We start from the raw sequence: 115343 nt of genomic DNA on the forward strand, positions 1-115343 counted from the left end.
CGCCTCGCGGCGGGCCTATCGCTGGTTCTACAGCGCGCTGCACACGCTCGATTTCCCCGTTCTCATGGTGCATCCGCGCCTGCGCGATGTCCTGATCGTCGGGCTTTGCGCGCTTGGCCTGGTGTTCTCCGTCACCGGCATCGTGATCGGCTGGCGGCGTTTGCGGTCGACTATCGTGACGTGAACTACGCTCGTAGCAGCGCCTCGATATGTCGTGCGGCGCGCAGCAGCGTGCGGTCCTGTCCGCGCCGGGCGATGATCTGGAGGCCGAAAGGAAGTCCGGCCTCATCACGCCCGCAGGGGATCGAGATCGCCGGCAGCCGGGCGTGATTGACGAAGGGCGTGAACACGGCGTGTCCGCGGGGGCTTGCCGGGCGGCCGCCGATCATGTCGGGTCCGAGCTGGGTGAACGGCCAGGCGACGCAGGGCACCGTCGGCGCCAGCAGGAGGTCGACTTCCGTGAAGAAGGCCGCGAATGCGTTGGCGATCGACGTGCTGGCGATCAGCGCCCGGGCAACATCGATGCCCGACCAGGCGAGACCGCGTTCGATCTGCTTGGCGATATCAGGATCGAAGACGGCGGGATTCTTGCGAAAGGCATCGCTGTAGAGCGCGGCAAGGCCCGCGTGCTGAAGCGGCATGATCGCGTCTTCCGTCGCACCCGGCGGCCAGACCGGATCGCGTTGTGCGATGGATAAGCCTGCGGCGGCGAGACGCGCAACCGCGGAGGCGATCCCATTTGCGACGACATCGTCGACTGCGACGTCGAGCCCAAGACGCGGTGAGAGTGCGATGCGCAGGCTGGAGATGTCAGGGGCATCTTGCGCGATGCTTGCTGAGTCCGGATCGCGCGGATCGTCGCCGGCCATGACTTCGAACGCCAGCGCGATGTCGGCGACGTCTGTGGCGATCGGCGCGATGACGGACAGGCCGAAGAATGGCTCGGCGAATCCGGGCCCATAAGGGATCGCGCCGTAGGACGGCTTGAAACCGGCAACGCCGACATGGGCCGGCGGCCTGCGGCTGGAGCCGCCGGCATCGGTGCCGATCGCAAGCGGCACAAGGCCGGTTGCAACGGCTGCGGCGGGTCCGCCCGAAGAGCCGCCCGGCGTCAGTGCTGGATTTTGCGGATGCCGTGTGGGCCCATAAAGCGGCGAGGTGGTCACGCCCTTGCTGGCGAACTCGGAGGTTGCCCCGATGCCAACGATGACAGCGCCGGCGTTGCGCAGCCGCTCGATCGCGATGGCATCTTGCGGGGCAATGAAATCGGAGAACAGGCGCGAGCCCTGCGTCGCGCGCCAGCCGCCGACCCAGATGTTGTCCTTGACGACGATGGGCACGCCGGCGAGCGACATGGTCTCGCCGGCGCGCAAGCGATTATCGACCGCCGCGGCATCAGCAAGTGTGCGTGCGGGGTCGATTGTCACCATTGCGTTCAGCGCCTTGGCTTCCTCGATGCGGCCGAGAGCTGCCTTGGCGGTTTCGACCGCGGTCGTCCGCCCGGCGGCGACGTCGGCCGCAGTCTCGCGCGCGCTAGTGACCGGCTTTGTCATGGCTCCCCCAGATCAGCGCCAATGTGTCGCAGAGCGCAAGGCACGCCAAGGCGAAGAAGGCCGCGCCATCCAGGATCGGCACCAGCGCCGGAGCAACGCGGGCGCTGGCCGAACAGCTGTATTTGCGTCTACCATGGCGGCGTGTTCACGGGAGAAGCATTGTGGCAGGCGGCATTTCCATTCACGCGGTCGATGTGGCGAGCGGACTGCCTGCCCAGGGGGTGCGCGTCGAGATCTGGCGGATTGATCCGGATTCGTCGCGCATCGCCGACGGGCGGCTCGACGCCAACGGCGTGCTCGATCATCCCGTCGTGCAAGGTGCGGGCGTCACGGCCGGCGAGTACGAGGTCCTGTTTCATCTCGGCGAGTTCTTTGCGGACAGCGACGGTTTCCTCACCGTGGCGCCGTTTCGCTTCCGTATCAAGAACGTGGAGGAGCATTTTCATCTGCCGTTGAAGTTCACGCGCTGGGGCTATTCGCTGTTCCGCGGCGCCTGATCAGTTGGTCAACCGGCGCGACAGGCCGGTGACGCGCTCCATCACCGCGACCAGCACGATTGTGGCGATGATCAGCACGCTCGACAATGCCGCGATGGTCACATCTAACTTGCCCTCGAGGTCCTGCCACATCCGGATCGGCAGCATGTCGGTCGCGGCATCACGAAGGAACAGCGAGACCGGCACGTTGTCGAAGGACGACATGAAGGCGATGAAGGCCCCGGCGATGATGCCGGGCCGGATCAGCGGCAGCACGATCCGCCGGAACGTGTAGAGGCGACTGGCCCCAAGCACCGCCGAGCTCTCCAGGAGCGTCGGTTCGAGCTGGGCGAGCGCGGCGACCGTGTTGCGCACGACATAGGGCACGCAGACCACGGTGTGGCCGATCACCAGCGTCAGCGGCGACACCGGCAGGCCGACCAGCGAGAACAGCATCAGCGCAGCCAGACCAAAAGCCAGCGCCGGAAGTACCAGCGGCGACATGAAGAGGGAATCGAGCAGCCGTGCCGATAGCCTCTGCGACCGCGAGATCGCGAGCGCCGCCGCAACGCCGAGCACGATCGACAGGCCGGTCGCCCACAGCGCGACGATGAAACTGTTCTTCGCGGCGAAATGGAGCTGCCAGGCATTCCAGAGTTCGGCGTACCAGCGCAACGAATAGCCCGGTGGAGGGAATCGTAGCGAGAAGCCGCTGGTGAAGGAGACGATCAGAACCACCAGCGATGGTGCAATGATGATGATCAACGCGATGATGGCGACGACAGTCATGACGAATTCGAAGCTGATCGCTTCAAGAGTTCGTTTGCGTCCGCTCATCACGCCCCTCCATAGCCGCGCGACAGGCGGCCGAGCGTGGTGAAGACGGAGACGACCGCGAGCACGGCCAGCAGGAAGATGATCGAGATCGCGGACGCAAGCGGCCAGTTCTGCAGTGTCGACGCCTGCTGATAGAGATACATCGGCATGAACAGCATCTGCCCGCCGCCGATCAGCGATTGGGTGATGAAGGCGGTGATGGCCGCGGCATAAGTGAGCGTGCAGCCGGCGATCACGCCGGGCAGCGACAGCGGCAGCACGATCCTGAAGAAGGTGCGCCAGCTCCCGGCGCCGAGCGAGCAGGAGGCATCGTCGAGATTGGGATCGATCCTGCCAAGCGCGGTGATCAGGGGAAGCGTCATCAGCGGCATCTGCACCTGCGCGAGCGCGATGACGACGCCGAACTGGGTGTAGAGCAGTTTCAGGGGCGTATCGATGATGCCGAGCGATTGCAGCGTCGCGTTGATGATGCCCTGGCGTCCCAGGATGACGATCCAGGCGAATGTGCGCACCACGACGCTGGTCAGGAGCGGCAGCAGCACGATCAGGATGATGATGGTCTGCAGCCGTGGCCCGACCCGTTGGTAGAGCCACGCGATGGGAAATCCGAGCACGAGGCAGACGGCCGTCACTTCGGCACCCAGCAATAGCGTCGAGCCGAGCACGCTGAGGCTGAAGGGATCGGTCAGGAAGTGGACGTATTGGCCGAGCCCCCAATGGAGCCCGGCCGTGTCGTTGTGCAGCGAGAGCCAGAGCAGTTGCAGCAGCGGCGCCACGAAGAAGACCAGGAAGAACAGCGCTAGCGGCGCTGCCAATCCCATTCCGTAGGAGGTCACGTCGCGTGAGGCCGGTGCTGCGCCCATTGCTTAAATCTTGATCTCGCGGTTGAAGCGCTCGATCCAAGCCGAGCGCTGCTCGTTGATCTTCTTCCAGTCCTGGAACACGAATTTCTGTTTCAGCTCTGCCGTGTCCTTGGCAAGCACGCGCGCGATCTCGCCGCCCATCGCCACCTTGGAATTGGTCGGCACGATCAAATAGGGCGGATTCATCAGCGCGGTCTGCACCTCCGGGCTGAGCGATGCCTCGATCAGCTTGAAGGCGAGCTCGCGATTCGGCGAGTTCTTGACGATGTGGATCGTGGTCTTGAAGGCGATGGCGCCTTCCTTCGGCGCCACGAACTCGACCGGAACGCCGCGGGCTTTCAGGATCTGGATGGCGTTGAAATTGCCGGGCGAGATGTCGATCTGGCCCTGCTGGAACAGGGTTGCGAGCGCACCGGGATTGGCGGCGACCGCGGCGAGATTGGGCTTCAGCTCTTCGAGCGCCTTGAAGCCGGGATCGACATTGGCCTCCGAGCCGCCGCGCATCTTGGCGATCTCGACCAGCCAGCCGGTGCCGAGCGTCGAATTGAGGTTGGTGATGCCGACGCGGCCCTTGAATTCCGGCTTCCACAGATCGGCCCAGGAGGTCGGCGGCGTCTTGATCGCTTCCGGATTGTAGGTGAGGCCGACGACCTGGAAGAACGGGGCGGGGCCCATCGGCTCCTGCGCTTCTGTGATCAGGTCCTTGTAATAGGCGCTCTTCTCGATCGGATAGGATTCTGCGAGATCCTGGCCAATCGCGATGAGCGCCGGGCCGGGATCGTGCAGCATGACGTCGATCGGCGGATTGGCCTTGGCGGCATTGATCTTCGCGATCTGGTCGACCGACAGCATCGGATCGAGCACGATCGCCGCGTCTGCGTTGGCCTTGCGGAATGCCGGCACCAGCACGGCCTTGTGCGCTTCCTCCCAGCTTCCGGTGAAGGTTGCAAACACCAGTGGACGGGCCTGGGCGTAGCTCAGCCCGGGAAACGCCTTCATGGCGCCGAGGGTGAGCGCGGTCGTCATCAGGCTTCGGCGGTTGAGGATCATATCGAACTCCCTGTGGACTATGACTGGATCTAAAGCGTTGCGGGGAAGGCGTTGGCGAGCGACGGGGCGAGCGGCGCGAGGCGAACCGCGGCACCGTTTTCCAGCGCGCGCGTCTCGCCGATGCGCGCCTGGGAAATCTTGACGCCGGAGCCGTCCGCGGTCGCGACCTCGTGCACGACCGTGGCTCCCAGCGGCAGCGACATGCCGACGACGCCGGCAAAGCCGGTCTCGTCGCCGACGAACTGCAGATGCTCGGGCCGGATACAGACGGTGACGCGGCCGCCTTCGGTGAGGGCGGCCGCTGGACGCGCAATGATCTCCGCGCCGGCGTCGAGCCGCACCTTGGCGGCGGATCGATCCGCCGACACCACGATTCCGGGCATGCGGTTGGTCGAGCCGACAAAGGTGTTCACGAACAGGGTCTGCGGACGATCGTAGACGTCCGACGGCGATCCGAACTGCTCGAGCTTGCCTTGGCTCAACACCGCGACGCGGTCGGCCATCGACAGCGCCTCTTCCTGGTCGTGGGTCACGATCAGCGTCGTGATGCCGGAGACGCGCTGCAGCCGCTTGACCTCGATCTGCATGTCAAGCCGCAGATTCTTGTCGAGCGCAGCAAAGGGCTCGTCGAGCAGCAGGATCGACGGCTTGATCGCGAGCGCACGGGCGAGCGCGACACGCTGCTGCTGGCCACCGGAGAGCTGCCGCGGTAGCCGCTCCGCCATCGCGGGCAGCTGCACGAGTTCGAGCAGCCGCTGCGCCTCGCGCTGGCGTGACGCCTTGTCGACGCCGCGGGCGGCAAGGCCATAGGCGACGTTCTCGCTGATGGAGAGATGCGGAAAAAGCGCGTAATTCTGGAACACGATGCCGACGGCGCGGCGGTTGGGCGGCAGCGCATCGACGATGTCGTCGCCGATGATGATCCGCCCCTGGGTCTGTGCGATGAAGCCGGCGATGATGCGCAGCAATGTCGTCTTGCCGCAGCCGGAGGGCCCGAGCAGTGCGATGATCTCGCCGCCCTTGATGTCGAGATTGATGTTCTCGACGGCAAGTGCACCGCTCTGATAGCGGTGGGTGACCGCGTCAACGACGAGCGATCGCCCGCCTGGCGTATCAGCCATGGTGTTGCCTCCCGTTGCCCCAGAGGAGAAAGCAAGTCTCGTGCCCGTCGCGCTCGCCTTTCGACGCGAGGTTTGGCATTGTGGAGCGATGATATCGGATCAACCGGTTTGCGATCTCACTGCCACAAGCCTTGCGCGTGTTATCGCGAAGGGTGAGCTCTCCTCGCGTGACGCCGTCGAGGCGCATCTGGCGCGGATCGCGGAACGGGACGCGGAGCTGGCGGCGTTCGTGACTGTTGATGCTGAGGGTGCACGTCGTGCCGCGGAAATCTGCGACGCGGCGCCCGCGCCGGTCGGCCCGCTGCATGGCGTGCCCATAGGGATCAAGGACCTGACCGACACCGTCGGGCTTGCGACCACCTATGGATCGGTTCTGTTCCGCGATCATGTCCCGGCTGAGGATGATCTCGTGGTAGCGCGGCTGCGGCGCGCCGGCGCGATCATTTTGGGCAAGACCAATACGCCCGAATTCGGCTTCGGCGCGGTCTGCACCAACAAACTGTGCGGGCCGACCCGCAATCCGTTCGACCCTGCGCTGACCTCCGGCGGATCGTCCGGTGGCTCCGCTGTTGCCGTCGCGGCCGGCATGGTGCCGCTCGCGCACGGCACCGATTTCGGCGGCTCCGTGCGCACGCCCGCCAGCTTCTGCGATGTCGCCTCGATCCGGCCGACGCCTGGCCGCATTCCGTCGCCGCGCCGACCGCTCGGCTGGGATATGCTGGCCACCCACGGCTTTCTCGCCCGCGGGATCGACGATCTTGAACTCGCGCTGTCGGTCTGCGGGGGAGGGGACGTACTCGATCCGCTCTCGGTCGGCGGCGTCGATGACCATTCGCCCCTCGCAGACCGCCCGCGGATCGCCGTCACGCCCGATTTTGGCGTCGCGCCGGTTGCGCGCGAGGTGCGTGCGCGTTTCGCGACGGCATGCGGGGCGCTGGCCGGTGTGGCTGATCTCCTGCTGTCCTCGCCCGATTGCAGCGGCGCGATTGAAGCCTTCCGGACGCTGCGTGCCGCGCACATCGCCAATAGCTATGGTGAGCTCTTCAGGACGCGTCGCGCCGAGCTCACACCGACCGTCATCTGGAACATCGAAGCCGGGGCAAAGCTCTCCGCGGAAGATTATCTGAACGCCGAACGTCGTCGCACGGCGATCTACCGCAACTTTCGCGAGCTGTTCAGCCGCGCCGATTTCCTGGTCGCGCCGGCTGCATCCGTGTTCCCTTGGCCGAATGAGGTCAGCGATGTCGCAGCCATCGACGGCACGGCGCTGGAAACGCCGATCGATTATCTTGCCGTCACCTTCATCGTGTCGCTGGTCGGTTTTCCGGTGCTGACGCTGCCGGCGCCGCGAGGGGAAAGCGAGCTGCCCATCGGCATTCAGATCATCGCGGCGCCGGGTTGCGAATCCCGGTTGTTTGCCTTCGGCCGTACCATCGAGAATGAACTGGGTTTTTCGCATCGCCGGCCACCTCTCTGATCAGCTGTCGCGATGCTCGAGCCGGGCGGCGAGTACCTCGGCAAGGCCTGTGGTTGGCTTGGCAGCCGGCCTTCGGAACGTCCCGGCCGTGGCCTTGCGCAGGCGCAGCGCAACCAGCGCCTCGGCCTGCTTCACTGAGGCGATCACTTGATCAACCACAGGGACGGGGACTCGGTGGGCGACGCGCTCGGCGAGCCCCGAAAGCGGGGCGCCCGCGAAGATCAGAACGTCGGCCTCGTCCTCGACGATCGCACGTTGCGCGAGATCGACCAGCACATCCTCCTTTTCGGTGCCGACCTCGGAGATCGCTTGAAACGGCGTATCGAGCGTGCGGATACCGGCGCAGCGCTCTCGCAGCCCGTGGCCACGGACGCACTCCTCATACCAGGGCCCCAAGGCCTGGGCGAAGGTGACGATGGCAAAGCGGCGCCCGGCCATGCACGCCGTCAGCATCGCCGCTTCCGCCATGCCGACCACAGGAATGTCAAAGGTCTCGCGTGCGGCGAACAGGCCGGGGTCACCGAAGGCTGCGATAATTGCGGCGTCGACGTTCCGCTGCTGCTCGGCCAGCATCTCCAGCGCGATAGCGCCGCCGATCTGGGCTTCGGTGCGGGTCGAGATATAGGGTACACCGCGCGTCGCGGTGCAGGGGATTAGCTCGGTGCCGGGGGATGCCGCGCGCTGTCCGACGCCGGTCATGAGCCGGGTGACCTCGGTGCTGGTGTTCGGGTTGAGCAGCAGAAGCTTCATGATTGCGACGCCCTCTGCCCGGGGTGGGATTTGGCGAGGACTTCGAGCAGCGCCGTGCCAGTGCGCGCGACGTGAGCGCCGAGCAGGCGACCGGCCGCCTCGCCGTTGCGTGCCTCGAGCGCGGCAAGAATGTCGGCGTGCTCGTCGACCGAATTGCTCCAGCGGCGGTCGGCACCGAGTGCGAGGTAGCGCGCGCGCTCGGCGCGGGAGATCAGTGTTTCATGCGCCTCGCGTAGCGGCGTGTTGCGGGCCATACGGACGATGGTGTTGTGGATCTCGCCGTTGATGGCGAAGTAGTCGTCGAGCTTGCCGTTGCGGTGATGCCCCTCCATCCGGGTCTGAAGCGTGCGCAAGCGGGCAAGATCGCGCTCGGTGGCCCGCTCCGCAGCGAGCTCGGCGGCGAGCCGTTCGATGCCGGCCAGCGCCTCGAATAATTCCGAGATGCCGTCGATCGCGAGGCCGGCGATGCGCGGGCTGCGGTTCGGCCGCAGCTCGATCAATCCTTCGGCGGCGAGCACCTTCATCGCCTCGCGCAAGGGGGTGCGCGACACGCCCAGCTCTTTCGACAGCTTGGTCTCCTGGGTCTGCGATCCTGGCGGCAGCTCGCCGCGAATGATCATCGTCCGCATCCGCGCGGCGGCGCGCTCATGCAGGCCCATCCGCTTGAGTTTGGGCGACTTTCGTCCCTTTGGCGCTTCCGATTTTGGTTGCACGCGTGCCTCACTTCTCACGTTGATCTTAGCCGTTTCCGGCCCTTTGGCTTGCCCAAAATATCGACGCATCTCGCTGAAAACAATGGCATAATGCGCAAATTGTATGCAGCATGCAGAAACTGGATTGCGCTGCGGCGAAGGGCGACGGATGATCGCCTGCGACGCGCGAGAGCTCGCGCCTTCGAAACGGAGTAAGCGATGCGGACGAGTTTGCGACTGGGTCTCGTGTTGATGGCGGCGCTCCTTGGTGGAAGCGATCTCGCCGCCGCGCAGACCACGAAGATAAAGCTAGGCTATGCCAAATGCGCGCATTGCCTGCCGATGTCGCTGATCCCCGGAATGGCGAAGGGCGTTGAGGTCGAAGCGACCGGCTTCAACTCGGGCAACGACGTCCTCACCGCGCTGATATCGAAGAGCATCGACGTCGCGCAAGTCACTTACCTCCACTACATCACCGCACTCGACAAAGGTTTTGATGTCGTCGCCGTGTCCGGCCAGATCAACGGCGGTTCGGAATGCCTCTCGTCTGCGAAGCTGAACCTTCCGCCTGATGATTGGACCGCTTTCAAGGCGATGGTTGCCAAGGGGAAGAGCGACGGCCAGCCGCTCAAGGTCGCAGCGTCCCGCGGCAACGCTCAGGATATTCATATGCGCGGCGCGTTCCTGAGACAGGGCGTCGATCCCAACAAGGACATCCAGTTCATCAACATTCCCAATCCATCCGATCACCTCGCGGCGCTCCAGCGCGGCGAGGTCGACATGATCTGCTCGGTCGAGCCGTTCGCCTCGCAGATCCGGCTCGCCGGCGCCGGCAAGCACTTTGTGCTTCCTTACGATCAGGCCGCGGGCAATCTCACCAACCTCATCGTCACCCGTTCCGACGTGATCGCGAGCCAGCGCGCCGGCGTTCAGGGTGTCGTCACTGCCGTGGTCGAGCTCGACAACAAGCTGATCGCCGACAAGGGCCCGTGGATCGACGTCATCAACAAGCTCACGGGCCTCGACAAAACGGTCGCGACCGAGGCGCTGAAGAACGCCGCGCCGGATCCGGCGATCCATCGTTCGCAGACACTCGCCATCGCCGCCATGATGCGCGACCTCAAATACATCTCGAAGGATGTCTCCGCGGAAGCGGAGAAGAACATGGATTATTCGTTCCTGGAGCAGGCCACGGGAAAAGCCAAGAATGACCTCGGTTACTGACGTTTCACCCGTCAAGCCGGCGTTCCGGCTGACGCGGGCGTTCCAGGGGCTCGAACGCCTCATCGTTCCCGCGCTGCTGATCGCGGGCTGGGAGGCCTTCGCCCGCAGCGGCATGCTTCCGCCGGCGTTGCTACCGGCGCCGAGTGCGGTGCTGCATGCGCTCGGCGACTGGGTGTTCGGGTTCGATGAGACCACGCAGACCTATTCCGGGCACTGGCTGCGCGATGCGCTCGCCAGCGCCTTGCGCGTGTTCGGCGGCTTTGCGCTGGCCAGCCTGCTCGGCATTCTCGCCGGCGTCGCCATCGGCTGGTCGCGTCTGTTCGAGAAGACGTTGGAGCCGACGCTCCAGATGCTGCGCCCGATCCCGCCGGTGTCCTGGATTCCGCTGGCGATCATCTGGTTCGGCATTGCCGACAAGCCCGCAATCTTCCTCGTCTTTCTCGGTGCCTTCTTTCCCGTGCTGATGAACACCATTCATGGCGTCAAGACCGTGGACCACAATCTGGTCCGTGCCGGCGCGATGATGGGCGCGAGCCAACGGCAGATGCTGACCGACATCGTGCTGCCGGCGGCACTGCCCTCGATCTTCGCCGGCCTGCGCATCGCGGTCGGCTCCGCCTGGATGCTGACGGTCACGGCCGAGATGGTCGCGGTGAAAAGCGGCCTCGGCTACGTCTTGTGGGATTCCTATTACTTCCTTCGCTACGATATCGTGCTCGCGGCGATGATCTCGATCGGGCTGCTCGGCTATCTCTCCGACCTCGGCCTCAAGGCGATCATGGCGCGCACGCTGCGCTGGCAGCAGACAACCACTGTGCAGGGCAGGGCGGGCTGATGGCGGCAATCGAGCTTCGCAACATCGTCAAGGTGTTTTCCGACAAGCGGCGCGGCCGCGATCTGCTGACGCTGGACAACATCAATCTCGACATCGAATCCAATGATTTCGTCTGCCTGCTCGGTCCGTCCGGCTGCGGCAAGTCGACCTTGCTCAACATCATCGCCGGCTTCGAGCATGCGACCTCCGGCCGCACGCTGGTTGATGGCAAGCAGGTCGAGCGACCAGGCTCCGATCGCGGCGTGGTGTTCCAGCAGCCGACCCTGATGCCATGGCTGACGGCGATCGACAACATCGCCTTCCATCTCAAGCTCAGGGGCGTCGCCAAGGCCGAGCGCTACGATCGCGCCATGGAGTTCATCGATCTGGTGGGCTTGCGCGGTTTCGAGCATCATCATCCCTCCGAGATGTCCGGCGGCATGAACCAGCGGGTCGGCATCGCCCGTGCGCTGTTGATGAATCCGAGCGTCATCCTGATGGACGAGCCGTTCGCGGCGCTGGATGCCCAGACCAAGCTCGAAATGCAGGAGGAGCTGGTCGCGATCTGGCAGAAGCGCCGCTGCACCATCGTCTTCGTCACTCACAGCGTCGACGAGGCGCTGGTGCTCGGCAACAGGATCGTGGTGATGACCAAGCGGCCCGGCCGGATCCGCGAGGCCGTCAATTTCGACCTGCCGCGCCCGCGCGACATCACCAGCCCCGAATTCAACGACGCAAAGCGCCGTATTCTTGCGCTCATTCGCGAGGAATCGACGCGCCTCGCGCAGGCGTCCTAGCGATGGGAGACACAGCAGCACCGCGCATCTGTGACCTCCTGGTGAAGGGCGGACTTGTCGTCACCTTGGACGAAACCGATCGCATCATCGCGCGCGGGGCCGTGGCCGTCGCAAACGACCGCATCGTCGATGTCGGCGATGACGACGAGATGGCGAAGCGTTGGTCGCCGGCGCGTACCATCGATGCGCGCGACCGGCTGGTGATGCCGGGGCTGGTCAACGTTCACAATCATACGCCGCTGATGATCACCCGGGGCATGATCGAGGATCTCGGCTTTGCGCCGATGTTCACGGCCGGAATTCCGCAGGGACATCGGCTGACCGAGGGCGAGGCTGCCGCCTTGTCGCGGCTCGGCGTCTACGAAATGCTGCGGACGGGTTCGACGACGATTGTCGATTTTTACCGCTATCCGGAGGCGCTGGCCAAGGCTCATTCCGAACTTGGCTCCCGCGCGGTCATCGCCGGCCGGATCCACGACGCCGATCCGGAGGCTCTTACCCAGAAGCGTTACGAATATTCGGCCGCGATTGGTGCGACGAGCATCGCCGAGAACGTCGCCCTGGTCGAACGCTGGCAAGGCCATGACAATGGCCGGATCAGGTGCGACTTTGCCCCGCATGCGCCGGACACCTGCTCGGACAATCTGCTGCGTGAGGTCGCCGATCTCGTGGAACGGTATGGCGGCAACGTTCACACCCACGTTTGTCAAAGCCCGATCGAGGTGGCTCAGACGCAGGCCCGTAGCGGCCGGTCGCCGGTCGAGGTGCTTGAGGCCGCCGGCCTGCTCAACCAGCGCCTGATTGCAGCGCATTGCATCCACGTGACGGCCGATGATGAAGCCGCGCTCGGAGCGGCGAAGGCAACCATGGCCTATACGCCGATCGGCAATGCCAAGACCGGCCGGATCGCGCCAGCGGCATCCATCGCGCGCCACGGCGCCCGCATGGCGTTATGCACCGATACGTTTTCCGGCGACATGTTCGAGGCGATGCGCTGGGCTGTCGCAATGCAGCGGATACGCGGTGAAAAGGACGGATTGAACGCGCGTCTGGCGCTTCGCTGGGCCACACAGGGCGGAGCCGAAGCGCTCGGACTGGGCGATGACATCGGTTCGATCAGCGTGGGAAAAAAGGCGGATCTGGTGTTGCTCGATCTGTCTGAACCGACGCTCGCGCCTGTCATCGACGGCCTTGGCGCCCTGGTCTGGTCGGGCAACGGCAACAACGTGAAGACCGTCATTGTCGATGGCCGTATCGTCATCGAAGACGGACGTTTGCAGAATGCTGATGGCGCCGAGCTGGTTCGCGAGGCGCAGAAGGTTGCGGAGGCGCTGTGGGCTCGACACAATGTCACGCCCGTCAGGCAAGCCCATCCGAACGCCGCCCTGGGATAACCGTCATGCGCAAGCGCCTCGGCATGATCACGCCATCCTCCAATTCGGTGCTGGAGCCCGTCACCAGCGCGATGCTGCATGGCGTGCCTGACGTCACCGCGCACTTTTCGCGTTTTCGGGTGACCGAGATCGCGCTCGACGCCGCTGCGCTGAGTCAGTTCGACGCCTCGGTGATGTTGCCGGCTGCGGACCTTCTGGCTGATGCCAAGGTCGATGCCATCGCCTGGAACGGCACCTCCGCAAGCTGGCTTGGCATTGGCCGCGACAGGAGCCTTTGCGAGGCGATCACGGCGCGCACCGATGTGCCCGCGACGACCTCGACGCTGGCATGTATCGATGCTGCCCGCGCGCTTGACGCCCGGCGCGTTGGGCTCGTCTCGCCCTATACCGACGACGTGCAGCGGCGCATCGCCGATGTCTGGGCCGAGGAGGGCGTCGCGCCGCACGCCGAGCGACACCTCGGCCTGCGCGACAATTTCTCCTTCGGCGAGGTCGTGCCCGCTGATATCGCGGACATGATCCGCGCGGTGGCAGCGGAGGGCGCCGACGCCGTCGTCATCCTCTGCACCAATCTCGACGGTGCGGCGCTTGCGGCCTCGCTCGAACGGGAGCTCGATATCGCCGTGCTCGACTCTGTCGCGGTCACGCTGTGGCGAAGCCTCAGCCTCGCCGGTGGCGACGTCGCGGCCCTTGGAGCATGGGGCCGGATATTCCAGACATCAGCATTGATGAAGTGACGGAGACAGCAGTGACGCAGTTCGATCTCGCTATTCGCGGCGGCACCATCGTGACGGCAAGCGACGGGTTTCGCGCAGACATAGGTATTCGCGACGGCCGGATCGTCGCCATCGCCGACAGCATCGAAGGCGCGACGCGCGAGATCGACGCGACCGGGCTGCTGGCGCTGCCGGGCGGGATCGACAGCCACGTCCACATCTCCCAGGCCCAGGGTCCCGACGTCGTGATGGCTGACGATTTTGCCTCGGCGACGCGTGCGGCGGCGGCCGGCGGCAACACCATGGTGCTGCCCTTCGCGCTCCAGGAGAAGGGGACGTCGCTGCGGACCTGCGTGGAGAACTACCGCAAGCTCGCCGAGGGCGAGTGCTACATCGACACCGCCTTCCACCTCATCATCTCCGATCCGACTGCCGTCGTGCTCGGGCAGGAGCTGCCGGCGCTGGTCAAGGACGGCTATACCTCGTTCAAGGTGTTCATGACCTATGACGATCTTGTACTCAACGACAAGCAGCTGCTCGAGGTGTTCGACGTCGCGCGCCGCGAGGACGCGCTGGTGATGGTCCATTGCGAGGGCTATGACGCCATCCGCTTCCTCACCACGAAACTCGAACGTGAAGGCCAGATCGCGCCCTATTATCACGGCACTTCGCGGCCCCAGGCCGTCGAGCGCGAGGCGACGCATCGCGCCATCAGCCATGCCGAGGTGATCGGTGTCCCCATCATGATCGTCCACGTCTCCGGGCGCGAGGCGATGGAGCAGATACGGTGGGCCCAGCAGCGCGGCTTGCCGGTGCACGCGGAGACCTGTCCGCAATACATCACGCTGACGGCCGACGACATGAAGGGCCTGAACATGGACATATCAGGCGCCAAGTATGTCTGCTCGCCGCCGCCGCGCGATGTCGAGAGCCAGCAGGCGATCTGGGAGGGCATCACGTCAGGCGTGTTTCAGACCTTTTCGTCCGATCACTGTCCGTTCCGCTACGACGATCCAAAGGGCAAGTTGACGCCGAATGCCCGCACCTCGTTCCGTTGGGTGCCGAACGGTATCCCCGGCGTCGAGACGCGGCTGCCGATCCTGTTCTCCGAAGGCGTGTCGAAGGGCCGCATCACGCTGCAGAAGTTCGTGGAGCTGACCGCGACCAACCACGCGCGCATCTATGGGCTCTATCCCCGCAAGGGCTCGATCGGGGTCGGCTTCGATGCCGACATCGTGCTGTGGGATCCGAAGCTCAAGAAGCCGATCCAGCAGGCCGACCTGCACCACGGCTCCGACTACACGCCCTGGGAAGGTCTTGACGTCACCGGCTGGCCCGTCACCACCATCGCGCGGGGGCGGGTGGTGTACGATCAGGGCGGGATTGTCGGCGACAAGGGCGCGGGCGAGGTCCTGAGCCGTGGCAAGTCCAGCCTAGTGTGACGGAAGATGGTTTCTATTTTGCGGTCACGGCGCGTGCCGACAGCGTGACGAGGCACATCAGCGCCGCGAGCATCCAGAATGCCATCGGCAGCCCGGCGGCGTGGGCGACAAAACCGATGCCGGCAGGGCCAACCAGAACACCGGCGTAGCCGGCGGTGGTGATCGATGCCACGGCGAGCCCCGTGGGCATTGCGGTCTGCGTCGCCGCACCGCGGAACAATACCGGCACGAGGTTCGAGGCGCCGAGGCCGATGAGCAGGAAACCGGTGAGGGCAATGGCCTTGCTCGACGCGAGCAGCAGCACTGCAAGGCCCGCGACGGCAAGCAAGCTTCCCCCGACCAGCGTCGTGCGATCGCCGATGCGCGCGACGACGGCGTCGCCGCCGAGCCGGCCAACGGTCATCGCGATCGAGAACACGATGTAACCGATCCCGCCCTGGGCCTCGCTGACGAGGCCCGTGCCGATGACGAGCAGCGCCCCCCAGTCGAGCATCGCGCCCTCGATCAGGAAGGTGATGGCGGCCAGCATCGCCAGCAACAGCACGATGCCATGCGGCAGCACGAACAGCGGCCCCTCCTGCGCCTGTGCCCTGCGCAGCAGGCGCGGCCAGGCGAGCGCCATCGCGATCAGCATCAGGACGGAGCAGATCAATGCGCTCGCGAGCGGTCCGAGATGAAACGACAACAGCGCCGTCATCACGGCGGATCCGGCGAACCCGCCAATGCTGAAGAGTGCATGAAAGCCCGACATCAGCGGTTGTCCCGCCGCGCGTTCGACCTCGACGGCATGGATGTTCATGGCGACATCGATGGAGCCGAGCGCAGCCCCGAATGCGAGCAGTGCCAGGGCTAATGTCACGGGCGTGGCGGCGACGACCAGCAGGGGCAAGACCAATGCGAGGCCGATTCCGCCCGCGATGATGATCGGCTTGGTGCCATGGCGAGCGCTCAAGATGCCGGTGGCGGTCATCGCGATGACCGAGCCGATACCGAGGCTGAGCAGCAGCAGGCCGAGGACCGCGTCATCGACCGAGAGCCGCTCCTTCGCGAACGGCACCAGCGGCGCCCAGCAGGCAAGGCCGAAGCCGGCGACCAGGAACGAGAGGCGCGTGGCGAGCCGCGTCGCCGGCCGGTCGGCTGAGGTCATCAGTGAAACTCCGGGAAGGAAGCGAAGCGCGCGATCGCGGGCGAGGCGTGTGCTTAGAACATCAACCCGGAGTGAGCACCAGAGTTTCGCCGGCGCCGTGTGTTGACGAATTGTATCATTATGATGTCGTTCGAAAGCTTGCAGAGGAGGCAATGAGCTTCCCTTACTTGCGTGGTTGACGTGCGACGATTCCGCATGGCCGTTCGGCTTTTGCACGGCGCGGAATGGAGGCGTACGGCATGAAAGCTGCTTGGCTGGCAAATCGGCGCAAGGCTGAGCTATGTTGCGCGCGCCGACACGCCCCTGAAGCTGCGATCCCCCCAGCCTCGCCAAGAAATTTGAAGAAATCAGGAACTCGCTGATGCGTATCGTCAATGTTGCCGCCGCCCAGATGGGCCCGATCCAGAAAGCCGACAGCCGCGAGGCCGTGGTCAAGCGCATGATCGCGCTGATGGACGAAGCCAAGGCCAAAGGTGCCGATCTGATCGTCTATCCGGAATTGGCGCTGACGACGTTCTTCCCCCGCTGGTATGTGGAGGATCGGGCCGAGTTCGACAGCTGGTTCGAACGCGAGATGCCGAGCGCTGCGACCAGACCGCTGTTCGAGCGTGCGGCGCAGCATCAGATGGCCATGAATTTCGGCTATGCCGAGCTGACGCCCGACGGCCATCATTTCAACACGGCAATCCTGACCGACAAGTCCGGCAAGATCGTCGGCAAATATCGCAAGGTCCATTTGCCGGGCCATGTGGAATACGACACCAATCGGTCGCACCAGCACCTGGAGAAGCGCTATTTCGAGCCGGGCGATCTCGGCTTCAACGTCTGGCGCGAGCTGGGCGGCATCATCGGCATGGCCATCTGCAACGACCGCCGCTGGCCGGAGACCTATCGTGTCATGGGCCTGCAGGGTGTCGAGATGGTGCTGATCGGCTACAACACGCCGTCAGTGAATGCGGAGCGAAGCGAGGAGGGCGTCGAGAAGCGCCTGTTTCATAACCGTCTCTCCGTGCAGGCCGGCGCGTATCAGAACGCGACCTGGGTGGTCGCAGTGGCCAAGGCCGGCGTCGAGGACGGTCATGCGTTGTTTGGCGGCAGCCTGATCGTCGATCCCAACGGCGAGATCGTTGCCGAAGCCAGGACCGAACAGGACGAGCTCCTGGTCCACCCTTGCGACCTCGATGCCACCACCTTCGGCAAAACCACGATCGTCAACTTTGCACAGCACCGCCGCATCGAGCATTACGGTCTGATCACCAGCCGTACCGGCGCGGTGCCGCCGCCGGAGAAATGATGCCGATGGTTCCTGAAAATTGGCAATCATTTCGCTCAGGCTTATCACGGAGTGCCTCATGACTGAACCCACTTACGATCTGATCATCCGCGGCGGCCGCGTCGCCACCACGACCGATGTGTTCGAGGCCGATGTCGCCATCTCCGGCGAGACCATTGCGGCGATCGGCCGCGGGCTTCCGCCCGCCAAGCGCGAGATCGATGCACGCGGCAAGCTGGTGCTGCCCGGCGGCGTCGACAGTCATGCGCATATCGAGCAGCTGTCTGCCGCCGGCATCATGAATGCCGACACGTTTGAAAGCGCGACCGTGTCGGCGGCCTTTGGCGGCACCACCACGGTGATTCCGTTCGCGGCCCAGCACGTCGGCATGAAGCTGCCGCAGGTGGTGGAGGACTATCACGCACTGGCGAAAAAGGGCGCCGTGATCGATTACGCCTTTCACATGATCGTCGCCGACGCGACCAAGGAGACGGTCGAGGAGCACATTCCGGCGCTGGTGAAGCAGGGGCACGCCTCGATCAAGATCTTCATGACCTACGACCGGCTCAAGGTCGACGACGAGCCGCTGCTCGACATTCTCCTCGCCGCACGCCAGTCCGGCGCAATGTTGTGCGCCCATGCCGAAAATCACGGCATCATCGCCTGGATGGTCAAGCGCCTGCTCGCGCGCGGCTACACGATGCCGAAATACCACGCCGTCAGCCACGCGCGCGTCTCGGAGGCGGAAGCCTTCACCCGGCTGATCGGCATGGCGGCGCTGATCGATCAGCCCATCATGATCTTCCATGTCTCGACCGCCGAAGGCGCCAAAGTCATTCGCGATTCGCGCGGGCAGGGGCTCAAGGTGTTTGCCGAGACCTGTCCGCAATATCTGTTCCTCACGGCTGATGATCTCGACAAGCCGGGCGCGGAAGGCGCCAAGTGGATGTGCAGTCCGCCGCCGCGCACGTATCAGGACCAGGAGGCGCTGTGGCAGGCGCTGTCGCTCGGCGATCTCCAGACCATCTCATCGGACCACGCGCCGTATCGTTACGACGAGACCGGCAAGCTGCGCGCTGGCCCCAATCCGAACTTCAAGCAGGTCGCGAACGGCCTGCCGGGACTGGAGCTGCGGCTGCCGCTGCTGTTCGACGCGATGGTGTCGAAAGGACGGCTCGGCCTTGAAAAGTTCGTCGAGCTGACCGCGACGGCGCCCGCAAAGATCTACAATCTGCATCCGCGCAAGGGTTCGATCGCGGTCGGCGCGGATGCCGATATCGCGATCTGGGATCCCAATCGCGAGACCACGATCGCGGACGAGATGATGCACGATCTTGCCGGTTACACGCCGTTTGCGGGCCGCAAGCTGAAGGGATGGCCGGTGTCGGTGCTCTCGCGCGGCCGCGTGATTGTCGATGGCAACAAGTGCCTTGCCAGCGCCGGCAGCGGCAAATTCCTGGCCCGGAGCGGCGGCGAGGCGGCAAAGCCGACGGGCCGGCTCGTGGCGGACATGGATCCTGAGCGGAATTTCGGGGCAAAACTGCTGTAACGCCTCGCGCATTCTTGGCTCGGTCTCGTTCGTGCTGCTGCGCAACGACGGGCCAAAAGTCGATGAGAACCCGCTGGCGGACATGCGGTTACTGGCATACCATTTGCACGCTAATGGGCTCGGTTTCACCTGCCCTTGGCCAATGAGCGGCCGGCATCACGGCACTACTGGGAGGATTTCATGGATCGCAGGACCGTATTGAAGGGACTGGCCGGCGCGGGCGGTCTGGCGTTATCGGGTGGCCTCTCGGCGCCTGCGATCGCGCAAGGCGCCTCGGCCCGCACCCTGCGTTTCGTGCCGCAGGCCAATCTCGCCAATTTCGACCCTATCTGGGGCACGCAATATGTCGTGCGCAATGCGGCAGCGCTGGTCTGGGATACGCTCTACGGCGTCGATTCCTCGCTTGTGCCACAACGCCAGATGGTCGAATCCGAGGAAGTGACCGACGATGGCACGACCTGGACCTTCAAATTGCGGCCGGGGCTTAAATTCCACGACGGCGAGCCGGTGCTGAGCAAGGACGTCGTCGCGAGCCTCAATCGCTGGGCTGCGCGAGATCCCATGGGCCTGATGCTCAAGGCGATCCAGCAAGAGCTCACGGCCGTCGACGACCGCACCTTTAAGTGGGTGCTGAAGCAGCCCTTCCCCAAGCTGCTCTACGCGCTTGCCAAGAACAACGCGCCGGTTGCCTTCATCATGCCGGAGCGCATCGCGCAGACCGATCCGTTCAAGCAGATCAGCGACTATGTCGGCTCCGGGCCGATGAAGTTCGCCAAGGGCGAGTGGGTCCCCGGCGCGAAAGCCGTGTTCGAGAAATTCGCCGACTATGCGCCGCGGCAGGAAAAAGCATCGTGGCTCGCCGGCGGCAAGCAGATCCTGATTGATCGCGTCGAATGGATCGTGATGCCGGATCCGGCGACGGCTGCGGCTGCGTTGCAGAACGGCGAGGTCGACTGGTGGGAGAACCCGATTGCCGACCTCGTTCCGGTCCTGAAGAAGAACAAGAACATCAGCGTCGATATCGGCGATCCCCTCGGCAATATCGGCTCGTTCCGCATGAACTTCCTGTATCCGCCGTTCAACGACGTGAAGGCGCGGCGTGCGGTGCTGATGGCGATGAGCCAGGAAGACTATATGCGTGCGCTCGTTGGCGACGACAATTCGCTGTGGAAGCCGCTGCCCGGTTTCTTCACGCCGGATACGCCGCTCTACACCGAGGCAGGTGGCGAGATCCTCAAGGGCAAGCGCGATCTCGACGCGGCCAAGAAGCTGCTCGCCGAGAGCGGCTATTCCGGCCAGCCCGTGACGTGCCTGGTGGCGCAGGATCAGCCGATCACCAAGGCGCTCGGCGACGTGACCGCGGATCTCCTGAAGCAGCTCGGCATGAATGTCGACTTCGTCGCAACCGATTGGGGCACGGTCGGCGCGCGCCGTGCGGTGAAGACGCCGCCGGGACAGGGCGGCTGGAACATGTTCCACACCTGGCATGCGGGCGCGGATTGCATCAATCCAGCGCCCTACACCGCCATTCGCGCCAACGGCGACAAGGCCTGGTTCGGCTGGCCGACGAGCCCCAATACCGAGAAGGAAGTCTCGTCCTGGTTCGAAGCCAAGAATCTCGATGAGGAGAAGGCGGCCATCAATCGCCTCAACAAGGCGGCGCTCGATGACGTCGTCTACGCGCCAACCGGCTTCTTCCTGAGCTACACCGCCTGGCGCAAGAACGTCTCCGGCATCGCCAAGGGGCCGCTGCCGTTCTTCTGGGGCGTATCGAAATCCGCATGATCCTGCACTGAGGCCAGATGCTCTCCTATATCCTCCGGCGCATCGTCTCCACCTTGCCGGTGATGGCGATTGTTGCACTGTTCGTGTTCAGCCTGCTCTACATCGCGCCGGGCGATCCCGCCGTGGTGATTGCAGGCGACCAGGCGAGCCCGGAGGATGTAGAGCGCATCCGCCAGAGCCTCGGCCTCGATCGGCCCTTCCTGATCCAGTTCGGAAGCTGGGTCTGGCGCATCCTGCACGGCGATCTCGGCACCTCGATCTTCACCAACCTTCCGGTCTCCACGATGATCGGGCAGCGTCTCGGACCTACGCTGTCGCTGATGACCGTCACGCTTCTGCTCACGATCGTGGTCGCGGTGCCGCTGGGGGTGGTCGCGGCTTGGAAGGCGGGCAGCTTCATCGATCGCGCCATCATGGCGTTCGCCGTGTTCGGCTTCTCGTTGCCCGTCTTCGTCGTCGGCTATGTCCTTGCCTACATCTTCGCACTGGAACTCGAATGGCTTCCGGTGCAGGGGTACACGCCGCTCACTGAGGGCTTCTGGCCGTGGCTGCAAAACCTGATTCTGCCGGCGATCGCGCTCGGCTGCGTCTATATCGCGCTGGTCGCGCGCATCACCCGCGCCACCATGCTCGAAGTTTTGCAGCAGGACTATATCCGCACCGCGCGCGCCAAGGGGATGGGGCAGGGCGGCATCCTGTTCATCCACGCATTGAAGAACGCGGCGGTGCCGATCGTGACCGTGATCGGGATCGGCATCGCGCTGCTGATCGGCGGCGCGGTCGTGACGGAGAGCGTGTTCGCGATCCCCGGCCTCGGCCGCCTCACGATCGACGCGATCCTGCGGCGTGACTATCCCGTCATCCAGGGCATCGTGCTGCTGTTCAGCTTCGTCTACGTCCTCGTCAATCTGATGATCGACGTCACCTACACGCTCGTTGACCCGAGGATCCGCTATTGACCGATACGACCGTCAACCCGCAGTCGCTCCCGGCCGGCCTTGTCCTCGCGCCTCAATTGCCGGAGATTCTTCGGCCTGTCGTGATCCGGCGTGGCATCGTCGGCTTTTTGCGTGGCCATCCGACGGTCGCAATCGGCGGCGCGCTGCTGCTCGCGTTGATCCTGATCGCGGTGTTCGCGCCCTATCTCTGGACAGTCGATCCGACCGCGCTCGCGCCTGCCAAGCGCACGCGCGCACCATCGGCAGCCTTCTGGTTTGGCTCCGACGTGCTTGGCCGCGACATCTATTCGCGCGTGCTGTTTGGTGCACGGGTGTCGCTCACGGTCGGCCTCTCGGTGGCGGTGCTGGCCTCTGCCGCCGGGCTCGCCATCGGCATCGTCTCCGGGTTCATTCGCTGGGCGGACGGCATCTTGATGCGCTTCATGGACGGGTTGATGTCGATCCCGCCGATCCTGCTGGCGATCGCGCTGATGGCCTTGACGCGCGGCAGCGTCGGTAACGTCATTCTGGCGATTACCATCGCCGAGATCCCGCGGGTTTCCCGTCTTGTTCGAAGTGTGGTGCTGTCGCTGCGCGAGCAGCCCTATGTCGATGCGGCGGTGGCCTGCGGCACACGCACGCCGATGATCATCCTGCGCCATATCCTGCCCAACACGCTGGCGCCGATGCTCGTGCAGGCGACCTACATCTGCGCCAGCGCCATGATCACCGAGGCGATCCTGTCCTTTATCGGCGCCGGCACGCCGCCCACCATTCCGTCCTGGGGCAACATCATGGCCGAGGGCCGCGCGCTGTGGCAGGTCAAGCCCTATATCGTGTTCTTCCCGGCGGCGTTCCTGTCCGTCACCGTGCTCGCTGTCAACCTGCTCGGCGATGGTCTTCGTGATGCGCTTGATCCGCGCATGGCCAAGAGCCTCTGATGCGGCGGAGTTGATCGCGATGGCGTTGCTCGAAGTCGAGAACCTGCAAACCCACTTCCGGACGCCGAGCGGCATCAACCGCGCGGTCGATGGCGTGTCGTTCCATGTCAACGAAGGCGAGACGCTCGCCATCGTCGGCGAGTCCGGCTGCGGCAAGTCGGTGACCTCGATGTCCCTGATGCGGCTGATCCCCGAGCCGCCGGGCAGGATCGCGGGCGCCATTCGCTTCGCGGGCAAGGATCTCTTAAAACTCTCGGATCGCGAGATGCGCGCGATCCGCGGCAACGACATCTCGATGATCTTTCAGGAGCCGATGACCAGCCTCAATCCGGTGCTGACGGTCGGTCGCCAGATCCGCGAGACGCTGATGATCCATCAGGGTCTGGACCAGCAGGCCGCCGAGGCGCATGCGATCGAAATGCTGACGCTGGTCGGCATTCCCGAGCCGAAGCGGCGCGTGCGCGAATATCCGCACCAGCTTTCCGGCGGCATGCGCCAGCGCGTGATGATCGCGATCGCGCTCGCCTGTAATCCCAAGCTTCTGATCGCGGACGAGCCGACGACCGCGCTCGACGTGACCATCCAGGCGCAGATCCTGAAGCTGATGCTGGACCTGAAAAGCCGCGTGGGTGCGGCGATCATCCTGATCACCCACGATCTCGGCGTGGTCGCCGAGATCGCCGAGCGCGTCATGGTGATGTATGCGGGCCGCAAGGTCGAGGAGGCGCCGGTGGCCGAGCTGTTCCGCTCGCCGCGTCATCCCTATACGCAGGGCCTGCTTGGCGCGGTGCCGAGGCTGGGCTCTTCGCTGACCGGTGCCGCGAGGCGGCTTGCCGAAATTCCCGGACAGGTGCCCGATCTCCGCAAGCCCATCACCGGCTGCGTCTTCGCGGGCCGCTGCGCGCTTGCGACTGATCTCTGCCGGCAGTATGCGCCGGGGCTTGAAGAAAAGGCGCCTCGCCATATCGCCGCCTGCCACTACTCCGCCAAGGGGGCAATCGCGGCATGAGTCCTCCGCTGCTCCAGGTCAACGACCTCAAGAAGCACTTTCCAGTCAACAAAGGTCTCTTCGGCCGTAAGTCCGAATGGGTCTATGCGGTCGACGGCGTCTCCTTCGAGATCGCGCGCGGCGAGACGCTGTCGCTGGTCGGCGAGTCCGGCTGCGGCAAGTCGACGGTCGGCCGTGCCATCCTGCGGCTATTCGACGTGACCTCCGGCCAGGTGATCCTGGACGGCCAGCGCATCGACGACGCGCATCCGAGCACGATGCGTCAGCTGCGGCAACGCATGCAGGTGGTGTTCCAGGATCCGTTCTCGAGCCTCAATCCGCGTATGCGCGTGCGCGACATCCTGGCCGAGCCGATCCGCAATTTCGGCCTCGCTAAATCTGCGGCCGATCTCGAGACCCGTGTGACGGCGCTGATGGACACGGTGCGCCTGCCGCGGGAAGCGCTCAACCGCAGGCCGCACGAATTCTCCGGTGGCCAGCGTCAGCGCATCGGTATTGCACGGGCGCTCGCGGCCGAGCCCGAGCTGATCGTCTGTGACGAGGCGGTCTCGGCGCTCGACGTCTCGGTCAAGGCGCAGATCGTGAACCTGCTGCAGGATTTTCAGCGCGAGTTTGGCCTCGCGCTGCTGTTCATCAGCCATGATCTCGCGATCGTCGAGCACATGACCCATCGCGTCGCGGTAATGTATCTCGGCAAGATCGTCGAGGTCGCGCCGCGCCGGGAGATCTTTGCCGCGCCCAGGCATCCCTACACCAAGGCGCTGCTCTCGGCGGTTCCGTTGCCGGAGCCCGGTGCGCAGCGCAATCCCATCATCCTCGGGGGCGACGTGCCGAGCCCAATCAATCCGCCGAGCGGGTGCCGCTTCCACACCCGCTGCCCCTACGTGTTCGATCGCTGCCGGACGGAAGAGCCGCAGCTTCGCTCAGTCGAGGGCGAGCAATGGGTGGCCTGCCACCTCGATGCGCTGCCGGCGGGATGAAGAGATAGCTAGAGCGTTTTCGAGCGAAGTGGGTACCGGTTCGCGTAAAGAAAACGCGTCAAACCAAGAATCTAGAGCCCCGTTCCGATTCCATCGGAACGGAAAGGGTCTAGCCGATGCTGCCCAGCGCCCGGCGGGATGGAGCGGTGGAGTTGGCCGGGCTGCGCTTGAGTTTTTGGGCGCCTTCGAGGTGCCGGCGCAGCAGCGCCGCAGCAGCCTCGTTCTGGCCGGATTCGAGCTGATCGAGAATGCCGAGATGCTCGCGGCAGTTCACGATCACGCGCTCATGGCCGAAGGTCCAGTCATAGTTGCCGAAGCGCCGCAGCCGGTTCTGCTGCTGAACGGCGACCAGCAGATAGCGGTTACCTGATGCGGCGGCGAGGCCTTCATGGAAGGCCGCGTTCATCTCGTAGAGCGCGATGCTGAGCGTGTCGCTCCACGGCATTGCCAGCATCTCCTGATGACGGCGGCGCATCTCGGCGGCCCATGCCGGATCAAGCCGGAAGCCCGGCTCGAGCAGGCCGGCGGGCTCGATCAGAAGGCGGTAGCGATAGCTTTCGTCGCGCGCCTGCGTATCCCCGAGCGTCGGCTGGAAGCGCCAGCCATGCCCCGGCTTGCGCTGCACGGCGGCAACTTCGGCGAGCTTGGCGAGCACGCGCTGCACGACGGGCCTCGTCGTATCGTAGCGCTGCATCAGGTCGCGCTCGGACACCTCGTCGGGCAGCCGCTTGGCGCGGCGATCGCGCGCGATCGCAAGGAACAGCCGGTCGGTCTCGTCGGGGCTCGGCTTCGGCGGCGCCTTGTGCGGAACAGGGGTCGTGTCGGTGACGAAATAACCACGGCTCTCGCCGGCACGCACGAGCTTGCGCCGCGCCAGCAGCTTCAGCGCCGCACGCACCGGCGTGCGCGAGACCTGGAGGCGCTCGGCCAGCGCGACTTCGGCAAGGCGGGTCCCCGGCGCAAGTCCCTCGCTTCGGATCAGGTCGATGATCCCTGCGGACAATTCGCGCTGGAGCCGGCTTGGGGGCGTCCTTTCCAGGGCTGATTTCAAGGTTGAAGATTTTTGTTTCATGTCATCACGAAGTACATTAGGCTCTCTCGGAAAGCAAAAGGAACTTCAAAAGGAACCTGGCGTCCCATGGTCGAGCCCTTTCCCCTGATCGAAATCTCCGGTCCGCCGCGCGAACGTGGACGCCAATACGGGCAGAAGGCCGTGGCCCGCATCAAGAAGGGGACATCGCACTACTTCGCGCAGTTGAAGGAGCTTTCGCTCGATGCGAAGGGCGTGGCCGAGCTGGTGCGGGATTATCTCCCCGTCATTGAGGCGTTCGAGCCGAGCTATATCGAAGAGATGCGCGGCATCGCCGAAGGCGCCGATATTCCGTTCGAGGATATCGTCCTGCTCAACGCCCGCACCGAGATCATCAAGCTTGCAAACCCGGCGGTCCGCGCGCGGCTGAAGACGCCGGAAGATCCGGACGGCTGCACCGGCGTCGTCGTGATGCCGCAGGCAACCGCCAGTGGTCGCCTGATCCATGCTCAGAACTGGGACTGGAAGCGCGAATGCGCCGAGACCGCGGTGGTGCTGAAGGTGCGGCGCGACGATGGCCCGGATCTCATGACCTTCACCGAGGCCGGCGCACTCGGCCGTTGCGGCTTCAATGCGGTCGGCATTGCGATCACCGCAAACTATCTCCAAAGTGACCGCGACTACCGCCAGGCCGGCGTGCCGCTGGCGCTGATCCGCCGCAAGGTTCTGGAGTACGAGCACCTGGCGCTCGCGATGCGCGCGGTCTATAGCACCAGGAAATCCGCGGCGAACAACATGATCGTAAGCCACCGCGAAGGCGTTGCGATCGATTTCGAGTGTGCGCCGGATGAGACCTTTCAGGTCCACCCGCAGGACGGACTTCTGGTTCACGCCAATCACTTCGTGAGCCCGGTTGCGCTCGGCAAGTTGAAGGACACCGGCGTCGCCGAGACGCCCGACAGTCTCTACCGCGACATCCGCGTTCGCGATCTGCTCCGGCCCCATGTCGGCCGCATCACCTTCGACACCGTCAAGGATGCCCTGTTCGACGAGTTCGCTTATCCCTGGTCGGTCTGCCGCCCGCCGCGCCGCAATCTCAGCAACAATCTCAGCGCCACTGTGGCGATGATCCTGATGGAGCCGGCGAGTGGGCTGATGCAGGCGGCACCACTGCCGTCGCTCAATCGCGAGTTCACCACTTACCGGCTCGAGATCGACGAGATCGGGCGGGCGGCGTTTGAGCGGTCGGCTGCGGCGGGGGCGGCGTGATGCGGCGGCGTCGGCCATCGCCGGCATGGGCGGTCGGTCTGGCTGTGCTGGCGCTGTTGGCCACGCTGGGGAAGGCCGGTGCCGAGACATTGCTGAGGACGCGGCTCAATGCCGACATCCGCTCGATCGATCCCGGCACCAATCGCGATGCCAACACGGATGCGGTGGTTGCGCACCTCGTGGAAGGGCTGGTCGCCTTCCGCGACGATACGTCGATCGGCCCGATGCTGGCGGAGAGCTGGACCGTTTCGAACGAAGGCAAGACCTACACATTTCATCTTCGGCAAGGCGTCAAGTTCCACAACGGCGCGACGATGACCGCGGACGATGTGGTCTGGTCGCTGAAGCGTTGGCTCGACCCGGCGACGCAATGGCGCTGCCTCTCCGAGTTCAGCGCCACCGGCATCGCGCGGATCGAAAAGGTTGAGGCGCCGGACCCGCTGACGGTTGCCATTACGCTCGATCAGGCGACGGCGTTGTTCCTCCCGACTCTGGCGCGGCCCGATTGCGGTCAGACCGCGGTCATCCACCGGGATTCCGTCGGGGCGGACGGCAAGTGGATCGCCCCGATCGGCACCGGCCCGTTCAAGCTTGCCGAATGGAAGCGGGGACAATATCTCGATATCGTCCGCTTCGACGGCTATGTCTCGCGTAGCGAGCCGCGCACCGGCTACACCGGCGCCAAGGATGTCAAGGTCGATCGCGTACGCTTCAACGTGATCCCGGACAGCTCGGCGGCGAAGGCCGGCCTGTTGAGCGGCTCGCTCGACGTCATCATGAGCCTGTCGATCCCCGATCTCGAAGAGCTCAAGTCGCGCCCCGAGGTCCAGCTCAGCATCACGCCCGCGCTCGGCCTCACCGGCATCCTGTTCCAGACCAGGGATCCGCTGCTGAAGGATGTTCGGATCCGCCGCGCTATCGCGCTCTCGATCGACACCGCGCAGATCGTCGATGCGGTGACGCAGGGTACTGCGCGTCCCAACAATTCCGCGTTGCCGCTCGGCAGCCCCTTCTACAGCGAGGCGCAGTCGCGCGGCTACGAGCAGAACATCGCGGAGGCGAAGAAACTCCTGGTGGAAGCCGGCTATCGCGGCCAGCCGATCAAGATGATCACCAACAAGCGCTACAGCTTCGTGTTCGACGCCTCCGTGCTGGTGCAGGCGATGGCGCAAGGCGCAGGCATCAATATCGAGCTCGAGGTGATGGACTGGGCGGCGCAGCTCGACCGCTACAATCGCGGCGACTATCAGTCGATGGCCTTCGTCTATTCGGCCCGGCTCGATCCCTCCCTGAGCTTCGAGATGCTGACCGGGCCGAAATCGACGCAGCCGCGCAAGGTCTGGGACAATCCGGAAGGACAGGAGATGCTGCGCCAGTCGATGATGATCGACGACACCGCGAAGCGGCAGGCGCTGTTCGACGAAATGCACAAGCGTTTTATCGCCGACGTACCGATGATCGTGCTGTTCAACGGTGCCGAGCTCACGGCGCTGCGCAAAAGCATCAAGGGCTATGCCGGCTGGCTCTATCCGGAGCCACGGTTCTGGGGCGTCACGGTCGAGTAGGCGAGGGCGCGGCATGCTGGGTTACCTCGCGCGACGGCTGCTCATGACGATCCCGACCTTGCTGCTGGTCGCGATCGGAGTGTTTGCGCTGGTCCGGCTCATTCCAGGCGATCCCGTGCAGGTGATGCTCGGCGATGGCGCCGATCCCGCGCAAGCGGCGCAGCTGCGCGCCCAGCTCGGGCTCGACCAGCCGATCCCTGTTCAGTTCATGCACTGGATCGCAAAGCTTGCGACCGGCGATTTCGGGCACTCCATCACCAACAACCTCGCGGTGCTGCCGCTGATCCTCGATCGTTTCCAGGTCAGCGCCGTCATCGTGCTGGTGGCGGTTGCGGCGGCGGCCTGCATCGCGGTCCCGGCAGGTCTCGTCGCGGCCTGGAAGCAGAACAGCCTGCTCGATCTCTCCGTCGTCGGCGGCGCCACGCTGCTGTTGTCGATCCCGAGCTTCTGGCTCGGTCTTCTGCTGCTGCTGTTGTTCGGGCTCAAGCTGAAATGGCTGCCGGTGATCGGCTATGTCCCGTTCACCGAAAATTTCTGGCAGGCGGCGAGTTTCATCGTCTTGCCGATCGCGACGTTGACCATGGTCGAGATCGGCGTGCTCACGCGTATGGCGCGAGCCGCGTCTATCGAAGTGCTGCGGCTCGAATATGTCACACATGCGCGGGCCAAGGGCGTGCCGGAGTGGCGGGTGCTCGCGCGGCACGTCCTGCCCAACGCCTTCGCGCCGACCTGGACGCTGATCGGCCTCGTGCTCGGCCATCTCCTCGGCGGCATTGCCGTGATCGAGACGGTGTTTACGCTGCCCGGCCTCGGCCGTCTGCTGGTCGATTCGATCTTCGCCCGCGACTATCCGGTCGTGCAGGGCTGCCTGCTGTTCACGGCGATGATCTATGTCGTGGTCAACCTCGTCGTCGATCTCTGCTATCCCCTGTTCGATCCCAGGGTGACGGTGGCATGAGAGTGCGCGCCAACACCGCGATCGGTAGCGTCTTGATGGCGTTCCTGCTCGGCGCAGCTATCACCGGGGCCTTCTGGACGCCGTTCGACCCGCTGCGGATCAATTTGCGCGCGCGGTTGCAGGCGCCGTCGTCGCTGCATTGGCTCGGCACGGATGAATTCGGCCGCGACGTGCTGAGCCGCATCATGGTCGGCGCAGGCGCTAGCGTCGTGATCGCCCTGGTTACGGTGCTGCTCGCCGTTGCGGCCGGCATGGTGATCGGCTGTGCGGCCGGCTACATCAGGGGCTGGACCGACCGCATCATCATGGCGGTCAACGACGCGCTCCTCGCGTTCCCCGGCATTCTGCTGGCGCTGGCCGTCATGATCGTGGTCGGCGCCAACAAGACCGGGCTGATCCTGGCACTTGGCCTTGCCTACATCCCGTCGGTGGTCCGCGTGGTGCGCGGCACCGTGCTGTCGATCCGCGAGAAGGAATATGTCGAGGCCTCGCGCGTGATCGGCAATTCGGAAGTCTATTCGATGATCCGGCACGTAATGCCGAATGCGATCGCGCCGGTCGCAGTGCTCGCGACCAGCATGTTCGGCTGGGTGCTGCTGGCCGAGAGTGCGCTGAGCTTCCTGGGCCTCGGAGTGCCGCCGCCGGCGCCGACCTGGGGCAACATGCTGGCGGCGAGCCGCCCGTTCATGGAGACCGCGGCGTGGCTCTCGATCGCGCCGGGCCTGTGCATTGCGCTGACGCTGCTCGGCATCAATTTGCTCGGCGATTCCTTGCGCGATCGGCTCGACCCCAGGATGGCGCACGGATGACGCTGCTGTCGGTCGAGAATTTGCGCATCGAGGCATCGGCCAGCAAGGCCGCGATCGTCGACGATATCTCCTTCATCGTCGATCGCGGCGAATTCCTCGCAATTGTCGGCGAATCCGGCAGCGGCAAGACGGCGGCCGCACGTGCCGTGCTCGGCCTGTTGCCGCCGGGGCTGCGCAAAACCGGCGGCCGTATCGTGCTCGACGGTATCGATCTTGCCACCACATCGGCGCGACAGATGCGCGCCTTGCGCGGTCCTGCCGTCGGCATGGTGTTCCAGGAGCCGATGGTCTCGCTCAACCCGGCCATCAGCGTCGGCGCGCAAATGGCGGAGGGGCTCGGCCTGCACGAACGGATCAGCAAGCGCGAGATCAAGCGGCGCTGCCTGGACATGCTGGCGCGCGTACAGATCCGCGATCCCGAGCGGACCTTTGAAGCCTATCCGCACGAATTCTCCGGCGGCATGCGCCAGCGCATCATGCTGGCCTCGGTGATGCTGCTGAAGCCAAAGCTGCTGATCGCGGACGAGCCGACCACGGCACTGGATACGCTGACGCAACGCGAGGTGCTCGATCTCATGGTCGGGCTCGCCCGCGATCATGGCACCTCGGTGATGCTGATCACCCACAATCTTGGACTGGTGTCGCGCTACGCTCAGCGCGCGCTGGTGTTGCGCCAGGGCAGGATGGTCGAGACCGGCACGACGCGACAAATCCTGTTCTCGCCGCAGGAGGCCTATACCAGGCGGCTGGTCGAAGCCCTGCCGCGCCGCGGCGCCACGACCAAAGCCCGGCAAGCCGGCGAGCCCCTTGTCAGCGTGCGAGACCTCAAGGTCGGATTCGCCGGGCGGCAGCGGCTGTTCCGCCGCGATACCGGTGTCTCCGCCGTCAACGGCGTCGACCTCGACATCGCCGCGGGCGAAACGGTCGCTGTGGTCGGCGGCAGCGGCTCGGGCAAGACCACGCTTGGCCGTGCCATGCTGCGGTTGATCCCGACGTCGGGCGGCGAGATCAGGTTCCGGGGCAGGGACGTGACGGCCACCGTCGACCGTGAGTTTCGCCTCGCCTCGCAGCTCGTGTTCCAGGATCCTTATTCCTCACTCGATCCGCGCATGCGCGTCGGCGAGATCGTGGCCGAGCCGCTCCGTCACGTCGCACAATTGGCGGTGGGCGAACGTGATCGGCGTGTCGAGGCGATGCTGGAGGAGGTTGGCCTTGGTGGCCTCGGCAAGCGCTGGCCACATGAATTGTCCGGCGGTCAGCGGCAGCGGATCGCGATCGCGCGCGCCATCGTCCGCGAGCCGGCCTTTGTCGTCGCGGACGAGCCGGTCTCGGCACTCGACATGACCATCCAGGCTCAGGTGCTGAAACTGCTCGAGCGGCTCCAGGCGCAATATGGCTTCGCCTGCCTGTTCATCAGCCACGATCTCGCAGCCGTCGAGCAGGTGGCTGACAGGGTCGTGGTGATGCAGGGCGGCCGGATTGTCGAGCAAGGCTCGCGCGACGATATCTTCGACCGTCCGCAGCACGACTATACCAAAGCGTTGCTCGCGGCCGCACCCGTGCTGGACTTTGAGGCGACAGCGACAGTGCGCGCCTCGGGTTGAACGGGAGCAACAGGGGAGCCGTGTCGCGGCTGTTGAACGCCTCACAGCGCATTTGCGTAGGGTCCATTGACGGCCCAATCCGTGTCTTGCGGAAGCCGGCGTCGCGGAGAACTTTCAAGCTCGGGCCGTTCGTTCCTGGCGGCAGCGCGCCATCGCGCCGGAGTCTGGTCGCTGATGCGCTTGAACACGGTCGAGAAATGCGCCTGGGTGCTGAACCCGACGGCAAGTGCGATCTCGGCCAGCGGCCGCTGCGTTGTCGTCAGCAGCGACTTTGCGTGCTCGATCCGATGATTGAGCAGGTATTCGCGAGGACGGTACCCGGTCGCAGCACGGAACTGCGCGGCAAAATGCATCCTCGACAGGCCTGCGACATTGGCGAGCTCGGACAGACTGATGCTGCGTTCGAAATGAGCGGTGATATGTTGCTCGACGCGCCGCAGGCGCCATTTCGGCAAGGCATTGACCTTGGCGCGCGGGAGCTCGGGCCGGGCCAGATGCATCGCAAGGATCTCGCCGATACAACGGGCAAATTGGTGGCCCGGGGCATCGCCTTGCTCGGCGAGTGCCTTGGCCAGTCCCGATGCGAGCGGATCGCGCAACAGAACGAGGTCGTCGAGCCCTTCGGCTGCGCCCTGCGCCCATCGTGTCGGGAAATGCTCCGCAGAGATGTGGAAGTGCAGGAAGGCGCAAGGCGCCTGGAATTGAGCGCTCAGCTGTCTCGACGGAGCGCTGACATACAGGGTACCCGACGGCATGGTGCCATCGAAGATGATCCGGCGCTCCCTGGTCAGGGTGGCGCGCGTTGCCTTCAACGCGATGCCGACGAAATACCGGTCGGGCGGCGTTGTCGCCACGTGCCACGAGGCCTCCCGCGAGTCGTCCCATCGCGAGATCGTGATGTCGTCCAGCGCGGCCTGCGCGCCGCAAACGATCTGACGCCACCTGGCTTCCCGCGCGATCTCCTGCGCCGCGTGAGGTGCTTGGTGATCTCTCGGGCCGGCCGGAAGATCGATGCGGGCGTCGGTTTCCTGCAATTCGGTCAGCATCGCTTATTCCCTCTGAGCTTCGCGGTCGTTCGCCATGACCGGTGGACTCGCATCCTCGGTATGCTGACAGGATAGGCGCGAGCTGGTTTGGAAGCCCGTTAGGGGTGATTAGGATGTGTTAGATTATGTGGGAGCAGACGGGGTGCGGCGGCTGGTTGCGGGAATCTCGATTTTCGTCAATATTTCAAAGGCTTGGATCGAACGCGGGGCGGTGTTATACTGCCGGCTGTTGCTGCACTCCGTCCGATGAAGCAGAGCTTGCTCATGCTTTCGTCCGTTGAGTCTGGCCTGTGAGTCCCAAGTGACCGAGCTCCCGCTAGAAAATGCCGCGCGTGGCAAAGGCTCCGCGAGCCTCGATCTCGATGCGGTCTCGTTCGGGCCGTTCTCCCTCCGGTCGCGCCTGCTCGAGCGGGACGGTGTGCCGGTCAAGCTGGGCAGCCGGGCCATGGACATCTTGCGCTTGCTGGTGAGCCGCGCCGGCGAGGTCGTTCCGAAGGGTGAGATCCTTGCTTATGCGTGGTCCGGTCTGGCCGTCGAGGAGATCAGCCTGCGGGTCCATGTCGCCGAACTCCGAAAGGTTCTGGGCGACGGCAAGGACGGTACCCGCTACATCACGAACATCCCGAGCCGGGGCTATTGCTTCGTCGCAGCAGTCGAGCGCGGCGAGCGCCTGCCGGCGTCAAAACCCGCGCCGCGGGCCGCCGGAAGCGTGGCATCGCAATTGCCCTTGCCGCATCGCCTGGACCGGATGATCGGGCGTGACGACGTCCTGCCGGAGCTGGCGGCGCGCCTGCTCAGCGAGCGCTTCATCACGCTCAGAGGTCCCGGCGGCATCGGCAAGACCACCGTCGCGATCGCTCTTGCGCACGAGATGTGGGAGACGTTCGAGGGCGGCGTTCATTTTCTCGACCTCGGTCCCTTGAAGGATGCGGCGCTCGTCGTCAGCACGCTCGCCGCCGCGCTGGGTCTCGTCGTTCATCATTCCGATCCGACCGGCAGCGTCGTCAACTTTCTGCGCGGGCGCCGCCTGTTGCTGGTCCTCGACAGCTGCGAGCATGTGATCGACGAGGTCGCACGCCTCGCGGAGACCATTCATCGCGAGGCGCCGGGCGTCAGCCTTCTGGCGACCAGCCGCGAGTCGCTGCTAGTGGAAGGCGAACAGATCTTCGAGCTCGTTCCGCTGCCGGGTCCGCCGCAGGGTGCCGGTCTCAGCGCAAACGAGATGTTGAATTATCCGGCGGCGCGCCTGTTCATGGAGCGCGCCAATGCGGCCGGTCACAGGGCCGAGGTCGCCGACGAGGACGCGGAGGTCCTAGCCGAGATCTGTGGCAAGCTGGACGGCATTGCTCTCGCGATCGAGCTCGCCGCCGCGCGCGTCGGCGTCTACGGGTTGCGGGGGATGGCCGCGCAGCTCGACAGCCGGTTGAAACTCGAATGGCGCGGCCGGCGCACGGCGCCGCCGCGGCAACAGACCCTCGGCGCCACGCTTGACTGGAGCTTTGGCCTGATCGGGGAGGCCGAGCGTATCGTGCTTCCGCGGCTCGCCATCTTCGCGGGCTCTTTCACGCTTCAGGACGTGATCGCGATCGCGGCGGCTGAAAATGAGCCGGTCGACCGTGTCGTCGATGCGCTGGACCTGCTGGTGGCCAAGTCGCTGGTGTCGACAAGGCCGGATGGCGCTTCGCGTCGCTATCGCCTGCTCGACGCCACGCGCGCTTATGCGCTTCAGAAGCTGGTCGAAGCCGGCGAGGCGCAAGCGATCGCGTGCCGGCATGCCGGATATGTTCATCGCTCGCTGGAAACCAGCATGACTGAGGCGGTCGGCAGCGATCAGGCCTTGCGTTCGCAGGGCCGGGCGAGCCGGCTCGCCGATGCCCGCGCCGCGCTGGAATGGAGCTATGCCAACGATCTTGGCGCCGATTTGCGCGTGCCGCTCGCGGGGAGTTGCGCCCGGCTGTTCGTCGAGCTCAATCTGCTCAACGAGGCGCGCCTTTGGTCCCAGCGCGCGCTTGCGATGCTTGACGGCACCAATCGCGGTAGCCAGTGGGAGCTCGAGCTCCAGTCGGCGCTCGGCCACGCTTTCATGTTCACGGAACGCAACAGTGAGCAGGCCGAGAGCGCGCTGAAGCGCGGGCTGGAGATCGCGGACGCGCTGGGCGACCATGCCAACAAGTTCAGGCTGCTGTCGCGGCTGAACATGTTCTATCGCCGGACCGGCGACTTCCGGCACCTGATCCCGATCGCGCTGGAGGCCGAGCGGGTCGCGCGCCTGATCGGCGATACCGCGGGAATCGCCGGGAGCAAGGCCCTGGTCGGCGTGTCCTATCATCTCGTCGGCAACCAGGCCGAGGCGCAAGCCCATTTGGACGAGGGCGTGCGCGAAGATGCGGCGCTGCGCGGGACGCAGCCCGGTCATTTCGCCTACTCGCGCACACCGCAGATTCCCTTGGCGCGGGTCCTGTGGTTGCGTGGCTTTCCTGACCGTGCGGTCGAATGCGTTCGTCCGCTCATCGGTGCGGCTGCGCCGCGTGACGTCGTGATGCATTGCATTGCGCTGTGCTGGTCGGCCTCGTTATTTGGCTGGGTCGGCGAGTGGGGCACCGTCGAGGCGTTGACCGAGCGACTTGCGGCGCATGCCGGCCTGCATGGGCTTGCGCCTTACGAGGCTGTCGCGACTGGATTTCGGGCCCAAACCATGATCGCCCGTGGCGAGGTGAGGGGCGGGATCGACTTGCTGCGGACCGCGTTACCGCGCCTGCATGCGGATCGCTATGAGCTCTACGCGTCGGCTTTCATCGCCGAACTGTCACAGGGTCTGGCCGCACTCGGACAATTGATGGAAGCACGCGGTGTTCTGCACGAGATGATCGCGCGCATCGGGCCCGAAGGCGCGGCCTTCGACATGCCGGAGCTCCTGCGCCTGCGCGGCGAGCTCGAGGCGCGCGGTGACGAACTGGACACTGCCGAAGCAAGTTTTGTAGCGTCGATCGCGATGGCCGAACGGCAGGGGGCCCTATCCTGGCGATTGCGGAGTGAGATGTCGTTGGCGCGGCTACGGCTCCGCCAAGGCGTTCGAAATCCGCCCGACGATCTCGCCCAAACCTACGCCCGCTTCTCGGAAGGATTTGACACCGCCGACCTGAAAGCGGCACGGGCGATGCTGGATGAGGGCTAGCTAACGCCATCACTCGAAGACGGCATCGAATATCTCGACGTCGATCAACACGGGCTTGGCGACGACAGTTCCGTCCGCCAGCAGCGTCTGCGTGCGCCGAAGGGTTGGAACCACGATGCCGTCGAAGTTCTCATGGGCCCACGAATAATGCGCAACACGTGCGCCCAGGAGATCGTGATCAGTTCGTCGCTGCAGAGCGTTCTCATCGAAATAGAAGACTTGCTCGGTCGCAAGGTTGATGAGGCTCGGAGGGAATTGCGCGCGAAGACGTCGCCACGTGTCGGCATTTTCCTGCCACGGCGCCAGCTCCTCCACCACGACATCTGGATGGGCGAGGAGGAATGGCGTGGTGAGATAGTTCCAGATCGCGACGCCGCAGAAGAAGACCAGATGCAATTCGTCCGCCAGCGCATGTGTGCCATTGGTCGGGAAAGCAAGGCTCGGATTGCGCCAGGTCCGCAGCACCTGACCATCCAGGCTTTCGATCGTGATCGCGTCCGGCGCAAACGCGCCGGACCGCTCGCCACCGGTGATGCCGGTGAAGCGGACCGATTGTGTCCGGGTCGATCCTTCCGCTGTGACATCCTTGAATTCGCGGGCATGTCCGGCGTCGGAGAACAGGGCCCCACCAACGGAAAGATGCAGCGTGAAGCGGCTCAAGCTGTTCCAGCGGGCCAAGGCCCCGCAGGCGTCGATCGCATCGTCAAGAAGTGCCATGTCTCACTGCATCCACCATGAATTCCCAGCACCATGGCGGGGCGGATGCGGCTTGGCGTGTTAGAAGTTGTTAGGAGTTGCAAGGGCCCAATCGGGCGGTATCTCGTTGAAGATGCTCTTAATTCAGAGCACTCAGGAACCCTCTGGCGGCGACGAGGTCACGGCTCGACAGGCCTTCCTGATATTGCGCGACAAGCGGCGCCAGAAGGGCCTGCGCGTCGCCCTTCCGTCCGGCCCGCTCCCAGACGCGAGCCAGGCTCATCGTCCCTCGCAGCTCCCAGCCGCGCGCACATTGCCGTCGCGACAAGGCAAGCGATTGCTGGAGACAGACTTCGGCCTCCGTCGCCCTGGCGGATTGGACCAGGATGTCCGCCTTGACCCGGAGCATTTCCGGCATATCGAAGGATTCGCCGTGATCGCCGATCTGGGCGATGGCTGCGTCGATTGTGCGCAAAGCCGCATCGGCCTCGTTCTGGGCCGCCAGACCCTCCGCGAGCGCCGTTGCAAACACCGTCGTCATGATCCGGTGCCGGGTGGCGTCCAGAGTCGCCTGGCTGCGGCGAAGGTGCTCGATGCCGCCTGCGATGTCCCCGCGGCGGAGCAGAAGCTCGCCCTTCTGGCCGATGCCGACCGCCTGATAGGGGCCGAGGAAGTGCCGTGCTGCATGGTCGATCAGTCGATCGATCAGGCTTTCGGCGCTGGCCCAGTCGCCGACCCACAGAAACACGTAGACGGTCCAGATCAGGGAAATGCCGAGCGTCAGGGGCTGCTCGAGTTGCTCGGCCTCGCGCACCGTGTATCTGGCCGTCTCGATCGCACGATCGGGTCGCCCGCTGAGCCAGAGCCCGCGCGCCAGAGCGACCAACGCGACAATGCGGTCGTCATAGCCGAGATGGCCGATATTCAGTCGCTGTGAGCCCGGATTGTGCACCATCGCGCTTTCGCAGAACTGGACGGCCTTGTCCTGGTTCCCGATCAGATGATGCGCCACACCCAGCATCCACTCGACGTTCAGCGTGCTGGTCGGATCGTTCAGCTTCCTGGCGACGCTTTTGGCCTGTACGCCGGTGCCGAGCGCGCCGTGAAAATCTCCGACCCGGGTCAGGTAGATGTGCAGCCCGCGCAACAGCCAGAGCTGCCAGTGCAGGTCGTCGAGCGCCTCGGCCAGTTGCAGGCTTCGCGTGAACGCCGCGTGGACTCCCTCGGTGTTGCCTTGCGTGAACATCACGGAGACGCCGAGAGCCGCCTGCAATGTCATTTCCTGGCGACTGTCGATGTTGCCGGCATAGGCGAGCGCCTGCTGGGTCCAGCTATGGCATTCCGTCAGCAATGTGAGCTCGAGGAAGAACTGTGCAGCCGCCGCCGCCAGGTCCACGGCAACCGCGCGGTCGCCAGCCTCTGAAAAGCTCCAGGTCAGCGCGGCCCGCACATTCGGCAGGTGATCGGCATAGGGCAGGAACCCACCCGCGCTCTGCATGCCCGTCGATTTGACGGAAATGTCGTGCAGGAAGTCGCGGAAATACTCGGCGTGGGCGCGCGCGACGCGGGCCGCTTCTCCGCTCTCGACGAGCTTGTCGCCCGCGAAGGCGCGGGTCGTGTCGAGCAGGCGGTATCTCAGCCGCCGTTCCGCGGGCGACGTTGCAATCAGGGATTTCGACAGCAAGTTCGAGATCGCTTCGACCGCTTCCGCCTCGTCGATGCCCTGACATGCGGCGACGGCGAGCGCAGCTTCCAGCGTGAATGGCCCGACGAAAACCGACAGGCCGCGCAGTGTCGCACTCTCGGTCTGGGGCAGGAGGTCGTAGCTCCAGCTCAGCGCCGCGCTCAGCGTCTGGTGCCGAGGTATAGCGGTGCGCCGTCCCCGCCACAGGAGCGAGAAACGGCTGTCGAGCAGCGAGGCCGTGCCGGCGATCCCGTAGGCGTTGACCCGTCCGGCGGCAAGCTCGATCGCAAGCGCAATACCGTCCAGGCGCCGGCAGATGTCGGCGACGAGAGGCGCATCCTCTTCGCTGAGTTCGAATTCGCCCAGGCTTTCGGCAATTCGCTCGACGAAGAGCTCGCTCGCCGGATAGGCCAGGATGTCGGCCATGCTGAGTCCGTCGCGTTGGGGCGGACAATCCAGCGGAAACAGCCGGTACACCCGTTCGCCCTCGGTGCGAAGGGATTCGCGGCTGGTGGCGAGAACATGCAACTCCGGAGCTTCCTGCACGATGCGCTCGGCCAGCGGCGCGAGCTCGTCGATGATGTGCTCGCAGCTGTCGAGGACCAGCAGAGTCCGGCGGCTGCGCAACGACATCAGCAGGCCGGGTATCGGGTCGTCGGAATTGACGGTCAGGCCAAGCGCCGCGGCAATCGTGCCGGGAACGAGCCGCGGCTCCGTCAGCGCGCCAAAATCGACGAAGCAGACCTGGCCGTCGAAGTTCGCACGCTGACCATGCGCGACGGCGAGCGCAACCGATGTCTTGCCGATGCCGCCGGGGCCGACGATGGTGACGAACCGATGCAGGGAAAGTTCAGTCGCGATTTTCTCGACGGCGTCGTCTCGGCCAATCATCTTCGCGAGGGGTGCAGGTATGGAGCGGAGCGCGGACACAGTCGCGCCTGGCCGGCTCTCTGCAGGCGCGGTGCGGAGCAGGGGAGCCGTGAAACAATAGCCGCGGCCGGGCACGTTGACGACATAACGGGAGCCTTCGCCGGCATCGCCCAGGGCCTTGCGCAGGGTCGTGATGTGGAAGCGCAGGCTGCCTTCGTCGACATTCACGTCGGCCCAGATCCGCTTGACCAATTCCCGCTTGTCGACGACCTCGCCGGCACGTTGGGCGAGAAAGATCAGAATGTCGAGCGCACGGCCGCCAAGATGAACCGGGACGCCATCCTTCTCAAGCAGCCGCGACCGGGGGAGCAGCCGAAAGGCCCCGAAGGAAATCGCCGAGTCCTGGTCGTTCGTCTCTGGCACGCGGCGTGACTCCAGCGAAAGGAAAGTGCTGCTGTCTGTTCGATCTACCAGAACCAGACCATGAGTAAACCGGCCGAAAGCGGCGAAATCGAGCAACGGGCACGAGATCCGGTCGAAAGAGCATGGGCGAAGCGCAATGAATTTTGCTTAAACGCGAACGGCTTATGCGGAAAGCGTGAAAGTTCGGCAGTGCGCATCAGAACTGATGCATCGCTCGCGTCATGCAAGTATCACGTGCCTTCCGATCATAACAGAATCTTGCAAAGTCTAACGAGCGTGAGCCGCGGGTCTGCATCAGTATAGGCTTCGAGTTAGGCCTATTTCCAGCGGGGGGAGGCTACCATGCCCGAAATCAACTCTCGGCCGAATGACAGGAGCGTTCGATCAGGTTTTGTCGCCAATCTCGACGATGTCTCGCGTGACTGGGAACTCGTGCTGCGCGAGTCGCACCATCGTATGAAGAACACCCTGACGCTTCTGGGTGCGTCGGTCCGCCGCGATTTCACGCGGGCCGGGACCAGGGACATGTCGGTTGCAGTAGACCGGCTGGAGCGGCGCATCGTCGCTTTCGGCAGGCTCTATCAACTTCTGTCCGACAATGACGATCTTGCGATGATCTCGGTCGAGGCCTTCTTCGAAAGTCTGTTTGGCGCGCTGTCCGAAGCAGTGCTGGAGCCGGCCGGCATTCGCTGCGAGGCATCGATCGAAAGCGGCACGCTGCCGGCATGGCAGTGCCACCGGCTTGCACTGATGCTGACGGAGCTGGTCACGAATGCGGCAAAGCATGCCTTTTCGAACAAGAAGGGCGCGCTGATCCGCATCGAGGTGGCGAACCACGAGGGCAGCTGGCTCTGCACGGTGACCGACAATGGTGTCGGCGCGACCGGGCCGCTTCAGGGCGCCGGCAGCCGGATACTGGAAGGCCTGGCGCGCAGCATCAGTGCCCGGATGCAGGGCGAGGCCGGGCAGGGGGGTACACGCGTGACCATAACAATGCCGCTCGCGGTCGCCTGAGGACGCGGCCGCGCTCGCAACCGCTAACGAGCCATAACATCCCATAACGAGCAATATTCCCCGGTCTGAGCGAAAGTCGTGGTGTCAGAAGCGGGTCTCGGTCGCGAGCCCGCACCTCAAACCAGGAGTTCGACATGACCACCACCGAGATGAACCATCCAGCCGACGCCAGGCCAGTGACATCGCGCACAGTCGATCTCAAGCTCGAGATCGTTGTGATCCCTGTTTCGGATGTGGATCGCGCAAAAGCCTTCTATGCGAATCTGGGCTGGAGACTGGACGCTGATTTCGCCTCCGGTGATGGCTGGCGCGTCATCCAGTTCACGCCGCCGGGCTCGGCCTGTTCCGTGATCTTTGGCAAGAACGTCACGCCCGCGGCGCCCGGTTCGGCGCAAGGCCTTTATCTGATCGTCTCCGACCTCGAAGCAGCACGACAGGATCTGCTCGCGCGTGGCGTCAAGATCAGCGAACCCTTCCACGGTGGGGGTGACGTCCACGCCGGGGCGGACGAGCCGTATCTGTTCGGCAGTGTCCGGCTCAAAGGCGCTGATCCGAAACGCGGCAGCTACAGCTCATTTGCCTCCTTTAGAGATCCCGACGGCAATGGCTGGCTGCTTCAGGAAATCACCACGCGGCTGCCCGGCCGTATCGAGGCGACCGACACTACGTTCTCCTCGTCGAGCGAACTTGCACGCGCGTTGCGTCGCGCGGCGGCGGCGCATGGTGAGCACGAGAAACGAACCGGTGTGCGCGACGAGAATTGGCCGGACTGGTACGCCGACTACATCGTGAGCGAGCAAGCCGGCCAGCCGCTGCCGACCTGACTCGCGGCGTAGACAGTTGGATCAATGTCCACGGCGCGCGATAGCTGATCGCGCGCCGTGATGCGTTTGCGCCCCGAAGATCGTCCCTCATCACTGCTCTGCGTTAAGTCGGCTCGCAACGGCTAACGCAGCCTAACAATCCATAACGAGCCAATGGCCGGTGTCTGAGCCAATCTGTTTTCAGGACGAACCGATCCGTCGATTTCGAGTTTCGGTCGACGTCACAGACCAGAGTCAGGGAGATCCAAAATGACAACGCAGACACGAGCCGACATCATGAACCCAGATCGTCGCCAACTGCTGGGCCAGGCCGCAATGATGGCGGTTGCCGCTGGCACGGCGAGCCTGTTTCCGGCGCATCCGGCAGAGGCGGCTGCAAGCGGCGCAGTCCGTCCGTTCCACGTCAACGTGCCTGAGGGAGATCTGCTCGATCTGCGCCGCCGTCTCGCAGCGACGCGCTGGCCGGATCGTGAGATTGTCGCCGACCAGTCGCAGGGCGTGCAGCTCACGACAGTGCAGCAGCTCGTGCGCTACTGGCAGTCTGATTATGACTGGCGCAAGATGGAGGCGCGGTTGAACGCGCTGCCGCAGTTCGTCACCGAGATCGACGGCGTCGATATTCACTTCATTCACGTGCGCTCCAAGCACGAGAATGCCTTGCCGATGATCGTCACGCATGGCTGGCCGGGCTCGATCATCGAGCAGATGAAGATCGTTGGTCCGCTGACCGATCCGACCGCGCATGGTGCCAAGGCGGCAGATGCGTTCGACCTCGTGATTCCCTCGTTGCCCGGACACGGCTTCTCCGGCAAGCCGACCGAGCTTGGCTGGGATCCGCAACGTGTTGCACGCGCCTGGGTCGTGCTGATGAAGCGGCTCGGCTACAATCGCTACGTCGCCCAGGGCGGCGATTGGGGCAATGCGGTCACGGAGCAGATGGCGCTGCTGGCGCCGCCGGAGCTGATCGGCATTCACACCAATATGCCTGCGACCGTTCCCGACGACATCGCCAAGGCGCTTCAGCCCGGCGGATCGAAGCCATCCGGCCTCTCGGCCGATGAGAATTATGCCTACGACCAGCTCGACGATTTCTACAAGCATGGCCTCGGCTATGCGATCGAAATGTCGAACCGGCCGCAGACCCTCTATGGCCTGGTGGATTCGCCGGCGGGCCTGGCGTCCTGGATGCTCGACCACGACGCGCGCAGCGCCGCGATGATTGCGCGGGTCTTCGACGGCAAGACAGAAGGGCTGTCGCGGGATGATGTGATCGACAACATCGCGCTCTACTGGCTCACCAACACGGCGGTCTCCTCGGCGCGTCTGTACTGGGAGAACAAGCTGGTGTTCTTCGCGCCCAAACACGTGAACATCCCGGTCGCCGTCAGCGTCTTCCCGGATGAGATCTACGCCGCACCGCGCAGCTGGGCCGAGAAGGCCTATCCCAAGCTGATTCACTACAACCGCCTCGACAAGGGCGGCCACTTCGCGGCCTGGGAGCAGCCCGCGCTGTTCTGCTCGGAAATGCGCACCGCGTTCCGTCCGCTGCGGCAATCGATCTGAGTTGAGCGGAACGCGCGTTCTCATGGGCTTCCACGTCGGACAGATCGGCATCTGATGGAACCGCGGCGGCGCTCGGCCGGTTGGAACGCGACACGGCGGTGATGCTGGGATAGCCTTCCACCGGTGCGGAGCGCCGCCAAACGACCCGCAGGCAGGCAACAGAACAAGGAGAAAAGAGATGATCCGTAAGGCAAAAGCAGTCTGGCAGGGCACCGGCCGCGATGGCACCGGCCATCTATCGAGCGAATCCGGCGTGCTCGCCGAGACGCCTTATTCGTTCAAGACGCGCTTCGAGAACGAGAAGGGCACCAATCCCGAGGAATTGATCGCAGCCGCCCACGCCGGCTGCTTTACGATGGCGCTGGCCTTCGGTCTTCAGCTTGCCGGCTTCACGCCGACCGAGCTCTCCACTGAGGCCGCGGTGACCCTCGATCCCGAAGGGAAGGGATTCAAGATCAGCAAGTCGGCGCTGACCTTGCGCGCCAATGTGCCGAACCTCGACGACGCCGGCTTTGCCAAGATCGCCGGCGAGGCCGAGAAAAACTGTCCGGTTTCGAAAGTGCTGAACGCGACGATCACGCTCGACGCCAAATTGATCTAGCTGAGCACTCGGAGCTGCCCCCAGGACTTGCCAGCATCGGGGCGATGACGGCAAAGTCCTGGGCGAGAGGTCATCGGAGAGAGCGTTTCCACTTGAGACGCTGGCATCCTGGCGAAGCAGAAGGAGCACATCAAATGACGACAGAGCGCGCAGTTTTGGCTGGAGGCTGCTTCTGGGGCATGCAGGATCTCATCCGCAGGCAACCCGGCGTGATCTCGACGCGGGTCGGCTACACCGGCGGTCGGGTGAAGAACGCAACCTATCGCAATCACGAAGGCCATGCCGAAGCGATCGAGATCATGTTCGATCCCGCGAAGACCAGCTTCCGGACCATGCTGGAGTTCTTCTTCCAGATCCACGACCCCACGACGCTCAATCGCCAGGGTAACGATCTCGGCACGAGCTACCGCTCGGCGATTTTCTACACGTCAGACGAGCAGAAGCACGTCGCCGAGGACACCATTGCCGATGTCGAGGCATCGGGTCTGTGGCCAGGCAAGGTGGTGACGGAAGTCGCCCCCGCCGGCGAATTCTGGGAAGCCGAGCCCGAGCATCAGGATTATCTCGAACGCTATCCCGACGGTTACACCTGTCATTTTATCCGGCCCGACTGGAAGCTGCCGCGGCGGGCGGTCGCTGCGGGAGGCTAGCGATGGCCAAGGGATACTGGATCACCTTCTATCGCTCGATCTCCGATCCAGAGGCGCTTGCCGCCTACGCGAAGCTCGCGGGGCCTGCGATCACCAGCCATGGTGGTCGTTTCCTCGCCCGCGGCATTGCCGCCAAGGTCTATGAGCAGGGCATCGCCCAGCGCGCCACGGTGACCGAGTTCGATAGCCTCGAACTCGCCGTGACGGCGCACGACAGCCCTGCCTATCAGGAAGCGCTCAAGGCGCTCGGCAATGCTTGCGAGCGGGACGTCCGGATTGTCGAAGGATTGGGCTGAGCACGGCAGGTCGAACGACGTCGCGACGATTTCACCGAAACAACGTGCCTATTGATTGGTGCAAAACGGTAGCCTGCATCTGATCAGAAAGCGGGACGCGAATGTGCGAGCTGCCCTCATCGCGTCGTCGCTCTGCTCCGTTGCCGTCATCCGCAGATCACGTTCACCGCCTTCCGGGCGATCTCCCTGAGTTCGGCACGGGACGAGCCTGCACGGGCGCGGATCGCAATCGTGTGCATCGTGGCCGCCGCGAGGATGGCGAGCGTCGCGGGATCGGCATCGCGCTTCAGTTCGCCTTTGTCCTGTGCGAGGCGGAATCGTGCCTCGAAATCAGCGTCAATCGCACGAAGTCCTGTCGCAACGCTTTTTCGGATCGCCGCATCTTCTGCGGTTTCGGTAACCGCAGTCCCGACGACAAAGCAGCCACGCGCGTGTCCCTTACCGGAAAAGTAGATGGAGAGGGCCGCGTCGTACGCGAGCATCAGCGCTTCGTCCAAGGGGTAGTCCCCCCCGAGTGCCTCGCGGGTGGCGGCGAGACTGATGTCCCAATAGCGGGCGAGCGCCTCGAGGTAGAGCGTGTGCTTGTTGCCGAAGACCGCATAGAGGCTCGGCGGGCTCATGCCGGTCGCCGCCGCCACCTTGTCCAGGGAAGTTCCGGAGTAGCCGGTCTTCCAAAAGGTCTCGGTTGCTCGCTTGAGGGCCGTTTGAGCGTCATAAGCGGGTGGCCGCCCGCGGCGTGCGGGGCCCGTTTCGCTGGTTTTTCGCGCCATATCGTCAAAACCCTGGTTGTCTTGCCTCGTTACAGATATTTGTATGAACCGTTATAAAAATCAAGTTGCGGAGGCTTGATTGTCAGTTCACGGGACTGTATTTGTAACGAACGTTAGTTAATTTAAGGCGAGGATTTCGATGCGTTTCAATTTCGCGCCAATCGCCGGCTGGTGGGGCGATCGCACGAGCCTCCGTGGGAGCGAAGCTGTTGGCCAGTCATTCCGACCGGAGCTCGGGAAGCGGCTGCGCCGGCCCTTGATGCTGGCGGTGCCGATCATTGTGGCCGCGTTCGGCGCCTCACTATATCTCGCCGAGGAGCAATACGTTTCGACCGACGACGCATTTGTTCGAGCCGCAAAAGTGACCATCAACGCCCGGATTTCCGGTCAGGCGGTTGAAATCGCCGTGCACGACAACGAGCGCGTTAAACAGGGGCAGGTCCTTTTTCGGATCGATCCGGAGCCCTACCAGATCGCGGTCGATCAGGCGGAGGCCCGGCTTGGCAGTGCGCGGCTCCAGATCGAATCTCTCAAGGCGACTTACCGTCAACAGCAGGCGGAGCTGCAATCAGCAAAGGATTCGGCTGCCTTTGACGAGCGTGAGTTCGACCGCAAGAAAATGCTTGTTGCTTCCGACTTCACGCCGCGCGCAGTCTACGAGCGGGCCGAGACAGACATGAAGGTTGCCCGCCATCGCACGGCGTCGATCGAACAGCAGATCGCCAACACGATCGTCGCGCTCAACGGTGATCCCGATATCGATGTCAACCGCCATCCGACGGTTCGCGCCGCGCGGGCGCAGCTCGACCGTGCGCGGCTCGATCTCTCTTATGCCACCGTGACGGCGCCCGACGACGGGATCGTGACGAAGGTCGATGACTTGCAGATCGGCGGCTTCGTCAATGCCGGGGCGCCCACGTTCTCGCTGCTGTCGAGTCGGCACGTCTGGGTCGAGGCGAATTTTCGTGAGACCGGCTTGACTCACATGCGTCCGGGTCAGGAGGCGACGATCAACGTCGACGCCTATCCAGATCGCAAGTTCAAGGCGCATATCGTCAGCATGAGTCCTGGCACGGGATCGGACTTCTCTGTCTTGCCACCCGAGAATGCGACGGGGAATTGGGTCAAGGTCGTGCAACGCCTGCCGGTGCGTCTTGAACTCGACGATCTCGATACGAGTCGGCCGCTGTTCTCGGGCATTAGTGTGACGGCGCGGGTCGACACCGGTTATCGCCGTACCTGGCCGCATCTTCTCCAACCGGCGCTCGCGACGGAGGGAAAATGAGTACGTCGGTCGCATCGACCGTTGCAATCGGCCGTCATCACGTGATGGCCGCAGCGGCCCTCGTGGCGACCTACATGCAGGCCGTCAACATTTCGATACCGAACGCTGCGCTGCCGCACATTCAGGCGGCGCTCTCCATGGCCAATGACGAGGTCGGTTGGGTCTTTTCGTCCTATATCGCCGCGAGTGCCGTGACCATGTCGATCACGCAGTGGCTGGCGGGACGTTATGGCCGGAAGCAGGTCTATCAGGTCGCCATCGCGATCTTCGTGCTTGGCCTGGTGCTCAATACGCTGGCGACTACGTCCATTCAGTTTGTGCTGGCCCGGATCCTTCAGGGCGCGGCGAGCGGGCCGCTTGCGCCGCTTTCGCTGGCAATCCTGCTCGAGGTGACTCCGCCGGCGCGACATGCACGCATGAGCCTGGCGTGGACCGTGTGTTCCTTGCTCGGCATCAGCACTGGCCCCGCCATCGGAGGTTGGCTCAGTGAATATCAGGGCTGGCCGTCGATCTTCTATTTCAGCCTGCCGATGACGGGATTTATCTTCCTGACGATGGCCGTGATGCTCAGCGAGAAGCGCGCGGAACGGAGCCAGTCCTTTGACTTCTTCGGCTTGGCGACCTTCTCCGCCGGCATGATCGGGCTACAAATGTTGCTCGACCGTGGCGAGCGTCTGGAATGGTTTGCCTCGACGGAGATCTGGGTCGAAGCGATCGTCTCGGTCCTCGGCTTCTATCTCTTCATCGTCCACGTCATGACGACCCGGGAGCATTTTCTCCGCACGTCGCTGTTCAGAGATCGCAACCTCGTCGTCTCGATGGTCATCTCATTTGCGCTTGGTTTCGTCCTGCTGCCAACCCTGGCCTTGACGTCTCCAATGCTCGAGGAATTGCTCAATTACCCCGTCGATACCACGGGCTATATGACCATTCCGCGCGGTGTGGCGCTCGTGGGAGCGCTGGTGCTGACGAGCTTGGTTCCAGCGCAGGTCGACAACAGACCGTTCGTCTTGGGCGGAATGGCACTGGTCGTCTATGCCAATTGGCTGATGCTCGGCTATTCACCGGCGATGGATTGGTGGCCGGTGGTCGAGGCCGGCCTGCTCCAGGGCGCCGGTATAGGCATGTTGCTGCCGGCACTGGCGAGGGCCGCGTTTGGCACGCTCGATCCGAAACTTCGCCCGGAAGGCAGCGCGCTGATTAACCTGTCGCGGCTCTACGGCAGTACCATCGGCATCGCAGTGGTCCAGCTGTTCTTCTACATCAACACGCAGGCCGTGCACGTTGCGCTCGCCAAGAACCTTACGCCCTATCATGTCGCCGCTTATTTCGGAGGTTCGATTGGCAAGCCGGGCCTTGCCACGCTCAACGGCATGGTCACGCGGCAGGCGGCGACGGTCGCGGTCATCGACCAGTTCGAAATCCTGATGTTCGCCATGCTGGTCGTGATCCCGCTCGTGTTCTTTCTTCGTAAGCCACGTCCCGCCGGTTAGCGCCGGGGAGCCGTGAAATGACATCGAATCGTCAATTTCGATCACCTCGTCCCCGCTTGTACGGTGAGCCGAGGACAAACCAAGGAGTATCAGCATGACGACGTCCGACTCGCTTCGTTATACGAGGATTCCAACCCATGGATCCGTAACGATTCCCGCTGTGGGATTTGGCACGCTCATTCCGGATCCGCTCGTGACCAGGCAAGCCACCAAGGCTGCATTGGAGGCGGGATTTCGGCATCTCGATTGTGCGGAGCGCTACCGCAACGAAGCGGCGGTCGGCGATGCGATGCAGGACGCGTTCAAGGCGGGAACGCTTCAGCGCCAGGACCTGTTCGTGACGACGAAGTTATGGAACACCAATCATCGGCCGGAGCGCGTGAAGCCTGCCTTCGACGCCAGCCGCCGACGGCTGCAACTCGACGATATCGACTGCTACATCATTCATACGCCGTTTGCCTTTCAACCTGGCGACGAGCAGGACCCGAGAGACGAGCGCGGTCAGGTCATCTATGATTCAGTCGTGACGTTGGCGGAGACATGGGGCGCGCTGGAGCGCCTTGTCGACGAGGGGCACTGCAAGTCGATAGGTCTGTCGGACATCACTCTGGAGAAGTTGCGCGAGATCGTTTCGGTTGCGCGGATCAGGCCTGCCATGGTGCAAGTCGAATCGCATCCGTATCTGCCCGAATGGGAGCTGCTCGACTTCTGTCGCGAGCATGGGATCGTGCTCCAGGCGTTTGCTGCGCTGGGACACGCCATGAAGCCGAACCTCCTGGCCGACCCGGTCATCACCGCGATCGCAGACCGTGTCCACAAGACGCCGGCTCAAGTCGCGCTGGCATGGGCCGTCCAGCGCGGCACGGCTTTCCTGACGACCTCGACAAATCCTCGACGTATCCACGAGAACATCGATATTTCTACGCTGCCCGAAGACGCCATGCGGGAGATGCGGGCCGAGATCACGACAAACGTCAGGTTCAACACCGTGGTCGAAACCGGCGTGCCCGGATTTATTCCCCGCGCGGGATGACGCGAGCAACGCAGAGCCGCGTCCCGCGATCGGGACGCGGCGTTGAGGCTTAGGTCAAACCCTTGGGTCGTCGACGCCCGGGTCAGGACTTCAGTTGCGCGATGAGATCGCGGGCGGTCCGCATGTCGGCGATACCAGATCCTTCGGTCATCGCGCCACACGCCTTCTCCAGAACAGCAAGTGCGTCTGCGCGCTGGTCCCGTCCAAGTCTGACCTGCGCGATGCTGATGGCGCATCGCAGCTGCCAGAAGTCCGCGCCCTGCTGTGCGGCCAGGTCCATGGCCTCGTGGAAGCAGGCGTCGGCGGCCTCGGATTGGGGGGACTCCCTCAGCATCAGCTCACCCTTGATGCGAAGCAGCTCCGGCAGATACCAGCGTTCCTGCCTGTCGTTGCAACGCGCCAACGCGTTCTCGATTGTATCGAAGCCGTTGTGGATCTGGTTGGCCTGTCCGAAACAGGCCGCGAGTTCGCCGAGCAGGGGAAGAAAGCGCGGCAGGAAGCGCGCATCGCCGGCGCGATTGAGCTCGTCGCGCAGCAGCGGCAAGCCCGTCTCGACGTTGGTGCGTTTGGCGATGACCAGGGCGTTGAAGGCGCGTGCCCACAGACCCCAGAGTCGTATGGCGTGGCGATCGGTATGCTCGAGCAACTCGGTGCCGTAGCGCTCGGCAGCGTCGTAGTCCCCGGCCAGAAAGGCAATCGGGCAGGCGGCCTGTCCGAGCACGCTGCAAAAGGTCAGCGCGTGGCCATTGGCTCGGCCCTCGTGGATGTTCTGCTCGGCAAGCGCCAGGGCCTGATCGGCATGACCCTGCAGCCACAGGATGCGGGCGCGGAAGTACTGTGTCGATAGTTTGACATCGAGCGGGAAGATCTTTGGCTTCTCGGCCAGCACGTGCAGGGAGGCATTGACCCGGTCGATGCGAATCCGGGCTCCGTTCTGGTCGCCGAGATAATGCAGCGCCACGGCGGTCAACCGGTCGGCCAGCATGAGATCGGTCTTGTCGGGTGAACTCGAAGCGGCCTCGGCGAAACGATCGGCCAGCGCGCGCGCCTTGCCGAACGCGCCGTTGTTGAACTGGTCGATGCACAGGCCCCAGAGCGCCCGCAGCCGGAAATCCTTGTCGTCGAGCCTGTCGGCCAGCTCTAACGTGGCCTCGAGGATCGGGCGTGCCTCGCGTGCGCGTCCTTCGCCATACATCAGCGACCAGCCGAGCGCCGCCAGGAGCTGCATGCGCACGCGCTCGTCGCCGTGGTCTCCGAGCGCGGCAAGCGCCGTTCTGGTGCGCTCGCGACACTCCGAGAACAGCGAAAGACGGATCCAGAGCGTGACCGCCACCGCCGTCAGCGCGATGCCGAGCTGTGCATCGCCATCCGGCGAAAAGGCCCAATCCAGCGCGGCGCGCAGATTGTCGAGCTCCGCGCCATAGACGCCAAGCCAGTCCGACAGCGGCGCGGAGGTCTCGGCCTCGGCGCGCTCGAACAGGTCGCGAAAATATTCGGCGTGCCGCTGCACGATCCGCTTCGCTTCGCCGGCCTCGTTCAGCTTCCCGAGCGCGTAAGTGCGCGTGGTGTCCAGCAGGCGATAACGCAGTGTTCGCGCACCGGACGGCGCGATCAGCGATTTCGTGACGAGATTGTCGATCGCCTCCATGGTCGCCGCCGTACTGAGCCCATCGCCCGACGCGACAGCCGCAGCCGCCTCCGGCGCGAACGAGCCGACGAACACCGACAACCTCCGCAAGATCGCGCTCTCGGATGCGGGAAGAAGGTCGTAGCTCCAGTCCAGTGCGGCGCTGAGCGTCTGGTGCCGCGGGATCGCCGTGCGCCGGCCGCGCCATTGCAGCGAAAACCGGCTGTCGAGCAGGGACGCCGTGCCGGCGATGCCATAGGCATTGACGCGCCCCGCCGCGAGCTCGATCGCAAGCGCGATCCCGTCAAGGCGGCGGCAGATGTCCGCCACCAGCGGTGCTTCTTCCGCGCTGAGCTGAAACGGCCCGGAGCTCTGCGCGATACGTTCGACAAAGAGCTGGGCTGCGGGATAGGCGAGGATGTCGGCCACGGCGAGGTCATCGCGCCGGGGCGGACAATCCAGGGGAAACAGTCGAAAGATCCGTTCGCCTTCGCTACGAAAGGATTCGCGGCTGGTCGCGAGCACATGCAGTCGCGGTGCCTCGCGAACCAGACGTTCGACCAGTGGCGCGAGAGTCTCCAGCACGTGCTCGCAACTGTCGAAGATCAGCAGCGTCGGTTTCGCCTGGAGATGCGTCAGCAGCGCCGGGACCGGATCCTCCGCATTGATGGACAGCCCGAGCGTCGATGCGATGGTGATGGCGGCGAGTTCGGGCTTCCTCACCGGTCCGAAGTCGACGAAGATGACGTTGCCGTCGAAATGGGCCAGCCGGCGATGGCCCACGGTCACGGCCACTGCGGTCTTGCCGATACCACCGGGGCCGACCACGGTGACGAAACGATGTTGCGCCAGCCCGGTCGAAATCTTCTCGATGACATCATCTCGCCCGATCACCCGGGCGAGCGGAGCGGGAAGGGAACGGGAGAGAGGGACATCAACCGAGGGAGCGGGAAGCGCGGGAGCAACCTGAGCGAGTGATGCGACGAAGCAATAGCCGCGCCCGGGGACGTTGACGACATAGCGGGCGGACTTGCCGGTATCGCCGAGGGCCTTGCGCAGTGCTGCGATGTGGAAGCGGAGGCTGCCGTCGTCGACATTCACGTCGGCCCAGACGCGTTTGACCAGCTCGCGCTTGTCGACGACTTCGCCGGGCCGCTCGGCCAGGAAGATCAGGATGTCGAGCGCGCGGCCGCCGACGTGAAGATGCGCGCCGTCCTTCTCCAGGAGGCGGGACTTCGGAAACAGTCGAAATGGCCCAAAGGATATGGCCGAGTCATGGTTGTTATCGTCTGGCACGCACCACAGCCCCCTCGGCAGGGAGTCAAAAATCTTTGACTTTGTCTACCAGATCGACGCGGTGAGTAAACTAGGTGAAAGCAGCGGGGGGTAGCCAGCGGTCCGATCCCGGCTGCATGGATTGATCTGTTGTTGCAAAATATTGCTTTCCAATGAATAGCTTAGGCCTGTGCTCGAAACGGCGCTGTCCGGGTCGGGGGCGCATGCCGCAAAACGGCGGAGACCACCGTTTTGCTCGCCAGGCCGTCGCCTCGCCGATCGCGCTCGCCATTGACGATAGCCGCATCGTGCTGCGAATGAAGTTTCGGGAGCCGGTCCCGCTACCGATCACAAGCAGCCCACCTTCGGAATAGGACATGCCCTCCCTCTCGCGGCGACGATTCGTCAATGCAGCTGCATTTGCAGCGACCGTCGCCGGATTTCCACGCTGCAGAAGCGCCGCAGGATATCCATCGCGCCCCATTCGGCTGGTGGTCCCCTATGGAGCCGGCGGCTCGGGTGATGAAATCGGGCGTCCCTGGGTGGAGAAGATGTCATCGCAGCTCGGTCCGGCTTTCGTCGAGAACATCGGCGGTGCAGGCGGCGCGATCGGGACGACCGCCATCGCGCGCGATGCGCCCGACGGCTATTCGCTGCTTCTGGGAAATGGCAGCACACAGGTCATCATTCCGCTGACGACGGCGAATCCCAGCTATTCCGTCGGCGATTTCCGGGCGATCTATCGCCTGATCAGGAGTGCGCTGGTTTTTGCCACCCATCCGTCTGTGCCGGCCACAAATCTGAAAGAGCTGATCGCTTACGCCAAGGCCAAACCCGGCACGATGTCTTACGGGACGCCCGGCATCGGCACCGGAAATCATCTGGTCGGCGAATTGTTCAAGCAGCAGGCGGGCGGGCTGGATATCGTCCACGTTCCTTATCGGGGGATCGCGCAGGCTACCAACGACCTCGTCGCCGGCCAGATATCTCTCATCGTTGCTGTCATGTCGGTTCAATTGCTGCAATTGAGCGAGGCCGGCAAGATAAAGCTGCTCGCGGTCACACCCGAGAAGCGGTTGAGCGGCGCGCCTGATATCCCGACCGCCATTGAATCGGGCATGCCGGATCTCAGTTATGAGGGATGGTTCGGCCTGTTCGCGCCGAAGCTGACCGACGATGCGATCATCGACCGGATCACGCAGGCGACACGCGCGGCGATGGCCGATCCCGCGCTCCAGGCGGCATATCGCGCGCAAGGCATGGAACCGGACAGCGATTCCAGTCCGGACAAGTTTCAACGCATTGTCGATGCCACGTCGGCAAGCCTTGCTCCCGTGATCAAGTCGATCGGGCTTAAGGCGCTGTAAGAAGGCGACGCTGTGCCATCGGGCAAAATACCCGGGCGCAGCTCAGAACCGCTTCGCCATCTCGGCGAGGCGGCGGTGGGCAGTGTCGCGGGCGGCGCGAATCGGCTCGGCCGGGCCTGCCGTTGGGCCGATCGGCACAAAGCGCACGTCGCTGATGCCGATGAAGCGGAGTGCCTCGCGCAAATAGGGCGTCGCCATGTCGATGCGGCCCCGGTTCATGCCGGTGGCAAAGTCGCTGCCGGAGGCGAGGATGACGATGGTCGGCCGGTCTTTCAGCAGCCCTAAATAGCCCTGCGCCGGATCGAAGCGGAACGTCAGTCCGGGCTGGATGACGATGTCGAACCATTGCTTCAGCTTGTAGGGGATGCCGAAATTCCACATCGGCGTCGAGATCAGCACGCGATCGGCCAGCGCGAAGCGCAGCGCCATCCGCTCGGCCTCCGCGAAGCTGTCGCGCTGCGCGTCGTTGAAGGCCTGCGCGCTCATCCGCGCATATTTGGCCTCGACGATGGGACCTGCAAATTCCGGCATGCGCTCGTGCCAGAGATCGACGACGTCGATGTCCCAGTCCGGGCGGGCCTGGTGAAAGCCGTCAAGGAAGAGTCGGGCACCGGCGCTCGACTCGGAATCGGCGCGCGGGGAGCAGGAGAGGTGCAAAAGCTTTGCCACCGCTCATCCCAGCGCTCTGATGACGGCGTCCGCGCGGGTGACGACAGCGACGTTCTGCATGGCAAAGTTGATCGAGGCCGAGTGCCAGTCGGCATTCATGGTCGAGCAGCAATCTTCCGGCACGATCATGAAATAGCCCTTGTCGGCGCCGGTGCGCGCGGTGTGCTCGACCGACATGTTGGTCCAGGCGCCGGTGTTGATGATCATGTCGCGGCCGGTGGCTTTGAGGATCGTCTCCAGCCGGGTGCCTTCCCAGGCGCTCATCCGCATCTTCTCGACCACGAAGTCGCCAGGGCGCGGCTCGAGGCCCGAGACCGGCGCAGCCCCCCAGCTGCCGCGGACCATGGCCTTGCTGTCGACGAGGCCCTCGAACAGCGGCGCGTTCAGCGTCACCCCGGGCGCGCCGGGCTCGACCACGAACCAGACATGGATGATGGTGACGCCGCGGGCCCGCGCCGTCTCCGCCAGGCGACGGACGTTCTCGACGACATGCTGCTGCTTGGCGTGCCCGGGCGCGCCGGACTGGGCGAACGCGCCGCCATCCATGATGACGTCGTTCTGGAGGTCCTGGATGATCATGGCGCAGCGGTTGGGATCGAGGCGCAACTCGCCGTCGGCCAGGATCGGCGCCGCGGCTGCAGGTCCGGCGCTCGTGTCGCCGCCGCCACTCCGCCTGCCACTCATATAGGGCTCATGGCGCGGTCCGGTCCTGGTCGGGATGGCGTAGACCGAATGCGTCGAGGTCAGGTACAGCGTGCGGAAATCCGATCCGCCCCAGGCGAGGTTGGCGACGAGCTCGGGCACGCGAACCTTTCCGAGCAGCTCGCCGCGCGGCGAATAGACCCAGACGCCGCCGGGCGCGGTGACCCAGACATTGCCGTGCTGGTCGCACTTCATGCCGTCGGGCAGGCCCGGCTCGAGCTCGGATCGGATGCCGCTTGCGAACACGCGCGCGTTCGACAGCGTGCCGTCGGCATTGACGTCGAACACGCGTATCAGCGCCTGCACGGTGTCGTTGACATAAAGCAGTTTCTCGTCGGGCGAGAAGCACAGTCCGTTCGGCTGATCGAACAGAGTTCTGTCGACCACCAGCTTGGGCTCGCCGCCGGGTACCACGCGATAGACGCCCTGGAAGCCGAGCTGGCGCGGCCGTTCGACGCCATAGACCGGCATGCGGCCATACCAGGGGTCCGAAAAATAGATCGCGCCCGAGGAGTGCACGCAGACGTCGTTGGGGCTGTTGAGCTCCTGTCCGCCAAAGTGCGAGGCAAGCACCTCGCGCCGTCCGTCCGGCCGTTCGCGGATCAGCGACGAGGTCGCGTGCTCGCAGACAATCAGATTGAGCTCGGCGTCGTAGGTCATGCCGTTGCATTTGTTCGACGGACGCTTGACCTCGGCGACGCCGCGCCGCGCATCCCAGCGCCGGCGCACGTCGCCCGGCATGTCCGAGAACAGCAAATAGTGATCGACCGGGTGCCAGATCGGCCCTTCCGTGAAGTCAAAACCCGTGCCGACCTGCGCAACGGGTGCGTAAGGGTCGATCAACGTCTCGAATTCGGAGCGCAAGGTGACGTGTGTCATCGGTCGGTCCTCAAGATCATCTTAGGCCGGGAACCAGTTGCGCGCGGGCAGGGACTGCACGATCGGGCCCGGGACCTGGTCGTGGAGCCGGCCGACGACGTTGCCGCCTTCGATCTTGGCGGGGCGGTCGTGCACCGGCAGCAGATAGCGCGAGTTGCTGAGCAGCTTCTTGATCGCGGCCTTCTCGGCGCGCTTGCTGGTGCCGTGGTTGCCCGTCGTGCGCGGCTCCCAGTCGTGGATCTCGTTGAAGGGCGTGACGATCTGGTCGTTGAAATCGTAGATCACGTCACCGCAGATGGTGGCGATGCCGTCGGCGGTCTCGACGATGATGTTCATCGAGCCCTCGGTGTGGGCGTTGGCGGCGTCGCAATAGACGCCGGGCATCAGCTCGATCGGGCCGGTGATCTCGAGGTCGAGGAAACGCAGCGCGCTTTTGGTGTGGAGGCGGTCGATCAGGTGCTTGATGTCCGGGGCCGGATATTGCGGATGCATCAGGCCGGACACCGAATATTCCAGCTCCTTGCGGTTGAGGACGACGGTCGTATTCATCGGGAACAGATCGTCCTTGCCGGCGTGGTCGATGTGCAGATGGGTGTGGCAGACGAAGCGGACGTCGCCCATGCGCACGCCGTGGCGGGCGAGCTGGTTTTCGATCATGTTCTCATGGTACTGCAGGCCCCTCATGCCCAGCGTCTCCATGATCTGGTTGGAGCGGTAGCCGGTGTCGACCACAACAGGATACTTGCCGCCGAGGATCAGAAAGCCCAGCGTGAGGACGCGGCGGGTGCGGCCGCAGTCGCGACCGAGCACCAGGAAGCTCGATTCCAGCTCGATATCGCCGTAGTCCAGGATCTTGATCTCCAGCGCCATTCGTTTCCCTCCCTTTTCTGCTTTTTCTGTCAAAGCCGATAGACACGCGTTGCGGTGCCTCTGAAGATCGCATCACGTTGCTCGGCGCTCAGCGGGGCTGTCGCGGTACGAAATGCGTCGACGAGCTCGCGATAGCTGGTCCACAATTTCTCGATCGGGAAATTGGAGCCGAACAGGCAGCGATCGGCGCCGAAGATCGCGACGGTGTCGGTAACCACGGCTGCGATATGCGCGGGGTCGTTGCGATGAATGAACGTGCCGAGCCCCGAGAGCTTGGAGACCACATTCGGACAGACCGCGAGCCGGGCCATGCCAGCGCGCCAGGCCGCGCGTCCCGCCGGCGCAAGATCTTCCAGCATGCCCGCATGCTGAAGGATGAAGGTCACCTTGGGACAGGACTCCGCAAGCTGCGCCGCATCGGGCATCTGCGGTGTGAAGACCTGGAGATCAAAACTCCAGCCGTAATCGGCGAGGCGCGCAATGTTGCGCCGGACCATGGGATCGATGCAAAGATCGGGCTTTGCCGCGAAGCGATACAGCGGGTTCTCGTGCCAGTGCAGCTGCATCCGTACGCCGCGCACCAGCGGATAGCGCATCAGGCGGTCAAGCTGCGGGCGCACGTCGTCCACCGCGAAATTGGCATAGGCGACGATGGCATGTGGCCAGCCGTGCTCGTCGGCGGTTCGCTGTACCCAGGCGGCTTCGTCCTCGAAGCGGTCGTTGGCCCAATTGGTCTGGACGTAGACCGAGCGGGTGACGCCGCTGCCCTTGAGGTCGTCGAGATATTCCTGGATCGGGTAATCACGGCGAATGGCCTCGTAGGGTCCGAAGATGCGCGGCTGCATCGGGCCGACCAGCCAGGGCAGGTCGGCCTGCCGCCAGATATGATGATGGCCGTCGACAATCTCGGTCACGCAACTCTCCTTCGTCCCAATGCCAGTACATGCGAGACGATCGACGCGCTCGACCCGCCGTCGACGAGATCGTCGACGAAACGCTCGATGGCGATGAGCGCTTCGGTCTGCGGGCGAAAGCCCGAGCCCGCCGCGAGCGGCGTCAGCCAGCTGACGCGCCAGGCGCGCCGCGAGAGTTTGGCCACCGCGTCACGGAGGGCGTCGGGCTCGCCGCGCTCCAGTCCGTCCGAGACGACGACCACGGCCGCTCCTCGCGCGTATCCGCCGAATCGCGGCACTGCGAGGAACGCCTGCAGTGCGTCGCCGATGCGGGTGCCGCCGTCCCAGTCGCTGACGAGATGGGCGGCCGCGCTCAAGGCCTGCTCGCGGCGCTTCAGCCGCAGTGCGCGTGTGACGCGGGTCAGCCGCGTGCCGAAGGTGAAGACCTCGACGTTCGGCGCCGCCTGCACAAGAGCGTGGGCGAGCTTCATGTTGTCTTCAGTGCGGCTCTTCATCGAGCCGGAGACGTCGATCAGCAGTAGGAACTTTCGCGGGCGCTGGCGCCGCTTCATGTGCCCCAGCCGAAGAATCTCGCCGTCGTTGCGGACGGAGTCGCGCAAGGTGCGGCGGAGATCGGCAAAGGGGCCGCGGCGTGCCCGCATGCGGCGATGGCCGCGGCGCCGCGGCAGGCGGCGGGGGGCCTCACGCGAGAGGCGACGAAGCGCATCTGTCGTGGAGAGCTGCGCAAAGCGGCGCTCAACAAGCGCCTCGGTGCGGGTGGCGGTCAGGCCGGATTCATTGGCGTCGTCGGAGAGCAGCGGCTCCTCGTCGCCGCGGCCTTCCTCCTGCAGCCTGACGGTCTCGTCGTCCTCGCCGTCATCAACGCGCTCCAGCGCTTCGCTGCCGCGGAAGTGCAGGTCGAATAACCGGTTGAAAGTCGCGCGGCGTTCGGGAGGCGGTGCGAGGGTGGCCAGTGCGGCCTGCCTGATGTCTCCGAGGTCGCGCGGGCCGAGCAGCTCGATCGCGGTGAGGAACGAGGTGGTCTGCTCCGGGGCGACCGCAAAGCTGTTGGCGCGCAAGAGCGAAACAAAAGAGACGAAGATGCGCGCGGCGCGCGGAAGCTTGGGCGCGGTGCTCATGCGGTTGCCTCCGCCAACATCGCGTCCAGCCGGGGCGAGATGAAGTGCAGATCCTCCTCGTCCTTGAGAGCCACGCCGATCGAGCGTTTGAAGGCATCGGGCCAGCGCGCACCGCCCTTGTGCAGGAGCGTTGCGGCCTCGGCCCAGTCGACGGCCTCGGCGATACCGGGCGCCTTGCTCAGCGGCTCGCGCCGGAGCTTGCCGACGGCTGCGACCACGGCCCGTGCGGTCGCCTCCGCAACGCTGGAGGCTCGCAGCATGACGATGCGCGCCTCACGCTCTTCGGTGGGGTAGTCGATCCAGTGGTAGACGCAGCGGCGGCGCAAGGCCTCGTGCAGGTCGCGCGTGCGGTTCGACGTCAGCACGACGACGGGGCGCTCGGCCGCACGCACTGTGCCGCGCTCGGGGATCGAGATCTGGAAGTCCGAGAGGAATTCGAGCAGGAAGGCCTCGAACTCCTGATCGGCGCGGTCGATTTCGTCGATCAGAAGCACCGTGGAGTCTGGAGCACGCAGCGACGCCAGCATGGGACGCTCGATCAAAAACGTCTCGCCATAGATATCGATAGTCTCGTCGCCGGCCTGGCGGATTGCAAGCATCTGACGGGGGTAGTTCCACTCGTAGAGCGCCGCGGAGGCGTCGATACCTTCGTAGCATTGCAGGCGGATCAACCGGCGGCCGAGCACGGCCGCGATGGCCTTTGCCGCTTCCGTCTTGCCGACACCTGGCGCGCCCTCCAGCAGCAGCGGCTTGCCGAGTGCGAGGCCGAGATAGGCGGCGGTCGCAAGGCCCTCGTCGGCGAGGTAGTAGGCCGCGCGCAGCGCCTTCTCCAGCGCTTCCGGGCTGTCGATGCCGACGATGCTGCTGCGGACCGCCATGAACCGAAACCTCTAGCGTCGCGCCTGCGGCCGCGCGCCGCCCTGGGCCTTGATGGCGCGCAGCACTTTTTCAGGCGTGATCGGCAGATCATCGATGCGCACGCCGACCGCGTTGAAGATCGCGTTGGCTACCGCCGGCAGCACGGGGTTCGCACACATCTCACCCGGACCCTTGGCGCCGAACGGACCATCAGGGGCAGGGCGCTCCAGCACGGCAATGTCATGCGGGCAGATGTCGCCGGGGCCGGGCATCAGATATTCGACGAAGTCGCGCGGGCCGTGCACGGGCTCGGGATAATAAGGCTCCGGCGTCTCATACAGCGCATGGCTGACGCCCATCCAGGCGCCGCCGACGAGTTGCTGCTCGACGAGGCGCGGATTGAGCGCTCGGCCGAGCTCATAGGCGGAGTCCATCCGCACCATCGCGACCTCGCCGGTTTCGTCGTCGACCTCGACCTCGGCGACGAGGCAGGCGTGGGCGTAGCAGGTCGCGGGCGACATTTCGCCTGTCTCCGGATTCACTTCAGAGAGCGGTACCAGGAAGATGCCACGGCCCGAGATGGTCTTGCCCTGCTTGAACTGCGCAGCGATCGCGACGTCCTTGGTCGAGATCGAGCGGTGTGGCGCGCCCTTGACGTGGATGTTGCCGCGCCCGTCGGTCTCGAGATCGGCTGCGTTGACCTCGAGCTCCTCGGCGGCGGCTTCCATCATGACGCCGCGCGCCTCACGGGCCGCCGCCATCACCGCGTTGCCGACGCGATGCGTTCCGCGCGAAGCGAACGAGCCCATGCAATGCGGGCCGGTGTCGGAATCCGCGGTGTCGACATAGACGTCCTCGACGGGCACGCCCAGTGTCTCCGCGCAGATCTGCCGCGTCACCGACTTCATGCCTTGTCCCAGGTCGATCGACGACAGCGCTACCGTGAACTTACCGCTCGGGTTGGAATGCACCAGCGCCTGGCTGGGGTCGCCGCCGAGGTTCATGCCGATGGGATAGTTGATCGACGCGATGCCGCGTCCGCGATGCCGGGCCATCTAGCGCCTCCTGCCGAAGACAGAGGAGAAACGGGTCGCGCCATGCGAGGGCGCAGTCGGCCGCGGCGAGGGCGGCGGCGGAGCGGGCGGTGGCGGCTCACGCGGCGGTTCGCGGGTGACGGTGGGCGGCAGACGGTCGTAGCTGGTGCGCTGTTGTGCCGGAGCGGTTGGCCGGGCGCGCGAAGAATCCGTCGGGGTCGGCGGGATGACAGCGCGGCTACCGCCGCCGTCCTTGCGCGAGGACGCCCGCTTGAACTCCTCGCGAAGTGGCCATTTTGCCTTTTCGGCCGCGACCTGGACGCATTCGATCAGCGCGGTGTTCTTGGCCTCGCGCCGGTGCGCCTTCATGTCGCCGTCGCGATAGGCGTTCAGGATACGGAACTCCATCGGATCCATGCCCACGAGGTGCGCCAGCTTGTCCATCTGGCACTCGATCGCAAAGTCCATCGCGGTCACGCCGAAACCGCGCATGGCGGTGGCTGGTGTCCGGTTGGTGAAGACGCAATAGACGTCGCCATAGACATTGGGGATCGTGTAGGGGCCCGGCAGATGCGCGGCGCATTTCACGGCGGCGTAGCTCGACAGCCGCGTATAGGCGCCGCTGTCGAAATAGCATCGGATCTTGCGCGCGACGACGCGGCCGTCGCGCATCACACCGTCCTTGATGTAGATGCGCTCGGCGCCGCGCGGCGGCCCGTATTGCATCTCCTCCTCGCGGCCGAATACGTAGCGTACGGGCCGCCCGGTCAGCATCGCGCCGAGGATGGCGAGCGGCTCGGTCAGCGTGTCCACTTTGCCGCCAAAGCCGCCGCCGACAGTGCCGCCGATGAAGTGGAAAGTGTTGGACGGCACGTCCAGAATCTTAGCGCAGGTGTCGACCGAGAAGAACAGCGCCTGCGTCGAGGTGTAGACCACATAGCGGCCGTTGGTGTCGGGGGCCGCTATCGCGCCATTGGTCTCGGTCGGCGCGTGCTCGATCGGCGACATCTGGTAGCGCTGCTCCAGCACGTGGTCGGCGGTCGCCAGCGCCGCGTCGGCGTCGCCGAAGCGAAGTTTTTGGTGATCGTAGGTCTCGTGATAGGTGAACGTGTTCTTGGGATAGGTCTCGTTGACGACGGGCGCGCCAGGCTTCAGCGCGTCCTCGACGTCGAACACCGCCGCCAATGGTTCGTAGTCGACCTTGACCTTTGCGACGGCCTCGAAGGCCTCGCGCTCGCTGTCGGCAACGATCGCGATGATCGGTTCGCCCTTGTAGCGGACCTTGTCGACCGCGAGCGACGGCTCGTCGTCCTTGCCGAAATTGATCAGGCTCAAAAGCGTGTTGAGATTGACCGGCACGTCGGCGCCGCGGATGATCCGGCGCACGCCGGCCGATCGCTCGGCCTCGGTGGTGTCGATGCGGCGAATTCTGGCGTGCGCCTGGGTCGAGCGGACGACCTTCAGATGCAACATGCCCTGCAGCTTGTGGTCGTTGAAATAGCTGGACGTGCCCGTGACATGCCCGAGCATGTCCTGGCGCTGGGTGCCCTTGCCGATCTCCTTCAGATTGTCATCGCGCTCGTCGGCGAAGATGTCCTTGCGCAGTTCCAGCATGGTCGCGTTCCCTTACGCGCTGACCCGGCCGCCGGCGGCGGCGAGGATGGCATTGATGATCGGCTCGTAGCCGGTGCAGCGGCAGATGTTGCCGGAGATGGCTTCAATGACCTCGTCGCGGCTCGGCGACGGGTTGCGGTCGAGCAGGGCCTTTGCGGCCATCAGCATGCCCGGGGTGCAATAGCCGCACTGGGCAGCAAAATGGTCGGCAAAGGCGCGCTGGAGCGGATGCAGGTTCGGGCCCTGCTTCATACCGTCAAGTGTCTCGATCGAGCGGCCGGCGACAGTTTCCGCCAGCGTCAGGCAGGAGAGGTGAAGCTCACCGTCGATCAGCACGCTGCAGGTGCCACAGCCGCCCTGGCCGCAACCGAATTTCGGCGTCATGTCGCCGATCAGCTCGCGCAGCGCGACAAGGAGATTGGTGCCGCCGTCGACGAAGATTGCGACGTCGCGGCCATTGTGACGAAATTGCAGGGGGATCTTGGACATGGCGGTCTATTCCTGTCCCGACAGCAGACGGCGCAGATGCACGCCGACGATCTCGCGGCGATACCAGGCGCTGCCGAGCGCATTGTCGGATGGCGATGTTCCTTCGGTCGCGGCGGATGCGGCCGCAGCAATGGTCGCGGCGTCCAGCGAGCGGCCCTCCAGCGCCCGCTCTGCGGCGCGGGCGCGGATCTGGGTCGGTGCCATCGAGCCGAGCGCGATGCGCGCGCCTGCGATCCGTCCGCCGCTGATCGGCAGATGCGCAGCCAGCGTAATGACCGAACCGCCCTTCGGCTTGATGCGCGCGATCTTGCGATAGCGGAATGCTTCGCTGCTTGCCGGCCGGCTGCAGGACACCGACAGTACCAATGTCCCGGCCTGGCGCTCGCGCGCCTGCAAAAACTCCTCGATTTCGATGTCGCGCGAACCGAAGCCGCCTTGCACGGCCACTGTGGCGTCGAGCGCCAGCAGCGCGACGGTGAAATCGCCATAGGGGTTCGGGGCGAAGAGATTGCCACCGACAGTCCCCATGTTGCGCACGGCGGGGCCACCGATCGAGCGAGCCGGGGCATGAAGGAAGCCGAGGTCTCGCTCGGCAAGGACGCGTGCGAATGTGACGCCGGCACCCAGCGTGATGCGCGGGCCGGAGGCATCGATCCGGGTCAACGCCTGGTCCTGGGCGCGGACGACGGTCGAGATCGAGACATCGCCTTCGTTCAGCGCCCGCATCACCAGCGTGCCGCCGCCGAGATAGCGCGCGCTGCGGTCCGAGGACAGCGCGCCGGCCGCCTCGCTGGCGCTGGCGAAAGTCTTCACCGTCACGGCCATCTAGGCGGCCTCCTTCAGATGCCGGCGGATCGCTTCGAACCCGGCCTGGTAAATGTCTTCCGCGACCATGTGCGTGATGCGGTCCGTGTCCTCGGGCTTTGTCGTGAAGCGCGACTCCCAATGCCAGAAGGTGCGATCGCCGTCGGTGACCGGCAGCAGGCGGACATGAGCGACGTAGTTGAACATCGGGATCGGCGTATCGAGCAGGCAATAAGTGAAACTCTGTTCGAGATCCGACAGCGCCAGCAATTGCTCGCGCAGCTCGGCGCCGTCCTTCAACTTGAACCGTCTGATGCAGCCGATCTTGTCGGAAGAATGCGCGCGCTCAATCGAGGAGGTCGCGACCGCCGGATGCCAGCGGTCGTGCCCGTTGAAATCGCGCAGCACCGACCACGCCGCATCGGTCGGTGCGTCCAGGATGGTGCTTTTGACGATATGCGGCACGGTTCTCAGCCTCCGAACACGCGCTTCAGCGCGTCAAAACCGCCCTGAAATACACCGCCGCCGATATTGCCGACGAGCTCGGTCTCCCGCTCCGGCGCACAGTCGAACTCGGCGGTCCATTCCATAAATGTCTGGTCGCCGTCGGTGACGGGCGTCAGCCGCAAGGTTGCGACGTAGTTCTCGACGCCCATCGGGGATTCCAGGATCGAGTAGGTGCAGAACATGTCGTAGTCGGAGAGGCCGAGAAGCTTCTCGCGGATGCGGTCGCCGTTGCGCAGGCGAAAGTCGCGCACACATCCGATCTTGTCCGAGGGCTCGCCGCCCTCGATGCGGCTCTCCGCGATCGCGGGGTGCCAGTTCGGCAGGCCGTTGAAGTCGCGTACCCGCGCCCAGACGCGGTCGTTGCGCGCATTGACGACGGTGGAGACGTAGACGCGGGGCATGGGTCAGACCTCAGCTCTTCTTCCGCGGAGTGCGTTCGGCCGGTGGTTCGCCGCCGCCCTCAGCCGCGGGCGGGGTCGTTGCCGGCTTGTCGCCACCGCCGCCACTCTTGCGCGCGGACTCCTTGATGCCCTGCATGTCGCGGGCTTCGCGGATCAGGCCCGGCATCTTTGCGAGGCTGCCGCCCTCGACACCGATGTCCGCCAGGAGGGAGTCGATCAGCGGCGCCTGCACGCGGTAGCGCAGCGCCGAGTCGATGACCTCGTCGGTGGCGCTGCGACCGCCGTTGCCACCGCCGCCATTGCCGTTGAGGCCGTCGACCTGGAGGATGCGAATGCCTTCGATCTTCTCCATCGGCTTGACGCTCTCCCGCACGATGCCCTCGATCCGGTCGAGCAGTTTTCTGCGGAACAGCGAGTAGCGCGCCTGGTCGGTGAGCACGTTCTCGGCCTCGTTGAGCATGCGCTGCGCCTCGGCCTCGACGGCCGCGCGCACACGCTCGGCTTCAGCGGCGATCCGCGTCTCCTCGGCCTGCTTCTCGGCGATCATGACTTCGACCGTCTTGCGACGCTTTGCGATCTCGCTCTCGCGCGCGGTAATGACGCGCTCGGTCGCCTCGGTGGCCCGCATCCGCGCTTCCTCCGCCATCGCCTTGGCGGCGGACTCCTCCAGCGACTTCTGATGGATCGCGATCGCTTTCTCCATCAGGACCGTCTCGACCTCCTTCTCACGGTTGATCTCGAGCTTGCGCAGCTCGCGCTCGCGGCCAACGCGGGCCTCGTCGAGGCCCCGGTCGGAGGCGATGCGGGCGCGCTCGACCTCCTCACGGGAGGCGATCTCAGCCTCCTGCAGTGACTGGACCCGGGCGACCTCGAGCTGCTCGATCGCGCGGCGGCGCTCGAGGCGGGCGGCTTCGAGCGCCTGCTCGCGCGAGACATCCGTGGTCTCGACCTCCTTGCGGGCGACGATCTCGGCCTGCCGGACCTGGCGATCAGCGTCGATCCGCTCCGACTTCTTCGCTGAGAGTGCGATGACGCGGTCTTCGTCGGCGATCTCGATCGCCTTCTTCTGCTCGATATTGAGCACCTCGCGCTTCTTGGAGGAGTTGATGCGCTCGGCTTCAAGCGCCAGATCGACCACGATGCGCTGGCGCTCGATGGCGTCGCGCCGTTTGAGCTCGGCGGCCTCCAGAACGCCGGTGCGCTCGATCTCCAGCGAACGGGTATCGCGCTCGGCCTGGATGCGCTCGGCTGCGACCGATTTCTCCTGGGCGATGCGGGCCGCCTCGATCGCTTCGCGAGAGGCGATATCGGCTTCCTCGACGGCGCGGTTGCGCGCGATCTCGAGCGAGCGGACGCGCTCTTCCTGGGCGATGCGCGAGGCCTCGGTGGTCTCGCGTGCGGCGATGCCGGCAACTTCAAGCGCCTGGTTGCGCTCGATCTCCAACTTCCGGGTGTTCTGCTCCGCAGCGATGCGCTCGGCGGCAAGCGTCCGCTCCCGGGCGATGCGGGCGGCTTCGACCGCGCGTTGCGCCTCGATCTCGGCCTCCTGGATGGTGCGGACCTGCTGGATCTCCAGCGCGCGGGTGCGCTCGTCGGAGGAGATGCGCTCGACATTGACGATCAGCGTCTGGGCGATGCGCGCCTTCTCGGTGGCCTCGCGTGCCGCAATCTCGGCCTCGTCGACGGCACGGGTGCGCTCGATCTCGCGGCGCCGCGTCTCCTCTTCATTGGCGATGCGGGCGTCGGTGACGACGCGGTCCTGCTGGATCCGGGCCTTCTCGATCGCCTCGCGCGCGGCGATCTCGGCTTCCTCGACGGTGCGCATCCGCTCGATCTCGCGCTGGCGGACCTCGCGTTCGGAAGCAATGCGTGTCGTGTCGATCGAGCGCTGGTTGGCGATCCGGGTCTTCTCGATATCCTCGCGGGCCAGCAGTTCCTTCTCTTCGATGGTGCGGGTGCGCTCGATCTCTTTCTGGCGGGTCTCGCGCTCGGAGGCGATACGGGCCTCGGCAATCGCCTGCTCGTTGGCGATGCGGGAGCGTTCGATGGCCTCGCGCGCCGAGATCTGGGCCTGCTCGGCCTCGGTCTCGCGCAGCGCACGTTCGCGGGCGACTTCCGTGCGCTGAAGCGCGCGGCGCATCTCGATATCGCGTTCCTGCTCGAGGCGCGCGGTCTCGCTCTCGCGCTCGATCTCGAGCGCCTGACGCTCGGCCTCCAGATTGCGGGTGCGGATCTTGATCATCGAGTCCTGCTCGATATCGTTGCGCAGCTTGCGCCGGGCTTCGATGTCCTCCATCAGCTTGGTCAAGCCTTCGGCGTCAAAGCGGTTCGAAGGGTTGAAGAACTCCAGATCGGTCTGGTCGAGATCGGTGATGGCGACGGACTCGAGTTCAAGACCGTTCTGGGCGAGAGCTTCGGCCGCATTGGTTTTGACGCGTGCGACATAGTCGCCGCGCCGTTCGTGCATCTCTTCCAGGGTCATTTCGGATGCGACCGATCGGATCGCGGAGATGAACTTGCCGGCCAGCAGCGCGTGGAGCTGTTCCGGCTCCATGGTGCGACGGCCGAGCGTTGCGGCGGCGATCGAGACCGCTTCACGGGTGGCCTGGACCCGGACATAGAAATCGGCCTCGATGTCGACGCGCATGCGATCGCGCGTGATCACCGCGTCCTGCCGCGAGCGCACGATGCCCATCGGCAGTACGTTCATGTTGACCGGCGTGTAGTCGTGGATGAACGGCAGCACGAAGGCGCCGCCGTTGATCACCACGCGTTCGCCGAGGAAGCCGGTCCGGACGAACGACACCTCCTTGGAGGAGCGGTGATAGAGCCAGTTGACGATGTAGACGCCAACCGCGATCACGATGATCGCGACGATCAGCCAGAGGATGAGCTCGCCGACCAGGATCCCTGACATGTTTCCCTCCCTCAATCTTACAGGCGTTATCGCGCGCCGATCGCCTTGAATTTGCGTACCTGTTCCGTCAGCGCCCGCTCCACCGGCAGCCGCTCCATCGAGGAGGCGCCGTAGAAGCCGTGGCAGTAGCGGGTGTTCTTCATGATGAAATCGGCATCTGCCGGGTCCGCGATCGGGCCGCCATGGGCGAGCACGAGGATGTCCGGATTGACGCTGAGCGCTGCCGAGGCCCAGGTGTCGATGCGCGCCGGGCAGTCCTTCAGCTTGGGCGCAGTCTGCGCGCCGATCGTGCCGCCGGTGGTGAGCCCGAGATGGCAGACGATGATATCAGCGCCGGCAATCGCCATCGCGGCGGCTTCCTTCTCGCTGAAGACGTAAGGCGTCGTCAGCAAATCCTTCTCGCGTGCCTTGGCGATCATGTCGATCTCCAGCGCGTAGGACATGCCGGTTTCTTCGAGATTGGCGCGGAACACGCCGTCGATCAGGCCGACAGTCGGAAAATTCTGCACGCCGGCAAAGCCGAGTGCCTTGAGCTGGTCGAGAAAAACATCCATGTCGCGGAATGGATCGGTGCCGTTGACGCCGGCGAGCACCGGCGTCTTGCTGACCACGGGCAACACTTCGCCTGCCATCTCCAGCACGATGGCATTGGCGTCGCCGTAGGGCATCAGCCCGGCAAGCGAGCCGCGGCCGGCCATGCGGTAGCGGCCGGAATTGTAGATCACGATGAGATCGACACCGCCGGCTTCCTCGCATTTGGCCGATAGGCCGGTGCCGGCGCCGCCGCCGACGATCGGCTCCCCGCGTTTCGCCATCTCGCGAAACCGTTTCAACAATGTCGCGCGTTCAAACCGGGCCATCGGTCACCTCGCTAGTCTCCGGCGCGCCCCGGCGCGTCCGAACAGCGTTCGGAACGCAGCTGTGATGGTCGAGGCGAACTCGGGATCGTTGATGTTCTGCTTGACGCGGATCAGTTGGCGGTTGGCTGTCGCACGCACCGTGCGCTCCAGCGTGCGGAACAGGGCGGCGTCGGCCTCGCCATCCCAGAACGGCTGGCCGCGGGCATCGAGCGCGGAGACGCCCCCCTCGGGCAGAAAGAAGCGCACCGGCCCGTCCATCTGGTTGAGCCGCTCGCCGATCCAGCGGCCCATGCGCTCGTTCTCCTCCACTGTCGTCCGCATCAACGTCACCTGCGGATTGTGGACGTGGAATTTGCGGCCGCGATAGCGCTCGGGAATGGTGTCGGGCGCGCCGAAATTGACCATGTCGAGCGCGCCGACCGAGCCGATATAAGGCAAGCGGGTACGGATGATTGCGCCGAAGCGATCCTCCGTCGCCGGAAATACGCCGCCCATCAGGAGGTCGCAGATCTCGGTGGTGGTGAGATCGATGACGCCGGCGATCTGGCCGGAATCGACCAGCTTCTCCATCGAGCGGCCGCCGACGCCGGTGGCGTGGAAGACGAGGCATTCGAAGTCGTCGCGCAGATCGGCTGCGATCTTCTGCACCGCCGGTGTGGTGACGCCGAACATCGTGATGCCGACTGACGGCAGCCCTGCGCTTGCCGCTCGCTCTCTGGCCTCGCGCTGATCGAGCCGCCCCTTGACCATGCCGGCGATCGCGTTGGCGCCGTTCGACAGCACCGCGCGCGAGATCGAGTTGAGGCCCTGCACGTCGGTGACCGAGTACATCATGGTGATGTCGGCGGGGCCGACATAAGGTGCAACGTCGCCGGAGGCGACCGAGGAAATGATCAGTTTTGGCACGCCCACGGGGAGGGTGCGCATACCGGGTGCGACGAGAGATGCCGCACCCGAGCCGCCAGCGGAAATCACGCCGGCAATATTGCCCTGCCGCTTGATCCAATTGGCGAATGCGTCAGCCATCGCGGTGACTGCAGCACCGCGGTCCGGGCCGAACACGGCCGAGCCGCCGCGGCCGTGATTCAGGGCGATCTCCTGGGCGGAGACATCGCAGGTTGCTTGCTTGCCGCTGGTGGAGACGTCGACCAGCCGCGTACGCAGGCCGCTTTCCTTGATGATGTCGCGGATGAAACGAAGTTCCGTCCCCTTGGTATCGAGCGTGCCGACAACCAGAACGACCGGCGGGCCGGAGGTTTGCGCCGTCACCGGCTCGCGCTTGCGTCGTGCCGTTTCGTCGAGGCGGGCAACCTGCGTCGAGAGCGTGCGCGCGGCGGCTTCGATGCGGCCGATCGGGACCGGCTGCGACCACCGTGTCGGCGGCGTCGGATTGGAGACGTAGATCCGGATCGGGCCGCTGCTGCGTGCAGGCTGCGGGACCGGCTTTGCTTCGCCGCCGGCAGCCGGCGCATCGATGTCGGGTGTGAGCTCCGCATGCAGTCCGACGCCAAGCAGGCGCTGCTGCAGCTCGCGGTCGGCGGACAGCCGCGCAGAATCGATGATGCGGTTGATGCGGCCGTTGACCATGATCGCGACATTGCGCGAGATCGCGGTGGCAACCCCGATGTTCTGCTCGATCACGAGCACGGACATGTCGCCGTCCTCGCCGAGCTGCAGCAGCATTTCCTCGACCTGGGCGACGATGACGGGCGCAAGCCCCTCGGTCGGCTCATCCATGATCAGCAACTGCGGATTGGTCAGCAGCGCACGCGAGATCGCGAGCATCTGCTGCTCGCCGCCGGACAGCTGACCGCCGCCATGATCCTTGCGTTCGGCGAGCCGCGGAAACGTGTCGTAGATGCGCTCGACGGTCCAGGCACCTGACCGCATCCCGCCGGCGAGCCGCAGATGCTCGTCGACGCTGAGCGAGCGCCAGAGCCGCCGGCCCTGCGGCACATAGCCGACGCCGAGCCGCGCGATCTGCGCGGGCGGCCGCCGTGTGATGTCCTCGCCGCGAATGCGGATCGAGCCGCCGCTGACCGGCACGAGGCCCATGATCGCCTTGCACAGCGTGGTCTTGCCCATGCCGTTGCGGCCGACCACCGAGGAGACGCCGGCGTCGAGCGAGAGGTCGACGCCCTGCAGCGCATGCGAATGGCCGTAATAGACGTCGAGGCCTCGGACCTCGAGCGCTGCGGCGGAGCGGCGGACCTCATTCATGGCCGCCTCCGAGATAAAGCTCCTGGACTTCAGGGTCGGACTGGATCTCCTCCGGCACGCCTTCCTTGAAGATTCGGCCGTTGTGCATCATCGTCACGCTCTCGACGACGCGCAGCGCCACGTCCATGTCGTGCTCGATGATGATATAGCCGATATGCGCCGGCAGCGAGGTCAGGATCTCGACCAGCTCGGCCCGCTCGGTCGGCGAGAGACCGGCGGCCGGCTCGTCGAACAGCACGAACCGGGGGGCGCCCGCCAGTGCCAGCGCGATCTCGAGCTGGCGCTGCTGGCCGTGTGCGAGCTCGGCGACGCGCCGATCCTTCACCGCGGCGAGGTGCACGGCCTGCACGAGACCTTCGGCCGCATGCATCAGCGCGTCATTCTGGCCGGGACGCAGGAACGAGAAGCGCCCGCGCGAGACGCCACAGCAGGCGAGGTAGACATTGTCATGCACGGTGAGGCCGGGGAACAGCGCGGAGATCTGATAGGTCCGCCGCAGCCCGCGACGGATGCGCTCATAGGGCGGGAAGTGCGTCACGTCCTCACCGAAGAAGCGGATCGTGCCCGATGTCGGCGGGAAGTCGCCGGTGATGCAGTTGAATAGCGTGGTCTTGCCGGCGCCGTTGGAACCGAGCACGGCGCGCCGCTCGCCGGGGCGCACGGTGATGGTGATGTCGGTCAGCGCCGCGAGCGCGCCGAACAGCCGGGTGACGCCACGCAGCTCCAGCGCTGCGCCCGCGCCGACGGCCGAGAGGCGCTGTGCGACGCTATCCATGGCCGCGCCCTCCGCCCGGGCGATCCGTCTGGATGCTCTGGCGCCAGCGCTGCCAAAGGCCGATCACGCCATCTGACGACCAGAACACGATGGCGAGGAAGCCGAGGCCAATCAGCAACCGGAAACGGTTGCCGTCGAGCCCGATCTTGACCAGGAAGTCGAGCGCAAACGTGCGCAGGAGGACGAAGACGAGTGCGCCGATATAGGGACCGATCGGTCGGGTAATGCCGCCGACGACGGCGATGATGAGAATGTCGATGCAGGCGCCGACGCTGACCGAGCCCGGCGAGATCTGGCGATAGTTCCAGACCTGAAGCACGCCGGCGAGGCCTGCGATGAAGGAGGCCACCGCATAGGCCGCGACGCGGTGTGCATTGACGTTGAAGCCGAGCGCGGCCATGCGGCGCGGATTGTCGCGCACACCCTGCAGCGCCAGGCCGAACGGCGCGCGCGAGATATAGTCGACCGCGAAGTAGCAGAGTGCGGCGACCGCGAGCACGACGTAGTAGAAGGGAATATCCCAGCGCCAGTCGACGCCCCAGAAATGCGGCGTTCCGACATTGTTGATGCCGGTGTGGCCGTTGAAGATCGCCCAGTTCTGGTTGGTGAAGTAGTAGAAGGCCGCGCCGATCGCGAGCGTGATCATGATGGTGTAGATGCCCTCGGTCCGCACCGCGAGCGCGCCGCCGAGTGTGCCGAAGATGGTCGCGAGCGTCAGTGCCATCGGCACCGCCAGCCACCACGGCCAGCCCAGGCTGATATTGGCGTTGTCGCTGGTGCCGAACACCGCGACCATATAGGCGGCAAAGCCCGCGATGGTGAGCTGCATCAGGCTGACCATGCCGCCATAACCGGCCAGGAACATCAGGCTGAGCGCGATGGTGCCGAGGATCAGCGTCGTCGCAAAGATCTCGATCAGGAAGAAGCCATTGGCGATCAGCGGCATGATCAGGAGGATGGCCGCCACGATCCAAGCCGAGGGATTGTTGATGTCGGGCCAGCCGCGTACGGCCGGGCGCTGTGTCGCTGGAGCGGCGGTACGGACCTGAATGCGGGCGTCGTGGGTGACGGACATGTCATCGCCTCGCGAGCAGGCCCTGCGGCCGAAGCGCCAGCACCAGCACCATGATCAGGAACGTCACGACGATGGCATAGGTCGGGATGTAGACCGAGCCGAGCTGCTCGGCGAGGCCGATGATCAGCGCGCCGAGCGCGGCGCCTGGTATCGAGCCCATGCCGCCGACGATCACGACCACGAGGGATGCGAGCAGAAAACGGATGTCCTCGCCGGGGGAGAGCGACTGGAACGTGCCGCCCACGACCCCTGCGATACCGGCAAGCCCGGCGCCGAGCGCGAAGACGAGCACGAAGACGATCTGGATGCGCACGCCGGTTGCGGCAAGGATGTCACGATCGTCGACGCCGGCGCGGATGATCATGCCGATCCGGGTGCGGTTGAGCGCGAGCCACATCGCGATGCCGATGATCACGGAGGCCAGGAAGATCACGAGCCGGACCAGCGGATAGCGCAAATAGACCGGTTCGCCCGAGGATTTCACGGCGGTGATAAGCGGCAGCTCGATCGGGCCGATCAGCCAGTTCGGTGTCTGGATCTGATAGAAGTCGCCGCCGCAAGCCCACAGCATGAGATCGGCGAACACGATCGAAAGCCCGATCGTCACCATGGTTTGGCGCAGGTCCTGGCCCTCCATGCGGCGGAACACAAGGACCTGAAGCAGGACGCCGACCAGCGCCGTCAGGATGAAGGCGACGATGAAGGACAGGATCCAGGAGCCGGTCGAGGCGCTGATGGCGTAACCGACATAGCCGCCGAACAGATAGAGCGAGCCGTGCGCGAGGTTGACGTTGCGCATCAGGCCGAAGATCAGTGTGAAGCCGCTGGCGACGAGGAAATAGAGACCGCCGAGTGTGATGCCGTTGAAGACCGCGTTGAGGAACACCCGCTTGCGGCCGATCGCCTCTTCAAGGCCGGGTGGCCACACCGCAAAGATAAGCCAGAGCGCCACTGCGATCGCGATGATGACGATCAATGCCCAGGCGGGATGGCGCTCGACAAAACGGGTCATGGCTTCACCTCGTGCCCCTTGTGGGCGAGGTCGCACGCAGACCGTCGCCGGCCGCAAGCCCTGCCATGAACGTACGCTCCCTATCGACCGCGATCCTCTTGTCGAGATCGCGTTCCGCACATCCTAATGGGACGCACGGGAGCGCATTTGATCGTGAGTATCTTTTCGCGCACTCGTCAGCCGCGCAAAACCTTGGCCGCGCGGCGATAATCGGTCGGCGCCATGCCGACATTGGCGGCGAAGAAACGGGTGAAACCGCTCTGCGAGGAGAAGCCGAGATCGAAGCCGATATCGGCGATCGGTGCTTCGCTCGCCACCAGTGCCTCCAGCGCGTGCTCCATCATCAGCGTGTTGAGATAGAGGTGGGGGGTAACGCCGGTCTGGGTGCGGAACAGCCGGTAGAAATGCGGCCGCGACAGGCCGGATTCGCGCGCGATGGTGTCGAGCTCGATCTCGGCGCCGGGGCTCTCCGACATCATCTTGATGCACTTGCGCACGCGAAAATCGGTGACGGAACCGCTCGTGCGTGGATCCCGCGTGAGCTCGGCCTGCTGCCAGCTTTCGTCGTAGCAGATGTCGATCAGACTTCTCAGCTCGCCATCGAGGCTATTCAGCGAGGGTGCGCCGCACACAAGGGCGGCTGCGTGCCTGATATGCTTGTCCAGCGCAACCGACCGCGTGAGCTGGGTGCGGCCGAAGCGCAAGCGGTCGGCGCCGGGCGCATCGGGCGCGAACCACTCTGCGTTGACATAGAGCACGAAGAAGACGGCGCCCGCGTCGAGATCGGAGGGGAGGAAATTGTGCGGCTCCCATGGATTGACTGCGACCACGGAACCTTCGTTGAGCTCGTAACGTCCATCGTTGACATCGATGCATGCGGGACGCCCCCCGACATGGAAGATCAAATGACCTTCGCGATGCGCGTGGATGTTGAAGGGGCGGTTCAACTGATAGACCGTCGCCCGGCCAAAGCGGCCGTGGAAGACGGCGAGCGCCCGGCTCATGCCTTCTCTCCCAGAAGCTTTTGTCTTTTTTTGATAGCGTTCAACAACCGGGGAGAGAATGCAAGGGCGCACGTGTCGCGCTCTTTGCAAATCTCTCCCCGATCAGTCATGGCGTCGCTGATGCGACTACGTCAGTACTTCTTACATTCCGGTACTGTACGGCTTGGCAAACCGATCTTGGCGAACACGGCCGGGTCGTAGCCCAGCGTCTGGTTCACGTTCGGGATCACCTTCACGACTTTCGAGAACAGCGCGCCCTTGCCGTCGTCGACCACTTCAGTGACGAAGTTGGTGCCGATCGCCTGGCGGTTGGCGTCGAGCTTGATCTTGCCGTTGGGCGCATCGAGCTCGATCTTCGCCAGCGCGGCCTTGTACTTGGACTGGTTGTCGCTGAGATCGCCATTGACCTGACGCAGCGCCAGGATCAGCGCCATGGTCGAGCCGTAATAGTTGGTGGCGAGCAGCGACGGGCTCGGGAAGCGCTTGTTCGGCGGGAAGGCGTCCTGATAGTCCTTCACGAACTTCTGCCAACCCGGGTCCTCCCAGGTGTCGGCCTGGCCGCTCGCGGCCAGCGTGCCGACCAGCGCGTTCTTGGCGTTGCCCTTGGATGACAAAATGGTCTGGTCGATCATGATCGACCCGCCCATCAGATGCGCCTTGCCGCCGGCCTGCTGGTACTGGTTGAGGAAGTTGACAGCATCGGCGCCGCCGAGACCGAGATAGATTGCATCGACGTCGTCGGGCAGGGCGGCGATGACCGAAGCGAAATCCTTGGTGCCGAGCGGCACCCATTGCCGGTTGGTGACCTGTCCGCCGGCGCCGCAGAACTCGAGCACGAGGCCGAACACCTGGGTGTAGATGAAGGAGTAGTCCTCGCCGACGGTCGCGATCTTGCGATACTTCTTCTCGTCATAAGCGTATTTGCCGAGGCCGACCTGCCACTGCGCGCCGTCCATATTGTAGCGGAAGAAGTTCGGGGCCGGATCGACATAGGTCGTTTCCTGGGCGCCGGAGGCCGCGTTGATGAAGGTCAGCTCCGGATGGGTCTTTGCAAAATTCTTGACCGCGATGCCCTCGTCACCTGACAGCGGCGACAGCAGGATCTGCACCTTGTCCTGCTCGATCAGCTTTCGCACCGCACGGACGGCGGAGTCGGGTGTCGCGTCGGTCGAGGCGATGACGAATTCGAGCTCCTTGTCGCCGACCTTCTTGCCGAGCACGTTGAGTGCGGTCTGGAAGCCGCGAATGCCGTCCTCGCCCAGCACGGTGTAGGTGCCTTCGAGCGTCGCAGTGACGCCGACCTTGATCTTCTCCTGTGCGAAGGCGGTGCCCGACAACAACAGGCTGCTCAACGCGATCAGTCCTAGACTGCCTTTCAACATTGCTCTCCTCCCTGGGGCGTTCTTGTCGCTGTTTTTCACCGCATCCTTGCGCGGCCGCCGCGCGGTGCGACGTTTTTGCAAGACCAACGGTTCTTGAGGTGGAGGCTAGCCGAACTCGGATGCGGCGCATGCGTCGGAGCCCTTCGCGGCTTAACGGGCAGTCTCATTTTGAATGGTGCGTCGCAAATCGTTCCGCGGTGCAATGTCGCGCGTCTTCGACACTGAGATCAACATTGCGGATCGACACTCCCTCCATGTCGAGAGCCAGGCGATGCGAGGCGGCGCAACTTCGCACGCAACCAGCACTTGCATGGTCGCCGATCCCGGTCAGGGGCGACGGCTGCGTGCTTCGCCACCTGAGACCGCCCGGAGCGCGACCGGGGCCAGCAGTCATTTCAGCCGGCTCCAACACGCGATCTGCCATTGACAGGTCGCTCGATGTGATAGAATTATAACAAGATAAGTTGCAAAAATAACAAGATGTCACCATCGTACCAGCATCGCGCAGGGCCGACGGGAGGAAAGTTTGGAATTGTCCGGTTCGGGTACAGCAGGGCCTGGGACGTCGACCTCGCTTGTGACGGTCAGTGGCATCAACAAGCGCTTTGGCGGCGTGCGAGCGCTACGCGACGTCAACCTCGAGGTCCGTGCCGGCGAGGTGCACGCGCTGCTGGGCGAGAACGGCGCGGGAAAATCCACGCTGATCAAGATCCTCAGCGGTGTTCATGCCCTCGACAGCGGCACGATCGAGATCGCCGGCAGGCCGGTAGAATTCGACAGCCCGGCGAAGTCGCGCGAGGCGGGGATCGCCGTCGTCTATCAGGACCTCAGCCTCGTCGAATCCTTGAGCGTTGCGGACAATCTGTTGCTCGGCCGCGAGCCGCGCGCACGTTTCGGCTTCGTGCGGCAGCGCGCGCTGATGGCCAGGGCCGAGGCGTTCCTGAACGAGCTCGGCATTCCCCTGGATACGAGAGCGACTGTCGGCTCGCTGCCTTTCGCCTATCGCCAGATGACGGAGATCGCCAAGGCGCTGATGGGCGAGGTTCGGCTTCTGATCCTCGATGAGCCGACCTCCTCGCTGACATCGGATGAGGTGCGGATCCTGTTCGATGCGATCGGGAAGGCGACGCGCCGTGGGGTAGGCGTGATCTATGTAACCCACCGGCTCAATGAGGTCTTCGAGATCTCGCAGCGCGTGACGGTGCTGCGCGATGGCGCCAACGCCGGCACGTTTGTCACCGCCGAGACCGACATGAAGCGGCTGGTGAACGCCATCGTCGGAACCGACCGATTGGCATCCCCTGGCCGGCGCACCGAACCTGCCACGAAGCGTGAATTGGATCCGTCGCCGGTCCTGGCGCTGTCGGATGTGTCCAACGACCGGCTTCGCGCCGTCGATCTGTCCGTGTTGAAGGGCGAGATCCACGGGCTCGCCGGGTTGATCGGCAGCGGACGCACGGAGATTCTGGAGACAGTGTTTGGCCTCAGGCCGATCGAGAGCGGCGCGATCGAGATCGAGGGCCGGCGATGGCTGCCGGCAGGGCCTGCCGATGCGATCGAGCAGGGCATCGCGCTGGTGCCGGAAGACCGGCACGTGCAGGGTCTGGTGCTGGACCATTCGATCGAACGAAACGTCACCTTGCCGCGGATTCCCCATTTCTCGCGCTGGGGCTGGATGCAGCAACGCGCCGCCGCCAGGCGTGCGGAAACCGCAGTCGCCAGGCTTTCGGTGAAAGCGCCGGGCGCGTTCAGCCTGGTCAGGACACTCTCCGGCGGCAATCAGCAAAAGGTCGTGTTCGGAAAATGGAATGATCCGCGGCCGCGCGTGCTGCTCCTGGACGAACCGACGGTTGGCGTCGACGTGGGCGCACGCGAGGAAATCTATGCCGTGATCCGGAACGCCGTCCGCGACGGCAGCGGGGTCCTGGTCGTCTCGTCAGATCTCGTCGAACTGATCGAGCTCTGCGACCGCATCTCCGTGATCGTGAACGGGCGTGTGGCTCGTACGCTGTCGCGCGGCGAGATCGATGATGCCGAAGAGCTGCATCATCTCCTCCAGATGTACCAGGCCTCCGGGCTAGGCCACTTGCAAGAGCTTCCCGCATGACCGAACTGACTGCTCCCAACGTGGTCGCCGCGTCGACCCGATCCGATCGCCGCCGCAGAATTCTGCAGAATCTGCTGCGGGGCGAGCGGCCGTACATGCTGTACATCGCCTTCGTGATCCTGCTGGTGGTGTTCAGCCTGTCCTCGCCCTGGTTCCTCTCGGTCGATAATTTCCTGAACATCGGGCGCCAGACCACGCTGGTGTCGATCATCGCGGTCGGCATGACCTTCATCATCATCGCGCGTCAGATCGATCTGTCGGTTGCCTCGACGTTGGCGCTATCAGGCATGGCGGCCGCGCTCGCGATGAGCCAGATCAACAACAGCTGGATCGTGGGCGCCGTGGCCGGGCTCGGCACCGGCGCGCTGGTCGGGCTGCTCAACGGCATCCTGACCACGCAGCTATCGATCCCGTCCTTCCTGGTGACGCTGGGCTCGCTGAGCATGGCGCGGGGACTGGCGATGATGGTGACCAATACCAAGCCGGTGATCATCACCAACGAGACCTATTTCGCGATTTTTGGGGAAGGCACGTTCCTCGGCATACCGGTTCCGATCGCCTGGACATTGGCGGCGATGATCGTCGGCATCCTGCTGCTGCACTACAACGTGTTCGGCCGTCGCATCTATGCGGTCGGCGGCAACCCGACCGCAGCACTCTATTCCGGCATCAACACCAAGCGGGTCACGACAGCGGCCTTTGTCCTGACCGGCACGCTGGCTGGCCTTGCGGCTCTGGTGCTGTCGGCGCGTTCACATGCCGCACGGCCAGATGTTGTGCAGGGCATGGAGCTCGACGTCATCGCCGCGGTGATCCTCGGTGGCTGCAGCCTGTTTGGCGGGCGCGGCTACATCCTGGGAACGCTGTTCGGCAGCCTGATCATCGGAACGCTCAACAATGGCCTTGTTCTGCTCGGCGTGAGCTCGCCGATGCAGCTCGTTATCAAGGGCGCGATCATCGTTGCCGCGGTTGCTTTCACGAAACGCTAGTCGAAGTCAGGCGCGGCGCATGAGCCAAAAGTTCATCGCGCTGCGCGGGTAGGGGCAAGGTCGCTGGCCCTCCGGTGAATCGGCGACCAAAAAATGGAGGAAACAATGAAACCAATCTTGCGACAAACCTTGCCTTTGCAAACCTTGTCTTTGACCGTGTTGATGGCTGCCGCTGCGGCGGTCTCGATCGTTCCCTCGGCTCGCGCCGAAGTGCCCGCGACCTGCGTCAAGGGCGTCGATCTCGCGACGCTCGGGCCGAAATCAATCGTCGGCCAGGGACCCCACGGCGAGAAGGCGGCTTCCCCCGAGGTGCTCGCACTGTCGGAGGCCGACGCCGCCAAGATCAAGGAGAAGCACTTCAAGGTCGGCATCTCCATGCAGACGGTCAACCTCGACTGGTCGCAGCTCCAGATCCAGGGCATCACTGATACGCTGAAGAAGTACGGCGTGACGGTAACGGGCGTCGCATCCGCCGAATATCAGGTGGACAAGCAGATCGCCGATATCGAGAACACCATCCAGCAGCATCCGGATGGAATCATTTCGATCCCGGTCGATTTCACCGCGACCGCGCCGACCTACAAGAAGATCGCCAAAGCCGGCATCAAGCTCGTCCTGATGGACAGCATCCCGACCGGCCTGAAGCATCCCGAGGAATATGCGACGATGGTTTCGGCCGATAGCCAGGGCAATGGCCAGATTGCGGCACAGATTCTGGCGTCCTGCATGGCGCAGGGCGGCACCATTGGTCTCGTCAATTTCGGCGTCGACTATTTCAGCACCAACGAGCGCACCAAGGGCGTGCGGGAATGGATGAAAGCAAACCGGCCCGACATCAAGATGAAGCAGGTCGATTTCACCGATCCGCCGAAGGTCTCGCAGATCGCGGGCGACTTCCTGACCGGCAACCCCGACGTCAAGGGACTGTACGCGGTGTGGGATCAACCGGCGCTCGACACGTTGAGCTCGATGCGGGCCCAGGGCATCGATATTCCCATGACGACGGTCGACCTCGGCCTGCAATCGGCGATCGAAATTGCCAAGGGCGGTCCGCTGAAGGCGACCGGCTCGCAGCGTCCCTACGATCAGGGCGTCGCCGAGGCGTTGGCGATGATGAATGCGCTACTGGGTAAGGAAACGCCCGGCTGGGTCGGTGTGCAGTCGCTGCCGGTGACGCAGTCGAACGTGCTGGAATCCTACAAGACCGTCTTCAAGAAAGACCCGCCGGCCGAGCTGACGGATGCCTGCAACAAGGCGAAGCCCGCCTGCAACTAGCCTGTAATATCGATGCGCGGTTCCGAGGGAGCGCGCATCGTTCCGGCAGACCTGATCCGGGCGAACCAGCCCCCGTCCGGATCAGGCTGCGCTGGTGACGTACTCGACGGGAAGGCTGCGGAAGTGCTTGCGCGTGTCTGCCGGCACGGAGCCACCGACGATGATCCGCGAGAACGAGCTGACGTCGGAGAAGAACGCCGGCTTGAGGCTGCCGAGCTTGCTGGCATCGACCACGAGGATGCTCTCCATCGCGGTGGCAATGACGGCCTGCTTGATGGCGACTTCGTGAAAATTCGAGCAGCTCGCGCCGCGGGTCCAGTGCAGGCCGCCGGCTGAGATGAATGCCTTGTTGACCCCGAGCCGCCGCAGATAGGAAAGGCCGTCATCCGACGAGAACGACTGCGACGACGGATGGTAGAGCCCGCCCATCAGCATCACTTGCGTCGCCGGACGGTGGGTGACGATCGAGGCGACGTTCAGCGAATAGCAGATCACCGAAAGAGGCATGTCCTCAGGCAGGCAATCCGCCAGCGACTGCATCGTAGTGCCGCAATCGATGAAGATGGTGTCGCCTTCCTTGATCGAGGCGGCTGCCGATCGGCAGGCGAGGCGCTTGTCCTGCGTATGCTGGTCGATTTCCTGTTCGAATGTGTACTTGATCCCGGTCGGCGACGCCGCGTTGACGACGTAGCCGCCGAGCAAAGCGAGCGCCGCCTCGGGCCCGGCAAGGTCGCGCCTGACCGTCATCTCCGACACCTTCAGCAGTTCTGCGGCGTCCTTCAGATGCAGTGCGCCGCTCGTCTCGACGGCACGGCGCAGCCGTTGCAGCCGCTGGACGCGGGTCTCGCTGGGGCGTGCGGTCGGTACTTCAGTCATTTTCGTCACCGAGCTTGCTTATCCGGTTGACAATGATCTTACAATGATGTGAGTTCGGCAACGTCAATTTGTTACAATAATAACATCTAGCCCGAAGGGCGTTTTGCTGTCCGCGATGGCAGGCAGCAGAAGCTCCAGCGGGCAAGGGATGGGAGGATCGCATGTTGCAATCGGCACATTCAGTCTATCTGCCGTTTCAGCCGATTCGCTAGCATTGCACGGCGTACCGATGGCGCAGGGCGTCTTGATATCAAATCCATCCGCGGTGCCGGCGCCGCCACATGCGCGGGATCACAATCGTCCGCATCCGATCGCGCGCAACAGCGGCCGCGCGCTCGAAATGGACTGGGTCGATGAGATCAGGATCAATCTGTCCGCCGCCGAGCGCCGCGTTGCGAGCCTGCCCGGCCGACGCACCGTCAAGAAGGATGCGCAGGCGGCGTGGCTGCTCAAGGCGATCACCTGCATCGACCTGACGACACTCAACGGCGACGATACGACCGAACGCGTGAAGCGCCTCTGCGCCAAGGCGAGGGCGCCGGTGCGAAGCGACCTCCTCGAGGCACTCGGCTTTGCCGGACGCGGGCTGCACACCGGCGCGATCTGCGTCTATCACCGCTTCGTCGCAACCGCGGTCGAAGCGCTCGATGGGTATGACATTCCGGTCGCTGCGGTGTCGACCGGATTTCCTGCAGGCCTCGTGCCGCACGATCTGAAACTCAAGGAGATCGAGGCGTCCGTCAGGGACGGCGCGCAGGAAATCGACATCGTCATCACGCGTGAGCATGTGCTGACCGGAGATTGGCGCGCTCTCTACGCCGAGGTCCGGGATTTCCGCGCGGCCTGCGGTGATGCGCATCTGAAGACGATCCTGGCAACCGGTGACCTCAAAACGCTGCGCAACGTCGCCAAGGCCTCGATGGTGTGCATGATGGCCGGCGCTGACTTCATCAAGACATCCACCGGCAAGGAAGGCGTCAATGCCACGCTGCCGGTGACGCTCGCGATGCTGCGCATGATCAGGGTCTATGAGGAGCGTACCGGCTTCAAGATCGGCTTCAAGCCGGCCGGCGGAATCTCGACGGCGAAGGATGTGCTCAACTACCAGTTCCTGATGAAGGAGGAGTTGGGGCGCGATTGGCTCGAGCCGGATCTGTTCCGCGTCGGCGCCTCGAGCCTGCTCGCCGACATCGAGCGGCAGCTTGAGCATCACGTCACCGGCCGCTACTCGGCCTTCAACCGTCATCCCGTGGGCTGAGCATGAGTATCGCACATTATTACGAGACCATGGATTATGGTCCCGCCCCCGAGGCGGACGGCGAGGCGCGCGCCTGGCTGAAGCGGCACGATGCGACGTTCGGGCATTTCATTGCCGGCAAATTCGTCGCGCCGGCTTCGGGCAAGCATCTGACGACGATCGAGCCGGCCACCGGCAAGACGCTGGCCAAACTCGCGCAGGGCGCCGCTGCGGACGTCGAGGCTGCCGTCGGCGCCGCGCGTTTCGCGCAGGCGTCATGGGCAAAGCTCGGTGGTCACGGTCGTGCCCGTCATCTCTATGCGCTCGCGCGCATGCTGCAGCGTCATGCGCGTCTGTTCGCGGTGCTGGAAGCGATCGACAATGGCAAGCCAATCCGGGAAACCCGCGATCTCGACGTGCCGCTCGCTGCGCGCCACTTCCTGTATCACGCCGGTTGGGCGCAATTGCAGGAGCGCGAATTCGCCGACCACGTCCCGGTCGGTGTGATCGGCCAGATCATCCCCTGGAACTTTCCGCTGCTGATGTTGGCCTGGAAGATCGCGCCCGCGCTGGCGACAGGCAACACCGTGGTGTTGAAGCCGGCAGAGTTCACGTCGCTCACCGCGCTGCTGTTCGCCGAGCTCGCGGCGGAAGCCGGCCTGCCGCCCGGCGTGTTCAATGTGGTGACGGGTGATGGTGCCACCGGCGCTTTGCTCGTCGAAAGTCCTGGTGTCGACAAGATCGCCTTCACCGGGTCGACCGAGGTCGGCCGGTTGATCCGTCAGTCGACCGCAGGCAGCGGCAAGTCGCTGACGCTCGAGCTCGGCGGCAAGTCGCCGTTCATCGTGTTCGACGACGCCGACATTGATGGCGCCGTCGAAGGCGTGGTCGATGCGATCTGGTTCAACCAGGGCCAGGTTTGTTGCGCCGGATCGCGGCTGTTGTTGCAGGAAGGGATCGCGGAGACATTCCGCAAGCGCCTGATCCGCCGCATGGAGACGCTGCGCGTGGGCCCGCCGCTCGACAAGGCGATCGACATGGGCGCGGTGGTCGCACCGGTGCAGCTCGAGCGGATCAAGGCGCTGGTCGAAACCGGCGTCAAGGAGGGCGCCGAGAAGTATCAGGCGCCGGGGCCGATCCCGACCGAGGGCTGTTTCTATCCCCCGACCTTGCTCTGGAACGTACATCCGTCATCGACGGTGGCGATCGAGGAGATCTTTGGCCCGGTGCTGGTCGCGATGACGTTCCGTACACCTGATGAGGCGGTGATGCTCGCCAACAACACGCGCTATGGCCTTGCCGCCAGCGTGTGGAGCGAGACCATCGGCCTGGCGCTCGATATCGCGCCAAAACTTCAGGCCGGCGTGGTCTGGGTCAATGCGACCAATTTGTTCGATGCCAGCGTCGGCTTCGGCGGCTATCGCGAGTCCGGCTTCGGCCGCGAGGGCGGCCGGGAAGGCCTCACCGAATATCTCAAGCCGAAGGCCTGGGCCGGGCGGAAGGCGCGGGCGAAGGTGCCGCTGCCATCCCCGGTGGCTTCGACCGGCAGCGCCGGATTTGGCACGCCGTCGATCGACCGAACCGCCAAGCTGTTTGTCGGTGGCAAGCAAGTCCGTCCTGATGGAAATTATTCCCGCGCGGTGCTGTCGCCGAAGGGGCGGCACCTCGGCGAAGCCGGCGAGGGCAATCGCAAGGATATCCGTAACGCGGTGGCCGCCGCGCGCTCGGCCGAGGGGTGGGCGCGGGCGACGACGCATAATCGCGCCCAAATCCTCTACTACCTTGCCGAGAATCTGTCCGCGCGTGGCGACGAGTTCGCCCGGCGCATCGGTGACATGACCGGCGTTTCGCCCGCCAAGGCGCGCGCGGAGGTCGAGGCGAGTATTGAGCGGCTGTTCAGCTATGGGGCCTGGGCCGACAAATACGAGGGGACGATCCATGCGCCGCCGTTGCGCGGCGTGGCGCTTGCCATGCACGAGCCGATCGGCGTGGTTGGCGTGGCCTGTCCCGACGAGGCCCCGTTGCTGGGCTTCATCAGCCTGGTGGCACCGTTGATTGCGATGGGCAACCGCATCGTCGCCGTCCCGAGCGAGCGGCATCCGCTTGCCGCGACCGATTTCTACCAGGTGCTGGAGACCTCGGACGTGCCGGCAGGCGTCGTCAATATCGTCACCGGCGAGCGCGATGCGCTTGCAAAGGTCCTTGCCGAGCATGACGACGTCGATGCGCTCTGGGTGTTCGGCTCGCAGGAGGCCTCGACGGCGGCGGAGCGGCTGTCGGTCGGCAACCTCAAGCGTACGCTGGTCGACCACGGGCTGGCGCTCGATTGGTACGACCGGGCGGCGAGCGAAGGTCCGATCCTGCTCCGTCATGCGGTACAGGTGAAGAACATCTGGATTCCTTACGGGGACTAAAGACGTCACCTTGCGGTGATATGGGTTGGCACCCGAACCATAAGAGTTCGGGCGATTTTGAAGACAAGGGAGGGACGCAACATGCTCAAGGGCATCAATCCACTGCTCAATGCCGACGTGCTCTATGCCTTGCGCGCAATGGGGCACGGAGACCGCCTCGTGGTGTGCGATACCAATTTCCCTGCCGACTCGATCGCACGCCAGACCGTGTTCGGCGAGCTGCTTCGCATCGACAACGTCAGCACGGCAAAGGCGATCGAAGCCATTCTCTCGGTGATGCCGCTCGATACGTTCGTCGACGATGCAGCGATCCGCATGGAGATTGTTGGCCAGCCCCAGGAGGTGCCGCCGGTGCAGCGCGAGGTGCAGGCCGCGATCGATCGCGCCGAGGGGCGCGCCTGGCCGCTGGTCGGGGTCGAGCGCCATGCCTTCTATGAAAAGGCCAAGACGGCGTACTGCGTGATCGCCACCGGTGAGCGGCGCTTCTACGGCTGCTTCCTGTTCTCCAAGGGCGTCATCGCGCCGGACGGAGAGTGACGACCATGAGCAAGACTGGCGTCGCAGTGCTCGGCATCTTCGTCGTCGATCTGGCCTTCCGGGCCGGCAACATGCCTGCGATCGGTGAAACGATCGCCGGTTCCGGATTTGCCATGGGACCAGGCGGCAAGGGATCGAACCAGGCCGTCGCCGCTGCGCGCGCGGGCGCGGACGTGACCTTCATCTCCCGGATTGGCCGCGACGCCTTCGGTGATCTCGCCATCAAGACGTGGGAAGCCGAGGGAATTCGGCCGCGCGTCGCCAGGACCGCAGAGGCGCCGACCGGCGCCGCCTTCATCTATGTCCACGAGACACGCGGCGACAACGCCATCATCGTGGTGAGCGGAGCAGCCGACGGTCTCGGCCCCGCTGACGTCGACGCGGCGGCGGAGGCGATCCGCGCCAGCCGCGTCTTCGTGACCCAGCTCGAGCAACCGGTCGCGGCCGCGCAGCGCGGCCTCGAGATCGCGCGCGCTGCGGGCAGCATCACCGTGTTCAATCCGGCACCAGCGGGCGCATTCGACGACAGTCTGTTTGCCTTGTGCGATTACGTCGTTCCAAACGAGACAGAGGCCGAGGCGCTGACCGGAATCGCGGTGAGCGATCTTGCCGGCGCCCGCCGCGCCGGAGATGCGCTGCTGGCCAAGGGAGCGGGTACCGCGCTGATCACGCTCGGCGAACGCGGGGCGCTGTTTCACGGACGCGATCGCTCGCTGCACGTGCCGCCGTTCGCCGCCGGCAAGGTGGTCGAAACCGCGGGCGCGGGCGACGCATTCGTCGGCGGCTTCGCAGCGGCGCTCGCGGACGGCGCCGATCCACTGGAAGCAGCGCGCTTCGGTTCGGCCACGGCGGGGATTTCCGTGACGCGCGCGGGGACTGCGCCTGCGATGCCACGGCGCGCCGAGATTGAAGCCCTGTTGAAGGGATGATCTGCTTATGATGCGGAACGATCCGATCAAGCATGTCTTCATCTGGCCGGCCGTGCTCGTCGTGCTGGCGATCTCGATCTTTCCGCTGGTCTATTCGTTCACAACGAGCTTCCTCAGCTATCGCCTGATTCCGCCGATCCCGCCGCGCGTCGTGTGGTTCGGCAACTATGCTTCGCTCTTGCAGGAGCCGCGCTTCTGGAATGCGATCTTCACGACGACGCTGATCGCCTTCATCGCGGTCGGGGTGCAATATGTGATCGGCTTTGGCGTTGCGCTCGCGCTGAACGCGCGCGTTCCGGGCGAACGGCTGTTTCGCGTGGCCTTGCTGCTGCCCATGCTGCTGGCCCCGGTTGCCGTCGCGCTTGTTGCCCGCATGATCTTCAATCCGACCATGGGGCCGCTCAACCAGTTCCTGTCCATGTTCGGCATGGCGAACCTGCCGTTCCTCACCAACGGGCATTGGGCGCTCGCCTGCATCATCGCGGTTGAGATCTGGCAGTGGACCCCGTTCGTCATCCTGATGATGCTGGCCGGCCTGCAAACGCTCCCCGAAGATGTCTACGAGGCGGCCGAGCTCGAGAATGCCAGCGCCTGGCAGCAATTCTGGGGCATCACCTTTCCGATGATGCTACCGATCTCCGCCGCGGTCGTCTTCATTCGCCTGATCGAGAGCTACAAGATCATGGACACCGTGTTCGTGATGACGGGCGGAGGGCCGGGGGTCGACACCGAGACCCTGACCCTGTTCGCCTATCAGGAGGGCTTCAAGAAGTTCAATCTCGGCTACACGTCGGCGCTCAGCTTCCTGTTCCTGATTGCGATCACGATCATCGGCGTGACCTATCTGGCGCTGCTGCGGCCGCATCTGGAGAAGCGCCGATGAGCGGGCATGGCCTTACCGGACTGTCGAACTGGAGCCGCCGCATGGTCGCGGCCGGTGTCTTCGCGTGGTGCCTGATCACGGCGTTTCCGCTGTATTGGGTGGTGGTGACGGCGTTCAAGACCCCGCCGGGCGTGGTTGGCGGCCCGACCTATATTCCATTCATCGATTTCACGCCGACCCTGCAGCCATTCATTGATCTCTACCAGGGTATTCGTGGCGAGTTCTTCCGGACCTTTTTGAACTCGACGATCGTCGGCCTGTCGGCGGCGGCGATCGCGACCGCGGTCGGCGCAATGGCGGCCTATGCGCTGGTGCGGTTCGAGTTCAAGGTGCGCTTCGGCGCCGGCCTGATCTTCTTCCTGCTCGCGCTCGGCGGCTATCTGCTGTTCAACAATTCGCTCGGATTCACCCGCGCGCAGGCGCTGCTGCTGGCGTTCCCGATCGCGCTTGCCGCTGCAATCCTGGCCAATCGCCTGCCGCTGCCGGGGCCGATCCTCGGCAATGAGGACATTCTGTTCTGGTTCGTCAGCCAGCGCATGTTCCCGCCGATCGTCACGGCTTTCGCGCTGTATCTGCTCTACAGCGAAATCGGCCGGCTCGGCTTCCAGCTCATCGACAGCTATGTCGGCCTGACGCTGTGCTACGTCGCGTTCTCGCTGCCGATCGTGGTCTGGCTGATGCGCGACTTCTTTGAAGCTATCCCGATTGAGGTCGAGGAAGCAGCCATGGTCGACAACGTGCCGAGCTGGCGCATCTTCCTCGGCATCGTGGTGCCGATGTCGATGAACGGACTGCTGGCGACTTTCATGATCACGCTCGCCTTCGTCTGGAACGAGTTCCTGTTCGCGCTGTTCCTTACCAATTCCAGATGGCAGACGCTGCCGATCCTGGTGGCGGGACAGAACAGCCAGCGCGGCGACGAATGGTGGGCGATCTCGGCCGCGGCGCTCGTCGCCATCATTCCGATGATGATCATGGCAGGTCTGCTCAGCCGCATGATGCGGTCGGGCCTGCTGCTCGGAGCAATCAAATAGCAAAAACTGAAGTAGGGAGGACTGGACGATGTTGCGACGGACGTTTCTGATGCTGACCACCTCGCTCGCGATGGCTTGCACCGTGAGCCAGGCGAACGCGGCCTGTAGCCCGGATTACTCCGGCGTCACCCTGACGGTGGCGTCGCAGACCGGACCGTATATCGCCTCCGCGCTCAAGCTCGGCGCGGACGAATGGACCAAGAAGACCTGCGGCAAAGTCAATGTGGTCGAATTTCCGTGGTCGGAACTCTACCCGAAGATTGTCACATCGCTGACGGGATCGGACGCGACGTTCGATCTGGTCAGCTTTGCGCCGGCCTGGCTGCCCGACTTCGTCTCCTATCTCAGCGAAATGCCGAAAGAGATGCAGTCCGGCAAGGATTGGGACGATGTCGAGCCGGCCTATCGCGAGCGCCTGATGGTGTGGGAAGGCAAGATCTATTCGCAGTCGATGGACGGCGACGTTCACACCTACACCTATCGCACCGACCTGTTCAGCGATCCCAAGGAGAAGGACGCATTCAAAGCCAAGTACGGCTATGATCTGGCGCCGCCGAAGACCTGGAAGCAATATCTCGACATCGCGGAGTTCTTCCAGCGCCCCGACAAGGGACTCTGGGGCACGGCGGAAGCCTTCCGTCGCGGCGGCCAGCAGTTCTGGTTCTTCTTCAGCCACGCCGCGGCCTATACCAACAACCCGAACTATCCGGGCGCGATGTTCTTCGACCCCGAAACGATGGATGCCCAGATCAACAATCCGGGTTGGGTGAAGGGATTGGAGGAATACATCCGCGCTTCCAAGCTTGGCCCACCCAATGCGCTCAACTTCTCGTTCGGCGAGGTCAATGCCGCCGTGGCCGGTGGCCAGGTGGCCGAGTCGATCGGCTGGGGCGATACCGGCGTGATCGCCGCCGACCCCAAGCAATCGAAGATTTCCGGCAAGGTGGGCTCTGCAGTGCTGCCCGGCTCTGACGAGATCTGGAACGCCAAGACCAAGGCGTGGGACAAGTTTCCGGCAGTGCTGCCGGCACCTTTCATGGCGTTCGGAGGCTGGCAGATTGCCGTGCCAAAGGTGGGCAAGAACCAGCAGGCGGCATGGGATTTCGTCAAGACGCTGACAAGCCCTGAAGTCTCCGGCCAGGCCGCGATTACCGGTGGCACGGGTGTCAACCCATACCGCAAGTCGCACACCGCGAATCTGGAGTTGTGGAGCAAGATCTTCTCGCCGCAGGAGGCCAAGGAATATCTCGGCGCCCAGGCCGACTCGATCAACGGCAAGAACGTCGCGCTCGACATGCGTCTGCCCGGCTATTTCTCCTACACCGAGGTTGTGGAGATCGAACTTGGCAAGGCGCTGGCCGGCCAGACCACGCCGCAGGCCGCGCTGGACGCGGTCGCGAAGGAATGGAATCGCCTGACCGACGAGTTCGGCCGCGCGAAGCAACTGGCGGCCTATCGCGCAGCGATGGGTCTGCCGCCCAAGAACTAGCTTCCTGCGGAGACTGTCCCGGATGATGCGTAAGCATCATCCGGGCTTTGTTGGCCGTCGATATAAGGGACGGAAAAAGGAATCCATGGCGCACGTCGAGATCGAAAACGTCAGCAAGGCATATGGGCCCTACAAGATCATCGAGGGGCTGGATCTGAACGTCGCCGACGAGGAGTTTGTCGTGCTTGTCGGCCCGTCCGGCTGCGGCAAGACCACGACGTTACGTATGATTGCAGGGCTGGAGGCGGTCACCGGCGGAAACATCCGCATCGGCAATCGCGACGTGACGCAGCTGCGCCCGGGCTTGCGCAATTGTGCGATGGTGTTCCAGAACTATGCGCTCTATCCACATATGACGGTCGGGGAGAACATCGGCTACGGCATGAAGGTGCGGGGCGGTTCACGCGCCAGCATCGCCAAAGCAGTCCAGGACGTGGCACGGGTTCTCGACCTCGAGCCGTATCTGGACCGCCGGCCCAAGCAGCTCTCCGGCGGACAGCGTCAGCGCGTCGCGATCGGCCGTGCCATCGTGCGCAGCCCGGACGTGTTTCTGTTCGACGAGCCATTGTCGAACCTCGACGCCAAGCTCCGCATCGAGATGCGGACCGAGATCAAGGCACTGCACCGCCGTCTCGCCAAGACGATCGTCTATGTCACGCACGATCAGGTCGAAGCCATGACCATGGCGGATCGGGTGGTGGTGATGAATCGCGGCCGGATCGAGCAGGCGGCCGATCCGATCACGATCTACGAGAAGCCCAGCAATCTCTTCGTCGCGGGCTTTATGGGCGCGCCCAGCATGAATTTTATCCATGGCGAGATTGTCGCTCGCGACGGCGTGCTGGTCTTCAGCGAGCCGTCGGGTACGGTGCTGAAATTGCCGAAGTCCCGCGAGGCGTCCTATGCGGGGAGCGTCGGCAAGCCGGTTGTGCTTGGCGTGCGGCCCGACCATGTGCTCCGGCAAGATGCGCCGATGGGCTCTTCCGTTCGCCTGATGGTGAAAGACGTGGAGCCGCTCGGGCCGCATACGCTCGTGATTGGAACCGTAGGCGCATTTCCGTTCACGGCTCAGATGCAGGTCGGCGTCGCTGCGGCGCCGGATCGCTCGATAGACGTCGCTCTTGATCTGGAGCGAACGCACCTTTTCGACAAGGCTTCAGGGAAGGCCATTTCTTAGCCTGCGGGTGGCGGGCAAACGCCTGCCTGTTTCGCGCCCCCGTCAACCCCTCTCCACAAAAATATTCCACTTTACCGAAATTCGGAAATGGCGTATGCGTTGCGGCATCCCGGCTCATCCTTGAGGGGCGATCTCGTGTCGTTTTGGTCGCGAGCCGGGCTTGCGGTGGACGCGGACAGCGTTGGGCGCGAGAGGTGCGGGCAGGGCGGGTAGTCCCTGTGAGCCCGAAACCGCGTGCCGGCGAGCGGCGCTGTCTAGGTTCGTCTCGCCTGCATTCTTCCGGCAACGTCGACAACGCTGGAGGATAATGCGGCGAACCAGCGAGCCGTGCGTACGGCAAAACCGTGTGGTCCTGGCCGTCGTTGCTACGGTCAAGCTTTCGCGGAGTTGTGGGGCGCCCAACCGGGCGGGCCGCATCGCTCATCTGCGAGGCGAGGGAGGCCAGAAGGAACTCGGCTCCCGGGAGAGCACGGCATAAGCCGTCAACCCACTGCGCAGGGAAGGCCGAGTGATTGGCACCACCTGTATGCTGCTGTGCGGTTTTCCTGCGCTACATTTCGCGCAGTAGACCGCGGGTGCGAGGTCAGCACCCGGTCTTCCCTGCGCCCTCTTGGACAAGAGGGTAGAGAGATCGAGCAAAGCTCGGGCGCAATGCGCCGTGAGGGCGAGAAGGTGTGCCTGTGAATCAAAGTGCCGCAAGATGAGTAGAGCGCAGCGAAACCCATCATGTCTCGGCGTGGAAAATGCGCTGATGGGTTTCGCTTCGCTCTACCCATCCTACGAACTGAATCGTGTGTTGGACAAACGTCGCGCGCGATGTCGTACGACGGCGTTGATGCCGCCTTGTCTGCCACCTGCAGGGAAGTCTGCTCTACGTTGGAAGGTTCGTCTTGCCGACAGCGACGACGGCAGCATGAGTCGTTTGCGACGCGTCTCGAAAAGAGTTTTGCCTTTCATTGACCTGCGCGCTGTGTCGCTCAAACATGCTGTGACAAGGTGGCACGCATCTGCGTCTGGCATTCGCCCAGCGAAGGAGTGCGGCTGCGTCTGGAGGCACGTGGTGGTTTCGTCGTCGCTTGAAGAATTGTCGTTGACGGCCGACGTGCTGATCGTCGGCGGCGGAATGGCCGGCGCATGGGCCGCCGCTTCGGCTGCGCAAGCCGGTGCGAGGGTCGTTCTCGCTGACAAGGGCTATTGCGGCACCAGTGGTGTCACGGCCGCCGCGGGGCCGGGCCATTGGTGGGTGCCGCCGGACCCTCCCACGGCGCGGGACACTGTTGTTGCCAATCGCCTCGCCGCCGGGCTCGGCCTTGGCGAGGCGGAATGGATGTACCGCATCCTCGACCAGACCTGGCGGACGCTGCCGACGCTTGCTCGCTACTACAAATTTGGCGTGGACGACGAGGGAGGAGTGAACTACCGCGCGGTGCGCGGACCGGAATATATGCGGGCGCTCCGGCAGCACGTGCTGAGCCATGGGGTCACTATTCTCGATCAATCGCCCGTTGTCGAGTTGCTGGCGCGGTCCGATGGATCGATCGGCGGCGCACGTGGCCAGCGCCGTCAGGACGGTGGGCGCGCCTATCGGATCGAAGCGGGCGCCGTGGTGCTCGCGGCGGGCGGGACCAGTTTTCTGTCGCATCTCTTGGGATCGCGAACGAACACCGGCGACGGCTATCTCATGGCGGCCGAGGCAGGCGCGGAGCTGTCCGGCATGGAATTCACTGCCGCCTACACCATTGCGCCGGCGCATTCCACCATGACGCGCAGTATGGCCTATGCCTTTGCGACCTACTCCGACGCCGATGGCAACGAGCTCGACCTGCCGTTCGGTCCCGATCAGACCCTCCGTCTTGCCCGGGCCCTGCAGCGCGGGCCGGTCTACTGCGCGCTGGACCGTCTGCCTGATGACATCAAGGCGCGGCTGCATACGATCTCGCCGAACGTGCCGCTGGTGTTCGACCGCTGGGGCATCGATCCCTATCGCGACCGGTTCGAAGTCACGCTGCACAATGACGGCACCATCCGCGGCATCGGTGGCGTGCGCGTGCATGATGCGGATTGCGCGACGTCGGTGCCGGGACTGTTCGTCGCCGGCGACAATGCATCACGCGAAAAGGTTGCGGGCGCGATCTCCGGCGGCGGCAACGTCAATTCGGCATGGGCGCTGTCGTCCGGCGTGTTTGCAGGACGCGCGGCTGCGCGCTTGGCGCGCAGCGCAAAAGGTCGCTCTACGGAACTGCGGCCGCTTGGCCGTGCTGGGCTCCGTCCGCGTGGTCAGCCAAAGGCAGTTGATATTGCGGCGGCCAGAGACGCCGTGCGCGCCGAGATGCACCCGTTCGACAAGAATCTGTTCCGCACGGAAACGGGACTCACGGAATCCGCGCGCGTTTTGGAAGATCTATGGAGTGAGGTGGCAGATCACGGCCAGGCGGGTTCGATCGCGCTGCGCGAAACCGCGGCGCTGCTGGCCACGGCGCGCTGGTCGGTGGCCACGGCGGCGGCCCGCAAGGAGAGCAGGGGCCTTCATCGGCGCGAGGACCATCCCACGCAGGATCCGGGATTGGCCGCCCGCCTGCTCAGCGGCGGACTCGACCATGTCTGGGTCGCGCTCGACCGTCCATCTGCAAGCGCCCGGCCGGATCAACTCGAGGCAGTGTCATGATCGAACTCATCGTCGCGGAGCGCTGTACAGACTGCGGAGCCTGCATCGAGGTCTGCCCGGCGAACGTGCTCGATCCCGGCCGCGACGGCTCGCCGGTTCTCGCGCGCGTCGAGGATTGCCAGACCTGCTTCATGTGCGAGCTCTACTGTCGTGCAGACGCGATCTACGTTGCGCCTGATTGCGACCGCCGCGTCTCCGTGACCAAGGACGAGGTGCTGGCGTCCGGGCGGCTCGGCCAATATCGCAAGCACTCCGGCTGGGACGAATGGGCGGAGCACTTCCCGAACGAGCAATGGCTGATGGAAACCGTGTTCCGCCGCGCCGGCGAGGCGGCGGCTCAGCCAAAGGCGCAGAAGCCTGGCGTCATCGGCGGAAAATAGCAGCGCCGCACGCAGAGACGAATTCTTATGCCTCGCTTGGAAGCGTCGTCCTGTTGTTGCCCGATGCCGATGATCTTTGAAAAGACTATCTTGCCCCGAGCGCCTAGCATGTCGGCTTCGTTATCATCATGAACGCGTGACATGAACACTCCCCGCATTGAAAGCAGGCGCGCCTCCACCAGTGTGCGATCGCCGATCATCGTCAATCAGCTCGGCGCGGAGGTTCGTGCCGCGCTGGCCGATCACTGGTCGCGTCCGTTGATCATCGATCATCCGGCTGATCGTCCGGCATGGGAAGTCGCGCCCGAGGCCGACGTGCTGCTGACGCGGCCGCTGGCGGGTTGGCAGAAGGCGCCGGCGGACAAGCCTTCGGGCTGGCCGTTCGGCCTACGCTGGATCCAGACCGCCTCAACGGGCGTCGATTTCTTTCCGGCGTGGCTGCTCGATGGGCCCGTCGTCACAGTCGGCCGCGGCATCTCGGCCGATCCGATCGCGGAATATGTGCTTGCGGCAATTCTCGGCTTCGAAAAGCGTCTCCACGAGATCCGGCCGCGCAGCCGCGAGCAATGGAAGATCGCCCCGCTGGGATCGCTCAGCGGCAAGACGATCGGCATCGCGGGTTTTGGTGCGATCGGTCGTGCGGTCGCAGAGCGGGTCAGGCCGTTCGGCGGCAACATCAGGGTTCTCAGGCGGTCGGCCTGGCCCTACGTTCTTCCGGGCATTCAGCCCGCGGATAACATCGAGCAACTGGTCGAGGTCTCCGATCATCTCGTCCTGGCTTTGCCTGCGACGACGAAGACGGCGCGTCTGATCAACGCCGACGTGCTGGCGCGGGCCAAAAAATCGCTGCATCTGATCAATGTCGCGCGCGGCCGGATCGTGGATCAGGCCGCCCTGCTGCAAGCGCTCGACGAGGGCCGGATCGCCGGCGCTACGCTCGATGTCACGGATCCCGAGCCGCCGCTGGATGGCGATCCGATCTATCACCATCCCAAGGTCGTCCTCACTCCGCACGTCTCGTGGACGGGAGGCGAGGACGCCAAGCGGCTGGCCGACAAGACGCTGGTCAATCTCGACGCCTATGCGCATGGCGTGCCGCTGGCCGACGTTTTCGACAAGTATCTCGAATATTAGGAAAGGAGCCGCAACAATGAACAAGGTCGTCGAGAAGCCCAAAAAATATTCCCTGGTCGAGCGCACGCCGGCGGCGTCGTTCGAGGAGGAGAGGCTGCACCGCAAGCAGCGTCTCGCCGCGACGTTTCGATTGTTCTCGCGCTACGGCTTCGATCAGGGCCTGGCAGGCCACGTCACCGTGCGGGATCCGGAGTTTCCCGAGCGGTTCTGGATCAACCCCTTGTCGAGGCATTTCAGCCAGATCAAGGTGTCCGATCTTCAGCTCGTCGACCACGACGGCAACATCCTGATCGGCGACAAGCCGATCAACCAGGCCGGCTTCGTGATTCACTCGGCGATCCACGCCGCGCATCCGGACGTGATCGCGGCCGCACACACCCATTCGACCTATGGCAAGGCCTGGTCGGCGCTCGGCCGTCTGCTCGATCCGCTGACGCAGGATTCCTGCGCCTTCTACGAGGACCACGTGCTGTTCGATCCGTTCTCCGGCGTCGTGCTGGAGGCGGAGGAGGGCCGCAAGATCGCGCAGGCCCTCGGATCGAAGAAGGCGGCGATCCTGCAGAATCACGGCCTGCTCACGGTGGGACCGACCATCGAGGCTGCCGCGTGGTGGTACATCGCGATGGACAACGCCGCGCGCGCCCAGTTGCTCGCGGAGGCTGCCGGCACGCCAAAGCCGATCCCGCACGAGATCGCCAGCCTGACCTCGCGGCAGGTCGGCACCCACAAGGGCGGATATTTCAGCTTCCAGCCGCTCTGGGACTGGATCACCGAGGCGGAACCGGACCTGTTCAACTAGGACCACGGCTTCCAGGCCGGGCAATCGCCCGCTTCGCCGCAATTGCGTCAGGCCGCGACATCGTGAGATATCAAGGTGCGCGGCCTGTCTCGTTCACGCAGGCCGATGCTGCAACGGGGAGGAGCAGAGCGACATGACCATGGGTCTGCCAAGCGAAGTCGAAGTCATCACGTTGTTCGTCGATGACATTGCGTCGGCGAAAACCTTCTACGCCAAAGTATTCGCGTCCGAGACGGTCTGGGAAGATGCGGTCTCATCCGTGCTGCGATTTGGTGGGCTCCTGATCAATCTTCTCGACGCGTCGCAGGCACCGCCGCTTGTCGAACCGCTACGTGTTGCAAAGTCCTCCGCAGGGGCGCGCGCACTCCTGACGATCAGGGTTGTCGACGTCGATCAGGTCTGCTCAGCCCTGCGGGAGATTGGCGTCGATCTGCTCAATGGCCCGATCGACCGTCCGTGGGGACGGCGCACCGCGTCCTTTGCCGACCCTTCAGGACATGTCTGGGAGATCGCGCAGCTGATTGAGCGGAAATAGTAGCCTATAGCAGCCTATTGCCGGCCCGCCGATCGCTACAGTTTCCTGCAAACACGATTGACCAGTTCGATGAACCAGCGCAGCGCCGGGTCAGTTATGGCACGGCGGGTGTGGAGGAGGTCGATGGTGAAGGCCTCCACATCGTAGGGAAGCGGAACGACGGACACGCCTGCCGATGAGGCGAAGCGCCGGGCGACGCGCTCGGCCATGGTTGCCACGAGATCGGTGCCGGCAACCGCAAACGGCACGGCGACGACATGGGCGAGCGTGACCGCCGTCCGCCGTTTGTGTCCGTGCCGGGCCAGCAAGGTGTCGATCGCGCCTGGAAGCCCGTCGCCGCCAGCCGATGAGAACAGGACATGCGGAAGGCGGGTGTAGTCGTCTTTGCTGAGCCGGGTCTTCTGCCTGGCGCGCTTGGCGTCGCGAATGCAGACGAAATGCTCCTTGAACAGTGCGGTTCGGGTGATGCGCGCGGAGGCAGGAAGATGGCCGCCGATCAGCGCGTCGATATCGCCGTGCTCGAGGCTCGCGACGCTCAGTGCCGTGTCGATGATGGGACGCACCACGAGATCGATTCCGGGCGCTTCCCGTCGCAGTGCCGCGACCAGCGGCGGCACGACGATGAGGTCGCCATAGTCGGTCACCGCAACGGACATGCGGCCGCGGGCGGTTGTGGGATCGAAGGCTGATCCAGGCTCCAGCACGCCTCTGATCTGTCCGAGTGCCTCGCTGATCGGCCGGGCCAGCGCCAGCGCCTTGGCCGTTGGCTGCATGCCCGAGGCCGAACGCACGAATAGATCGTCGCCGAACAGTGCCCGGAGGCGCGTCAGCACGCTGCTCATGGACGGCTGGGCGAGGCCAACGCGCGCGCCGGCGCGGGTGACGTTGCGCTCCTCCATCAGCGCCTCAAAGGCAACCAGGAGGTTGAGATCGACGGAAGCTAAATTCATTTGAGCAATGGTAGGCATATCTAAAATCGATTTCAAGAATGCAGCGCAGAGTGGTCTATTGGCGTGGAAGACCTGATTGGACGAGGCGTATGCGACCCTCTCTCCTGCGCCTTATGCCGCGCGGACCGACATTATTGGCCCTCGGGGTCCTGCTTGGGCTGGTGTGTCCGGCGCTCGCGGATCTGGCGCGACCGCTGATGCCGGCCACGATCTTCCTGATCGTGCTCGGGACGTTGCTGCGAATCGATGGCGAGGCGGTCGTTGCCGCGTTGCGCCGGCCATCGCTGTCCGTGCTCTTACCGGCAATTGTCATGGTCGGCTGTCCGCTGATGATCGGTGCGACCGGTCGTGCCGTCGGTCTTGCTCCGGAACTCGCGCTCGCGATCGTGCTCGCCGTCTCGGCCCCGCCGTCCAGCGGTACCGCGGCGGTGGCACGCATGCTCGGGCTCGACGGCGCGGTGCCGCTCGTGGTGACGGTGTTGTCCATGGTGCTGGCGCCGGTCACGATCCCACTTCTCGCCGGCTGGTTCGGCGGGCTCGAGATCAGCGCGTTCGAGCTCGCGTTGCGTCTGGCGCTGTTGATCGGCAGCGCCGAGGGCCTTGCCTTCCTGCTCCGCCGCCATGCGGCGCCGGTTCTGGCCGCCCATGGCGATGTGGTCGACGGCATCATCGTTGCCGCGCTTCTGGTCTTTGCGGTGGCGACCATGGCCGGCATCCGTGCGCAGATCGCCGCGGATGTGCAGGCCGCGACGCTCTGTATTGCGCTTGCGTTCGCCTGCAATATTGCCCTTCAAATTGCGGGGGCTGTGTTGCTGCCTGGAACTCTGCCTGAGCGCCTGACGGTCGGGCTCATTCTCGGCAATCGCAATGTCGGACTGGTCTGGTCGGCGCTCGGCGCTGCCGCCTCGCCACGCATGGCCCTATACTTCGCCGCGACCCAGTTTCCGATCTACATCCTGCCGCGCCTGATCGAGACCCTGATCGGCCGCGACAAACGAAAGGCCAGAGCATGACCACGTCTCGTCTCACCCGCGAACACGCCGCGCAGTTCGCCGGCATCGCCCTCGGCCATGTCGGGCGCGAATATCCCAACAATGTGGACCACGCGCTGGCTGAACCGGCGGATGCGCGCACGCCGAGCCAGCTGCATCCGATCTTCTACGGCAGCTACGACTGGCACTCCTGCGTCCACAGCTACTGGATGCTGGCGCGGCTGCTGCGCCGCTTTCCCGACCTCGCGTCGGCACCCGACATTCGCGCGTTGTTCGACGCGCAATTCGTTCCCGACAAGGTCGCCGCCGAGTGCGCTTACTTTGCCCGCCCGACCGCACGCGGTTTCAAGCGGCCCTATGGCTGGGCGTGGCTGCTGAAGCTGGCGACCGAGCTCGAACTCCAATCCGACGATCGCTGGGCGCGCAGCCTTGCACCGCTGGCAGAGGTCATCGCGCAGCGCTTTCGTGATTTCCTGCCGCGCGCGACCTATCCCGTACGCGTCGGGACCCACTTCAACACGGCGTTCGGCTTGCGCATGGCGGCGGACTACGCCGGCCTGAAGAAGGATGATTCACTCGCCAGGCTGCTGCGTGAGACAGGGCTGCGCTGGTATGGCGAGGATCGCGACTGCCCGGCCTGGGGCGAGCCGAGCGGCGACGATTTCCAATCCTCCGCGCTGATCGAGGCCGAGTGCATGCGGCGCCTGTTGCCGCCGGACGAGTTCTTGCCCTGGTTCGACCGGTTTCTGCCGCGTCTTGCCGAAAAGCAGCCGGCAACGCTATTCCGCCCTGCGACGGTGACCGATCGCTCCGATGGCAAGATCGCCCATCTCGACGGGCTCAACCTCAGTCGGGCCTGGTGCTGGCGCTGTCTCGGTGGTGCCATACCGGCAGACGACGCGCGGCATGTGATCGCCCTTGAGGCAGCTCAAGAGCATCTGGCCGCGGGCCTTCCGCATATCGCCGAGCATTATATGGGAGAGCACTGGCTCGCGAGCTTTGCCGTACTCGCCCTCGATGACGCGGAGTGAGCGGGCGGGGGCCGTCCGCGGTCATTCTGCAGCGGCCATCAGCAGAGGGCGCGCGTTCGGTGCTTGTGCGGCGTCGGCAACACCTGACGGGATCGATGCCAGCAGCGACTTCGTATAGGGCTGCTGCGGATTGTCGAATATCTCGGCGACGGCCCCATGCTCGACGATGCGCCCGCGGTGCATGACCGAAACGGTGTGGGCGAGTTGGCGCACCAGCGCGAGATCGTGAGAGACGAATACGTAAGTCAGGCCCAGATTGGCCTGCAGAGCGAGCAGCACGTCGACGATGCCGGCCTGGACGCTGACGTCGAGCGCGGAGGTCGGTTCGTCGAGCACGATCACGTCGGGCTTGAGGACCAGCGACCGGGCGATGGCGACGCGCTGGCGCTGGCCGCCTGACAGGGCCGCCGGTTTGCGGGACAGCAGGTGCTCGCCGAGCCCGACATCGGCAAGTGCCTCGCGAACTCGCTCGTCGCGCTCCTTGCGCGTTCCGATTCCGAACCGGTCGAGCGGTTCGCGCACCAGCCGCTCGATCGTCCAGGTCGGATCGAGCGAGGTGAACGGATTTTGATAGACCAACTGAAGGTGACGCCACACCGAACGCAGCTCACCGGGCGAACGACCGGCGATCTGCTCGCCGGCGACCAAAATGGTCCCGCTGTCGGGCTGCTCGAGGCCCAGCAGCAGCCGGACTGCTGTGGTCTTGCCCGAGCCGGACTCGCCCACCAGCGCGTGCGTGGTGCCGGCCGGAACGGTGAACGACAAATCGTCCACGGCCAGCAGCGACTTGCCATCGACGTTGAAGGTCTTTGTGACGGCGCTGACGTCGATCTTCGGTGCTGTGCTGGCGTCGGTCTTGAGGAAACGGAAGCCGATATCGCGCAGTGCGGCGTAACGGTCGGGGTTGAGGGCCGGGACATCCGCGCGCAGCCTCCTCGCATAGGCCGACGCTGGCGAGGAGAAGACGGAAGCGGTCCGGCCTGCCTCCTGGATGACGCCGTCCTTGAGCACCACGAGCGCATTCGCCCGCTCGGCGGCGATCGCAAGGTCATGTGTAATGAGCAGCAGGCTGATCTTGAGGTCGTGCTGCAGTCGTGTGAGCAGGTCGAGGATCCGCTTCTGGATCGTGACGTCGAGCGCGGAGGTGGGTTCATCCGCAACCAGCAGTGCCGGCCGCGGAAGGATCGCAAGGCCGATCAGGACGCGCTGGAGCATGCCGCCGGAGAGCTGGTGAGGATAGGAGTCATAGACACGTCGGGGGTTGTCGAGTCCCACCTCGGCGAACGTCTCCAGGATAAGCTGCTTGCGGATCTTCTTGTCGGGCTCGTCGAGCAGCGCGGCCGCTTCCTGCGCCTGGGCGCCGATCGTTCGCACCGGATTGAGGGAGTTGGCGGGATCCTGCGGCGCGAATCCGATGGCGCGTCCCCGCAGTGGCCGGAAACCGCGCTCGGAGATCCCCAGCACCTCCTGACCGTCGAACACGATCTGGCCGGTGGCACGCCCGTTGCTGGGGAGCAACCGCAGCACGGCGCGGGCGATCGTGGATTTACCGGAGCCAGACTCTCCGATGAGCGCGAGGCTCTCACCGCGGCCCAGTTCGAATCCCGCGTTGGTCACGACCTCGTGGGGCCCGTAGGAGACCGACAGGCCGTCGACCCGCAGCAGCGGAATCGGGCGCAGCGGGGTCTGCGCGATGAGTTCGGCCCGGGTGAAAATGGAAGTCAGTCTGTCTTGCGCAGCCATCGGCTGATCCTGTTCACAGAGAGGACGGTCGCGATCGTGACGAAGGCGGGCGCATACACCAGCCACGGCCATTTGAGGTAGTCCTTGCCGATCGAGATCAGCAGGCCCCAGTCCGAGGCGGGCGGCGGGTCGCCGTAACCGAGGAAAGCGAGGCTCGCGATCACCAGGATCGACAGGCCGAATTGCAGCACTGCAAGGGGAAGCACCGAGCGCGATGCGTTCGGCAGCACGTGTCGCAACAGAATGTGCCAGCGCGAGCCGCCCATCAGGAACGCCGCCTCGACGAAGATCGCCTGCCGCGTCTTGATGACTTCCGAGCGCATCACGCGTGCGAAGACTGCGACGGCCGAAACGCCGGTCGCAATCGCGGCGTTGGTGGTGTCGAAACCGATCGCGGTGACGACGATCACCGCCAGCAGGAAGTTCGGGATCGCCAGCAGCACGTCGACGAGGCGGGCGAACATGATATCCACCCAGCCGCCGAGGAAGCCTGCGAGCAGGCCAATCAGGCCGCCGGCGACGGCGGCGATGACGACGGCGATGAGCGCACTCGTCACCGAGGATGCCGTGCCATAGACAACGCGGGTATAGACGTCGCGGCCAAGATGATCGGTACCGAACCAGTGTGCGGCGCTGGGGCTGAGCAGCTTCTCGGCGGGGACACCGACGATCGGGCTATGATTCGTGAACAGGCCCGGCGCCAGCGACCAGGCAATCACGATCGCGATGACCGCGAAGGCCAGCGCGACGGTCGGCGGCACCCGAAGAGCTGTCAGCCGGCTGATCGCCGTGATGCGCGAGGCAGCGGAGAGGGAGGCGAGGGTCATGATGTCGCCGCCACGGATGTTGCAGCGGTGCCGTCGTCGGTGGTGGTCGGACGGGCCTTGGGACCACCAATCAGCTTCACGCGCGGGTCAAGCAGCGGATAAACGAGATCGGCGATCAGATTGACGAGCACGAACACGATCGCAGCGAGCGAGACGACCGCCTGCAGCACAGGCAAATCCTGCGTGCTCACCGAACGCTGCACCAGGCTGCCGATGCCGGTGCGTCCGAACACCGTCTCGGTGATCAGCGAGCCGCCAAGAAGCTCGCCGATGGCGAGTGCTGTGACGGTGACGACCGGGAGCGAAGACGGCTTGAGCAAATGCCTGGCAAAGAGGCGCATCCGCGTAAGGCCACGGCCGCGCGCAACACTGGCGTATTCTTGCTCTGATTCCTTGTCGAGGTTCGCGATCAGAACCTCAGCGATTCGTGCGGAGACGGGGATGCCCAGCGCGACCGACGCGAAGAAGGTCGCCCAGAAGCTGTCGGGTGCGATCACGCGGAAGAGGCCGAGCTGGAAGCCGAACACGTGGATCAGCACCAGGCCGATCACGAAATTGGGCACCGACAGGAACAACGACGGGAAGCCGCGTAGCAAGCCCTGGCCGAACCGGTTCGGAAGAAATTGTGTGCCGTAGCCGATCGCCACCGCCAACAGCAGCGCGATGGCGAAAGCCGCGGAGGCCAGGATCAGCGTCGACGGAAGAACCTCGGCGATCAGAGTTGCGACGGGCCGGTTGGACCGCATCGACAGGCCGAGGTCGCCGGTCACAAAGTGGGACAGCGACGTCCAGAGCTGGATCGGGATCGGCTGGTCCAGGCCCTGGGCGGCAATGATCTGCCTGATCTCGTCCTCGGTGAATCCGTTCTGGGGATCGCGCAGAACGATGGTAATGGGGTCGCCGGGTAGGATGCTGACGACCACGAAGGTGAAAACATAGGCCAGCAGGATGACGACCAGCGCCTGCGCCAGACGCTTTGCGGCATAGGACAAATAGGCATTGTTCATGCCGGTCAGCTCCTACTCGCTGATCGTTGCCGTGTAATAGCTGGCATAGGCGACGCCGTTGTAGACCTCGCCCTTGAGCTTCGGCGACTGCACGTAGATGCGCTGGACGATCTGCGTGCGCGGGATGAAGTAACCCTGCTCGAGGACGTAAGTCTGCAGCTCATCGAGAAGCGGGTTACGAATCTCGGCCGAGGAGGCGCCCGCAATCTTGTCGCGCAGATCGTTGAGCTTCGTGTCGCTGTCGCCGAGCGCGAACCAGTCCTCGCCGTTGTTGGCATTGGTCAGGATGCTGGCGACCGTGCCGGCATCGATGAAGCTGCGCGTCACCTCGTAAGCCGGCACCGCCGGCCCGCCGAACCTGACCTTCTCGCCGAACGTCACGACGTCATAGGCCCGGATCGTTACCTTCCAGCCGATCTTGCCGAGCTGCTGCGCGATGAGCTCGTCGATCGCCTTCGCCGTCGCGAGGTAGGGATTGGAGTAGAGCGTCAGCGTTAGCGGCTTGCCGTCCTTGGTGCGGATGCCGCCGGCGCCCTTGGTCCAGCCGGCTTCGTCAAGCAGCTTCTCGGCCTTGCCGGGGTTGTAGGCCAGGAGGTCGCTGTGGTCGGTCGCACCGGGGACGTTGCTCTGGATGAAGGACGTCGCCAGCTTCCAGTCGGGTGTGTAGACGGTGTCGATGATCTCCTTGCGGTTGATGGCGGCCTGGAGCGCCTGGCGCACCTTCAAGTCGTTGTAGGGCTCCAGCTTGGTGTTGACGGCGAGGCCATTGACGAAGCCGAGATAACGCGGGGTTGCGGTGGTGAAGCCGGCGTCCTTGAGCGACTTGAGTTCCTGCGGCGAGGGGCTGTAGGCAACATCGGCCTGGCCGGACTGAACAGCGGCGACCCGCAGTGATGGCTCGGACACGATCTTGTAGGTGATTGAATCGAGAAAGGCCGGGCCGGTGTGGCCGACCGCCGCCGGACCCCAATTGTAATCCTTGCGCTTGACCAGCTTGACGAAGTCGCCCTCCTTCCAGGAGGCTACAACGTACGGTCCGCTGCCGGATGTCTTGGAGAGGTCTGCCTGCTGGGCGGCGGGTTGCGCAATGCACTTCGGTGAGATGAGGATCGAGCCGTGGTAGCCGAGCGTCGGGATGAACCCGAGCGTCGGCGCCTTGAAGACGACCTTCACGGTGCTTGCATCGACCGTCTCGGCGTGGTCGTACGTCTTCGGGAAAAGACCAACAGGATTGATGCCCTCGTTCTTCCGCCCGGCGTACCAGATGTCGAGATTGGCGACGACGGCCGAGGCGTCGAGCGGTGTACCGTCGGAGAAAGTCACGCCCTTCTTGAGGTGCAGAGTGAACTGGGTGGCGTCGCTGCTCTGTTCCCAGCTTTCGGCGATCCACGGACTGACCTTGCCGTCGGCATCGACATAAACGAGCTTGTCGGTCACGTGGCCCCAGATGTGACCCTGGAAGCTGGAGATCGAGCTGTTGTTCGGAATCCAGGTGCCGCCGAGCGAGTCGATGAGGAAGGTAATGTCGCCGCCGTTCGGCGGAGCGCTTGCACTTTGAGCCGGAGCCAGGCCGATCATCGCTGTCAGGGCCATGGCTGTCACCACGGAGGTCGTGGCCAACAGGCGACGCCGGGAGAGCAAGAGCGATGAGAAGCGCGTGGTCATGGATAGCCCCTGATGATTGGTGGCGTCGATCAGCGCGCGCATTCATGGAGACGCTGCGGCGCGATCGACATTTCTGCCTAGGAGAAGCGAAACGAACGGACCTGGCCATTCCAAATTTCGCTTGAGATGGACAACAAATGTCTCGGTGTCCGGGCAATGCGCGCGACGTCCATTTCGTCGGCAGCACGAATGTGCTCGATCAAGCTGGCCTTCGACCAAACACTCATCGATTGCCATCGATGGTGACGCTCTAATTCGAGTTCAGCGTCGGGATGTCACGCTTCAAGTTCGTCAACTCGCGTGGCGCAGTAGTCTCGCCGACCTTGCAGATATCGTTGCCGTGATTCGGGGTATCCGCAGATTCAGGTGCCGCCTACCGGCATCGTTCGGCTTAACGGTATGATCGTAGATATCTCGCCTGGCCGAATCGATGATTGCCTCGGAGCGTGATCGGAACGGCTCCAATTAGATTGTGAGTATCGGCCGAGCACGGATCAGCGGCGCACTCGCATCCGCGTCTCTCTCAGGCTATTGACGCTATTGGGAAAACGACCGGGAAAGAGACTTTGGACCGATTGCGGCTTAATTCGGCGCCCAAGTTTTCGGCACAATAATCCCTTGGTTCCGCCCTATCGAACCGAGATTCCTGCCCCAAACGTAAACATACGTTCATCCGCAATGAGAGGCCGGTTGCACTCAGACTTGGAGGTGCTGGGGGCACTCACCACGATAAGGGGAAGCGATTTGACACTACACTATACCGCAGGAAACAACATCAATGCGCAGGGCACCTACACGCCAGCCGCGGCGGGCTTCAACCTGGCCGATGTTTCGTCGGTAGACGAGTTGAATGCATTGCCGGCCAATGTGAAGGGTATGGTTTACCTTGACCAGGGGGACGGCGTTACCCAGAGCTTCATCGATGCGCTCAAGCCCTACGTCGGGAATTCGAAGGTCTACGCCTTCTACCTCAAGGATGAGCCGGATCCGACGGGTCAGTACAACACGCTGGTGACGGCGGCCAACCTCAAGGCAGAGTCCGATTACATCCACGCCAATTTTCCCGGCGCGAAGACTTTCATCACCATGATGAACATGGGGTCTTCGGAGAATCCGACCTACGCGAATACCTACAATCCGGCCAATACCCACATCGATCTGTTCGGCATCGATCCGTACCCGGTGCGGTCGGACATGAGCACGGTCGATTACAGCATGATCGACAAGGCCGTGGCGGCCGCCGAGTCCGCAGGGATTTCGGTGGACCATATTGTCCCGGTGTTCCAGACCTTCGGCGGCGGCAACTGGGCCGATGACAGCGGAGGCCACTACGTGATGCCGACGGCCGCGCAGGAACAGACGATGCTCGCTCATTGGGCGGCGGCTGTGCCAAATCCGGCCTTCGACTACGCCTATGCGTGGGGATCGCAAAATGGCGACGTCTCACTCGAGAGCTCGTCCGCGTTGCAGAGCGTTTTCCTGCAGCATAATACCGGCACGAGCACGACGACCGGAGGCGCCAGCGGAGGCACCACCGGAAGCACGACCGGAAGCACGACAGGCAGTTCGGGTGGAAGCACGACGACGGGGACCGGGTCGACCGGTGGCACGACAACCGCATCGGGCGGTAGCACGGACACCGGTACCGGCAGCGGTACCACTTCCGGCAGTGGCACGACCACGGGCTCGACCAGCGGCAGTTCGTCCAGCGGCTCGACATCGACGACGACTGATGGCGCTCATCACCATCATCATCTCGATTTCTCGCAGCTTACGACCGGTGCAACGGTGACCCCGTCGGCAACTGTGGCGACGTCCACGACGCCGACCGCGACCGCAGCTGCAAGCGACGCAGCGGACACCGCCACCACGGACGTCGGGACTCATCATCTGACCGATGTGATCGGCCACCACACCGACCATCACGCCTGGCACCACTGAGCTAGGCGGACGGTCCAAGTCAACAGAGACATACGCGGGGCGCACGCCCCGCGTATGAGAATCACCTAGGGTGACCGTTGGCGGCCGCACTGGCCGCGAGTCGGGGTGCCATTCTGCGCACTGCGGAATGTTGGAATGCGAGCGTCGACGCTCGATCGCATGCAAATTTCAACCGCTTGCCGCTGCCCGACAAGGGCCGCCCGGATATGCACATGTACGCTTCGGCAAAGGTCTCCGCGCTCGCGGAGGGATTTCGTCAAATACGCCCCGGCCTCATTGCGGCCGGCGGGCTATCGATTTTCATAAACCTGCTGGTGTTCGTCTCGCCGCTCTACACCATGCAAATCTACGATCGCGTGCTGACCAGCCGGAACGGAATGACGCTCCTGCTGCTCTCGCTGATCGCGCTCGCGCTCTTCGTCAGCTACGCGATGCTCGAGCATTTTCGCAGCCGGGTCCTCGTGCAAATCGGGATCAGGTTCGACGAGCTTCTCTCGGGAGAGGTCTTCGAGACCGCGCTCGGGCAATCCCTGAGCACGGGCAGCTCGCATCATGTCCAGCTGCTTCGCGACGTGGACACTCTGCGCGAAGTCTTGTCGGGTGGTGTGATCACGTCGCTGATGGACGTGCCGTGGACGCCGATATTCCTGGCGATATGCTTCCTGCTCCATCCCCTGATCGGCCTGGTTGCCCTGATCGGTGCGGTTATCATCCTCTTGCTGGCCTTCCTCAACGAGCGCGCTACCAAGGCGCCGCTTATTGCGGCCGCATCGAAAAATCTTCACGCCCTGGACCGATTGACATCGTCGCTCCGCAACGCCGAGGCCATCCGAGCGCTTGGCATGGGACCTGCCGTGCGCACCGCCTGGAGCTCGACACATGGCGAGGCACTTCTCGACGGCGCCCGTGCGGGCGAGCGCGGCGGAACGCTCCTCGCGATCTCAAAATTCCTGCGGATGGCACTCCAGGTGTCGATCATGGGCGTGGGAGCCTATCTCGCGATCCAGCAGGAGATCTCGGGAGGCGTTCTGTTCGCGGCTTCGCTCATTATGGGGCGCGCGCTCGCGCCGGTGGAAGCGGCTGTATCGCAGTGGAAGGCCATCGTCGTCGCGCGGACCTCATATGCGCGGCTCGATGCCGCGCTCCGGACCCGGGCCGCAGAGCGCGCGCCAACCAGGTTGCCGCCCTTGACCGGTGAGATCTCGGTCGAGGCCGTGACAGTCCTCGTACCCGGATCGCAAATGCCGGCGGTGGCAGATGTATCTTTCCGTCTGGCTCCCGGCGAAATCGTTGCCGTCGTTGGTCAATCAGGCTCCGGCAAATCGTCGCTGGCACGGGCGCTGGTCGGTGCCTGGCCCATCGTTCGCGGTTGCGTGCGCATCGATGGGAACGACACGAGGCACTTCGATGCCAATTTCCTTGGGCACCGCCTCGGGTATCTTCCCCAGGACGTCGAATTGTTTGCCGGCACCGTGCGCGACAATATCGCCCGATTCCGCGATGACGCGACAGACGAGGCGGTTGTCGAGGCTGCGCAACTGGCATCCGCGCATGCCATGATCCAGCGGCTTCCGAAGGGCTATGACACCGTCATTGGCGATAATGGCGCGGGCCTTTCGGGCGGCCAGCGACAACGTATCGGATTGGCGCGTGCGCTGTTCGGCAAGCCGGTGCTGGTCGTGCTCGACGAGCCGAATGCCAATTTGGACGGAGACGGCGACCGCGCGCTGGCCGATGCGATCCAGGAGCTTCGGAAGCAGGGGGTGACCGTCGTGATCATCAACCATCGCCCCAATCTGCTGGCCCTCGTCGACAAGATCGTCTTCATGAACGAGGGTCGCCTCGGCCGGTTCGGCACACGCGACGAACTTCTTCCGGCGCTGCTGGGGCAAGCCGTCACGCCGATGCATCGCGAAGCGCGAGTGCCGGCCGATCGCCGCCACCAGGCGGATACTCATCATCGCGCCGACGGCGCCCCCCGCAACGTGTACCTCTCGAATTCGGCGCGGCCCGTTCACGCGACGAGGCAATGATGGACGACAACATGACGTCGCTTGAAGAAAGCTCTCTTCATACCGAATTCACGGAACTCATGAAGCGCTTGAGCGGAAGTGGCAAGCCTCGCCGGTTCAATGCGGTGCGCAGGGGCATCGCCAGCCTGCGGTCGCTGACAAGGCGGCATGTCCCCCTTGCAAGGGCAATGCGATCGATCCTTTCGAACTGGAATGCGCGGCGAGATCATGGTGGCCCGTCTGGCGACTGGCATGCCCCAGCGCGACGGGGCTTTGCCGTTGTGTTCTTCACGTTCGCCGTATTCGGCGGTTGGGCCGCGCTGGCCTCGATCGATGGTGCGGTGGTGGCCACGGGGTCGGTGGTCGTCGAGAGCGACAGGAAGGCGGTGCAGCACCTTGAGGGCGGCATCGTGCAGAGCCTGATGGTGACTGGCGACTCTCACGTCGCTGAAGGGCAGGTCCTGTTGCGGCTCGATTCAACCCAGGAACGGGCGAAAGAGGGGATCGCGCGCTCGGCCGTCTATTCGGCGATTGGCGAGGAGGCGCGTCTGCAGGCTGAAGCCGCGGGAAGCGACAAGATCACGTTTCCCGCCGAACTGACTCAGAATGCTTCGGATCCATCGGCGCAACGCGCAATGGGCGACCAGAAGCGGCGTTTTGATGAACACCGCACAGCGCGAAAAATCGAGATATCGATTCTTGAAGAGCGCATTGCGCAGGCGCAGCGGCAGATTCAGGGAAATGATGCGCAAAGCAAGGCGACACGGGCGCAGTTCGATAGCGTGAGCCAGGAATATGCCAAGCTCAAGCCGCTCGCGGATCAGGGGATCGTTGCGTTCGCACGCGTCGCAACCCTCGAGCGCAGCAAGTCCGAGCTCGACGGCAAGATCGGCGCCTATGAGGCCGATATCGCCCGCTACGGACGCGTGATCGACGAGTCGCGGTTGCAGATCGAGCAGGTCGGACAGAAAGTCCTGGAGGAAGCGACCGCCAAGCTGACCGAGACGAGGGCGCAGCTTGCCGATGCGCGCGAGAAGCTGCGGGTCGCCGACGATGTTCTGGCTCGGATGGAGGTGCGTGCGCCGCGATCCGGACGCATTGTGAATTTGAAAGTGCATACGGTGGGAGCGGTGATCAAGGCCGGTGACGTTCTGATGGAGGTCGTTCCCGACAACGATGTGCTCGTGGTTGCGGCAAGGGTGTCGTCCCTCGATATCAACCATGTGCAGGTCGGTTTGCCCACGGAGATCCGGCTTCCCTCGTTCAAGGCTCGCTCCACTCCGATCGCCGTAGGCGAGGTCCTCTCGATCGCCGCCGATGCGGTTCGCGATGAAGCGACGCATCAGCCCTATTACGAGGTCAAGGTCTCGGTGGAGGTGGCAAAATTCCCCGAGACGATTCGGGAAAAGCTCAAGCCCGGAATGATGGCCGACGTTCTCATCGCGACCGGGGAACGCACCGTGCTGGCCTATCTCACGCAGCCGATGACGGACGCGGTACGTCGCGGCATGCGGGAGAACTAGGGCCTGTACTCAATAAGGATTCCATCTGGAATTGGACTGTGATTCAAGCATCTCAGCGAAGGGGAGGCTTGAATGGCAAAGCAGGTCTATTGGCTCAGCGATGTGGAATGGCAACGGATCGAGCCGTTGTTGCCACGAGGGCGTAAGGGAGCGCATCGGGTCGATGATAGGCGCGTGATCAGCGGCATCATGCACATGCTGAAATCCGGTTCGCGTTGGCGCGATTGCCCGGAAGTCTATGGCCCCTACACGACGGTCTACAACCGCTTCAACCGTTGGAGCCGACAGGGGATTTGGACGGATATTTTTTACGCTCTGACCGGATCGACCGGCATGTACGGATCGATGTCGGTTGATTCCAGCTACATCAAAGCCCACCGCTCCGCGGCTGGCGCAAAAGGGGGGCCTTCAACAACGCGATCGGCCGCTCGCGCGGCGGGCAAACCACCAAAATCCACGCGCTGACCGACGATATCGGCCGTCCGCTTGCCTTCCTAATCACTCCTGGCAACACCCACGATTTGGTTGGTGCACGAGGTTTGATCAGCATGGTCCGCAGCCCGCGTCGCCTGTTGGCTGATCGAGCCTACGACGCCAAGAGTTTGCGAGACGAACTGGCCGCACGCCGCATCAAGGCCGTGATCCCGCCAAATCCGACCCGCAAGCATCCGCATCGCTACGATAAGACCGCTTATAAAGGCCGCAACGTCATCGAGCGGATGTTCTGCCGTCTCAAAGACTTCCGCCGGATCGCAACCCGATACGACAAGCGAGCAGACATCTTCCTGTCTGCAATCCTCCTCGCCGCCGCGATCACTTGGTGGATCAATTGAGTCCGGACCCTAGGGCGCAGGAGGGAGAAGCAGGGGACGGGGCCGATCTCTGATCAGATGGGACGCTTCTTCACGAACCCGGCCAGTTGCAGGCGGTTGCGAGCTTGCGTCGGACGGAATCCAGGCCGGCCAGGTCAAACGTGCTTTCGTATGGGAGGGTCTTTCCCGCGTAGACCTTGATCAGGAGCCGGCCGCCCTCCGGCATCGCGCGCAACAGGCGAACGGTGTCACCCTGAAAGGTAAGACTTCTGCCGCCCTCCGTCGTGCGCCAGCGCTCTTCCACGGGTGGCTCGTCGTTGATCTGGTACCCGACTTTCACCTCGGTCTCTGGAGGCTGCTTCCAGGATGGCGAGGTGGGGATTGTCAGCTCGGTCCGACTGCCGCGACAGCGGATCGCGATCGAGGAGGGCGCATCCTTCGTGGTTTGACGTCCCATGGTCTGTGCCGAGATCTGCGGCTTGTAGTCCACCGGCGAAGTCGTCTCGCTGATGATCCAGTCCTGCCCTCGAGATGGTGCCGGGGTGGCGGGTTCTGCCGCCTCTCCCAGCAAATCGTCGACGCATTTCAGCCGCTCCATTCCTTGAAACCGGGCACATTCCTTCAACCGATCGGTAGCATCTCCCGCCTGTGCGCGGCTCGGCAGGCTCAGACTTGCGAGTGTAACCAAAGCCACGGCACTTATTGGCCTCATCGTGACAGTCCCACCGTCGCGCCCGGTGAGCGATCAAGCCATTCCTGCGCCGGGCCGAAGCGGGCGAGGCCAGGCACGCCGGCGCGGAGGCTCACGTCCTTCCATTTCGGATCGAAGCCGGGTGATTGCAGCCGGTCGAGCCGGCCGAACAACTGTTCGACGAAGCGGGCCATGCGCGCGTAGCGATCGGATTGTTTCGGCCAGTTGTAGCCTGCCAGAATGGTGGGAACCGCGATGGTCGAGATGCGTTCGCCCTGCGGCACGAGGCCCGGATAGTCGGCCGAGCTGATCGCAGACGGCAGATAGTAGTCCTCGAACCGCGAATCGTACTCCACTGGCAGGAATTTGTACCCGGGCTCCCAACGTCCCTTCAGAAAGGCATCCACCGGCTTCGACGTGATGAACACAACCGCCGCGATTTCCCCGCTCTTCATCTGCTGTAGTGCGACCTGATGGGGAATGAACATCTTCTCGACGTTTAGCCCCAGCCGGCTGAAAATCAGTGGACCGGAATAGGCCGCCGCCGTGCCTTGCGTGTTAAAATTGACCTTCTTCCCCTTGAGGTCATCGAGCGACTTGATCTCGGGACGCACAAAGACGTGCAATTCGGCTGGGAAGAGATTGAGAATGTAGACGATGCGCCGGTCGATCGACGGGACCTGGGCCTTGTACTCGTCAAGGGCATCCGTATTGATGATCGCCGCATCCACTCCTCGCAGATAGAGTAGCGAATTGACGTTCTCCGTCGCGCCGGTCGTCACGATCGGGATGACGTGGAGCTTGTCTTCCTCGTTGACGACTCGGGCGATCTCCGCCGCGAGCCGGAGCGGAGCACCCTCGATGAGGCCGCCTGCGAGCCCGACGGTCCAGGCATTGATGCGCTCTTTTGCGATTACGTCGGCGTTCTTTGTCGCGGCCGGCGGACCGGGCGGTTGCCGGACAGACTGGGCGTTCGCCGTCATCTGCAAGCCGAGCAGCGCCGCTGCAATCGCGGACGCGAGCCTGATCATGGCCATGGGTCTGTCTCCGTCATCTAGCCTTTCGAGATATGATCGATGCTACTTCAGCGCCTTGATCCGCTCCTCCGCATCATCAATGCCGCCAGCCTTTGCTCTTTGATACAAGTCGCGGGCCTTCGCCGGGTCGCCGGTTACTCCGCGCGCACGCCACGATTCCAGCACCGGCGGATCATAGGTCTCCGCAAGCATGAACGCGGCCCGCGCGCTGCCGCGCGCAAGAGCCAGCTCGAGCAACTGGCGGGCGCTGCTGATATCGGCCTGCCGCAGCAACCCATTCGCCCGTGCAAGCAGCTTCTGCTCGTCCGCAGGAGCGCGGGATGGCGCCACCGTCGGAGCGGAGCGCTCCGGCACCGCGGCAACTTTTGGATCCGTCGGTGGGATGCGATCCGTCGCTTGTGCCTGCGACGCCGATCGGGTCGATTCAGGAGGGCGTCGCGGGCTGGAGGCGACGGTTCGCGCGGCTTCCTGTTCGAGCGAGCGGCCCCTTGCCTCGGTGCTGGAGGCGAGATCGGCCACACGCCCTTTTTCGGTCTGTTCCGGTGACCAGCTTGTTGACGCATTTGTCGAGGCCCGTTTTCCATTCGCCTCCTCAAGCTTGGCCTTGGTCGACGCAAGCTCGCGCGCGAGAGCGTCGGCGCGTTCACGTTCACCAGCGAGCGCATCGTTCTGCTTCGCCGTCATCGCGCTGAACTCTGTGACTCTGAGGATCTCGGCATAGGCTGCGGCGAGGCCCGCGGAACGTTCCTCGACCTCCTTCCGCGCGGAGGCCAGTTCGCGAATGAGCCCGTCGCTCTTGGTCCGCTCTCTGACCAGCTCCTTCTTGTTCGCGGCCAGGGCGGCATCGGTGGCTTGTGCGGCCGATCGGGCGGCGGAACGTGCGTCATCGCGCTCGCTCGTCAGCGACTTCGTTTCGCGTGCCAGTGTCGCTGCCCTGTCTTGCTGCTGCCCGAGCTCGCGTTCCAGCATCTGCCTCTGCTCGGCTTCGGCTGCGCTGGCCTTGACAGACGCGGCTCGCGCGGCATCGAACTCCGCCTGGACGAAGCCGAGCTGCTTCGAGGCGGCATCTGCTCGATCTCGCTGTCGCGCGAGCTCGTTTTCCACGGCGAGAGCCTGCTCCGACTTTGAAGCGGCCGCCTTCGCAACGTCAGGGGTCTCGGCTCGAGCAGTGTTGGCCGCCGCCCGCAGGGTGACCAGTTCGTTTGCGGCGGCATCCGCCCTGTCGCGTTGCAGCTTCAGTTCCTGCTCCATAGCCTGTTTTTGCGTGGCCTCGGCAGCGGCGACCTTGGAAGAGTCGGTAGCCGCGGTCCGTGCGTTTTCGAGCTCGGCCCTGAGGGAAGTTAGCTCGGTGACGGCCCCCTCGGATCTGTCGCGTTGCTGCTTCAGCTCGACTTCGAGCGCTTGCTCCTGTGCAACCTCTGCTGCGAGGGCCGTTGTGGCTTCTGTCGCGGCGCTCCGCGCGACGTCGAGATCCGATCGGAGCGACGCAAGTTCGGCTGCTGTGCTTTCTTTGCTGGCTCCCGGTTCGACCATCGGCTCTTGCTTGGGATCCGCTGCGGGGATTTCCATCGCCCTGGAAGCTGCGATCCGGGCTGCGTCGAGCTCTACCCTGAGGAATGAGAGTTCTCGCGTGAGATTGCTGACCTTGTCCCGTTCCAACTCGAGGGCGTCGGTTTGTCTGATCCCCAGCTCAATGGCACCAATCGCGTGCTCGCGGTCGCGCTGGGCGGCACTAAGCTCTGCCCGGACACTTGCCAGCTCACGTGCGAGCCTGTCGGCCCGATCACGCTCCTGTTCGAGCGCCTGCTGGTGCCTGATCCGTTCGGCTTCTACTGCCGGGACGCCGAACTCGATATCGTCGCGCGAGCCGGCATGCGCGAACCCGATGAGGAGTGCCAGGAGGAAAGTCGCCGCCGCAGCTGTCCGCGCGATATCTCTGCCAAGCGATCGGCGCTGCCGGACAGAACCCTGCCGGACAGAACGGGGAATCCCGCTCAGCGAGATAGTCGTTTCGTGCGCAATTGCCTGTAACCCCATCGTGACAGCTCAGACTGGCCTCAGGCACCTTGCCGTTCGGCGTCATCAATGACATCGCCTCGGTCGGCGCCCTGTCGAGGTCGCAGGGTAGGTAGCCACAAGGAGGTAGCGAGGCGTCATTCCGGGAATAAAGTAGATCGTTTGCGTTGCCGCTTCGCTTTCCTTGACCGGCGCAGCCGCGGGCAACAAATTGGGACGGACCAGCCGAGGCTGCGCGTGTCCCGCACAAACCAGGGGAAGACAGCATGAACAGAACAGTCATCGTTTTCGCCAGTCTGACCTTCACTGGCGCGTTTCTGGTGAACGCAATCCAGACAAGTTATGCCTCTTCTCAGGCGGGAAGCCCAAAGCTCAACGCCAATGCCAAGATGATCGCCAGTCCCAAGCGCGTGCAACTGCACCGGCTTGTCGTCCAGGTCGACGTCAATGATCCGGCGATCATGAACCTTGCGTTGAACAACGTCAGCAACACGGTTCAGCACTATTCCGAAATCGGCCAGAAGGTCGAGGTCGAACTGGTGGCGTTCGGACCAGGGTTGCACATGCTGCGAGACGATACCTCGCCGGTGAAGGCACGCATCAAGTCCATGAGCGAGACCATGCCCGAAGTTGCATTCTCCGCATGCGGAAATACCAAGGAGAATATGGCGAGGACCGAAGCGAAGGAGATTCCTCTCATCTCGCAGGCGAAGGTCACCAAATCCGGCGTGGTCCGGCTGATGGAACTGCAGGAGCGGGGTTGGAGTTACCTGCGCC

General features: G+C 64.3%; 98 protein-coding genes (2 of these 98 cut by a window edge). 55 read left to right on the top strand and 43 right to left on the bottom strand.

Annotated elements, in window-relative coordinates; translation table 11 throughout:
* On the top strand, nt 1–184 hold the 3' portion of the coding sequence (locus tag ACLFLU_RS15610; protein ID WP_426413054.1) for a PepSY domain-containing protein. The gene continues 1250 nt to the left of window position 1, outside the view; the window shows 184 of its 1434 coding nt (coding positions 1251–1434); the start codon falls outside the window, past its left edge; its stop codon occupies nt 182–184.
* Between the two features lies 1 nt (nt 185).
* Here ACLFLU_RS15610 and ACLFLU_RS15615 read toward each other — a convergent pair whose 3' ends face one another.
* The gene (locus ACLFLU_RS15615) at nt 186–1553 is read right to left on the bottom strand and encodes an amidase (RefSeq protein WP_426413055.1); all 1368 of its coding nucleotides are present in this window, start codon (nt 1551–1553) and stop codon (nt 186–188) included.
* Nucleotides 1554–1714: 161 nt separating this feature from the next.
* On the opposite strand from ACLFLU_RS15615, the gene ACLFLU_RS15620 reads away from it, so the two are divergent.
* Nucleotides 1715–2050, top strand: coding sequence for a hydroxyisourate hydrolase (locus tag ACLFLU_RS15620; RefSeq protein WP_426413056.1), 336 nt, complete (start codon nt 1715–1717; stop codon nt 2048–2050).
* Here ACLFLU_RS15620 and ACLFLU_RS15625 read toward each other — a convergent pair whose 3' ends face one another.
* Genes ACLFLU_RS15625 through ACLFLU_RS15640 form a run of 4 tightly spaced genes read right to left on the bottom strand, consistent with a single transcriptional unit; the run spans nt 2051 to nt 5900 of the window.
* Entirely contained in the window at nt 2051–2866 is an 816-nt protein-coding gene (locus ACLFLU_RS15625; RefSeq protein ID WP_426413057.1) for an ABC transporter permease, read from the bottom strand. It abuts the gene before it with no gap.
* A complete protein-coding gene (locus ACLFLU_RS15630) occupies nt 2866–3729 on the bottom strand; it encodes an ABC transporter permease (protein WP_426413058.1) in 864 nt (287 codons plus the stop codon). The genes ACLFLU_RS15625 and ACLFLU_RS15630 overlap by 1 nt, the downstream gene beginning before the upstream one ends.
* Nucleotides 3730–3732: 3 nt before the next feature.
* The gene (locus tag ACLFLU_RS15635) at nt 3733–4779 is read right to left on the bottom strand and encodes an ABC transporter substrate-binding protein (RefSeq protein ID WP_426413059.1); all 1047 of its coding nucleotides are present in this window, start codon (nt 4777–4779) and stop codon (nt 3733–3735) included.
* A gap of 29 nt (nt 4780–4808) precedes the next feature.
* Complete coding sequence (locus ACLFLU_RS15640) at nt 4809–5900, bottom strand: ABC transporter ATP-binding protein (RefSeq protein WP_426413060.1); 1092 nt, start codon at nt 5898–5900, stop codon at nt 4809–4811.
* 88 nt (nt 5901–5988) lie between these two features.
* On the opposite strand from ACLFLU_RS15640, the gene ACLFLU_RS15645 reads away from it, so the two are divergent.
* Complete coding sequence (locus ACLFLU_RS15645; RefSeq protein WP_426413061.1) at nt 5989–7377, top strand: amidase; 1389 nt, start codon at nt 5989–5991, stop codon at nt 7375–7377.
* Here the strand turns inward: ACLFLU_RS15645 and ACLFLU_RS15650 are convergent, their stop codons facing one another.
* Together ACLFLU_RS15650 and ACLFLU_RS15655 are read right to left on the bottom strand one after the other, a co-directional pair.
* A complete protein-coding gene (locus ACLFLU_RS15650) occupies nt 7378–8127 on the bottom strand; it encodes an aspartate/glutamate racemase family protein (protein WP_426413062.1) in 750 nt (249 codons plus the stop codon).
* Nucleotides 8124–8840 (bottom strand): GntR family transcriptional regulator, encoded by a 717-nt coding sequence (locus tag ACLFLU_RS15655; RefSeq protein ID WP_426413063.1) that lies wholly within the window; start codon nt 8838–8840, stop codon nt 8124–8126. The genes ACLFLU_RS15650 and ACLFLU_RS15655 overlap by 4 nt, the downstream gene beginning before the upstream one ends.
* A gap of 198 nt (nt 8841–9038) precedes the next feature.
* Between ACLFLU_RS15655 and ACLFLU_RS15660 the strand changes: the two genes are divergently transcribed.
* The 6 genes from ACLFLU_RS15660 to hydA (ACLFLU_RS15685) are packed head-to-tail and all read left to right on the top strand — an operon-like array spanning nt 9039 to nt 15206.
* Complete coding sequence (locus ACLFLU_RS15660) at nt 9039–10043, top strand: ABC transporter substrate-binding protein (protein ID WP_426413064.1); 1005 nt, start codon at nt 9039–9041, stop codon at nt 10041–10043.
* Nucleotides 10027–10878 carry an ABC transporter permease gene (locus ACLFLU_RS15665; protein ID WP_426413065.1) on the top strand — a complete coding sequence of 284 codons (852 nt, stop codon included), beginning with the start codon at nt 10027–10029 and terminating at the stop codon, nt 10876–10878. The genes ACLFLU_RS15660 and ACLFLU_RS15665 overlap by 17 nt, the downstream gene beginning before the upstream one ends.
* Nucleotides 10878–11654, top strand: a complete 777-nt coding sequence (locus ACLFLU_RS15670) for an ABC transporter ATP-binding protein (RefSeq protein ID WP_426413066.1) — start codon at nt 10878–10880, stop codon at nt 11652–11654. The genes ACLFLU_RS15665 and ACLFLU_RS15670 overlap by 1 nt, the downstream gene beginning before the upstream one ends.
* A 2-nt stretch (nt 11655–11656) precedes the next feature.
* Nucleotides 11657–13048: an amidohydrolase family protein gene (locus ACLFLU_RS15675; RefSeq protein ID WP_426413067.1), complete on the top strand. Its 1392-nt coding sequence runs from the start codon at nt 11657–11659 to the stop codon at nt 13046–13048.
* A gap of 5 nt (nt 13049–13053) precedes the next feature.
* Entirely contained in the window at nt 13054–13785 is a 732-nt protein-coding gene (locus tag ACLFLU_RS15680) for a maleate cis-trans isomerase family protein (protein ID WP_426413068.1), read from the top strand.
* Nucleotides 13746–15206 (top strand): dihydropyrimidinase, encoded by a 1461-nt coding sequence (gene hydA, locus ACLFLU_RS15685; protein WP_426413069.1) that lies wholly within the window; start codon nt 13746–13748, stop codon nt 15204–15206. The genes ACLFLU_RS15680 and hydA (ACLFLU_RS15685) overlap by 40 nt, the downstream gene beginning before the upstream one ends.
* Before the next feature lie 13 nt (nt 15207–15219).
* On the opposite strand, the gene ACLFLU_RS15690 is transcribed toward hydA (ACLFLU_RS15685), so the two are convergent.
* Nucleotides 15220–16353 carry an MFS transporter gene (locus tag ACLFLU_RS15690; RefSeq protein ID WP_426413070.1) on the bottom strand — a complete coding sequence of 378 codons (1134 nt, stop codon included), beginning with the start codon at nt 16351–16353 and terminating at the stop codon, nt 15220–15222.
* A 361-nt stretch (nt 16354–16714) separates the two neighbouring features.
* On the opposite strand from ACLFLU_RS15690, the gene ACLFLU_RS15695 reads away from it, so the two are divergent.
* The 7 genes from ACLFLU_RS15695 (at nt 16715) to ACLFLU_RS15725 (ending at nt 24828) form a co-directional block, all read left to right on the top strand.
* Nucleotides 16715–17647: an N-carbamoyl-D-amino-acid hydrolase gene (locus tag ACLFLU_RS15695; RefSeq protein ID WP_426413071.1), complete on the top strand. Its 933-nt coding sequence runs from the start codon at nt 16715–16717 to the stop codon at nt 17645–17647.
* A 58-nt stretch (nt 17648–17705) separates the two neighbouring features.
* Entirely contained in the window at nt 17706–19175 is a 1470-nt protein-coding gene (hydA, locus tag ACLFLU_RS15700; RefSeq protein WP_426413072.1) for a dihydropyrimidinase, read from the top strand.
* A 180-nt stretch (nt 19176–19355) separates the two neighbouring features.
* Nucleotides 19356–20960, top strand: coding sequence for an ABC transporter substrate-binding protein (locus ACLFLU_RS15705; protein ID WP_426413073.1), 1605 nt, complete (start codon nt 19356–19358; stop codon nt 20958–20960).
* A gap of 17 nt (nt 20961–20977) precedes the next feature.
* The gene (locus tag ACLFLU_RS15710) at nt 20978–21919 is read left to right on the top strand and encodes an ABC transporter permease (protein ID WP_426413074.1); all 942 of its coding nucleotides are present in this window, start codon (nt 20978–20980) and stop codon (nt 21917–21919) included.
* Entirely contained in the window at nt 21916–22839 is a 924-nt protein-coding gene (locus ACLFLU_RS15715; RefSeq protein WP_426413075.1) for an ABC transporter permease, read from the top strand. The genes ACLFLU_RS15710 and ACLFLU_RS15715 overlap by 4 nt, the downstream gene beginning before the upstream one ends.
* A gap of 19 nt (nt 22840–22858) precedes the next feature.
* The gene (locus ACLFLU_RS15720) at nt 22859–23848 is read left to right on the top strand and encodes an ABC transporter ATP-binding protein (RefSeq protein WP_187436929.1); all 990 of its coding nucleotides are present in this window, start codon (nt 22859–22861) and stop codon (nt 23846–23848) included.
* Complete coding sequence (locus tag ACLFLU_RS15725; RefSeq protein ID WP_426413076.1) at nt 23845–24828, top strand: ABC transporter ATP-binding protein; 984 nt, start codon at nt 23845–23847, stop codon at nt 24826–24828. Before ACLFLU_RS15720 ends, ACLFLU_RS15725 begins: the two co-directional genes overlap by 4 nt.
* Nucleotides 24829–24937: 109 nt before the next feature.
* Here the strand turns inward: ACLFLU_RS15725 and ACLFLU_RS15730 are convergent, their stop codons facing one another.
* On the bottom strand, nt 24938–25879 hold the full coding sequence (locus tag ACLFLU_RS15730) for a GntR family transcriptional regulator (RefSeq protein ID WP_426413077.1): 942 nt from the start codon (nt 25877–25879) through the stop codon (nt 24938–24940).
* Nucleotides 25880–25966: 87 nt separating this feature from the next.
* On the opposite strand from ACLFLU_RS15730, the gene ACLFLU_RS15735 reads away from it, so the two are divergent.
* The 5 genes from ACLFLU_RS15735 to ACLFLU_RS15755 are packed head-to-tail and all read left to right on the top strand — an operon-like array spanning nt 25967 to nt 32063.
* Complete coding sequence (locus ACLFLU_RS15735) at nt 25967–27127, top strand: C45 family autoproteolytic acyltransferase/hydolase (RefSeq protein ID WP_426413078.1); 1161 nt, start codon at nt 25967–25969, stop codon at nt 27125–27127.
* Nucleotides 27127–28692: an ABC transporter substrate-binding protein gene (locus ACLFLU_RS15740; RefSeq protein WP_426413079.1), complete on the top strand. Its 1566-nt coding sequence runs from the start codon at nt 27127–27129 to the stop codon at nt 28690–28692. Before ACLFLU_RS15735 ends, ACLFLU_RS15740 begins: the two co-directional genes overlap by 1 nt.
* A 13-nt stretch (nt 28693–28705) precedes the next feature.
* A complete protein-coding gene (locus ACLFLU_RS15745; protein ID WP_426413080.1) occupies nt 28706–29650 on the top strand; it encodes an ABC transporter permease in 945 nt (314 codons plus the stop codon).
* Nucleotides 29647–30459, top strand: a complete 813-nt coding sequence (locus ACLFLU_RS15750) for an ABC transporter permease (protein ID WP_426413081.1) — start codon at nt 29647–29649, stop codon at nt 30457–30459. The genes ACLFLU_RS15745 and ACLFLU_RS15750 overlap by 4 nt, the downstream gene beginning before the upstream one ends.
* Nucleotides 30456–32063 (top strand): ABC transporter ATP-binding protein, encoded by a 1608-nt coding sequence (locus tag ACLFLU_RS15755; RefSeq protein ID WP_426413082.1) that lies wholly within the window; start codon nt 30456–30458, stop codon nt 32061–32063. The genes ACLFLU_RS15750 and ACLFLU_RS15755 overlap by 4 nt, the downstream gene beginning before the upstream one ends.
* A gap of 41 nt (nt 32064–32104) precedes the next feature.
* Here ACLFLU_RS15755 and ACLFLU_RS15760 read toward each other — a convergent pair whose 3' ends face one another.
* Nucleotides 32105–33109 (bottom strand): helix-turn-helix domain-containing protein, encoded by a 1005-nt coding sequence (locus ACLFLU_RS15760; RefSeq protein ID WP_426413083.1) that lies wholly within the window; start codon nt 33107–33109, stop codon nt 32105–32107.
* Between the two features lie 301 nt (nt 33110–33410).
* On the opposite strand from ACLFLU_RS15760, the gene ACLFLU_RS15765 reads away from it, so the two are divergent.
* On the top strand, nt 33411–36284 hold the full coding sequence (locus ACLFLU_RS15765) for an ATP-binding protein (protein WP_426413084.1): 2874 nt from the start codon (nt 33411–33413) through the stop codon (nt 36282–36284).
* Between the two features lie 9 nt (nt 36285–36293).
* Here the strand turns inward: ACLFLU_RS15765 and ACLFLU_RS15770 are convergent, their stop codons facing one another.
* Together ACLFLU_RS15770 and ACLFLU_RS15775 are read right to left on the bottom strand one after the other, a co-directional pair.
* Nucleotides 36294–37001: a hypothetical protein gene (locus ACLFLU_RS15770; RefSeq protein ID WP_426413085.1), complete on the bottom strand. Its 708-nt coding sequence runs from the start codon at nt 36999–37001 to the stop codon at nt 36294–36296.
* A 118-nt stretch (nt 37002–37119) separates the two neighbouring features.
* Complete coding sequence (locus ACLFLU_RS15775) at nt 37120–39957, bottom strand: ATP-binding protein (protein WP_426413086.1); 2838 nt, start codon at nt 39955–39957, stop codon at nt 37120–37122.
* A 342-nt stretch (nt 39958–40299) separates the two neighbouring features.
* On the opposite strand from ACLFLU_RS15775, the gene ACLFLU_RS15780 reads away from it, so the two are divergent.
* The 6 genes from ACLFLU_RS15780 (at nt 40300) to ACLFLU_RS15805 (ending at nt 44905) form a co-directional block, all read left to right on the top strand.
* A complete protein-coding gene (locus ACLFLU_RS15780; protein WP_426413087.1) occupies nt 40300–40971 on the top strand; it encodes a sensor histidine kinase in 672 nt (223 codons plus the stop codon).
* A 134-nt stretch (nt 40972–41105) separates the two neighbouring features.
* Complete coding sequence (locus tag ACLFLU_RS15785; RefSeq protein ID WP_426413088.1) at nt 41106–41795, top strand: VOC family protein; 690 nt, start codon at nt 41106–41108, stop codon at nt 41793–41795.
* Nucleotides 41796–42044: 249 nt separating this feature from the next.
* Nucleotides 42045–43358, top strand: a complete 1314-nt coding sequence (locus tag ACLFLU_RS15790) for an epoxide hydrolase family protein (RefSeq protein WP_426413089.1) — start codon at nt 42045–42047, stop codon at nt 43356–43358.
* Nucleotides 43359–43536: 178 nt separating this feature from the next.
* Complete coding sequence (locus ACLFLU_RS15795) at nt 43537–43959, top strand: OsmC family protein (RefSeq protein WP_426413090.1); 423 nt, start codon at nt 43537–43539, stop codon at nt 43957–43959.
* 134 nt (nt 43960–44093) lie between these two features.
* Entirely contained in the window at nt 44094–44609 is a 516-nt protein-coding gene (gene msrA, locus ACLFLU_RS15800; protein ID WP_426413091.1) for a peptide-methionine (S)-S-oxide reductase MsrA, read from the top strand.
* Between the two features lie 2 nt (nt 44610–44611).
* The gene (locus ACLFLU_RS15805) at nt 44612–44905 is read left to right on the top strand and encodes a DUF1330 domain-containing protein (RefSeq protein ID WP_426413092.1); all 294 of its coding nucleotides are present in this window, start codon (nt 44612–44614) and stop codon (nt 44903–44905) included.
* 146 nt (nt 44906–45051) lie between these two features.
* On the opposite strand, the gene ACLFLU_RS15810 is transcribed toward ACLFLU_RS15805, so the two are convergent.
* A complete protein-coding gene (locus ACLFLU_RS15810) occupies nt 45052–45675 on the bottom strand; it encodes a TetR/AcrR family transcriptional regulator (protein WP_426413093.1) in 624 nt (207 codons plus the stop codon).
* 139 nt (nt 45676–45814) lie between these two features.
* Between ACLFLU_RS15810 and ACLFLU_RS15815 the strand changes: the two genes are divergently transcribed.
* From ACLFLU_RS15815 to ACLFLU_RS15825, 3 genes are all read left to right on the top strand, one after another.
* Nucleotides 45815–46960, top strand: a complete 1146-nt coding sequence (locus ACLFLU_RS15815) for an HlyD family secretion protein (protein ID WP_426413094.1) — start codon at nt 45815–45817, stop codon at nt 46958–46960.
* Entirely contained in the window at nt 46957–48453 is a 1497-nt protein-coding gene (locus ACLFLU_RS15820; RefSeq protein WP_426413095.1) for an MDR family MFS transporter, read from the top strand. Before ACLFLU_RS15815 ends, ACLFLU_RS15820 begins: the two co-directional genes overlap by 4 nt.
* 94 nt (nt 48454–48547) lie before the next feature.
* The gene (locus ACLFLU_RS15825; protein ID WP_426413096.1) at nt 48548–49486 is read left to right on the top strand and encodes an aldo/keto reductase; all 939 of its coding nucleotides are present in this window, start codon (nt 48548–48550) and stop codon (nt 49484–49486) included.
* A gap of 82 nt (nt 49487–49568) precedes the next feature.
* On the opposite strand, the gene ACLFLU_RS15830 is transcribed toward ACLFLU_RS15825, so the two are convergent.
* Nucleotides 49569–52409, bottom strand: coding sequence for an ATP-binding protein (locus ACLFLU_RS15830; protein ID WP_426413097.1), 2841 nt, complete (start codon nt 52407–52409; stop codon nt 49569–49571).
* A 356-nt stretch (nt 52410–52765) separates the two neighbouring features.
* Between ACLFLU_RS15830 and ACLFLU_RS15835 the strand changes: the two genes are divergently transcribed.
* Entirely contained in the window at nt 52766–53755 is a 990-nt protein-coding gene (locus ACLFLU_RS15835; RefSeq protein ID WP_426413098.1) for a Bug family tripartite tricarboxylate transporter substrate binding protein, read from the top strand.
* Nucleotides 53756–53797: 42 nt separating this feature from the next.
* Here the strand turns inward: ACLFLU_RS15835 and ACLFLU_RS15840 are convergent, their stop codons facing one another.
* From ACLFLU_RS15840 to ACLFLU_RS15935, 20 genes are all read right to left on the bottom strand, one after another.
* Entirely contained in the window at nt 53798–54424 is a 627-nt protein-coding gene (locus ACLFLU_RS15840; protein WP_426413099.1) for an FMN-dependent NADH-azoreductase, read from the bottom strand.
* A gap of 3 nt (nt 54425–54427) precedes the next feature.
* Nucleotides 54428–56005 (bottom strand): isochorismatase family protein, encoded by a 1578-nt coding sequence (locus tag ACLFLU_RS15845; protein WP_426413100.1) that lies wholly within the window; start codon nt 56003–56005, stop codon nt 54428–54430.
* A 21-nt stretch (nt 56006–56026) separates the two neighbouring features.
* Nucleotides 56027–56875, bottom strand: a complete 849-nt coding sequence (locus ACLFLU_RS15850) for an MBL fold metallo-hydrolase (protein WP_280710592.1) — start codon at nt 56873–56875, stop codon at nt 56027–56029.
* A 29-nt stretch (nt 56876–56904) separates the two neighbouring features.
* Nucleotides 56905–57789, bottom strand: a complete 885-nt coding sequence (locus ACLFLU_RS15855; RefSeq protein WP_426413101.1) for an amidohydrolase family protein — start codon at nt 57787–57789, stop codon at nt 56905–56907.
* The gene (locus ACLFLU_RS15860) at nt 57786–58907 is read right to left on the bottom strand and encodes a vWA domain-containing protein (protein ID WP_426413102.1); all 1122 of its coding nucleotides are present in this window, start codon (nt 58905–58907) and stop codon (nt 57786–57788) included. Before ACLFLU_RS15860 ends, ACLFLU_RS15855 begins: the two co-directional genes overlap by 4 nt.
* Nucleotides 58904–59785 carry an AAA family ATPase gene (locus ACLFLU_RS15865; protein ID WP_426413103.1) on the bottom strand — a complete coding sequence of 294 codons (882 nt, stop codon included), beginning with the start codon at nt 59783–59785 and terminating at the stop codon, nt 58904–58906. The genes ACLFLU_RS15860 and ACLFLU_RS15865 overlap by 4 nt, the downstream gene beginning before the upstream one ends.
* A gap of 12 nt (nt 59786–59797) precedes the next feature.
* Nucleotides 59798–60820, bottom strand: coding sequence for a xanthine dehydrogenase family protein molybdopterin-binding subunit (locus ACLFLU_RS15870; protein WP_426413104.1), 1023 nt, complete (start codon nt 60818–60820; stop codon nt 59798–59800).
* The gene (locus ACLFLU_RS15875; RefSeq protein ID WP_426413105.1) at nt 60821–62413 is read right to left on the bottom strand and encodes a xanthine dehydrogenase family protein molybdopterin-binding subunit; all 1593 of its coding nucleotides are present in this window, start codon (nt 62411–62413) and stop codon (nt 60821–60823) included.
* A gap of 12 nt (nt 62414–62425) precedes the next feature.
* A complete protein-coding gene (locus ACLFLU_RS15880) occupies nt 62426–62902 on the bottom strand; it encodes a (2Fe-2S)-binding protein (protein WP_018318070.1) in 477 nt (158 codons plus the stop codon).
* 6 nt (nt 62903–62908) lie between these two features.
* A complete protein-coding gene (locus ACLFLU_RS15885) occupies nt 62909–63727 on the bottom strand; it encodes an FAD binding domain-containing protein (RefSeq protein WP_426413106.1) in 819 nt (272 codons plus the stop codon).
* A complete protein-coding gene (locus ACLFLU_RS15890) occupies nt 63728–64171 on the bottom strand; it encodes an SRPBCC family protein (protein WP_426413107.1) in 444 nt (147 codons plus the stop codon). It lies immediately after the preceding gene.
* A 5-nt stretch (nt 64172–64176) separates the two neighbouring features.
* Entirely contained in the window at nt 64177–64614 is a 438-nt protein-coding gene (locus tag ACLFLU_RS15895) for an SRPBCC family protein (RefSeq protein WP_008140518.1), read from the bottom strand.
* Nucleotides 64615–64624: 10 nt separating this feature from the next.
* Nucleotides 64625–67531 carry a flotillin domain-containing protein gene (locus ACLFLU_RS15900; RefSeq protein WP_426413108.1) on the bottom strand — a complete coding sequence of 969 codons (2907 nt, stop codon included), beginning with the start codon at nt 67529–67531 and terminating at the stop codon, nt 64625–64627.
* Nucleotides 67532–67557: 26 nt separating this feature from the next.
* Entirely contained in the window at nt 67558–68391 is an 834-nt protein-coding gene (locus ACLFLU_RS15905; protein ID WP_234681048.1) for a phosphoenolpyruvate hydrolase family protein, read from the bottom strand.
* 3 nt (nt 68392–68394) lie between these two features.
* Nucleotides 68395–70611 (bottom strand): ABC transporter permease, encoded by a 2217-nt coding sequence (locus ACLFLU_RS15910; RefSeq protein WP_426413109.1) that lies wholly within the window; start codon nt 70609–70611, stop codon nt 68395–68397.
* A complete protein-coding gene (locus ACLFLU_RS15915; RefSeq protein ID WP_426413110.1) occupies nt 70604–71386 on the bottom strand; it encodes an ABC transporter ATP-binding protein in 783 nt (260 codons plus the stop codon). The genes ACLFLU_RS15910 and ACLFLU_RS15915 overlap by 8 nt, the downstream gene beginning before the upstream one ends.
* On the bottom strand, nt 71379–72461 hold the full coding sequence (locus ACLFLU_RS15920; protein WP_426413111.1) for a branched-chain amino acid ABC transporter permease: 1083 nt from the start codon (nt 72459–72461) through the stop codon (nt 71379–71381). The genes ACLFLU_RS15915 and ACLFLU_RS15920 overlap by 8 nt, the downstream gene beginning before the upstream one ends.
* A 1-nt stretch (nt 72462) precedes the next feature.
* Nucleotides 72463–73473, bottom strand: a complete 1011-nt coding sequence (locus ACLFLU_RS15925; RefSeq protein ID WP_426413112.1) for a branched-chain amino acid ABC transporter permease — start codon at nt 73471–73473, stop codon at nt 72463–72465.
* Between the two features lie 176 nt (nt 73474–73649).
* On the bottom strand, nt 73650–74477 hold the full coding sequence (locus ACLFLU_RS15930; protein ID WP_426413113.1) for an AraC family transcriptional regulator: 828 nt from the start codon (nt 74475–74477) through the stop codon (nt 73650–73652).
* 131 nt (nt 74478–74608) lie between these two features.
* Nucleotides 74609–75859, bottom strand: a complete 1251-nt coding sequence (locus ACLFLU_RS15935) for an ABC transporter substrate-binding protein (protein WP_200468655.1) — start codon at nt 75857–75859, stop codon at nt 74609–74611.
* A 526-nt stretch (nt 75860–76385) separates the two neighbouring features.
* Here ACLFLU_RS15935 and ACLFLU_RS15940 point away from each other — a divergent pair.
* From ACLFLU_RS15940 to ACLFLU_RS15950, 3 genes are all read left to right on the top strand, one after another.
* The gene (locus ACLFLU_RS15940) at nt 76386–77966 is read left to right on the top strand and encodes a sugar ABC transporter ATP-binding protein (protein WP_426413114.1); all 1581 of its coding nucleotides are present in this window, start codon (nt 76386–76388) and stop codon (nt 77964–77966) included.
* Nucleotides 77963–78955 (top strand): ABC transporter permease, encoded by a 993-nt coding sequence (locus tag ACLFLU_RS15945; RefSeq protein ID WP_426413115.1) that lies wholly within the window; start codon nt 77963–77965, stop codon nt 78953–78955. Before ACLFLU_RS15940 ends, ACLFLU_RS15945 begins: the two co-directional genes overlap by 4 nt.
* A 162-nt stretch (nt 78956–79117) precedes the next feature.
* Complete coding sequence (locus ACLFLU_RS15950) at nt 79118–80230, top strand: substrate-binding domain-containing protein (protein WP_426413116.1); 1113 nt, start codon at nt 79118–79120, stop codon at nt 80228–80230.
* A gap of 81 nt (nt 80231–80311) precedes the next feature.
* Here the strand turns inward: ACLFLU_RS15950 and ACLFLU_RS15955 are convergent, their stop codons facing one another.
* Nucleotides 80312–81106 carry a DeoR/GlpR family DNA-binding transcription regulator gene (locus ACLFLU_RS15955; RefSeq protein ID WP_426413117.1) on the bottom strand — a complete coding sequence of 265 codons (795 nt, stop codon included), beginning with the start codon at nt 81104–81106 and terminating at the stop codon, nt 80312–80314.
* 229 nt (nt 81107–81335) lie between these two features.
* Between ACLFLU_RS15955 and deoC the strand changes: the two genes are divergently transcribed.
* From deoC to ACLFLU_RS16020, 13 genes are all read left to right on the top strand, one after another.
* Nucleotides 81336–82364, top strand: coding sequence for a deoxyribose-phosphate aldolase (gene deoC / locus ACLFLU_RS15960; protein WP_426413118.1), 1029 nt, complete (start codon nt 81336–81338; stop codon nt 82362–82364).
* A gap of 2 nt (nt 82365–82366) precedes the next feature.
* Nucleotides 82367–84757: an aldehyde dehydrogenase family protein gene (locus ACLFLU_RS15965; protein WP_426413119.1), complete on the top strand. Its 2391-nt coding sequence runs from the start codon at nt 82367–82369 to the stop codon at nt 84755–84757.
* Between the two features lie 81 nt (nt 84758–84838).
* Entirely contained in the window at nt 84839–85294 is a 456-nt protein-coding gene (locus ACLFLU_RS15970; RefSeq protein WP_209965532.1) for an RbsD/FucU family protein, read from the top strand.
* Between the two features lie 5 nt (nt 85295–85299).
* Nucleotides 85300–86223 carry a ribokinase gene (rbsK, locus tag ACLFLU_RS15975; protein WP_426413120.1) on the top strand — a complete coding sequence of 308 codons (924 nt, stop codon included), beginning with the start codon at nt 85300–85302 and terminating at the stop codon, nt 86221–86223.
* A 7-nt stretch (nt 86224–86230) separates the two neighbouring features.
* Nucleotides 86231–87106 carry a carbohydrate ABC transporter permease gene (locus ACLFLU_RS15980; RefSeq protein WP_426413121.1) on the top strand — a complete coding sequence of 292 codons (876 nt, stop codon included), beginning with the start codon at nt 86231–86233 and terminating at the stop codon, nt 87104–87106.
* Nucleotides 87103–88140, top strand: coding sequence for a carbohydrate ABC transporter permease (locus tag ACLFLU_RS15985; RefSeq protein ID WP_426413122.1), 1038 nt, complete (start codon nt 87103–87105; stop codon nt 88138–88140). Before ACLFLU_RS15980 ends, ACLFLU_RS15985 begins: the two co-directional genes overlap by 4 nt.
* A gap of 49 nt (nt 88141–88189) precedes the next feature.
* Nucleotides 88190–89629 carry an extracellular solute-binding protein gene (locus ACLFLU_RS15990; RefSeq protein ID WP_426413999.1) on the top strand — a complete coding sequence of 480 codons (1440 nt, stop codon included), beginning with the start codon at nt 88190–88192 and terminating at the stop codon, nt 89627–89629.
* 85 nt (nt 89630–89714) lie between these two features.
* On the top strand, nt 89715–90806 hold the full coding sequence (locus ACLFLU_RS15995; protein WP_426413123.1) for an ABC transporter ATP-binding protein: 1092 nt from the start codon (nt 89715–89717) through the stop codon (nt 90804–90806).
* Between the two features lie 1060 nt (nt 90807–91866).
* Entirely contained in the window at nt 91867–93471 is a 1605-nt protein-coding gene (locus ACLFLU_RS16000; protein WP_426414000.1) for an FAD-dependent oxidoreductase, read from the top strand.
* On the top strand, nt 93468–93851 hold the full coding sequence (locus tag ACLFLU_RS16005) for a 4Fe-4S dicluster domain-containing protein (RefSeq protein ID WP_426413124.1): 384 nt from the start codon (nt 93468–93470) through the stop codon (nt 93849–93851). Before ACLFLU_RS16000 ends, ACLFLU_RS16005 begins: the two co-directional genes overlap by 4 nt.
* A 141-nt stretch (nt 93852–93992) precedes the next feature.
* Nucleotides 93993–94985: an NAD(P)-dependent oxidoreductase gene (locus tag ACLFLU_RS16010; protein WP_426413125.1), complete on the top strand. Its 993-nt coding sequence runs from the start codon at nt 93993–93995 to the stop codon at nt 94983–94985.
* 16 nt (nt 94986–95001) lie between these two features.
* The gene (locus ACLFLU_RS16015) at nt 95002–95784 is read left to right on the top strand and encodes a class II aldolase/adducin family protein (protein WP_426413126.1); all 783 of its coding nucleotides are present in this window, start codon (nt 95002–95004) and stop codon (nt 95782–95784) included.
* A gap of 133 nt (nt 95785–95917) precedes the next feature.
* On the top strand, nt 95918–96319 hold the full coding sequence (locus ACLFLU_RS16020) for a VOC family protein (protein WP_426413127.1): 402 nt from the start codon (nt 95918–95920) through the stop codon (nt 96317–96319).
* A 35-nt stretch (nt 96320–96354) separates the two neighbouring features.
* Here ACLFLU_RS16020 and ACLFLU_RS16025 read toward each other — a convergent pair whose 3' ends face one another.
* A complete protein-coding gene (locus ACLFLU_RS16025) occupies nt 96355–97269 on the bottom strand; it encodes a LysR family transcriptional regulator (RefSeq protein WP_426413128.1) in 915 nt (304 codons plus the stop codon).
* A 134-nt stretch (nt 97270–97403) separates the two neighbouring features.
* Between ACLFLU_RS16025 and ACLFLU_RS16030 the strand changes: the two genes are divergently transcribed.
* Complete coding sequence (locus ACLFLU_RS16030; RefSeq protein WP_426413129.1) at nt 97404–98282, top strand: hypothetical protein; 879 nt, start codon at nt 97404–97406, stop codon at nt 98280–98282.
* The gene (locus ACLFLU_RS16035; RefSeq protein ID WP_426413130.1) at nt 98279–99292 is read left to right on the top strand and encodes a DUF2891 domain-containing protein; all 1014 of its coding nucleotides are present in this window, start codon (nt 98279–98281) and stop codon (nt 99290–99292) included. Before ACLFLU_RS16030 ends, ACLFLU_RS16035 begins: the two co-directional genes overlap by 4 nt.
* Before the next feature lie 21 nt (nt 99293–99313).
* Here the strand turns inward: ACLFLU_RS16035 and ACLFLU_RS16040 are convergent, their stop codons facing one another.
* From ACLFLU_RS16040 to ACLFLU_RS16055, 4 genes are read right to left on the bottom strand one after another with little or no spacing between them, the layout of a single operon-like run.
* On the bottom strand, nt 99314–101035 hold the full coding sequence (locus ACLFLU_RS16040; RefSeq protein WP_426414001.1) for an ABC transporter ATP-binding protein: 1722 nt from the start codon (nt 101033–101035) through the stop codon (nt 99314–99316).
* A complete protein-coding gene (locus ACLFLU_RS16045; RefSeq protein ID WP_426413131.1) occupies nt 101014–101862 on the bottom strand; it encodes an ABC transporter permease in 849 nt (282 codons plus the stop codon). The genes ACLFLU_RS16040 and ACLFLU_RS16045 overlap by 22 nt, the downstream gene beginning before the upstream one ends.
* Complete coding sequence (locus tag ACLFLU_RS16050; RefSeq protein ID WP_426413132.1) at nt 101859–102869, bottom strand: ABC transporter permease; 1011 nt, start codon at nt 102867–102869, stop codon at nt 101859–101861. The genes ACLFLU_RS16045 and ACLFLU_RS16050 overlap by 4 nt, the downstream gene beginning before the upstream one ends.
* 12 nt (nt 102870–102881) lie before the next feature.
* Complete coding sequence (locus tag ACLFLU_RS16055) at nt 102882–104534, bottom strand: ABC transporter substrate-binding protein (RefSeq protein WP_426413133.1); 1653 nt, start codon at nt 104532–104534, stop codon at nt 102882–102884.
* Nucleotides 104535–105242: 708 nt separating this feature from the next.
* Between ACLFLU_RS16055 and ACLFLU_RS16060 the strand changes: the two genes are divergently transcribed.
* The 4 genes from ACLFLU_RS16060 (at nt 105243) to ACLFLU_RS16075 (ending at nt 110843) form a co-directional block, all read left to right on the top strand.
* A complete protein-coding gene (locus tag ACLFLU_RS16060; RefSeq protein ID WP_426413134.1) occupies nt 105243–106475 on the top strand; it encodes a calcium-binding protein in 1233 nt (410 codons plus the stop codon).
* 212 nt (nt 106476–106687) lie between these two features.
* A complete protein-coding gene (locus ACLFLU_RS16065) occupies nt 106688–108508 on the top strand; it encodes a type I secretion system permease/ATPase (protein ID WP_426413135.1) in 1821 nt (606 codons plus the stop codon).
* Nucleotides 108505–110010 (top strand): HlyD family type I secretion periplasmic adaptor subunit, encoded by a 1506-nt coding sequence (locus tag ACLFLU_RS16070; RefSeq protein WP_426413136.1) that lies wholly within the window; start codon nt 108505–108507, stop codon nt 110008–110010. The genes ACLFLU_RS16065 and ACLFLU_RS16070 overlap by 4 nt, the downstream gene beginning before the upstream one ends.
* Before the next feature lie 72 nt (nt 110011–110082).
* Nucleotides 110083–110843, top strand: a protein-coding gene (locus tag ACLFLU_RS16075) for an IS5 family transposase (protein ID WP_426413137.1) whose coding sequence is annotated in 2 segments (ribosomal slippage) — nt 110083–110409 and nt 110412–110843 — 759 coding nt in all. Because the reading frame shifts where the segments join, the coding sequence is not laid out codon by codon here.
* Nucleotides 110844–110913: 70 nt separating this feature from the next.
* Here ACLFLU_RS16075 and ACLFLU_RS16080 read toward each other — a convergent pair.
* The 3 genes from ACLFLU_RS16080 to ACLFLU_RS16090 form a co-directional block, all read right to left on the bottom strand.
* A complete protein-coding gene (locus tag ACLFLU_RS16080; protein WP_426413138.1) occupies nt 110914–111420 on the bottom strand; it encodes a hypothetical protein in 507 nt (168 codons plus the stop codon).
* Nucleotides 111421–111530: 110 nt separating this feature from the next.
* Nucleotides 111531–112550: a TAXI family TRAP transporter solute-binding subunit gene (locus tag ACLFLU_RS16085; RefSeq protein ID WP_426413139.1), complete on the bottom strand. Its 1020-nt coding sequence runs from the start codon at nt 112548–112550 to the stop codon at nt 111531–111533.
* 42 nt (nt 112551–112592) lie between these two features.
* Nucleotides 112593–114587, bottom strand: coding sequence for a hypothetical protein (locus tag ACLFLU_RS16090; protein ID WP_426413140.1), 1995 nt, complete (start codon nt 114585–114587; stop codon nt 112593–112595).
* Between the two features lie 245 nt (nt 114588–114832).
* Between ACLFLU_RS16090 and ACLFLU_RS16095 the strand changes: the two genes are divergently transcribed.
* Nucleotides 114833–115343, top strand: partial view of a DsrE family protein gene (locus ACLFLU_RS16095; protein WP_426413141.1) — the 5' portion only. The gene runs 5 nt beyond the window's last position; only the first 511 of its 516 coding nucleotides appear in the window; its start codon is at nt 114833–114835; its stop codon lies off the right edge, out of view.

It is taken from the genome of Bradyrhizobium ganzhouense (assembly GCF_049949285.1).
Lineage (GTDB): Bacteria > Pseudomonadota > Alphaproteobacteria > Rhizobiales > Xanthobacteraceae > Bradyrhizobium > Bradyrhizobium ganzhouense.

Excerpts from the sequence above, each read along its gene's own strand:
- ACLFLU_RS15615 (WP_426413055.1), bottom strand. The coding sequence starts at position 1,553 with ATGACAAAGCCGGTCACTAGCGCGCGCGAGACTGCGGCCGACGTCGCC.
- ACLFLU_RS15625 (WP_426413057.1), bottom strand. The coding sequence starts at position 2,866 with ATGAGCGGACGCAAACGAACTCTTGAAGCGATCAGCTTCGAATTCGTC.
- ACLFLU_RS15630 (WP_426413058.1), bottom strand. The coding sequence starts at position 3,729 with ATGGGCGCAGCACCGGCCTCACGCGACGTGACCTCCTACGGAATGGGA.
- ACLFLU_RS15635 (WP_426413059.1), bottom strand. The coding sequence starts at position 4,779 with ATGATCCTCAACCGCCGAAGCCTGATGACGACCGCGCTCACCCTCGGC.
- ACLFLU_RS15640 (WP_426413060.1), bottom strand. The coding sequence starts at position 5,900 with ATGGCTGATACGCCAGGCGGGCGATCGCTCGTCGTTGACGCGGTCACC.
- ACLFLU_RS15645 (WP_426413061.1), top strand. The coding sequence starts at position 5,989 with ATGATATCGGATCAACCGGTTTGCGATCTCACTGCCACAAGCCTTGCG.
- ACLFLU_RS15650 (WP_426413062.1), bottom strand. The coding sequence starts at position 8,127 with ATGAAGCTTCTGCTGCTCAACCCGAACACCAGCACCGAGGTCACCCGG.
- ACLFLU_RS15660 (WP_426413064.1), top strand. The coding sequence starts at position 9,039 with ATGCGGACGAGTTTGCGACTGGGTCTCGTGTTGATGGCGGCGCTCCTT.
- ACLFLU_RS15665 (WP_426413065.1), top strand. The coding sequence starts at position 10,027 with ATGACCTCGGTTACTGACGTTTCACCCGTCAAGCCGGCGTTCCGGCTG.
- ACLFLU_RS15670 (WP_426413066.1), top strand. The coding sequence starts at position 10,878 with ATGGCGGCAATCGAGCTTCGCAACATCGTCAAGGTGTTTTCCGACAAG.
- ACLFLU_RS15675 (WP_426413067.1), top strand. The coding sequence starts at position 11,657 with ATGGGAGACACAGCAGCACCGCGCATCTGTGACCTCCTGGTGAAGGGC.
- ACLFLU_RS15680 (WP_426413068.1), top strand. The coding sequence starts at position 13,054 with ATGCGCAAGCGCCTCGGCATGATCACGCCATCCTCCAATTCGGTGCTG.
- hydA (WP_426413069.1), top strand. The coding sequence starts at position 13,746 with ATGGGGCCGGATATTCCAGACATCAGCATTGATGAAGTGACGGAGACA.
- ACLFLU_RS15690 (WP_426413070.1), bottom strand. The coding sequence starts at position 16,353 with ATGACCTCAGCCGACCGGCCGGCGACGCGGCTCGCCACGCGCCTCTCG.
- ACLFLU_RS15695 (WP_426413071.1), top strand. The coding sequence starts at position 16,715 with ATGCGTATCGTCAATGTTGCCGCCGCCCAGATGGGCCCGATCCAGAAA.
- hydA (WP_426413072.1), top strand. The coding sequence starts at position 17,706 with ATGACTGAACCCACTTACGATCTGATCATCCGCGGCGGCCGCGTCGCC.
- ACLFLU_RS15705 (WP_426413073.1), top strand. The coding sequence starts at position 19,356 with ATGGATCGCAGGACCGTATTGAAGGGACTGGCCGGCGCGGGCGGTCTG.
- ACLFLU_RS15710 (WP_426413074.1), top strand. The coding sequence starts at position 20,978 with ATGCTCTCCTATATCCTCCGGCGCATCGTCTCCACCTTGCCGGTGATG.
- ACLFLU_RS15720 (WP_187436929.1), top strand. The coding sequence starts at position 22,859 with ATGGCGTTGCTCGAAGTCGAGAACCTGCAAACCCACTTCCGGACGCCG.
- ACLFLU_RS15725 (WP_426413076.1), top strand. The coding sequence starts at position 23,845 with ATGAGTCCTCCGCTGCTCCAGGTCAACGACCTCAAGAAGCACTTTCCA.
- ACLFLU_RS15735 (WP_426413078.1), top strand. The coding sequence starts at position 25,967 with ATGGTCGAGCCCTTTCCCCTGATCGAAATCTCCGGTCCGCCGCGCGAA.
- ACLFLU_RS15740 (WP_426413079.1), top strand. The coding sequence starts at position 27,127 with ATGCGGCGGCGTCGGCCATCGCCGGCATGGGCGGTCGGTCTGGCTGTG.
- ACLFLU_RS15745 (WP_426413080.1), top strand. The coding sequence starts at position 28,706 with ATGCTGGGTTACCTCGCGCGACGGCTGCTCATGACGATCCCGACCTTG.
- ACLFLU_RS15750 (WP_426413081.1), top strand. The coding sequence starts at position 29,647 with ATGAGAGTGCGCGCCAACACCGCGATCGGTAGCGTCTTGATGGCGTTC.
- ACLFLU_RS15755 (WP_426413082.1), top strand. The coding sequence starts at position 30,456 with ATGACGCTGCTGTCGGTCGAGAATTTGCGCATCGAGGCATCGGCCAGC.
- ACLFLU_RS15760 (WP_426413083.1), bottom strand. The coding sequence starts at position 33,109 with ATGCTGACCGAATTGCAGGAAACCGACGCCCGCATCGATCTTCCGGCC.
- ACLFLU_RS15770 (WP_426413085.1), bottom strand. The coding sequence starts at position 37,001 with ATGGCACTTCTTGACGATGCGATCGACGCCTGCGGGGCCTTGGCCCGC.
- ACLFLU_RS15780 (WP_426413087.1), top strand. The coding sequence starts at position 40,300 with ATGCCCGAAATCAACTCTCGGCCGAATGACAGGAGCGTTCGATCAGGT.
- ACLFLU_RS15785 (WP_426413088.1), top strand. The coding sequence starts at position 41,106 with ATGACCACCACCGAGATGAACCATCCAGCCGACGCCAGGCCAGTGACA.
- ACLFLU_RS15790 (WP_426413089.1), top strand. The coding sequence starts at position 42,045 with ATGACAACGCAGACACGAGCCGACATCATGAACCCAGATCGTCGCCAA.
- ACLFLU_RS15795 (WP_426413090.1), top strand. The coding sequence starts at position 43,537 with ATGATCCGTAAGGCAAAAGCAGTCTGGCAGGGCACCGGCCGCGATGGC.
- msrA (WP_426413091.1), top strand. The coding sequence starts at position 44,094 with ATGACGACAGAGCGCGCAGTTTTGGCTGGAGGCTGCTTCTGGGGCATG.
- ACLFLU_RS15805 (WP_426413092.1), top strand. The coding sequence starts at position 44,612 with ATGGCCAAGGGATACTGGATCACCTTCTATCGCTCGATCTCCGATCCA.
- ACLFLU_RS15810 (WP_426413093.1), bottom strand. The coding sequence starts at position 45,675 with ATGGCGCGAAAAACCAGCGAAACGGGCCCCGCACGCCGCGGGCGGCCA.
- ACLFLU_RS15815 (WP_426413094.1), top strand. The coding sequence starts at position 45,815 with ATGCGTTTCAATTTCGCGCCAATCGCCGGCTGGTGGGGCGATCGCACG.
- ACLFLU_RS15820 (WP_426413095.1), top strand. The coding sequence starts at position 46,957 with ATGAGTACGTCGGTCGCATCGACCGTTGCAATCGGCCGTCATCACGTG.
- ACLFLU_RS15825 (WP_426413096.1), top strand. The coding sequence starts at position 48,548 with ATGACGACGTCCGACTCGCTTCGTTATACGAGGATTCCAACCCATGGA.
- ACLFLU_RS15835 (WP_426413098.1), top strand. The coding sequence starts at position 52,766 with ATGCCCTCCCTCTCGCGGCGACGATTCGTCAATGCAGCTGCATTTGCA.
- ACLFLU_RS15845 (WP_426413100.1), bottom strand. The coding sequence starts at position 56,005 with ATGACACACGTCACCTTGCGCTCCGAATTCGAGACGTTGATCGACCCT.
- ACLFLU_RS15850 (WP_280710592.1), bottom strand. The coding sequence starts at position 56,875 with ATGGCGCTGGAGATCAAGATCCTGGACTACGGCGATATCGAGCTGGAA.
- ACLFLU_RS15860 (WP_426413102.1), bottom strand. The coding sequence starts at position 58,907 with ATGAGCACCGCGCCCAAGCTTCCGCGCGCCGCGCGCATCTTCGTCTCT.
- ACLFLU_RS15865 (WP_426413103.1), bottom strand. The coding sequence starts at position 59,785 with ATGGCGGTCCGCAGCAGCATCGTCGGCATCGACAGCCCGGAAGCGCTG.
- ACLFLU_RS15870 (WP_426413104.1), bottom strand. The coding sequence starts at position 60,820 with ATGGCCCGGCATCGCGGACGCGGCATCGCGTCGATCAACTATCCCATC.
- ACLFLU_RS15875 (WP_426413105.1), bottom strand. The coding sequence starts at position 62,413 with ATGCTGGAACTGCGCAAGGACATCTTCGCCGACGAGCGCGATGACAAT.
- ACLFLU_RS15880 (WP_018318070.1), bottom strand. The coding sequence starts at position 62,902 with ATGTCCAAGATCCCCCTGCAATTTCGTCACAATGGCCGCGACGTCGCA.
- ACLFLU_RS15885 (WP_426413106.1), bottom strand. The coding sequence starts at position 63,727 with ATGGCCGTGACGGTGAAGACTTTCGCCAGCGCCAGCGAGGCGGCCGGC.
- ACLFLU_RS15895 (WP_008140518.1), bottom strand. The coding sequence starts at position 64,614 with ATGCCCCGCGTCTACGTCTCCACCGTCGTCAATGCGCGCAACGACCGC.
- ACLFLU_RS15900 (WP_426413108.1), bottom strand. The coding sequence starts at position 67,531 with ATGTCAGGGATCCTGGTCGGCGAGCTCATCCTCTGGCTGATCGTCGCG.
- ACLFLU_RS15905 (WP_234681048.1), bottom strand. The coding sequence starts at position 68,391 with ATGGCCCGGTTTGAACGCGCGACATTGTTGAAACGGTTTCGCGAGATG.
- ACLFLU_RS15910 (WP_426413109.1), bottom strand. The coding sequence starts at position 70,611 with ATGAATGAGGTCCGCCGCTCCGCCGCAGCGCTCGAGGTCCGAGGCCTC.
- ACLFLU_RS15915 (WP_426413110.1), bottom strand. The coding sequence starts at position 71,386 with ATGGATAGCGTCGCACAGCGCCTCTCGGCCGTCGGCGCGGGCGCAGCG.
- ACLFLU_RS15920 (WP_426413111.1), bottom strand. The coding sequence starts at position 72,461 with ATGTCCGTCACCCACGACGCCCGCATTCAGGTCCGTACCGCCGCTCCA.
- ACLFLU_RS15925 (WP_426413112.1), bottom strand. The coding sequence starts at position 73,473 with ATGACCCGTTTTGTCGAGCGCCATCCCGCCTGGGCATTGATCGTCATC.
- ACLFLU_RS15930 (WP_426413113.1), bottom strand. The coding sequence starts at position 74,477 with ATGAGCCGGGCGCTCGCCGTCTTCCACGGCCGCTTTGGCCGGGCGACG.
- ACLFLU_RS15935 (WP_200468655.1), bottom strand. The coding sequence starts at position 75,859 with ATGTTGAAAGGCAGTCTAGGACTGATCGCGTTGAGCAGCCTGTTGTTG.
- ACLFLU_RS15945 (WP_426413115.1), top strand. The coding sequence starts at position 77,963 with ATGACCGAACTGACTGCTCCCAACGTGGTCGCCGCGTCGACCCGATCC.
- ACLFLU_RS15950 (WP_426413116.1), top strand. The coding sequence starts at position 79,118 with ATGGCTGCCGCTGCGGCGGTCTCGATCGTTCCCTCGGCTCGCGCCGAA.
- ACLFLU_RS15955 (WP_426413117.1), bottom strand. The coding sequence starts at position 81,106 with ATGACTGAAGTACCGACCGCACGCCCCAGCGAGACCCGCGTCCAGCGG.
- deoC (WP_426413118.1), top strand. The coding sequence starts at position 81,336 with ATGGCGCAGGGCGTCTTGATATCAAATCCATCCGCGGTGCCGGCGCCG.
- ACLFLU_RS15965 (WP_426413119.1), top strand. The coding sequence starts at position 82,367 with ATGAGTATCGCACATTATTACGAGACCATGGATTATGGTCCCGCCCCC.
- ACLFLU_RS15970 (WP_209965532.1), top strand. The coding sequence starts at position 84,839 with ATGCTCAAGGGCATCAATCCACTGCTCAATGCCGACGTGCTCTATGCC.
- rbsK (WP_426413120.1), top strand. The coding sequence starts at position 85,300 with ATGAGCAAGACTGGCGTCGCAGTGCTCGGCATCTTCGTCGTCGATCTG.
- ACLFLU_RS15980 (WP_426413121.1), top strand. The coding sequence starts at position 86,231 with ATGATGCGGAACGATCCGATCAAGCATGTCTTCATCTGGCCGGCCGTG.
- ACLFLU_RS15985 (WP_426413122.1), top strand. The coding sequence starts at position 87,103 with ATGAGCGGGCATGGCCTTACCGGACTGTCGAACTGGAGCCGCCGCATG.
- ACLFLU_RS15990 (WP_426413999.1), top strand. The coding sequence starts at position 88,190 with ATGCTGACCACCTCGCTCGCGATGGCTTGCACCGTGAGCCAGGCGAAC.
- ACLFLU_RS15995 (WP_426413123.1), top strand. The coding sequence starts at position 89,715 with ATGGCGCACGTCGAGATCGAAAACGTCAGCAAGGCATATGGGCCCTAC.
- ACLFLU_RS16005 (WP_426413124.1), top strand. The coding sequence starts at position 93,468 with ATGATCGAACTCATCGTCGCGGAGCGCTGTACAGACTGCGGAGCCTGC.
- ACLFLU_RS16010 (WP_426413125.1), top strand. The coding sequence starts at position 93,993 with ATGAACACTCCCCGCATTGAAAGCAGGCGCGCCTCCACCAGTGTGCGA.
- ACLFLU_RS16015 (WP_426413126.1), top strand. The coding sequence starts at position 95,002 with ATGAACAAGGTCGTCGAGAAGCCCAAAAAATATTCCCTGGTCGAGCGC.
- ACLFLU_RS16020 (WP_426413127.1), top strand. The coding sequence starts at position 95,918 with ATGACCATGGGTCTGCCAAGCGAAGTCGAAGTCATCACGTTGTTCGTC.
- ACLFLU_RS16025 (WP_426413128.1), bottom strand. The coding sequence starts at position 97,269 with ATGAATTTAGCTTCCGTCGATCTCAACCTCCTGGTTGCCTTTGAGGCG.
- ACLFLU_RS16035 (WP_426413130.1), top strand. The coding sequence starts at position 98,279 with ATGACCACGTCTCGTCTCACCCGCGAACACGCCGCGCAGTTCGCCGGC.
- ACLFLU_RS16040 (WP_426414001.1), bottom strand. The coding sequence starts at position 101,035 with ATGGCTGCGCAAGACAGACTGACTTCCATTTTCACCCGGGCCGAACTC.
- ACLFLU_RS16045 (WP_426413131.1), bottom strand. The coding sequence starts at position 101,862 with ATGACCCTCGCCTCCCTCTCCGCTGCCTCGCGCATCACGGCGATCAGC.
- ACLFLU_RS16050 (WP_426413132.1), bottom strand. The coding sequence starts at position 102,869 with ATGAACAATGCCTATTTGTCCTATGCCGCAAAGCGTCTGGCGCAGGCG.
- ACLFLU_RS16055 (WP_426413133.1), bottom strand. The coding sequence starts at position 104,534 with ATGACCACGCGCTTCTCATCGCTCTTGCTCTCCCGGCGTCGCCTGTTG.
- ACLFLU_RS16065 (WP_426413135.1), top strand. The coding sequence starts at position 106,688 with ATGTACGCTTCGGCAAAGGTCTCCGCGCTCGCGGAGGGATTTCGTCAA.
- ACLFLU_RS16070 (WP_426413136.1), top strand. The coding sequence starts at position 108,505 with ATGATGGACGACAACATGACGTCGCTTGAAGAAAGCTCTCTTCATACC.
- ACLFLU_RS16080 (WP_426413138.1), bottom strand. The coding sequence starts at position 111,420 with ATGGAGCGGCTGAAATGCGTCGACGATTTGCTGGGAGAGGCGGCAGAA.
- ACLFLU_RS16085 (WP_426413139.1), bottom strand. The coding sequence starts at position 112,550 with ATGGCCATGATCAGGCTCGCGTCCGCGATTGCAGCGGCGCTGCTCGGC.
- ACLFLU_RS16090 (WP_426413140.1), bottom strand. The coding sequence starts at position 114,587 with ATGGGGTTACAGGCAATTGCGCACGAAACGACTATCTCGCTGAGCGGG.